The organism is Shewanella woodyi ATCC 51908 (genome assembly GCF_000019525.1).
Lineage (GTDB): Bacteria > Pseudomonadota > Gammaproteobacteria > Enterobacterales > Shewanellaceae > Shewanella > Shewanella woodyi.
The window spans coordinates 1,441,790-1,557,132 of the sequence record NC_010506.1; the positions used below are offsets into that span (position 1 = coordinate 1,441,790).

At 44.8% G+C, this 115,343-nt stretch carries 101 protein-coding genes and 1 tRNA gene (2 of these 102 running past the window's edge); 48 read left to right on the top strand and 54 right to left on the bottom strand.

Annotation, left to right across the window (positions count from 1 at the left end; translation table 11 throughout):
* Nucleotides 1–268 carry the 3' portion of an adenosine deaminase gene (gene add, locus SWOO_RS05695; RefSeq protein WP_012323760.1) on the top strand. It extends 728 nt beyond the left edge of the window, so the window shows 268 of its 996 coding nt (coding positions 729–996); its start codon lies beyond the left edge, outside the window; it ends in the stop codon at nucleotides 266–268.
* A 219-nt stretch (nucleotides 269–487) separates the two neighbouring features.
* Here the strand turns inward: add and SWOO_RS05700 are convergent, their stop codons facing one another.
* Nucleotides 488–1,090 carry a nitroreductase family protein gene (locus SWOO_RS05700; protein ID WP_012323761.1) on the bottom strand — a complete coding sequence of 201 codons (603 nt, stop codon included), beginning with the start codon at nucleotides 1,088–1,090 and terminating at the stop codon, nucleotides 488–490.
* A gap of 164 nt (nucleotides 1,091–1,254) precedes the next feature.
* On the opposite strand from SWOO_RS05700, the gene SWOO_RS05705 reads away from it, so the two are divergent.
* The 4 genes from SWOO_RS05705 to SWOO_RS05720 all read left to right on the top strand — a co-directional run bounded on the left by SWOO_RS05705 (nucleotide 1,255) and on the right by SWOO_RS05720 (nucleotide 6,351).
* A complete protein-coding gene (locus SWOO_RS05705) occupies nucleotides 1,255–2,166 on the top strand; it encodes a LysR family transcriptional regulator (RefSeq protein WP_012323762.1) in 912 nt (303 codons plus the stop codon).
* 239 nt (nucleotides 2,167–2,405) lie between these two features.
* A complete protein-coding gene (locus SWOO_RS05710) occupies nucleotides 2,406–3,290 on the top strand; it encodes a hypothetical protein (protein WP_012323763.1) in 885 nt (294 codons plus the stop codon).
* Between the two features lie 248 nt (nucleotides 3,291–3,538).
* Nucleotides 3,539–4,876, top strand: a complete 1,338-nt coding sequence (locus tag SWOO_RS05715) for a hypothetical protein (protein ID WP_012323764.1) — start codon at nucleotides 3,539–3,541, stop codon at nucleotides 4,874–4,876.
* 467 nt (nucleotides 4,877–5,343) lie between these two features.
* Complete coding sequence (locus tag SWOO_RS05720) at nucleotides 5,344–6,351, top strand: alpha/beta hydrolase family protein (protein ID WP_012323765.1); 1,008 nt, start codon at nucleotides 5,344–5,346, stop codon at nucleotides 6,349–6,351.
* A gap of 525 nt (nucleotides 6,352–6,876) precedes the next feature.
* Here SWOO_RS05720 and SWOO_RS05730 read toward each other — a convergent pair.
* Complete coding sequence (locus SWOO_RS05730; protein ID WP_012323766.1) at nucleotides 6,877–8,184, bottom strand: NAD(P)/FAD-dependent oxidoreductase; 1,308 nt, start codon at nucleotides 8,182–8,184, stop codon at nucleotides 6,877–6,879.
* A 281-nt stretch (nucleotides 8,185–8,465) separates the two neighbouring features.
* Here SWOO_RS05730 and SWOO_RS05735 point away from each other — a divergent pair, with 281 nt between their 5' ends.
* From SWOO_RS05735 to SWOO_RS05785, 11 genes are all read left to right on the top strand, one after another.
* On the top strand, nucleotides 8,466–9,014 hold the full coding sequence (locus SWOO_RS05735) for a cupin domain-containing protein (RefSeq protein WP_012323767.1): 549 nt from the start codon (nucleotides 8,466–8,468) through the stop codon (nucleotides 9,012–9,014).
* A gap of 617 nt (nucleotides 9,015–9,631) precedes the next feature.
* Complete coding sequence (locus SWOO_RS05740; protein ID WP_012323768.1) at nucleotides 9,632–10,393, top strand: gamma-glutamyl-gamma-aminobutyrate hydrolase family protein; 762 nt, start codon at nucleotides 9,632–9,634, stop codon at nucleotides 10,391–10,393.
* 1 nt (nucleotide 10,394) lies between these two features.
* Nucleotides 10,395–11,744 carry a glutamine synthetase family protein gene (locus SWOO_RS05745; RefSeq protein ID WP_012323769.1) on the top strand — a complete coding sequence of 450 codons (1,350 nt, stop codon included), beginning with the start codon at nucleotides 10,395–10,397 and terminating at the stop codon, nucleotides 11,742–11,744.
* A gap of 308 nt (nucleotides 11,745–12,052) precedes the next feature.
* A complete protein-coding gene (locus tag SWOO_RS05750; RefSeq protein WP_012323770.1) occupies nucleotides 12,053–13,153 on the top strand; it encodes a polyamine ABC transporter substrate-binding protein in 1,101 nt (366 codons plus the stop codon).
* Nucleotides 13,154–13,253: 100 nt separating this feature from the next.
* Nucleotides 13,254–14,390 carry a polyamine ABC transporter ATP-binding protein gene (gene potA, locus SWOO_RS05755; protein WP_012323771.1) on the top strand — a complete coding sequence of 379 codons (1,137 nt, stop codon included), beginning with the start codon at nucleotides 13,254–13,256 and terminating at the stop codon, nucleotides 14,388–14,390.
* A gap of 11 nt (nucleotides 14,391–14,401) precedes the next feature.
* Nucleotides 14,402–15,307 carry an ABC transporter permease subunit gene (locus tag SWOO_RS05760; protein ID WP_012323772.1) on the top strand — a complete coding sequence of 302 codons (906 nt, stop codon included), beginning with the start codon at nucleotides 14,402–14,404 and terminating at the stop codon, nucleotides 15,305–15,307.
* Nucleotides 15,304–16,131, top strand: coding sequence for an ABC transporter permease subunit (locus tag SWOO_RS05765; protein ID WP_012323773.1), 828 nt, complete (start codon nucleotides 15,304–15,306; stop codon nucleotides 16,129–16,131). Before SWOO_RS05760 ends, SWOO_RS05765 begins: the two co-directional genes overlap by 4 nt.
* A gap of 109 nt (nucleotides 16,132–16,240) precedes the next feature.
* Nucleotides 16,241–17,527 carry an NAD(P)/FAD-dependent oxidoreductase gene (locus SWOO_RS05770; protein ID WP_012323774.1) on the top strand — a complete coding sequence of 429 codons (1,287 nt, stop codon included), beginning with the start codon at nucleotides 16,241–16,243 and terminating at the stop codon, nucleotides 17,525–17,527.
* A gap of 235 nt (nucleotides 17,528–17,762) precedes the next feature.
* Complete coding sequence (locus tag SWOO_RS05775; RefSeq protein ID WP_012323775.1) at nucleotides 17,763–19,559, top strand: FAD-dependent oxidoreductase; 1,797 nt, start codon at nucleotides 17,763–17,765, stop codon at nucleotides 19,557–19,559.
* Nucleotides 19,556–21,385, top strand: a complete 1,830-nt coding sequence (locus SWOO_RS05780) for a 2-oxoacid:acceptor oxidoreductase subunit alpha (RefSeq protein WP_012323776.1) — start codon at nucleotides 19,556–19,558, stop codon at nucleotides 21,383–21,385. Before SWOO_RS05775 ends, SWOO_RS05780 begins: the two co-directional genes overlap by 4 nt.
* Nucleotides 21,386–21,394: 9 nt before the next feature.
* The gene (locus SWOO_RS05785; RefSeq protein WP_012323777.1) at nucleotides 21,395–22,447 is read left to right on the top strand and encodes a 2-oxoacid:ferredoxin oxidoreductase subunit beta; all 1,053 of its coding nucleotides are present in this window, start codon (nucleotides 21,395–21,397) and stop codon (nucleotides 22,445–22,447) included.
* A gap of 12 nt (nucleotides 22,448–22,459) precedes the next feature.
* Here SWOO_RS05785 and SWOO_RS05790 read toward each other — a convergent pair whose 3' ends face one another.
* The 9 genes from SWOO_RS05790 to SWOO_RS05830 all read right to left on the bottom strand — a co-directional run bounded on the left by SWOO_RS05790 (nucleotide 22,460) and on the right by SWOO_RS05830 (nucleotide 35,372).
* Entirely contained in the window at nucleotides 22,460–23,173 is a 714-nt protein-coding gene (locus SWOO_RS05790) for a DUF6445 family protein (RefSeq protein ID WP_012323778.1), read from the bottom strand.
* Nucleotides 23,174–23,181: 8 nt separating this feature from the next.
* The gene (locus SWOO_RS05795) at nucleotides 23,182–24,684 is read right to left on the bottom strand and encodes a tryptophan halogenase family protein (protein ID WP_012323779.1); all 1,503 of its coding nucleotides are present in this window, start codon (nucleotides 24,682–24,684) and stop codon (nucleotides 23,182–23,184) included.
* Between the two features lie 21 nt (nucleotides 24,685–24,705).
* Nucleotides 24,706–25,722 carry a cupin-like domain-containing protein gene (locus tag SWOO_RS05800; protein WP_012323780.1) on the bottom strand — a complete coding sequence of 339 codons (1,017 nt, stop codon included), beginning with the start codon at nucleotides 25,720–25,722 and terminating at the stop codon, nucleotides 24,706–24,708.
* A gap of 13 nt (nucleotides 25,723–25,735) precedes the next feature.
* Nucleotides 25,736–26,458, bottom strand: coding sequence for a SapC family protein (locus SWOO_RS05805; protein ID WP_012323781.1), 723 nt, complete (start codon nucleotides 26,456–26,458; stop codon nucleotides 25,736–25,738).
* A 44-nt stretch (nucleotides 26,459–26,502) separates the two neighbouring features.
* Nucleotides 26,503–28,089, bottom strand: a complete 1,587-nt coding sequence (locus SWOO_RS05810) for a tryptophan halogenase family protein (protein WP_012323782.1) — start codon at nucleotides 28,087–28,089, stop codon at nucleotides 26,503–26,505.
* 215 nt (nucleotides 28,090–28,304) lie between these two features.
* Nucleotides 28,305–31,301, bottom strand: a complete 2,997-nt coding sequence (locus tag SWOO_RS05815) for a TonB-dependent receptor (RefSeq protein ID WP_012323783.1) — start codon at nucleotides 31,299–31,301, stop codon at nucleotides 28,305–28,307.
* A gap of 305 nt (nucleotides 31,302–31,606) precedes the next feature.
* Nucleotides 31,607–32,608 carry a LacI family DNA-binding transcriptional regulator gene (locus SWOO_RS05820; RefSeq protein WP_012323784.1) on the bottom strand — a complete coding sequence of 334 codons (1,002 nt, stop codon included), beginning with the start codon at nucleotides 32,606–32,608 and terminating at the stop codon, nucleotides 31,607–31,609.
* Nucleotides 32,609–32,658: 50 nt separating this feature from the next.
* Entirely contained in the window at nucleotides 32,659–33,987 is a 1,329-nt protein-coding gene (locus SWOO_RS05825; RefSeq protein WP_012323785.1) for a glycoside-pentoside-hexuronide (GPH):cation symporter, read from the bottom strand.
* Between the two features lie 44 nt (nucleotides 33,988–34,031).
* On the bottom strand, nucleotides 34,032–35,372 hold the full coding sequence (locus SWOO_RS05830) for a GH1 family beta-glucosidase (RefSeq protein WP_012323786.1): 1,341 nt from the start codon (nucleotides 35,370–35,372) through the stop codon (nucleotides 34,032–34,034).
* A gap of 308 nt (nucleotides 35,373–35,680) precedes the next feature.
* On the opposite strand from SWOO_RS05830, the gene SWOO_RS05840 reads away from it, so the two are divergent.
* The 5 genes from SWOO_RS05840 to SWOO_RS05860 all read left to right on the top strand — a co-directional run bounded on the left by SWOO_RS05840 (nucleotide 35,681) and on the right by SWOO_RS05860 (nucleotide 42,979).
* On the top strand, nucleotides 35,681–36,967 hold the full coding sequence (locus tag SWOO_RS05840) for a sugar MFS transporter (protein ID WP_012323787.1): 1,287 nt from the start codon (nucleotides 35,681–35,683) through the stop codon (nucleotides 36,965–36,967).
* A 48-nt stretch (nucleotides 36,968–37,015) separates the two neighbouring features.
* Nucleotides 37,016–39,604: a glycoside hydrolase family 3 protein gene (locus SWOO_RS05845; RefSeq protein ID WP_012323788.1), complete on the top strand. Its 2,589-nt coding sequence runs from the start codon at nucleotides 37,016–37,018 to the stop codon at nucleotides 39,602–39,604.
* Nucleotides 39,605–39,646: 42 nt separating this feature from the next.
* Nucleotides 39,647–40,549 (top strand): fructokinase, encoded by a 903-nt coding sequence (gene mak, locus SWOO_RS05850; protein WP_012323789.1) that lies wholly within the window; start codon nucleotides 39,647–39,649, stop codon nucleotides 40,547–40,549.
* A 260-nt stretch (nucleotides 40,550–40,809) separates the two neighbouring features.
* Entirely contained in the window at nucleotides 40,810–42,510 is a 1,701-nt protein-coding gene (locus SWOO_RS05855; protein WP_012323790.1) for a hypothetical protein, read from the top strand.
* A 97-nt stretch (nucleotides 42,511–42,607) separates the two neighbouring features.
* Nucleotides 42,608–42,979 (top strand): hypothetical protein, encoded by a 372-nt coding sequence (locus SWOO_RS05860; RefSeq protein WP_012323791.1) that lies wholly within the window; start codon nucleotides 42,608–42,610, stop codon nucleotides 42,977–42,979.
* Between the two features lie 1,090 nt (nucleotides 42,980–44,069).
* Here SWOO_RS05860 and SWOO_RS05865 read toward each other — a convergent pair.
* The 5 genes from SWOO_RS05865 to rpsU form a co-directional block, all read right to left on the bottom strand.
* Nucleotides 44,070–44,146: transfer RNA gene (locus SWOO_RS05865), tRNA-Ile, on the bottom strand.
* Nucleotides 44,147–44,371: 225 nt separating this feature from the next.
* On the bottom strand, nucleotides 44,372–46,207 hold the full coding sequence (rpoD, locus tag SWOO_RS05870; protein ID WP_012323792.1) for an RNA polymerase sigma factor RpoD: 1,836 nt from the start codon (nucleotides 46,205–46,207) through the stop codon (nucleotides 44,372–44,374).
* Nucleotides 46,208–46,332: 125 nt separating this feature from the next.
* Entirely contained in the window at nucleotides 46,333–48,060 is a 1,728-nt protein-coding gene (gene dnaG / locus SWOO_RS05875; RefSeq protein ID WP_012323793.1) for a DNA primase, read from the bottom strand.
* Between the two features lie 96 nt (nucleotides 48,061–48,156).
* Nucleotides 48,157–48,600: a GatB/YqeY domain-containing protein gene (locus SWOO_RS05880; RefSeq protein WP_012323794.1), complete on the bottom strand. Its 444-nt coding sequence runs from the start codon at nucleotides 48,598–48,600 to the stop codon at nucleotides 48,157–48,159.
* 6 nt (nucleotides 48,601–48,606) lie between these two features.
* Nucleotides 48,607–48,822: a 30S ribosomal protein S21 gene (gene rpsU, locus SWOO_RS05885; RefSeq protein WP_012323795.1), complete on the bottom strand. Its 216-nt coding sequence runs from the start codon at nucleotides 48,820–48,822 to the stop codon at nucleotides 48,607–48,609.
* A gap of 389 nt (nucleotides 48,823–49,211) precedes the next feature.
* Here rpsU and tsaD point away from each other — a divergent pair, with 389 nt between their 5' ends.
* Nucleotides 49,212–50,225 (top strand): tRNA (adenosine(37)-N6)-threonylcarbamoyltransferase complex transferase subunit TsaD, encoded by a 1,014-nt coding sequence (gene tsaD, locus SWOO_RS05890; RefSeq protein WP_012323796.1) that lies wholly within the window; start codon nucleotides 49,212–49,214, stop codon nucleotides 50,223–50,225.
* A 133-nt stretch (nucleotides 50,226–50,358) separates the two neighbouring features.
* Here tsaD and plsY read toward each other — a convergent pair whose 3' ends face one another.
* Complete coding sequence (plsY, locus tag SWOO_RS05895) at nucleotides 50,359–50,967, bottom strand: glycerol-3-phosphate 1-O-acyltransferase PlsY (protein ID WP_012323797.1); 609 nt, start codon at nucleotides 50,965–50,967, stop codon at nucleotides 50,359–50,361.
* 371 nt (nucleotides 50,968–51,338) lie between these two features.
* Between plsY and folB the strand changes: the two genes are divergently transcribed.
* The 6 genes from folB to SWOO_RS05925 all read left to right on the top strand — a co-directional run bounded on the left by folB (nucleotide 51,339) and on the right by SWOO_RS05925 (nucleotide 55,609).
* The gene (folB, locus tag SWOO_RS05900) at nucleotides 51,339–51,692 is read left to right on the top strand and encodes a dihydroneopterin aldolase (RefSeq protein ID WP_012323798.1); all 354 of its coding nucleotides are present in this window, start codon (nucleotides 51,339–51,341) and stop codon (nucleotides 51,690–51,692) included.
* The gene (gene folK, locus SWOO_RS05905) at nucleotides 51,692–52,198 is read left to right on the top strand and encodes a 2-amino-4-hydroxy-6-hydroxymethyldihydropteridine diphosphokinase (protein WP_012323799.1); all 507 of its coding nucleotides are present in this window, start codon (nucleotides 51,692–51,694) and stop codon (nucleotides 52,196–52,198) included. Before folB ends, folK begins: the two co-directional genes overlap by 1 nt.
* Nucleotides 52,199–52,249: 51 nt before the next feature.
* Entirely contained in the window at nucleotides 52,250–53,050 is an 801-nt protein-coding gene (locus SWOO_RS05910) for an undecaprenyl-diphosphate phosphatase (RefSeq protein WP_012323800.1), read from the top strand.
* A gap of 27 nt (nucleotides 53,051–53,077) precedes the next feature.
* Entirely contained in the window at nucleotides 53,078–53,956 is an 879-nt protein-coding gene (locus SWOO_RS05915; RefSeq protein WP_012323801.1) for a class I SAM-dependent methyltransferase, read from the top strand.
* Between the two features lie 81 nt (nucleotides 53,957–54,037).
* Entirely contained in the window at nucleotides 54,038–54,943 is a 906-nt protein-coding gene (locus SWOO_RS05920) for a L,D-transpeptidase family protein (RefSeq protein WP_012323802.1), read from the top strand.
* A gap of 138 nt (nucleotides 54,944–55,081) precedes the next feature.
* Nucleotides 55,082–55,609, top strand: a complete 528-nt coding sequence (locus SWOO_RS05925) for a hypothetical protein (RefSeq protein WP_012323803.1) — start codon at nucleotides 55,082–55,084, stop codon at nucleotides 55,607–55,609.
* Between the two features lie 136 nt (nucleotides 55,610–55,745).
* On the opposite strand, the gene SWOO_RS05930 is transcribed toward SWOO_RS05925, so the two are convergent.
* Both SWOO_RS05930 and SWOO_RS05935 read right to left on the bottom strand, forming a co-directional pair.
* A complete protein-coding gene (locus tag SWOO_RS05930; RefSeq protein WP_012323804.1) occupies nucleotides 55,746–56,012 on the bottom strand; it encodes an Lpp/OprI family alanine-zipper lipoprotein in 267 nt (88 codons plus the stop codon).
* A 218-nt stretch (nucleotides 56,013–56,230) separates the two neighbouring features.
* On the bottom strand, nucleotides 56,231–57,472 hold the full coding sequence (locus SWOO_RS05935) for a multifunctional CCA addition/repair protein (RefSeq protein WP_012323805.1): 1,242 nt from the start codon (nucleotides 57,470–57,472) through the stop codon (nucleotides 56,231–56,233).
* Between the two features lie 160 nt (nucleotides 57,473–57,632).
* Between SWOO_RS05935 and SWOO_RS05940 the strand changes: the two genes are divergently transcribed.
* Nucleotides 57,633–59,249 carry an ExeA family protein gene (locus tag SWOO_RS05940; RefSeq protein WP_012323806.1) on the top strand — a complete coding sequence of 539 codons (1,617 nt, stop codon included), beginning with the start codon at nucleotides 57,633–57,635 and terminating at the stop codon, nucleotides 59,247–59,249.
* Nucleotides 59,249–60,235, top strand: coding sequence for a general secretion pathway protein GspB (locus tag SWOO_RS05945; RefSeq protein ID WP_012323807.1), 987 nt, complete (start codon nucleotides 59,249–59,251; stop codon nucleotides 60,233–60,235). Before SWOO_RS05940 ends, SWOO_RS05945 begins: the two co-directional genes overlap by 1 nt.
* A gap of 84 nt (nucleotides 60,236–60,319) precedes the next feature.
* Here the strand turns inward: SWOO_RS05945 and nhaD are convergent, their stop codons facing one another.
* Nucleotides 60,320–61,567 (bottom strand): sodium:proton antiporter NhaD, encoded by a 1,248-nt coding sequence (gene nhaD / locus SWOO_RS05950; protein WP_012323808.1) that lies wholly within the window; start codon nucleotides 61,565–61,567, stop codon nucleotides 60,320–60,322.
* A gap of 592 nt (nucleotides 61,568–62,159) precedes the next feature.
* On the opposite strand from nhaD, the gene SWOO_RS05955 reads away from it, so the two are divergent.
* A complete protein-coding gene (locus tag SWOO_RS05955) occupies nucleotides 62,160–62,363 on the top strand; it encodes a hypothetical protein (protein WP_012323809.1) in 204 nt (67 codons plus the stop codon).
* Nucleotides 62,364–62,442: 79 nt separating this feature from the next.
* On the opposite strand, the gene hemL is transcribed toward SWOO_RS05955, so the two are convergent.
* The 6 genes from hemL to SWOO_RS05985 all read right to left on the bottom strand — a co-directional run bounded on the left by hemL (nucleotide 62,443) and on the right by SWOO_RS05985 (nucleotide 67,372).
* A complete protein-coding gene (gene hemL, locus SWOO_RS05960; protein ID WP_012323810.1) occupies nucleotides 62,443–63,729 on the bottom strand; it encodes a glutamate-1-semialdehyde 2,1-aminomutase in 1,287 nt (428 codons plus the stop codon).
* A gap of 29 nt (nucleotides 63,730–63,758) precedes the next feature.
* Nucleotides 63,759–64,778 (bottom strand): aspartate carbamoyltransferase, encoded by a 1,020-nt coding sequence (locus SWOO_RS05965; protein WP_012323811.1) that lies wholly within the window; start codon nucleotides 64,776–64,778, stop codon nucleotides 63,759–63,761.
* Between the two features lie 242 nt (nucleotides 64,779–65,020).
* Entirely contained in the window at nucleotides 65,021–65,431 is a 411-nt protein-coding gene (locus SWOO_RS05970; protein ID WP_012323812.1) for a c-type cytochrome, read from the bottom strand.
* Nucleotides 65,431–65,811, bottom strand: coding sequence for a hypothetical protein (locus SWOO_RS05975; RefSeq protein ID WP_012323813.1), 381 nt, complete (start codon nucleotides 65,809–65,811; stop codon nucleotides 65,431–65,433). Before SWOO_RS05975 ends, SWOO_RS05970 begins: the two co-directional genes overlap by 1 nt.
* Nucleotides 65,811–67,037, bottom strand: a complete 1,227-nt coding sequence (locus SWOO_RS05980; protein WP_012323814.1) for a sulfite oxidase — start codon at nucleotides 67,035–67,037, stop codon at nucleotides 65,811–65,813. The genes SWOO_RS05975 and SWOO_RS05980 overlap by 1 nt, the downstream gene beginning before the upstream one ends.
* A 2-nt stretch (nucleotides 67,038–67,039) precedes the next feature.
* Nucleotides 67,040–67,372 carry a c-type cytochrome gene (locus SWOO_RS05985; protein WP_012323815.1) on the bottom strand — a complete coding sequence of 111 codons (333 nt, stop codon included), beginning with the start codon at nucleotides 67,370–67,372 and terminating at the stop codon, nucleotides 67,040–67,042.
* Between the two features lie 394 nt (nucleotides 67,373–67,766).
* Between SWOO_RS05985 and SWOO_RS05990 the strand changes: the two genes are divergently transcribed.
* Together SWOO_RS05990 and aspA are read left to right on the top strand one after the other, a co-directional pair.
* On the top strand, nucleotides 67,767–67,967 hold the full coding sequence (locus SWOO_RS05990) for a DUF7661 family protein (protein ID WP_456154247.1): 201 nt from the start codon (nucleotides 67,767–67,769) through the stop codon (nucleotides 67,965–67,967).
* Between the two features lie 203 nt (nucleotides 67,968–68,170).
* Nucleotides 68,171–69,628 (top strand): aspartate ammonia-lyase, encoded by a 1,458-nt coding sequence (gene aspA, locus SWOO_RS05995; protein WP_012323817.1) that lies wholly within the window; start codon nucleotides 68,171–68,173, stop codon nucleotides 69,626–69,628.
* Between the two features lie 51 nt (nucleotides 69,629–69,679).
* Here the strand turns inward: aspA and SWOO_RS06000 are convergent, their stop codons facing one another.
* Entirely contained in the window at nucleotides 69,680–70,381 is a 702-nt protein-coding gene (locus tag SWOO_RS06000; protein ID WP_012323818.1) for a DedA family protein, read from the bottom strand.
* Nucleotides 70,382–70,706: 325 nt separating this feature from the next.
* Between SWOO_RS06000 and SWOO_RS06005 the strand changes: the two genes are divergently transcribed.
* The 3 genes from SWOO_RS06005 (at nucleotide 70,707) to SWOO_RS06015 (ending at nucleotide 73,309) form a co-directional block, all read left to right on the top strand.
* On the top strand, nucleotides 70,707–71,432 hold the full coding sequence (locus SWOO_RS06005; RefSeq protein ID WP_012323819.1) for a TerC family protein: 726 nt from the start codon (nucleotides 70,707–70,709) through the stop codon (nucleotides 71,430–71,432).
* A 239-nt stretch (nucleotides 71,433–71,671) separates the two neighbouring features.
* The gene (gene glnK / locus SWOO_RS06010; protein ID WP_012323820.1) at nucleotides 71,672–72,010 is read left to right on the top strand and encodes a P-II family nitrogen regulator; all 339 of its coding nucleotides are present in this window, start codon (nucleotides 71,672–71,674) and stop codon (nucleotides 72,008–72,010) included.
* Nucleotides 72,011–73,309 (top strand): ammonium transporter, encoded by a 1,299-nt coding sequence (locus tag SWOO_RS06015; RefSeq protein ID WP_012323821.1) that lies wholly within the window; start codon nucleotides 72,011–72,013, stop codon nucleotides 73,307–73,309.
* A gap of 74 nt (nucleotides 73,310–73,383) precedes the next feature.
* On the opposite strand, the gene SWOO_RS06020 is transcribed toward SWOO_RS06015, so the two are convergent.
* On the bottom strand, nucleotides 73,384–74,910 hold the full coding sequence (locus SWOO_RS06020) for a P-loop ATPase, Sll1717 family (RefSeq protein WP_012323822.1): 1,527 nt from the start codon (nucleotides 74,908–74,910) through the stop codon (nucleotides 73,384–73,386).
* Nucleotides 74,911–75,205: 295 nt separating this feature from the next.
* On the opposite strand from SWOO_RS06020, the gene SWOO_RS06025 reads away from it, so the two are divergent.
* On the top strand, nucleotides 75,206–75,670 hold the full coding sequence (locus SWOO_RS06025) for a carboxymuconolactone decarboxylase family protein (RefSeq protein ID WP_012323823.1): 465 nt from the start codon (nucleotides 75,206–75,208) through the stop codon (nucleotides 75,668–75,670).
* A 23-nt stretch (nucleotides 75,671–75,693) separates the two neighbouring features.
* On the opposite strand, the gene SWOO_RS06030 is transcribed toward SWOO_RS06025, so the two are convergent.
* Genes SWOO_RS06030 through SWOO_RS06040 form a run of 3 tightly spaced genes read right to left on the bottom strand, consistent with a single transcriptional unit; the run spans nucleotide 75,694 to nucleotide 78,453 of the window.
* Entirely contained in the window at nucleotides 75,694–76,182 is a 489-nt protein-coding gene (locus SWOO_RS06030) for a nuclear transport factor 2 family protein (protein ID WP_012323824.1), read from the bottom strand.
* 32 nt (nucleotides 76,183–76,214) lie between these two features.
* On the bottom strand, nucleotides 76,215–77,753 hold the full coding sequence (locus tag SWOO_RS06035) for an amidohydrolase family protein (RefSeq protein ID WP_012323825.1): 1,539 nt from the start codon (nucleotides 77,751–77,753) through the stop codon (nucleotides 76,215–76,217).
* A gap of 31 nt (nucleotides 77,754–77,784) precedes the next feature.
* Complete coding sequence (locus SWOO_RS06040) at nucleotides 77,785–78,453, bottom strand: DUF2306 domain-containing protein (protein WP_012323826.1); 669 nt, start codon at nucleotides 78,451–78,453, stop codon at nucleotides 77,785–77,787.
* Between the two features lie 357 nt (nucleotides 78,454–78,810).
* Between SWOO_RS06040 and SWOO_RS06045 the strand changes: the two genes are divergently transcribed.
* From SWOO_RS06045 to SWOO_RS06065, 5 genes are all read left to right on the top strand, one after another.
* Nucleotides 78,811–79,518 carry a hypothetical protein gene (locus tag SWOO_RS06045; RefSeq protein ID WP_012323827.1) on the top strand — a complete coding sequence of 236 codons (708 nt, stop codon included), beginning with the start codon at nucleotides 78,811–78,813 and terminating at the stop codon, nucleotides 79,516–79,518.
* Nucleotides 79,519–79,659: 141 nt separating this feature from the next.
* Nucleotides 79,660–80,076 (top strand): VOC family protein, encoded by a 417-nt coding sequence (locus tag SWOO_RS06050; protein ID WP_012323828.1) that lies wholly within the window; start codon nucleotides 79,660–79,662, stop codon nucleotides 80,074–80,076.
* Nucleotides 80,077–80,203: 127 nt separating this feature from the next.
* Entirely contained in the window at nucleotides 80,204–81,019 is an 816-nt protein-coding gene (locus tag SWOO_RS06055) for an AraC family transcriptional regulator (RefSeq protein ID WP_012323829.1), read from the top strand.
* Nucleotides 81,020–81,239: 220 nt separating this feature from the next.
* Nucleotides 81,240–81,608 carry a VOC family protein gene (locus SWOO_RS06060; protein WP_012323830.1) on the top strand — a complete coding sequence of 123 codons (369 nt, stop codon included), beginning with the start codon at nucleotides 81,240–81,242 and terminating at the stop codon, nucleotides 81,606–81,608.
* 370 nt (nucleotides 81,609–81,978) lie between these two features.
* Nucleotides 81,979–82,758, top strand: coding sequence for a nucleotidyltransferase domain-containing protein (locus SWOO_RS06065; RefSeq protein ID WP_012323831.1), 780 nt, complete (start codon nucleotides 81,979–81,981; stop codon nucleotides 82,756–82,758).
* 295 nt (nucleotides 82,759–83,053) lie between these two features.
* On the opposite strand, the gene SWOO_RS06070 is transcribed toward SWOO_RS06065, so the two are convergent.
* From SWOO_RS06070 to betI, 6 genes are all read right to left on the bottom strand, one after another.
* Nucleotides 83,054–83,527, bottom strand: a complete 474-nt coding sequence (locus SWOO_RS06070) for a MarR family winged helix-turn-helix transcriptional regulator (RefSeq protein ID WP_012323832.1) — start codon at nucleotides 83,525–83,527, stop codon at nucleotides 83,054–83,056.
* A 116-nt stretch (nucleotides 83,528–83,643) separates the two neighbouring features.
* Nucleotides 83,644–84,348 (bottom strand): TorF family putative porin, encoded by a 705-nt coding sequence (locus SWOO_RS06075; RefSeq protein ID WP_012323833.1) that lies wholly within the window; start codon nucleotides 84,346–84,348, stop codon nucleotides 83,644–83,646.
* A 14-nt stretch (nucleotides 84,349–84,362) separates the two neighbouring features.
* A complete protein-coding gene (locus tag SWOO_RS06080; RefSeq protein WP_012323834.1) occupies nucleotides 84,363–85,580 on the bottom strand; it encodes a choline transporter in 1,218 nt (405 codons plus the stop codon).
* A 253-nt stretch (nucleotides 85,581–85,833) separates the two neighbouring features.
* Nucleotides 85,834–87,531 carry a choline dehydrogenase gene (gene betA, locus SWOO_RS06085; RefSeq protein ID WP_012323835.1) on the bottom strand — a complete coding sequence of 566 codons (1,698 nt, stop codon included), beginning with the start codon at nucleotides 87,529–87,531 and terminating at the stop codon, nucleotides 85,834–85,836.
* Nucleotides 87,532–87,540: 9 nt separating this feature from the next.
* Nucleotides 87,541–89,004, bottom strand: coding sequence for a betaine-aldehyde dehydrogenase (betB, locus tag SWOO_RS06090; protein WP_012323836.1), 1,464 nt, complete (start codon nucleotides 89,002–89,004; stop codon nucleotides 87,541–87,543).
* Nucleotides 88,995–89,600: a transcriptional regulator BetI gene (gene betI / locus SWOO_RS06095; protein ID WP_012323837.1), complete on the bottom strand. Its 606-nt coding sequence runs from the start codon at nucleotides 89,598–89,600 to the stop codon at nucleotides 88,995–88,997. Before betI ends, betB begins: the two co-directional genes overlap by 10 nt.
* A 398-nt stretch (nucleotides 89,601–89,998) precedes the next feature.
* On the opposite strand from betI, the gene SWOO_RS06100 reads away from it, so the two are divergent.
* Together SWOO_RS06100 and SWOO_RS06105 are read left to right on the top strand one after the other, a co-directional pair.
* Complete coding sequence (locus tag SWOO_RS06100) at nucleotides 89,999–90,412, top strand: hypothetical protein (protein ID WP_012323838.1); 414 nt, start codon at nucleotides 89,999–90,001, stop codon at nucleotides 90,410–90,412.
* 225 nt (nucleotides 90,413–90,637) lie between these two features.
* On the top strand, nucleotides 90,638–91,078 hold the full coding sequence (locus SWOO_RS06105; protein ID WP_012323839.1) for a hypothetical protein: 441 nt from the start codon (nucleotides 90,638–90,640) through the stop codon (nucleotides 91,076–91,078).
* Nucleotides 91,079–91,206: 128 nt separating this feature from the next.
* On the opposite strand, the gene SWOO_RS06110 is transcribed toward SWOO_RS06105, so the two are convergent.
* Nucleotides 91,207–92,934, bottom strand: a complete 1,728-nt coding sequence (locus SWOO_RS06110) for a chloride channel protein (protein WP_012323840.1) — start codon at nucleotides 92,932–92,934, stop codon at nucleotides 91,207–91,209.
* A gap of 79 nt (nucleotides 92,935–93,013) precedes the next feature.
* On the opposite strand from SWOO_RS06110, the gene SWOO_RS06115 reads away from it, so the two are divergent.
* A complete protein-coding gene (locus SWOO_RS06115; protein ID WP_012323841.1) occupies nucleotides 93,014–93,919 on the top strand; it encodes a DUF6776 family protein in 906 nt (301 codons plus the stop codon).
* A 92-nt stretch (nucleotides 93,920–94,011) separates the two neighbouring features.
* On the top strand, nucleotides 94,012–94,380 hold the full coding sequence (gene erpA, locus SWOO_RS06120) for an iron-sulfur cluster insertion protein ErpA (RefSeq protein ID WP_012323842.1): 369 nt from the start codon (nucleotides 94,012–94,014) through the stop codon (nucleotides 94,378–94,380).
* Between the two features lie 167 nt (nucleotides 94,381–94,547).
* Here the strand turns inward: erpA and SWOO_RS06125 are convergent, their stop codons facing one another.
* The 5 genes from SWOO_RS06125 to SWOO_RS06145 all read right to left on the bottom strand — a co-directional run bounded on the left by SWOO_RS06125 (nucleotide 94,548) and on the right by SWOO_RS06145 (nucleotide 100,536).
* On the bottom strand, nucleotides 94,548–94,985 hold the full coding sequence (locus SWOO_RS06125) for a hypothetical protein (protein WP_041418001.1): 438 nt from the start codon (nucleotides 94,983–94,985) through the stop codon (nucleotides 94,548–94,550).
* A 91-nt stretch (nucleotides 94,986–95,076) separates the two neighbouring features.
* The gene (locus SWOO_RS06130; RefSeq protein ID WP_012323844.1) at nucleotides 95,077–95,454 is read right to left on the bottom strand and encodes a DUF2750 domain-containing protein; all 378 of its coding nucleotides are present in this window, start codon (nucleotides 95,452–95,454) and stop codon (nucleotides 95,077–95,079) included.
* A gap of 161 nt (nucleotides 95,455–95,615) precedes the next feature.
* Nucleotides 95,616–96,314: an aquaporin Z gene (gene aqpZ / locus SWOO_RS06135; RefSeq protein WP_012323845.1), complete on the bottom strand. Its 699-nt coding sequence runs from the start codon at nucleotides 96,312–96,314 to the stop codon at nucleotides 95,616–95,618.
* A 171-nt stretch (nucleotides 96,315–96,485) separates the two neighbouring features.
* A complete protein-coding gene (locus SWOO_RS06140; protein WP_012323846.1) occupies nucleotides 96,486–97,880 on the bottom strand; it encodes an alkaline phosphatase in 1,395 nt (464 codons plus the stop codon).
* Nucleotides 97,881–97,986: 106 nt separating this feature from the next.
* On the bottom strand, nucleotides 97,987–100,536 hold the full coding sequence (locus tag SWOO_RS06145) for an alpha/beta hydrolase family protein (RefSeq protein ID WP_012323847.1): 2,550 nt from the start codon (nucleotides 100,534–100,536) through the stop codon (nucleotides 97,987–97,989).
* A 340-nt stretch (nucleotides 100,537–100,876) separates the two neighbouring features.
* Between SWOO_RS06145 and SWOO_RS06150 the strand changes: the two genes are divergently transcribed.
* Entirely contained in the window at nucleotides 100,877–103,021 is a 2,145-nt protein-coding gene (locus tag SWOO_RS06150; RefSeq protein ID WP_012323848.1) for a winged helix-turn-helix domain-containing protein, read from the top strand.
* 64 nt (nucleotides 103,022–103,085) lie between these two features.
* On the opposite strand, the gene SWOO_RS06155 is transcribed toward SWOO_RS06150, so the two are convergent.
* Nucleotides 103,086–104,195: an anhydro-N-acetylmuramic acid kinase gene (locus SWOO_RS06155; protein ID WP_012323849.1), complete on the bottom strand. Its 1,110-nt coding sequence runs from the start codon at nucleotides 104,193–104,195 to the stop codon at nucleotides 103,086–103,088.
* A gap of 68 nt (nucleotides 104,196–104,263) precedes the next feature.
* Nucleotides 104,264–105,691, bottom strand: coding sequence for a peptidoglycan DD-metalloendopeptidase family protein (locus SWOO_RS06160; RefSeq protein WP_012323850.1), 1,428 nt, complete (start codon nucleotides 105,689–105,691; stop codon nucleotides 104,264–104,266).
* Nucleotides 105,692–105,829: 138 nt separating this feature from the next.
* On the opposite strand from SWOO_RS06160, the gene tyrS reads away from it, so the two are divergent.
* Entirely contained in the window at nucleotides 105,830–107,026 is a 1,197-nt protein-coding gene (gene tyrS / locus SWOO_RS06165) for a tyrosine--tRNA ligase (RefSeq protein WP_012323851.1), read from the top strand.
* Nucleotides 107,027–107,098: 72 nt separating this feature from the next.
* On the opposite strand, the gene SWOO_RS06170 is transcribed toward tyrS, so the two are convergent.
* The 9 genes from SWOO_RS06170 to gltB form a co-directional block, all read right to left on the bottom strand.
* The gene (locus SWOO_RS06170; RefSeq protein WP_181950448.1) at nucleotides 107,099–107,572 is read right to left on the bottom strand and encodes a nuclear transport factor 2 family protein; all 474 of its coding nucleotides are present in this window, start codon (nucleotides 107,570–107,572) and stop codon (nucleotides 107,099–107,101) included.
* A 5-nt stretch (nucleotides 107,573–107,577) separates the two neighbouring features.
* Nucleotides 107,578–108,213 carry a trimeric intracellular cation channel family protein gene (locus SWOO_RS06175; protein WP_012323853.1) on the bottom strand — a complete coding sequence of 212 codons (636 nt, stop codon included), beginning with the start codon at nucleotides 108,211–108,213 and terminating at the stop codon, nucleotides 107,578–107,580.
* Nucleotides 108,210–108,587, bottom strand: a complete 378-nt coding sequence (locus SWOO_RS06180) for a DUF2721 domain-containing protein (protein WP_041418003.1) — start codon at nucleotides 108,585–108,587, stop codon at nucleotides 108,210–108,212. The genes SWOO_RS06175 and SWOO_RS06180 overlap by 4 nt, the downstream gene beginning before the upstream one ends.
* 98 nt (nucleotides 108,588–108,685) lie before the next feature.
* Nucleotides 108,686–109,672: a cobalamin biosynthesis protein CobD/CbiB gene (locus SWOO_RS06185; protein WP_012323855.1), complete on the bottom strand. Its 987-nt coding sequence runs from the start codon at nucleotides 109,670–109,672 to the stop codon at nucleotides 108,686–108,688.
* A 40-nt stretch (nucleotides 109,673–109,712) separates the two neighbouring features.
* Nucleotides 109,713–110,405 (bottom strand): 5'-methylthioadenosine/S-adenosylhomocysteine nucleosidase, encoded by a 693-nt coding sequence (gene mtnN / locus SWOO_RS06190; RefSeq protein ID WP_012323856.1) that lies wholly within the window; start codon nucleotides 110,403–110,405, stop codon nucleotides 109,713–109,715.
* 223 nt (nucleotides 110,406–110,628) lie between these two features.
* A complete protein-coding gene (locus SWOO_RS06195) occupies nucleotides 110,629–111,180 on the bottom strand; it encodes a hypothetical protein (protein WP_012323857.1) in 552 nt (183 codons plus the stop codon).
* A 175-nt stretch (nucleotides 111,181–111,355) separates the two neighbouring features.
* On the bottom strand, nucleotides 111,356–111,730 hold the full coding sequence (locus tag SWOO_RS06200) for a hypothetical protein (RefSeq protein WP_012323858.1): 375 nt from the start codon (nucleotides 111,728–111,730) through the stop codon (nucleotides 111,356–111,358).
* Between the two features lie 180 nt (nucleotides 111,731–111,910).
* On the bottom strand, nucleotides 111,911–113,320 hold the full coding sequence (locus SWOO_RS06205; protein WP_012323859.1) for an FAD-dependent oxidoreductase: 1,410 nt from the start codon (nucleotides 113,318–113,320) through the stop codon (nucleotides 111,911–111,913).
* A 6-nt stretch (nucleotides 113,321–113,326) separates the two neighbouring features.
* Nucleotides 113,327–115,343, bottom strand: partial view of a glutamate synthase large subunit gene (gltB, locus tag SWOO_RS06210; RefSeq protein ID WP_012323860.1) — the 3' end only. 2,432 nt of this gene lie beyond the right edge of the window; the window shows 2,017 of its 4,449 coding nt (coding positions 2,433–4,449); the start codon falls outside the window, past its right edge; its stop codon occupies nucleotides 113,327–113,329.

A 115,343-nucleotide genomic window follows, 5' to 3' on the forward strand; every position in this document is an offset into this window, starting at 1 on the left:
GACCTGTCCAAGCAGTAATATTCAGACTAAAGCGGTCGATGTATTAAGTAATCATCCGATTAAAGCCTTCTACCAAGGTGGCGTGCTTATTACCATCAACACAGACAATCGCACGGTTTCAAATACCACGATGACCGATGAAGTGCGTAAGGTGATGGAGGAGTTTAATCTAAGTCGTGAAGATTACTTCGCTATTTACAGGGTGAGTGTTGAGCAATCATTTGCATCAGATGAGGTTAAGCAAGAACTGCTTAAGTTAGCTGAGTAATCTTACTTTAATACAGAAGCTATATTTTCCAATCGCATCTATCCTAATTGAGATATGATTGGTCTAGTGTTTAAGAATAACGCTACAAACTAGTAGTTTAAGAGAGTTTATTGAATAGACGTAAGGCGGCCGCAAAGGCCGCCTTTTTTATGTGCATTCGTCAAAGGATAAAAAAGCCGGTTGTGAAACCGGCGATAAACTAAGGGAGCTAACGCTCTTTTAAAAATAGTTTTCAGCGAGCACTTCGTTTAATGGTAATTGTCCACCGCGAGGGTGAGCTGACTTCTCTGCTGTTCCTATGGCAATCATCATGGCAATCACATAGCCTTGTGGCAGGCGAATGAGTCGAGCTAACTCCTCTCTGTCAAATCCCACCATAGGGCAGGTATCGTAGCCTAGCTCTTTGGCAGCCAACATCATAGTCTGCGCAGCGATGCCACAAGAGCGCATCGCTTCATCTCGCTGTATCTGCTCTTTGCCGTTGTAAAAGGCATCCATCATGGGCAGCAGCATATCTTGGGTTTCCTGAGGGCTGTTGATGACATAGCGCTCTGGCCTATCATTCCACGCGTTAATGTCAGCACATAAAATGACTAACTCGGACGCATCGGCTACTTGAGCTTGTCCCCATGCTGCACTTTTTACTTTATTTCGTTGTTCCTTATCTGTAACGCGAACAAAACGCCAGTGCTGGATATTGTAGGATGTTGGTGACAAGATCACCGCGGACATAATTTTATCAAAATCCTCTGCAGGCATCTCGGCATCAGCATGATAGTGTTTTACGGCTCTGCGCTGTTTAATTGCTTGAAAAACTTCCATGGTTTTCTCCTTAATAAGTGAACACTTAACTCACTGCTTTTGGCTTGGATTCAATCTAATAAATCAAGTGGTTATTCATGCTTTACTTTATAAGGTTTTAGGTTGACTGATTAGCGGGTATGTCGGAAACTCATCGTTGACTTTAAGTTGACAATGGTAAAAGTATGGACACTTTTTCGGCAATACCTGTGTTTGTCGCTGTGATAGAGAGCGGCAGTTTTTCTCAAGCAGCGTCACGCTTAGGGATCAGTAAGTCGGCGGTCAGTAAAAGAGTTCGCCAGCTTGAGGATAAACTTGGGGTTCAATTGCTACACCGAACAACTCGCCAGCTCAGTTTGACTGAGGCGGGAGAGCGCTATTTTGAGTACGCACTGAAATCCTATATTGCTGCTGCAGAAGGTGTTGATTCGGTGACTCAACTGCAGGGAAACCCTAAAGGTGAGCTTAAGGTGAATAGCCCCATGTCATTTGGCCGTTTGCATATTGCGCCACTTGTGGCCGACTTTTTAGCCAAATACCCAGATATCACCCTGAACATGGTGATGGATGATAGGGTCGTTGATCTGGTTGAGGGGGGATTTGATCTGGCTATTCGTGCTGGAAGTTTGCAGGACTCAACCCTGATAGCTCGCCGTTTAGCGCCATGTCGCAGTGTGATATGCGCAGCGCCTGAGTACCTTAAAAAGTATGGAACTCCATTAATTCCGACAGACTTGAGCAGGCATAACTGCATCAATTATGCCTATTTTAGTGGTGGCAGTGAATGGACCTTCCATATGGATACGGGTCCGCTCAAAGTGAAGGTCAGTGGTAACTATCGGGTGAATAACAGTGAAGCGCTGCAAAAGGCTATCCTATCTGGCTTAGGTATCGCTAAGATCCCCACATTTATCGTCGGCCAAGATATTGCAGAGGGCAAGCTTGTTCCACTGTTAACCGACTATCAGCTGCCTATGCAGACATTCTATGCTGTGTTTCCAGAGCGGCAACACCTACCCGCCAAAGTTAGGGTTTTTCTTGATTTTATTTTGGAAAGATTAGGTGGTGAGCAGCCCTATTGGGATAGAGGTTTTTAATATCAATCGGTATTTGAATCATATTGTGATCTCAATATAGGAATGCCATACGGTAAGTGGGTTATTGTATCGGCCGTTAAGGATGATGATTGTCAACCAGCCTCAGAGTCTAAACTGTTCACCTGTTTACTTCATTTTGTGTATCTCTATTGCCTCAAATAGAGGAGGGGAGCTGCTGAGAGCTGAGTGTAATAAAACCAATAATTAATCGATATTATTATCAGCTAAGGTCATATTCCATGAAAAAACTTCTACTTTGTACTCTATGTGCAATCTCTCCTTTTGCCTACTCATCAAGTAATGATGTGCTTTATCTGCATTATGATGAGGTGTTGGACGGTGCTACCGATTATCAAAAACAGCTTAAGTTGAATATTGATCTATCGGGGAACACGGTTATCGGGAAGACGGCAGCGGGCGAGCTGATCTCTGGTCGAGTTGAGAATACCGATAGCCAGTATATTGGCTCAGGTGATAAACCGAGATTCCAGTTTGAGATCCACCAAGGTGAGACTCGAAATTGGTATTTTGGTCAGGTTGATGGCAAATATTGGGAAGGTGTCTGGTTTGGAGCTAACGGTGAGAAGGGCGACTTCTCACTGTACACAGATTTGTTGACCAAAGAGGTGCCTCAGTTTGAGAATATCATCGCCTATTATGCCGATGAGGTGTTCAATTTTGGTGGTAATAACTCTCACAACAGCTTGAATTCAAGCTTTCTTGTCGACTCTGATAGTTTAGAGCCTCACTTTACCAATCTGGAACACTTTGATACCAGCCAAGGCCTGTTTCTTCAGGCTGATGTGCTCCACGGCAATCTGCCCATGTCATTTTACATGGACTTTGAAAAGCCAATGGGGATGAAAACTTTTCGTCTAGGTTCATATAATAACGGTGAAGGCACTCGATTACGCACATTCACTTTTGATATATGGAAACATGGTGAGTGGGAAACCGTAGGCAGTTTTGAGTTTGCACCTATATACGCACCATCGTATCAAAGACAGGAGTTTAACCTACCACGTATGGTATATGCCGATCGCATTCGTATCTCAGCCACCGCAACCGATGATTACACAAATGGTAGCAAGGTTCTGATGTGGGGCCTCTCTTTTAAACGTTAGTCTTGCATTATTGGATTAGCCACTAGGTAGAAGTAAATCAATGACTTCTACCTTACTCTGTTACTTACCTACGCTAGATACAGTTCCCTTCCTTAATAATATTAGCTACAGCTTAATTTTAATACTTGATCGGTAATCATTATGAGTGTTACTGTCATGCTTTATTTGTAGTATAAATAATACTAGTAATTGCTTAGGGATGAGCCAGTTGTTTAACAAAGGAGATTAATAATAAGAAGAGGATAACAATGAGACTAAATCAAGTATTAAGTTTAAGTTTTTTGGGATGCACCCTTTTAACAGGATCATTTTTAAGTATTCCAACGGTGTCTGCTGCGAGTGATTTGAAAGCCTCTCCCTCCGGTGCTGTTATGCGAGGTAAAGGACCTAGTGGTATCAGTTATTGCGATCTTGCAAGAGGAACGAATGTAGATGGTGGTTATTGCCAAATTTTATGGTCAGATCTGCAACGAGCTCGATTCAGCCAGAAAGAATACGATGCACTAACGACAACAGCAGAGAAAGATACCTATCTCGATAGTAAGTTTCAGTTCGAGCTTATTGATGAGGCATTAGCTGCTGCGAAGGCGTTCAATGATCAGCATGACAGAGGTGATGCTGATAAATTTAAGGTTCTGCTTAGGATCCGAGCAGGTGTCGACTCTCCTGATTGGGTAAGAAATAGAACTAAGGAAGTTGACTGGTACTTTAAGAGTTTTGCTGATACGCAAAAACATAAACTGCCGGCGTTTTGGACTGAGAAATATCAGGATAGCTATCTTTCATTGATGAGAGGTTTGGCGGCCAAATATGATAATAACGAATTAATCGGTGCGGTTGCTGCCTCTATGTGTATGACAGTTCATTCTGAGATTATGTGGAATCGTACTGGTCGCAAAAAAGATGCAGACGGTAATGAGATCCGCAATGCTGATGGTAAAAATCCCCGCCAGGTAAATATTGCTGCAATGACAGATGCCTCAGTATTAGGGAGTGATGTGTACACTAACCCTAAGGATTATGCATGCCTAGAAAGACAAGTTGATATCCACAAGAACACCTGGAAGCGCACACCGAGTATTTTCGGTAGCCACCTTTACCAAAAGTATTATCTGACAGAAAAAGATGCGAATCATGCTGCCGATGAGCAGGGTAAAAAGCGCAGTAAAATAGATGCTGGTGATGCGACGACTGTAGTCAATAAAACCCACGATATATTTAGTTACTGTCGTGAGAAGTTGGGTGACCGCTGTATACTTGGTAACAATAGCTTACGAGATGATGAAGTTGCGATAAATGAGAACATTTATGATCTATTGTCTACTTATGGACCACCACTTTATTTCCAAACCAATGTTTTTGGATCGCTAGAAGACAAAGAGCCTAAAGATGCTTTTAGCTATGAGCAGATGTTAGCTGCTATGGATTTAGCTGGGAGTACTTTTGGTGCCCTTATGGTTGAGATGGCTATGGGCTGGGATTGTGATAATGAATATGACAAAACAGATTGTACCAAAGCTGATGTGCACTCCGAGGCTCCTAATTTCAAAGCTCCTCGTGATGTGTTGAAGGCTAACGGCAGTTAGTAGTTAAAGATAGTTCATTTAATCGATGTAAGGCGGCCTATATGGCCGCCTTTTTGTGTGAGAAGCACAAAGAGATCCATCGCCAATTTCTACAAGCAGAACAAGTATTTCAGTTTGAAGCCTAAATCATTTCAACACTTTTATAAAATAGCCAGTAGTACCAAATCGCTCAAGCCATAAGGCTAACTTATAAGCGCTAGCATAATAGGTATGCAACTTATGGTGATGCTGTAGCGCCATAATGGCGAGTGATTCACGTTGTTATAAGGATGAGTTTCATCGAGTTAAAACCAGCTCAGTGACATCAACATAGTCGCTATATTCATTTTAAGTGCATTGAAATCGCTTTCGAAGTAGTCTGGATTGCAGATTATTAAGGGAGGGGACATTGCCATAGATTAATGAGCAATGCCTGAATGGGTTGATTCCCCCATTTTGAATCGAATTATCACTAACAGGGAGTTTATGTGAATAGATATATATTGGTTTTTACTTTAGTTATTGCATCATTTGGAGCCCAAGCATCCAACTTAATCAATGATGAACGAATCAAAAAACAAACAGACTGCTTTAGTAAAATCTTTTCTGATTATGATTCATGGCGTGGCTTTATAGAGAAAAAATACAGAAAAAGGGCAAAGTCTGATACTAAGGTAGAACAAAAGTTGGCTCAATTTGACGTTATTTTTGGTAAAGAAAAATTTAACTATTTCAAAGACAAGTTAGCTTGTAGAAACTTCGAATACTCTGTTGATGGACAAGCTGTTTACGGTTATGTCATTAAGCCCAAATTAGCTAAGAATGACCTGCCAGTGTTAATTTATAACCGCGGTGGCAACGGAGGATTTGGCGGAGTTGTTTTAGGCGCAATGATACAAAACCTATTTCCTATTGCTGAGAAAGGGTTCGTTATTATCGGTAGCCAATACCGAGGTACATTTACAAAAGATGACTCTCTTGATCAGTTCGGTGGCAAAGACGTCGATGATGTTATTGCGCTGTTAGACTACATTCCAAGTATTGAAGGTGCAGATCATAACCGTATTGGAATGTATGGGGCTAGCAGAGGTGGAATGCAGACACACTTAGCGACCAAGCGAATCAAGAATATAAAGGCTATTGCAACCCTTGCTGGCCCATCTGATCTGTTAAAAGGGCTCACTTATAGACCCAAAATGGAAAAAGTATTTAAGCACCGAATTCCTGATTATGAGAAGAATAAGGTGTCTGAACTAGAGAAACGTTCAGTACTGAGCTGGGTAGATGAGTTATCTGCAGATGTCCCTATCTTGCTTCTTCATGGCACTAATGACAAAAGAGTGTCAGTAAACCACTCCATTGATCTTGCTGATGCCTTATCAAAGCACAAGATCCCCCATAAACTCGTGTTATACCCAGAAGATAATCATGGCTTGATGCAAAATAAAGAGAAAGCCAACATAGAACTCGTTAACTGGTTTAGAGAGTATCTATAATTCGCCCACTCGGCCCGCCCAAGGCATCCCCTTGGGCGTCCAAGATCTTCATTCCAAGATAAAGCAATTCACCACGGAGGGAGAGTATAACGATAGTTATAAGGTCACGAACGAGAGACACGATGTCGAACTGGCACTTAGATATGGACATCATTACGAAGACCACGGAGAAGAGCAACAGCGGGTAAGGCGTCATAGGAATTCACTTCAATTGGCTCATGCTTAAGATCAATTCGTGATTCCAGTAAAAACTTAAATCGAAGAGATGAATAATTAGGTGTAAGTAGGATCGAGGGCTTCGGTTTCAAGGATGAAACCGTAGAGCGTATAGGGATATATTCACAGCGTACCGAGAGATTACTTGCACATTTAGCACGCTGCAGGCGATAGATTACATTAAGGTTATGGTTACTAATAAACCAACTAAATACCAAACCTGCCCAATGAACCCAACCCAAAAAGATATTTAGAAACTTGTTATCAGACAAGTGAAACCGATTTGTTATCCGACAAGTTAGCCAATGACTAAAAAAGGTCCTTCATCCGATGATACAACATTCCTGCTGCCAACATGGGTGAGCGAAACACTGGCCCGCCGGGGAAGGTCATATGCTGCACCTTGTCAAAAATATCGAAGCGCTCAGCTTGTGCGGTAAGCGCCTCGGCAATTAATTTCGCTGCCATATGGGTGGCGTTGACGCCATGGCCTGCATAGGCTTGGGCGTAGAGAATATTGGGACAATCCGGTAGTCGTCCAATTTGTGGCAGGCGGTTGGCGCCTATGCCTATCATGCCGCCCCATTCGAAATCGATTCTTACTCCCTTTAACTGAGGGAATACCTTCTCAAGATTTGGGCGTAGAGCTGCCTCAATATCTTTAGGATCTTTACCTGAGTAAGTACAAAGACCACCAAAGAGTAGGCGGTTATCTTCTGAGAGGTGGAAGTAATCTAAGTCGATACGCAGATCTGCAAAAGCCATGTTTTGCGGAATAATCTCTTTGCACTGCTCATCGGTGAGTGGCTCGGTGGCCAGCAAATAACTGCCAGCCGGGAGCACTTTCCCACCTAGGTAACTGTCGAGTTTATGGCCAATATAGGCGTTACCAGCCAGCACCAGATATTGGCAGTTGACCTGACCTTTAGCTGTGATGACTTGGGGCTTATCTCCCTTGATGATCTTCTCTGCTGCGCTGTACTCAAACATCTTAACGCCCAAAGCCTTCGCCACTTTGGCTTCACCTAGCGCGAGGTTGAGTGGATGAAGATGGCCGCTATTCATGTCCACAAGGGCGCCTTCATAGCAGTCTGAACCGATAACCTGTTTGATATCCTGTTTCTGTAACAGGGTAAAACCTTCGCCTCGCCCTTGAGACAGAAGGTCATCGTAATCCTCTTGAAGTTCTGCCATATGACGGGTTTTTATAGCCAAGTCGCAGTAACCCATCTGCAGGTTACAGTCGATATTATGCTCTGCAACACGCTGCCTGACGATGTTGACTGCTTCATAGCCCATCTGATTGATGGCTTCGACGCCTTCGCTGCCGATGATGTTTTTAAATTGAGCGACGTTGTGGCCAATACCACGAATAAGCTCACCACCATTTCTTCCCGAAGCGCCCCAGCCAATGCGCTTAGCTTCCAGAAGCACTACTGAGAACCCTTTTTGAGCCAGTTCGATGGCAGTGTTTATTCCACTAAAGCCACCGCCAACAATGCATACATCGGCGCTTATCTGCTCCTGCAGCTGAGGGTGCTCATGGAGCTCCTTAGCGGTACTGAAATAGTAGGAGGCGGGGTATTGGTCGCTGTGAACTGGGCTGCTGACGGACATTATCTCTCCAAACTTTATTATTGTTATTAGATATACGTTTTCAGTTATTAGGTTTTACTTATCGGTTATCGCAATTTAGTTATAAAATACGGTTTTTTAAGAATCTTTGGGACTTAGAGCGCTATACATCTGCTGGTAGTCCTATATAATTCACGGGTGTTGATTATATTTAACATGCTTTTTGGTCAGATACAAATTAGTATGGGGAATAGATTGAGTGATTTTGATACAAAGGTTGACGAGTTTCGCCTTGGTAGCGTGTTTTGATAGGAGAGATAGATTTGGATATTGGAGCTAGTCTCAAGGCTGTCCGCAAAATTAAGGGGTTATCCCAGCGTGAGCTTGCGAAAAGAGCTGGCGTCACCAATAGCACTATCTCTATGATTGAGAAAAACAGTGTCAGTCCATCGGTAAGTTCCTTGAAGAAGGTGCTATCTGGATTACCTATGTCGCTAGTCGATTTCTTCTCTATGGAGGACACGGCTGCAAGTGAAGCTAAAGTTGTTTATCGCAGTGACGAGCTGCTTGATATTGGCGATGGAAATTTAGATTACAAGCTGGTGGGTCGGGACTATCCCAACCGAGCTATGTCTGTGATGAGCGAAACCTACCCACCTGGTTCTGATACTGGTGAAGAGATGCTTAAGCATGAGGGTGAGGAAGCGGCCATCGTGATAGAGGGCAAGTTTGAGCTTACGGTCGGTGACGAGGTGTTTATTCTTGAAACTGGAGATAGCTATTATTTTAATAGTGAGACGCCCCATAGGTTTAGAAACCCTTTCGATGAGGACTGCCGAATAGTGAGCGCCACCACGCCAGCTAATTTCTAATTTTTTTCAGCGAGTTTCTAATGTTTAATCGTATTAAAAGGGCCTAGGCCCTTTTTTTGTGCCTGAATCTTGCTGTCAATCATCAACACTCATGTTCAGTGCATCTACCTACTGGTTTTAACATCTTATTTACTGTTAGCGCCTGTTGAGCTTAATTCTAAACTCCTCACCCCCCTTCAAAACCCTGCTCTATATAATTCTACTGGTTAGAAATGCTGCTCTTTAGAAATACCTTAGTGCTTACAGCCTGTTGGCGCTATTTGATTGCTTGTTTACTGTACAGTCTATGTAAATAATATTGGTCATGAAGGGTGTGTTTATGTGAACTGTGTCAAGGTTGAATTACACCGAGATTTTGACTGAATATCTTGCTAAATGGCTCGGAAGCTGCAAGGTGATGACAATGCTTTAATGCTTATCTGTATGTTATTAATCGCGTTTTTATTGTTTTTGTTTAGTGTTTAAAATTGTATTCATTTATGCGCTTGCCTGTGTGCTTTTTTCAGTGTAGTGTTTGATAAAGTGAACATGCGGTTAAGTCGTGTTCATTAATACCGAACAGCATATGTACTCTTATAAACATAATAAAAACGAAAATATAACGAGAAAGGTGATTTATGTCGGATGCAGGGCTTGCTGTCATTGGGGTGACAGCGTGCAATCAGAAGTTAGGCTTACATCCTTTTAATATCGTGGGCGAAAAATATCTGTTATCCATTGCAGATGCGACTAACGCGTGGCCATTGGTGATCCCTTCTCTTGGGCATTGCCCTGCGGAGTCAATTCTACCTAGGTTAGATGGCATTTTATTTACCGGTTCACCATCAAATATTGAGCCGCATCACTTTCAAGGGCAACCCAGTGAAGCGGATACCCACCACGATCCTAAGCGAGACGCGACCACACTTCCTTTATTAAAAGCAGCTATCGATGCAGGGGTTCCTGTGCTGGCAATCTGCCGTGGTTTTCAGGAGATGAATGTGGTTTATGGCGGCACACTTCATCAGAAACTCCATGAAGTGGGCGGTTATATTGAACATAGAGAAGATAAAACTAAGCCAGTAGATGTGCAGTATGGGATCTCCCATGAGGTACAGATAGAACCTGGAGGGTTGCTTCACGAGGCATGGGGCCGTAGCTCTGCAGAGGTTAACTCTGTGCATACCCAAGGCGTTGACCGTCTGGGTGTCGGGTTGCGGCCGGAGGCGTTTGCCTCAGATGGATTAGTCGAAGCTTTCTCTGTGAGAGAGGCTAAAAATTTCGCACTGGGCGTCCAGTGGCATCCGGAATGGAAGGTGCTTGAACATCCTTTTTACACCGCCATTTTCAAACTGTTTAGTGATGCTTGCCAGCGCCATGCAATGAACCGAGTGAGATAAAATGAAGAAGTTAACCGCTTATTTAAAAGAACATAAAATTACCGAAGTTGAGTGTGTGATCAGTGATATGACGGGGATTGCCCGTGGCAAGATTGCACCGGTTGATAAGTTTATCGATGAGAAAGGGATGAGAATGCCTGAGAGTGTGCTGCTGCAGACAGTCACAGGCGATTATGTGGAAGATGAGCCCTACGATGAGCTATTGGATAAAGCGGATATCGACTTTATCTGTGTTCCCGATGAAGATGCTGTGTTCAAGCTGCCTTGGACAATAGAGGCCACGGCTCAGGTTATCCATGATACCTATGACAAGATGGGCAATCCGATTGAGCTTTCACCTCGTAATGTCTTGAAAAAAGTGCTCAAACTTTATGAAGATAAGGGCTGGAAACCTGTGGTAGCTCCTGAGATGGAGTTCTATCTTACCCGCAGAAATGAAGATCCAGATCAAGCCCTTATCCCACCTGTTGGTCGCAGTGGCCGCCAAGAGTCAGGCCGTCAATCTTTCTCTATTGATGCTGCCAATGAGTACGACCCACTGTTTGAAGATATGTATGACTGGTGTGAAGAGCAGGGGTTAGATATCGATACCCTGATCCATGAAGAGGGTACGGCCCAGATGGAGATCAACTTCAGTCACGGCGATGCTCTATCTCTAGCCGATCAGGTGTTTGTGTTTAAACGTACCCTACGTGAAGCGGCATTAAAACATAATGTGTGTGCCACCTTTATGGCCAAACCTGTCGCTGATGAGCCAGGTAGCGCGATGCACTTACATCAAAGTGTGGTGAACATTAAATCAGGGAAAAACATCTTCTCTTTAGATGACGGCACTAAGGGGCCACTCTTCTTTAGCTATATCGGTGGCTTACAAAAATATGCCCCTGAATTTCTGCCTCTGTTAGCCCCCAACGTGAACTCATTTAGGCGTTTCCTACCTGGCACCTCTGCACCAATTAATCTTGAGTGGGGCGAAGAGAATCGAACCTGTGGATTGAGGATCCCTGAATCCTCTCCACAAAACCTGCGCATTGAGAACCGTATTGCTGGCGCTGATTCCAACAGCTATTTAGCTATCGCAGCGAGCTTACTCGCGGGCTATATCGGCATGGTCGATGATGTGAAGCCCTCGACTCCAGTACAGGGTAGGGCGAATGAATCTCGCCAGAGTATTAGTCTACCGCTAACACTCGAGGAAGCTTTGGCCGTGATGTCTGAAAGTACAGCATGTCGTGAATACCTAGGTGAGGCATTTACCACAGGTTATATCGCGGTGAAGCAGGCGGATCTGGCCAGTTATAAGCGGGTGATCAGTTCATGGGAGCGTGAGTATCTGCTGCTGACGGTTTAGCCCAAAGTGATCTCAGGGCCATGTTGGGATGGCTCTGAGTATGAGTAAGGTGTCAATGAAGTAAGAAAGTGATCGGGAATACGTTTGAATAGACCTCTATTCAGATGTTGGCTGTGCAAACTGCCTATGCGATATACCCAAGCGACCTTAATGTTCAGCGGTGCTGCGGCAACACTGAATTAGCTGCTGAAGTGGTTTGGGTATATAGGGTGTAGCATTGGTTAAAATAAGAACTAAAACCGGCTTGACCGGTAAACAATGACAGACAACAGTCGTAGGCTGTTGCTACGCTAAATCAAGGAGATAGCATGAAGTTTTTTAAGAAAATAACCACGTTAGCCTTAATCGGTGCAGGTGTGTTAGCAAGCACTAACGTGATGGCTGAAGAGGTAGTTAGGGTCTATAACTGGTCCGATTATATTGCCGAAGATACTTTAGCTAACTTTGAAAAAGAGACAGGTATTCGTGTTATCTATGATGTGTTTGATAGCAATGAGGTGGTTGAAGCTAAGCTGCTATCGGGTCGTTCTGGTTATGATCTTGTGGTGCCATCGAACAACTTCCTCGCTAAGCAGATAAAAGCAGGGGCTTTTCAAAAGCTAGATGTTGCTCAACTCTCTAATCATAAGAATCTTAAAGCTGACTTGATGAAGCAGCTGGAAGCGGCAGATCCGGGTAATGAGTATTCAGTGCCTTATCTGTGGGGAACGACTGGTATAGGCTATAACGAAGGTAAGGTGAAAGAGATTTTAGGTGAAGATGCACCGACTGATTCTCTTGAGCTGCTGTTTAATCCTAAATATGCTGAAAAGCTCTCAAAGTGTGGTCTCTCAATGCTAGATTCTGCCGATGAGATGCTGCCTATGGCCTTAGTTTACTTAGGGTTAGATCCCAATAGTAATAGCAAGGCTGATTACAAGAAAGCGGGTGAAGTGTTAGACAAGGTGCGTCCTTTTGTCACTTACTTCCACTCATCACGCTACATCACTGACCTCGCTAATGGTGATATCTGTGTTGCCTTTGGTTACTCAGGTGATGTGTTCCAAGCAGCGGCTCGTGCCGAAGAAGCTGAAAATGGTCAGGTGATTGGCTACTCAATTCCTAAAGAGGGTGCGAACCTTTGGTTCGATATGTTGGCGATACCTGCTGATGCTGCCAATGTGAAAAATGCCCACACCTTTATTAACTACATACTTCGCCCTGAGGTGATCGCACCTATTACCGATTACGTTGCTTACGCGAATCCAAATGCGGCGGCAGAAACCTTAGTAGATAAAGAGATCTTAAGCGACCCAGCTATCTATCCAACGCCTGAAGTACTAAAGCGCCTCTATGTGGCCGATGTTCGTCCGATGAAGGCTCAACGTGCGATGACACGTGTTTGGACCAAAGTTAAGTCAGGTTACTAATAGACCTAAATTGGGCCAGCGCTGCTGGCCCAAGTTCCACCTCTCGTTAAAAATTGCCGAAGGTGCCACTGATATGTGGCGCCTTTAGTGGAGAAGTATTATGACTACCACCTCAAGCGTCACCAATAAACCAACAACAAAGACGCCAGGAAAAGTCCTGCTTAAAATAGAGCGGGTCAGTAAGTTATTTGATGATGTTCGCGCTGTCGATGATGTGTCGCTAGACATCAATCAAGGGGAGATTTTTGCACTGCTGGGAGGCTCAGGTTCTGGCAAGTCTACCTTGCTGCGTATGCTGGCAGGTTTTGAGAAACCCTCTGAGGGACGTATCTATCTCGACGGTGTCGATATCACAGATATGCCGCCACACGAGCGACCGATAAACATGATGTTTCAATCCTATGCGCTGTTTCCTCATATGTCGGTTGAGCAGAATATCGCCTTCGGTTTAAAGCAAGATAAGTTACCTAAAGATGAGATCGCCGCTCGCGTGGCTGAGATGCTCAAACTGGTGCATATGGAGGAGTACGCTAAGCGTAAACCTGCTCAGTTATCTGGCGGTCAGCGTCAACGTGTCGCATTGGCGCGCTCTTTAGCAAAGCGGCCAAAATTACTGCTACTCGATGAGCCTATGGGGGCTCTGGATAAAAAACTGAGAACTCAGATGCAGCTTGAGGTCGTCGATATTCTTGAGGCTGTCGGCGTGACTTGCGTCATGGTGACCCATGATCAGGAGGAGGCGATGACCATGGCTGAGCGTATCTCCATTATGAATGAGGGCTGGATAGCACAGACTGGCTCGCCGATGGATATCTATGAGAGTCCTTCGTCACGAATGGTGGCTGAATTTATTGGTTCTGTGAACCTCTTTGAGGGGGAGATAGTGGTTGATGTGGCGGATCACGCCATCATACAGTCGCCCAATCTTGAAACTAAGTTCTATATTGGTCACGGGGTATCGACCAATGTGGAAGATAAGACAGTTTGGTTAGCAGTGAGACCTGAGAAAGCGCGTATTAGTCGTGAACAGCCAGAGAATGAATACAACTGGTGCCAAGGCGTGGTTGAAGATATTGCCTACCTTGGTGGGATCTCAGTCTATTACATTCGTCTGACTAATAATCAGGTGATCCAATCTGTGATGACTAACCGTGATAGACGCTCAGATCCTCCTACATGGGAAGATAAGGTCTTCATCAGTTGGGAGGCCACCAGCGGAGTGGTCCTCAGATCATAGGAGGGCATAGTATGAAAAAGCCACTCACGTTTAAACTGCCCAAGGGGCAATGCTGGACCATAGGGGTTCCCTATTTCTGGCTACTGTTATTCTTCGCACTTCCCTTTGCTATTGTCCTTAAGATCAGTCTGTCGACAGCAGCCATCTCTATTCCACCTTATGAATCGCTATTTAACTATGCCGATGAGTCGCTGCAGATCTTGCTGAACTTAGGCAATTATCTGCTGATCTTCGATGACTCGCTCTACTTGTACGCTTACTTAGGCTCATTGAAGATGGCCTTTATCACCACCTTAGGCTGCCTCTTGATTGGTTATCCGATGGCCTACGCCATTGCCAGAGCGCCTAAGGAGAAGCAGACCTTGTTGATTCTGTTGGTGATGCTACCTTCATGGACTTCGTTTCTTATTCGTGTGTACGCCTGGATGGGGATCTTGAGTAACAATGGGGTCATTAATAATATTCTGCTCTGGTCTGGTGTTATCTCTGAGCCAATCCAGATGCTGAATACCAATTTTGCCGTCTATATCGGGATTATCTACAGTTACCTGCCGTTTATGATTCTACCTCTCTATGCGACCTTGTCTCAACTCGATGGCAGCTTGCTTGAGGCTGCATCAGATTTAGGCTCACGCTCCCTAAATACCTTCTGGAAAATCACGCTGCCTCTTTCTAAAGGTGGGGTGATAGCTGGCTCTATGTTGGTGTTTATCCCTGTGGTGGGTGAGTTTGTGATCCCTGAGTTACTGGGTGGTCCAGATTCTCTGATGATAGGTAAAGTACTGTGGCAGGAGTTCTTCAATAACCGAGATTGGCCTGTGGCCTCTGCACTGGCGATTGTGATGTTAGGTTTGCTGATTATCCCTATCACTCTATTCCATCGTTACCAATCTAGAAGCATGGAGAAAGAGGTATGAGTAACAGATTAAAGAAGATGAGCTTCTCGACCATCATGCTCTGGGCTGGAATGTTTTTTCTCTATGCGCCGATGTTTATCTTAGTTATCTACTCATTTAACGAGTCGAAACTGGTCACCGTTTGGGGCGGTTTTTCACCTAAGTGGTATGGTGAGCTGTTTCGGGATCAACAGATATTAGATGCAGTATGGACCAGCTTGCGAGTTGCTTTTTTTGCCTCCACCATGGCGGTGATATTGGGCACCATGGCGGCCTTTGTGATGACGCGATTTAAGCGCTCATGGGGCAAGATGACCCTGTCTAATATGATCACCGCGCCGCTGGTTATGCCTGAAGTGATCACGGGTCTGTCGTTACTGCTGCTCTTTGTGCATATGGCCGATCTATTTGGCTGGCCGGCTGAGCGAGGCATGTTAACGGTATGGATAGCCCACTCCACTTTCTGCGCTGCGTATGTGGCAGTGGTGGTATCGGCAAGGTTGCGTGAGCTTGACCAGTCGATTGAGGAGGCAGCTCAAGATTTAGGTGCAACCCCTCTTAAGACCTTTTTCTATATCACAGTGCCTATGATAACGCCCTCACTGATGGCGGGTTGGTTACTCTCATTTAGTCTATCACTGGATGATTTAGTGATTGCCAGCTTTGCCTCGGGACCTGGCGCGACGACGTTGCCTATGGTGGTGTTCTCGTCAGTACGTATGGGGGTTTCACCTAAGATTAATGCGCTGGCGACCTTGATCATTTTGACTGTCTCCTTAATCGCATTTATCTCTTGGTATTTTGCAAGGCGCAGCGAAAAGAAGAGTTTACCGCCAGCAATGTAGTGAACATATATTTCCATGTGGAATATGGTGAGTAAAAATAAGCGTCATAACAAGATGTATAACCCCTTGTTATGACGTCAGACTGAACAATTAACAGTAGGTGAAGGTTATGACAAGCGTACCTCATGCAGCTTCCTATTACGCGGCATCGGCTAATGACAAAGTAGAGCGGGCTCTACTCGCCGACAATATTGAGTCTGATGTTTGTATTATTGGTGCCGGATACACGGGCCTATCGACAGCAATCCATCTGTTAGAGTTGGGTTTTAGTGTCACTATACTTGAAGCCGCCAGAATTGGTTGGGGAGCATCTGGCCGCAATGGCGGACAGATAGTTAACAGCTTTAGCCGCGATATCGACTCCATCGAAAAAACCGTGGGCGTTGAAAATGGCAAACTGTTTGGCGAAATGGCCTTCGAAGGCTCTAAGATCATTAAAGGGCTAATTAACAAATACCAAATTCAGTGTGACCTAAAAGATGGTGGCGTTTTTGCTGCCATTAACCCGAAGCAGATGGGGCACCTTGAGGCACAAAAGTCTCTATGGGAGAAGCACGGGCATATGGGACACCTTGAGTTACTTGATGGCCAAGGGATCCGCAATGTGGTAGGCACTGAGCGTTATGTTGGCGGCCTACTTGATAAGAGTGGTGGTCATATTCATCCCCTCAATCTTGCATTAGGAGAGGCGGCTGCAGTTGAATCTTTGGGGGGCAAGATATTTGAAGACTCTGCCGTGATCCGCGTCGATCAAGGTGATAATCCTCTGGTCCATACGGCTAAAGGCTCGGTGAAAGCGAAATTTGTGGTGGTGGCAGGTAACGCCTACCTCAATGGTTTGATGCCTGAGCTGCAAGCGAAATCCATGCCTTGTGGAACCCAAGTGTTAACCACTGAGCCATTAAGTGATGAACTGGCCAATAGCTTGTTGCCACAGGACTACTGCGTTGAAGATTGTAACTATCTGTTGGATTACTTTAGGTTGTCTGGTGATAAGCGTCTTATCTATGGTGGCGGTGTGGTCTATGGGGCGCGAGATCCCGCTGATATCGAGGCGATTATTCGCCCTAAGATGTTAGAAACCTTTCCACAGCTTAACGATGTGAAGATAGATTTTACCTGGACAGGTAACTTTCTACTGACTCTGTCGCGTTTGCCGCAAGTTGGACGTATTGGCGATAATATCTATTACTCCCAAGGTTGTAGCGGCCACGGTGTGACTTACACTCATCTTGCTGGAAAGATTTTGGCCGAGGCGATAAAGGGTCAAGCGACTCGCTTCGATGCATTTGCGAGTCTCCCTCACTATCCTTTCCCTGGCGGTCATATGTTTAAGGTGCCATTTAGTGCAATTGGCGCTTGGTATTACACCATGAGAGACAAGTTCGGGATCTGATAACTTCATTTATACAAGTTTAACTGCTTTTATTTCTGCCAATGCCACCCCTAAAAAGGGTGGCAATATCCTCTATCCCACTGTTTATCGCCTCTGCCTCATTTAATCTTGGATCGTATTGAAAGTTACCAATAATCTTGCCTATAGATGAGTACAAAAAATCACCCATTTTGTTTTAAATTAATGTACATTAAATAGACAAGGTAAAATTATACCCATCAGTATTAAGGTTGTTATGTTGAAAAAAACAGATACCTCTAATTTCCGATACTTTCTCAACGTGGTTGATTGTCAACAAGCCTGCCCCGCCCACACTCCAGTTCCAGAATATATTCGCCTTATCTCAGATAGAAAATACACTGAATCCTATATGCTCAATTGGGAGTCGAATGTTTTTCCCGGCATCTTAGGGCGTGTTTGTGACCGTCCCTGTGAGCCTGCGTGTCGTCGGGGACGAGTGGAGGAGGAACCTGTTGCTATCTGCCGTTTAAAACGAGTGGCGGCGGACAATAAGGAGGATATTAAGTCCTACCTTCCCATCATCCCTAGTGATAAAAATGGTAAACATATTGCCCTGATAGGCGCAGGCCCCGCCTCGTTAACCGTGGCCAGAGATCTACTGCCTATGGGGTATAAAATTACTCTGTTTGATAGGGAGGAAAAAGCAGGCGGCATGATGCGCACTCAGATCCCAGCGTTTCGTTTACCGGAAACGGTACTCGAAGAGGAGCTGGATTTGATCCTCGATATGGGTTTGAAGACCTGTTTCGGAGAGGGCATTAGTAGCATGAAAAGCCTGCTAGATGAGAAGTACGACGCCATTTTTGTGGGAACGGGTGCTCCCCTTGGTCGAGAGTTAAAGATACCGGGCCGAGATGAAGCTGGTGATCATCTAAGCATAGGGATAGATTGGCTCTCGAGTGTGGCCTTCGGTCATACCAAAAAGATTGAGAAGCGGGTCATTGTCCTTGGTGGAGGTAACACCGCCATGGATTGCTGTCGCACCGCGAGGCGTTTAGGCGGCAAACAGGTCAAGGTGGTGGTTCGATCGAGTTTAGAGGCGATGAAAGCCTCTCCTTGGGAGAAAACCGATGCGATGGCTGAGGATGTCGAACTTATCGGTAACCATAAGCCGCTTGAGTTTGTGATGCGAGAGGGCAAGTTTGTTGGCGTCTTATTTGAGGAGGTGCAGTCTCACTATGACGATGATGGTAAGCGCACCTTGATTGATACCGGCAACACTGTGCTGATGGAGTGTGACAAGGTCTTGATCGCTATCGGCCAAGACACAGCTTTTCCTTGGATTGAGCGTGATATTGGCATCGACTTTAATCAATGGGACCAACCAGTATTAGAGGAGGCCTCCCTTCAAGCCAGTATCCCTAAGCTCTTCTTTGGTGGCGATGCGGCTTTTGGTCCTAAAAATATCATTACTGCGGTTGCTCATGGTCATAAAGCGGCTATCTCAATTGACCTTTTTTGTCAGGGTAAAGATCCTGTTGCAGAGCGTCCAGTCAGTGACTTTAATCTTGTTAGTCAGAAGATGGGGATCCATGAGTGGAGCTACCATAACAAGATAAAGCAAGATGTTCGTTATGCTGTGCCCCATATGGACAGGAAGCAGGCCATTAAACAGTTAGCCAGCGAAGTGGAGCTTGGGTATGACGAGGAGATGGCGCTAGCAGAGGCCAGTCGCTGTCTTAATTGTGATATCCATACCGTGTTTAGCGAATCTATCTGTATTGAGTGCTCCGCCTGTGAAGATATCTGCCCAGTCGATTGCATCAACTTTCTTAAGGTCGATGATGAGGTGGAGCAGGTGAGCGATGAGCGCGTGTTAAGTCAGCTCAGAGTGAGCGATATCAATCCCCAGCAGGAGATACTGATCTCCGCACCGTTAAAGACAGGTCAGCTGATGATTAAAGATGAGGATATGTGTCTTCATTGCGGTCTTTGCGCCGAGCGTTGCCCGACCGGGGCTTGGGATATGAAAAAATTCACCTTAAAAGATCTGAAGGCGACCATTCTATGACTCTGTTCCAATCGATTAATGAATTTGTGGTGCGTTTTGCGAATACAAACGGGACAGGTTCGGCGAGTGCGAATAATATGTTTGCCAAAGCCATTATGCGTATGGGCCTGCCAGTAAGTGCTAAGAATATCTTCCCCTCTAACATACAGGGGATGCCAACTTGGTTTGAGGTAAGGATCAGCGAGAAAGGCTTTTTGGGACGTCGTGATGGTGCACCTGAGCTGGTGGTCGCGATGAATGCTCAATCTATTGAGGAGGATATTCAATCTGTCCAGCCGGGCGGTTTTTTGCTCTATGATTCCAGCCGCATCTTGCCCCAGAGGTTGATGCGAAAAGAGATTAACTTTTTAGGCATGCCTATCTCAGATATCTGCCGCGCAGAGTACAGCGATCCCCGTCAACGTCAGCTGTTTAAAAATGTTATCTATGTGGGGGCGCTCGCTGCGCTACTTGATATCGATTTTCAGGTGCTTAAAGATCTCGTTTCAGACCAGTTTAAGGGCAAAGATAAGCTAATTCGGCCCAATATCTATGCTTTAGAGCTAGGTTTTGAGTTCGCCAATAAGCAGTTTTCTTGCCCTCTGCCAATCTGTGTGGAGAGGCGTGACTTGATAGGTGACAGGATCTTAGTTGATGGCAATACCGCTTCTGGTTTAGGGGCGGTTTATGGTGGCGCTACTGTGGTTGGCTGGTACCCGATCACGCCATCTACCTCTGTGATAGAGAAGTTTGCCTCCTACTGCCAGCGCTTACGAATAGACCCAGCAAACGGGCAAAAAAACTATGCCATCGTGCAGGCTGAAGATGAGTTGTCTGCTATTGGTATTGCCATGGGAGGTGGCTGGAATGGTGCTAGGGCATTTACTGCCACCAGTGGGCCGGGGATCTCCTTGATGACAGAGTTTCTTGGTTTGGCTTATTTTGCTGAAATCCCTCTAGTGTTGATGAATGTGCAACGGGCTGGGCCTTCAACGGGGATGCCTACTCGAACTCAGCAATCGGACATGTTGACCTGTGCTTATGCCTCTCATGGTGACAGCAAGCAGGTATTGTTAATCCCATCAACTCCAAAGGAGTGTTTTGATTTTAGTGCTCAGGCATTTGATCTGGCCGATAGGCTACAGACACCGATCATTGTGATGACAGATCTCGATATGGGGATGAATATTCACTTGAGTGATCCCTTTGGCTGGGATGATAAGCATGAGTACGATCTGGGTAAAGTATTGGATGCTGACGACTTAGAGAAGGCGAGTGACTTCGGTCGCTACTTAGATGTTGATGGTGATGGCGTATGTTATCGAACACTGCCGGGAACCCATCCGAATAAAGGTGCTTTCTTTACCCGAGGCACCTCCCATAACGAGTATGCGGCTTACACAGAAAAGGGGGAGGATTACATCAAAAATATGGAGCGCTTAGAGCATAAGTTTGCCATGGGCGTTAAGCGATTACCCGCCCCTGAAATTACCATCAATACCAAGGCTAAACGTGTTGGGCTTGTTTACTACGGCTCGACTGATGAGGCGATTCCTGAGGCGGTGAGTTTGCTCTGTGAGCAGGGAGTGAAAGTCAATACCTTAAGGATTAGAGCTTTTCCCTTCAGCCCTCAAGTGGCCAGTTTTATCAGCGAACATGACGGTGTGTTTGTGGTGGAGCAGAATCGAGATGGGCAGGTTAAGAAGCTATTGTGTAATGAGCTGACCATTGACCCTGCCTCCATGTGCGCGGTATTGCACTATGATGGCTTGGCTATCACTGGACAATTTATTGCTGAGTCAGTTCAAGCCCAGCTCTCAGTTCAAACCGATCAGGCTGCAGGATAAGGAGGCGCTATGAGTTACATCAAACCACAATTTAAGCACCCAAGACTGCAGGTCAATGATCTTGGCTTAACCCACAGAGATTATGAAGGCGCACTGTCCACCTTATGTGCAGGCTGTGGGCATGACTCTATCACCTCTGCGGTTGCGCAGGCTTGTGCTGAACTCTCTCTGCCACCACATAAGATAGCTAAGTTATCAGGCATAGGTTGCTCCTCGAAAGCGCCCACCTATTTTCTTAACAACGCCCATGGTTTTAATACTGTACATGGACGTATGCCTTCGGTTGCAACGGGGGCGAATATGGCCAATCGGGAGCTTATCTATCTTGGAATGTCCGGTGATGGCGATAGTGCCTCCATTGGATTTGGCCAGTTTGCCCATGTGGTCAGGCGCCGTTTAAACATGCTCTATATGGTGGCCAATAACGGCGTATATGGTTTAACTAAGGGCCAGTTGGCAGCCACTGCTGAGCAGGGAATGAAGAGTAAATCCGGTGAGGCGAGTCTGTTTACTGATATTGACCTGTGTGTGAGTGCACTGCAGTTTGGCGCGACCTTTGTGGCGCGCAGTTTTTCCGGTGATAAGTCGCAATTGGTGCCCTTAATTAAGGCGGCGATTAGCCATAAGGGGTTTGCGTTTATTGATATCATCTCCCCCTGCGTGACCTTTAATAATAACCCCGATTCAAATCGCTCCTATGATTATGTCCATGATCATATTACCACTGCTGCGGTGGCAGATTTTGTGCCTGTTAAGCAGGAGATACGCTGCGAGAATGGCCAATCAGATAGCGAGGATATCTGCCTTCATGATGGATCCATTTTGCGTCTGTCGAGAATAGATGCCGATTATGATGCCCATGATCGTATCAAGGCGATGACAAAAATAGAGCAGTTAAAGTCGGAGGGGAAAATACTCACAGGCCTGATGTATATCGATCCAGAAGCCGATGATTATCATGAGATAAACGGCACATCTGATGCCCCACTAAACTCTTTAAAGCAGGAAACTCTCTGCCCCGGCAGCCATGTATTGAAAACCATCAATGAGAGCTTTAGGTAGTAGAGAGCATCACTATTTAAAGTTGATAAAAATATTGCTGGTGAGCCGGCCTGTTTCTGGCTTGCTATCGATATCGGTATCGAGATCCACTAAGGTTGAGTGGAGTAGATTTCCCGGATAGATAATTAGCCGGTTTGGGCGATACTCCACTTGATGGTAGATCTCATAGTGTTCATTACTATGAGTAAAGTATTGCGGAGTTTGACGCTTTATCTCATCTAAACACACCTGGGCCTTGTTAAAATATTCATCAATCCTCTCGCTATTAATACGCTCATATCCCGTAGGCTTATGTTTAAAAAAAGCGGTCGCACCATGGGGAGCACTATTGAGGTAGTGCAGTATGGCAAAGTAGTTGGGCTCCTTAGTATCAAAATGCGGCAGGCATTGCAGGGGCTGTAACGACTCCGGCGTTTGGGTGATCAAGGAGAAGCTATATATATGGGGCGTTATTCTTAAGTGGTGCGGAATTCGGTACACATCATAAATTAATTGAAATACCTGATTAATCACCTCTATGGCATAGGGCTTAGGTAACCTTGCCCTGACTCCTGGGTAGTAGGAACCATTATCTTGTTTAAAGATAGCTTCATGAGCAAAAGAGAGCAGGGGAGCAAGATCTTCAGCAAAATCATCAATAATGATAATGGGGGTAGCTTCCTCCCCAATCTTGATTACTTGAGGGGAGAGTGATGAGATGCGTATCAGTGATGTCTGAGTATTCATAACCCCTCTCAGACTACCGTTGATTTACAGTAATGCTGAACAAAATCAAAATGGGGCGGCAGGGTTTCCACCTTGCGCTTTGCCGCTGACTTTATCTGATGTAAAAAAGAGGTTAGCTCCTCATCTTCCATCGAATCCACAATGCTATGGTACTCTTTGGGCATGATCCCTTGCCCTATCATTACCTGTATCCAAGAGCTTTCACCAAACAGCTCATTGCCAAACTTATAGATATTGCCTGTTTCATTGAACATCTCAATTCGATGGCGAAGCGAGTCGGGGATAGACATCTCTTTGCAGTAGCGCCAAAAGCGGCTGTCATCTCGATTGGTGGCTTTATAGTGGAGAATGATAAAGTCGCGAATATTATCCATCTCAAACTTGGTTTGAGCATTAAACTCATCGGTATTTTGCTGAGCAAACTCTTGGGTGGGAAAGAGCTGCATTAGCCTGATAATACTGCGCTGGATTAGGTGAATGCTGGTGGACTCTAAAGGCTCTAGAAAGCCGCTAGAGAGCCCGATAGCAACACAGTTTTTGTGCCAATGTAAGCGACGTGTGCCTGTTTTGAACTTGATCACTCTTGGCTTGTTAATGGGTTCTCCCTCAATGTTACTCAGTAGCTGCTGTGTGGCGTCATCATCTGAGATAAATTTACTGCAAAATACCATGCCATTACCGGTTCTATTTTGCAGAGGGATCCGCCACTGCCAACCCGATTGATGGGCGATAGAACGAGTGTAGGGGATAGGTGAATTGGTGGCCTCTGTTTGCACTGCGATGGCACTGTCACAGGGCAACCAGTGACTCCAATCTTCAAAACCCGTGTTAAGGGTTTGCTCTATCAGCAACGCTTTGAAACCGGTGCAATCGATAAAGAGGTCACCATTGATAACTTGACCACTTTCAAGAACTAACGCTTTGATATGACCATTACTGTTTGATTTAGAGTCTTGGTGTTGCAGCACATCGGCTATCTTGCCCTCTATTCGACTCATGCCATGTTGTTCGGCAAACTTTCTGAGGTATTTGGCGTATAAACTGGCATCCATATGATAAGCATGGTTTTGATCTTGGTTTGGTAAAATGGCAAAGCGTCCCTCTCTAGCGGCGACATGTTCAGTGCAGTAATCACCTATCTCACTGGCAATGCCCTGTTTTTTGCCTTTTAACCAAAAGTGTTGAAAGCCGCAAGCCCAGCAATCTTTTCCCAGAAAGCCAAATGAGTGTAGGTAGGATTGATTGAGTTCTTTCCAGTTTTCAAATGAGATCCCTAATTTAAAGGTCGCATTGGTGGCTGCCATCACCTCCTGCTCCTTTAATCCCAGTAACCGATGGAATATATGCAGTGTTGGGATAGTGGCTTCACCTACCCCGACTGTGCCTATCTCATCTGATTCGACTAACACGATATCAAGGTGTTTCCCCATGAGTTTGCTTAGTGCTGCTGCTGTCATCCAGCCTGCGGTTCCTCCACCAGCGATGACGACTTTTTTGATTTTATTATCCATTGGGTCACTCCTCAGTTTGGGCTATCGCTTTAACTTATTGGTTAAATCGGCTCTTAGTTTTCGAGCATTAAGCTCATCGAGTGGTTTATGTAGGCAGCCCTGTGCGTGTGGGGGAATATGGTCTTGTGGCTGATCATCATGTTCAAAAATGTAGTGATCAAACAGGGCTTTCCAAGCAAGGCGTTGTGCTTTTGGCAAAGATCGCAGGCTTAACATGCTGTGAAGTAATGCGTTATTAGGGCGTCCAAGGTAAGCGGGTGTATCTCGCCACCAATGGGTTATAAGCACATTAAATTCATCTAGGCTGCTGACATGGTGCCACCACATGCTAGGGATAAAGAGTATATCTCCGGGGTCGAGTTCTGCGGTTTGAGAGGCCGCTAATGCTGTTGAAAATTTGGGGAATTTTTCTAAATCTGGCTGCTGTAAGTCAATCAAACTAATATCTTGACCGCCAGGGGAGAACTCCATTGGGCCTATGTATAGGTTACTGACTTGCTCAGGTGGAAAGAGGGTAAACCTTCTATGTCCAACCGCATTGCAGGCTAGGTTATGTGGGAAATCAAAGTGAGCGGCAACATGGGTCTGGTTGCCAAGCCAGATATTCGTCAGAGGGGATATATCTCCAAGCATTAGGCTGTTTTCAGCCCCTAACCCTGGCAGACATTGGTTGATATCTGTTGATCCCATGTAGATCCCAGCAGGAGTTGGCCTATTGGCTTCCTGAACTAGGTGTGAGAAGAGCTGCTTTAAATCCAGTCGTCCTGCTTGGTAGTTAAAACCGTTGAACTCACTGTTGTAGAAGACTCTTCCTTTGTGCTGCGGTGCAAGTTGATAGGCGGTGACAGGCATACCTTGATAGAAGGAGGCTAGGTATTTCATCGCTTCCTGATTCGATTCAAGCCCCGCTTTTACCAAGGGCCAATCTGAGCACAGCCCTTTAAAAACAAGCGGCTCATCAGCTGTCTCTATCTGAGACAGTAGCTCATCGATGTTGGACACTGTGATTGCTCTAACTTGAGTGTTGCCGGTGTTCATTGGCTTTGCCTACTTATTGTTTTGCATTTTTTAACGTTAACAGATCGCGGATCTTTGATTGCGATGCCATTGCCATATAGATGGCTTGTAGGTGTCCAGTCTTATGCAGTTGCGTTAACACTTCAGGCGCAAGGCCAGCCAGTATCTCCTCATTGATGGTATAGAAGCCTATCATCTGCTTCTGCTCCCCATTGTCGAGGGTGATATCTAAGGTGAATGACTCAAGCAGCTGATGTTCAATCAAGGTATCGATAAAGCGTTGACTGTCTTGCAGCCCGTAGTGGATTGTTTCTAGCATCTCTGCGGCGGCATCGAGAAAATCTGTATTACCACCAAAAGGGTGAAATAGAGCTTCCCCTTCGGTATCTGAAACTCTAGGACTCTCCATGTCGACATGAATTACCCTTTGTTGCTGCTCAATACCATCTTCACGTACTGTTTGCTGTCCAATGAGAAAAGGCTGACGTCTGACAGACAAAGGGATGTAGGATGCTTGCCAACCCTCATCATTTAAAAAGAGGTTCTCATTGTGCTGAAAGCCAAATAGGGCGACAGAAAAGAACTGACCAGTAGCGCCATCTTTGTGAAAAAAGATAGGGTAGCTTGCCTGAATACTGCGAAACTCTGCGGGAAAGGTCACGCTGTACCACATATTGTCCCCGAGCTCCTTTGAGCGTTCGGTTATCACTTTAAGATCTTTATGCTCTAGGCTATTAAGTAGTACATGTTTGCTCATTTGATAGGTCCTAATGGTTGTTCGATCGAGTCGAATTTTTATTGTTATAAAGTAGGGAAACCAAACTGTTTAACTTTGTCGAGTAACTCTCTGTTGCTGGGTAAGGTCTGGCTCAGGGAGCGAGTTCGCTTCTGATTCTCAACGAACATGGTTTGTGCTTGTTGAAGCATAGAGGGTTTGATGCAAGTTGGCTTTTGAGTCTGAAACCCCATTCCATAGAGTACGTATTGAAAACTTGCCGCAGGAAATAGTGGGTCTTTGTGATCGATATCTTGCGAGCATGGCACTTGGTAGTGCCAGAATTCAAGCTGTGATTGTAAACTGTCGGGGATGGAGCTTGTTTGTTGATGATCACGCCAGTAGGGCGTGTTGTTTCGACTGCTAAGCACGTAATGAAGTTTTAAAAAATCGATTATCTGTTGCCAGTGCTGTACATAGCGGTTGTTTACCCGAGTTGCTATTAGCTCCATGGATGCTCTATTTGGCGGCAGCTGTTGGGCGAGAGTCGTAGCACTCCATTCTACTAGGGCTAATGCCGAAGCTTCTAAAGGCTCAATGAATCCAGCAGCCATCCCAATGGCAATACAGTTATTTCTCCAGCACTTTTGATGATATCCCGGGGCTATCTCCAGCTTTCTTATCTCTGTTTTAGCCCGTTTATAGGCATCTTTTCCTATATAGTCCAGTAGTGCTTTCTCTGCTTCTTGATCCGATGCATGTTCTGATGAGTAGACATAGCCCACTCCTTTGCGTGTGGGCAGGCCTATATCCCATATCCAGCCACTCTCTTGTGCAGTGGACAGAGTACAGGAGGCGATAGGGCTATTTTCTTCAGGATAGGGGATCTGTATGGCCAGAGCACTATCATTAAATAGGACCGATTTTTGAGAGAGAAATGGCTCTTGATAATGCTTGCCTAGCAGTAGTGATTTCAGCCCTGAGCAGTCAACGAATAGGTCGCCACTAACAGAACCTGACTGAGTGCACTGCACACTTTTAATGTCACCATTGGTGTGTTCATTGATCCCGACTACGTGGTCGCTAATATAGTTGACACCTAATTTCTCAGTGCAGTGTTTCATTAGTAGCTGGCTAAACTTTCCTGCATCAAGGTGGTAGCCATAGTTATTATGAAAGTGATACTCGGGGGTTGAGATGGATTTAGGGGCTAATCCAAGTTGAGTTAACTGATCTTGGCTCGATACCGCTAAGGCAAAGCTGACCTCCTCTTGGTGAGCCAGCCAAAATGGTGCTAGGTCGATCTCTTGATGTGCAAAAGGAAGGCTAAAAGGGTGGAGGTAATCATTGGCATTGTTTGGCGTATGGGGTGCTGAAAGCTCACTGTGCCAGTTAATAAACCTCGAACCTTGCTTAAAGCTTGCATCACACTCAATGATAAACTGAGTTTCACTAATCCCAATTTTAGTCAAAGTGTTACGCATGGAAGGCCAAGTACCTTCACCCACACCGATTGGAGGGATATCTGGTGACTCGATTAAGGTGATATTGAGTTTGGGGGTAGTGAGGAGTTTGCCATTATCTGTATTATGCTCAGCAGCCAGTATTCCAGCAGTTATCCAGCCAGCGGTGCCGCCGCCTACAATAATGATATTACTGATCGCTTGGTGCATGTGCTATTTATTATCCCCGTAACGTTAAGACGTTATCTTTGTATAACATACTTTTATCTATTCTGATCGCTATTGCGTTGCTTCCACATTATAGGAAAGAGATCACTTCCTTGTGATTCAAGTTTGTCATTAGAGCCAAAATTGACTGGCTCTATTCACTATGACATTAAAATGAGGTAACAAATTTATACCTCAAGACCTCTAGCAGAACTCAGTTAGAAGGTGTAACGTGCGCCTAAACTGTACCTAGCTCCAGTTTGTGTATAATTTAGGACCTGCTCATTAGCACGGCCATGCACGCGAGTATTCTCATCTGTGATGTTGAGACCTTCGATAAAGACTGTTAACCCTTCGACCATTGGAACGTCATAGCCAATGTTAAAATCAACTTGCGAATAGGCTTCAGTGTATTGTGGATTCGCACCTGTACCTTGTCCTTGAGAGTTTAAAAACTCATCACGCCAGTTGTAGGCGATACGGGCTGTAAATCCATAGTTTTCATAGATACCCACTAGGTTAGCGGTGTCACTGATACCATTAATCACATTTTGCGACGGATCTCCTGGGCGACCCAAGTTGGCATTATTGTAGCTATCACCTGCATTAACTAAGGTGTAGTTAGCCTGCACGCCAAAGCCTGACTCACCAAAGAAGTGCTGAATGGCAAACTCCCAACCGTCGATAACATTGCTTAAATCGCTGTTGGTTGGTTTAGTGATGAGGAAGTTGAGATCCGGATCGCCAGGATTACCAGCTATCTCAATATTGCCGTTAGCTGGGTTGATGCTAACGTTAGGATCTGTGCTGCCATAATTATCAAAAATCCATTGTCTCTGCTCAATTGCAGTTGATGCACCAGCCGCGATGGCTTCCTGAACATACTGACCATTTGATGGATCTGGAATATTGTAGAGGTTTGAATTTTCAGGGTTTGAGCTAATAAAGTTAGTGACATCTTTTCTAAAGTAGCCGACAGAGACGTAGCTGCCTTCATCATAGTACCACTCCGTTGAGATATCATAGTTAGTTGACTCTAACGGTAACAAACTCGGGTTACCGGCTTCGCCACTGCCTCCGCCTCTGTTGGCAAGAGTACCGACTGTGGTACCACCTTGAATGGAGGTGTAGTCTGGACGGCCTATGGTTTCACTAAACGCCATGCGGACATAGATATCTTCAACCACTTCAATATTGAAGTTTACGCTTGGCAGTAGGTAATCATAATCACCGGTTTGGGTCTGGAATACTCGGTTATCAGCCGCTGAACTCGATAGCGCAATCTCAGTTTCGGCAATCCAAGTTGCCGTGTCGTAGGCTGATACTGCAGAGGTTGAGGTGACGTCAGTCTTTTCATAACGTAAGCCCACATGCACATCAAATGGCATATCGCCTAGGTCACCCGCATAATTATATTGAATATAGGCTGATTGTGACTCCTCTTGGGTAAATCTATCGGTGTCACTGGCATAATCTGTTGAGGGGCAGAACCCATTACCACAGTCACCAACGGCGCTCGATGCATAAAGCTCTGCTGCGCGAGCTCTCACCGCTTCAAAGTCCCAAAGGAAGATGGTGTTTAGTGGATCTGTTGCCGCCGAGCCTTGGTAGTCTGAGAAATCACCTTGTGAGCCATCAAGCTTGTCCAATACTGTGTCTTGTGGGAACCAAGCTGCATCGAGATCTCCCTCTGAACCAACGCCTCCCCAATCGTTTCGCTGAACATTGACCGATTGAGAGTGGTTATTCACATCTGTCATGGCTATGCCAAAGTCGATAGTGCCAGCCTCTTCAAGATCATAGCTTCCTGAAATCTGTAACTGCTCTATCTCTGAGCGGTTAATTGCGTTGGTAAATACTGACCCTGTCACGCGCATATCTTCAGGTCTAACGGCATTGCCACCGCCAACGGCCAATACGGGCACATCACCAGTAAAGTCTGTCGCTGCACTGGTTCTAACAAAAGCGGCTGTGCTTAATAAGCTGCTACTACCGTTCGGACTGTTAGGGGTACGCTCTGCGTATGAGTCATGATAATCCAATGCTAAAGAGAGGTTTTCACTCACTTCCCAATCGATATTTAAGCCTAATGAACCACTTTGATCTCGGGTGCCATAGTCACCAGCCGCCATAGAGAGATCCGCTGGTGCATCATAAAGTTCAGAATAAACCAGTGGCGAGGAGACAGGGCCATCGCTCCACGTACTCTCCTGTGTTGGCACAAAGTTGAACCAAGCTGAGACATCGTGAAATTGAGTATCGACATCATTGCGCATATAGGTGTAGTCGAGGGTGGTACGAATTGAATCTGTTGGCTGATATTGCAGCACGAGTTGACCATTGGTACGTTTACGCTGCTGCTCTTCAAATCGATAGACTGTGGTTTGCGGTACGCTATACACATCATCGTCACCTGGACGATTTATCTGATTTGCATCTTTTGGTACGCCGCCCCATTCAGCATTTGAACCAGCCCAATCTTGGTCGACTATGCCAGGAAAACTGCGCCAGCCTGTTCCAACTTGTGCTTGCTGATTACCACTTTCACGTTCCTGATAGCTGCCTGAAATAGAGATCCCGAATTTGTCATCGGCAAAGGTATTTGAGTACAGGCCTGATAACTCAGGAGTGACAGAGCCTTTATCTGTTGATGAGTCATCAACGGCTTTAGCCCCAAAAGAGGCTTTTAGACCTGGAGAGCTTAGTGGTCTGTGGGTCAATACATTGATAGTGGCACCAATACCACCCGTTGGGTTTGATGCTTGCGCTGTTTTCTCTACTTCAACGGCGCTAATGGCCTCTGATGCGATATTGGCAAAATCAAAAGAGCGAGATCCTGTGGTCACAGGCATCTGGCGATTATTAAGTAGGACTAAGTTTTGATCGGCACCGAAACCACGAACCGATACTCGGCTACCTTCGCCGTTTTGACGATCGATTGAAACGCCGGTGATACGTTGTAGTGATTCAGCCAAGTTACTGTCGGGGAACTTACCTATGTCCTCGGCGTTAATGGCATCGACAATTCCTTCTGAGCCACGCTTAAGATCCATTGATTTAATTAAACTGCCGCGGATACCTGAAACCTGAATCACTTCGATATTTTTATCTTGGCTAGTATCATCTGCAGCCATAGCAGGCATGATACCGCTTACCCCCAATATTAAGGACAAGCTGCTAGCCAGTTTAGTTTTAGTAAAATGCTTACGTTCCATCGAACTCTCCCCAGTTAAGCTTGGCGACTGCTTCTCTGCCTACTTTGATTATTATTGATCTGAGCACTTTTTGTTTTTTTATATAAACCCAATTGTAAGCGCTTACATTTAAGGTAGAGTAATTATTAAACACAGTCAACAGAAAGGTTGCGCCAAGGTTAATTTGAGTTGATTTTTTGTTGCTTTAAAGCGGTTTTTTGTGGTGCACAGTGACTGTTTTTATATTAGTTAATAGTGGGTTATCTTATGTTTATGAGATGGCAGCCAAGCTGCCACACTCATTTCAATTTTTATCTTTCAGTGCGCTATTTTAAGCTTTTGACTGAATCTCGCAGAATTAATTGAGGGGTAAATGTGTTTACTATGCTCAAATCTGGCTTGTTGTATACATTCTTTAATACCCAAAGTGCAGCCATTTTGCCCATCTCTTGAATTGGGTTACTGACGGTTGAGAGCTTAGGGGAGATATATTTGGGAAAAGGGGAGTTATCATAGCCGATAAATGACAGCTGTTTGGGGACGCTAATATCGCGCTCTAAGCTGACGGCGATAGCCCCTGATGCCATCTGGTCGTTGGCACTGATCACGCAGGTAAATTGCTTATCCTGTTTGAGCAGATACTCCATAGCGCTTACCCCACTGGGTTCACGAAAGTTGCCCTCAAAAAAAAGAGTCTCATCAAAGGTCACTTCAAATTCAGCTAAGGCCTGTTTATGCCCCTCTAAGCGCTCTCTTGCATCGGACTTAAATTGTGGCCCAGCAATGTAAGCTAGCTGTGTGTGCCCCTGAGACAGAACATGTTTTGTCGCTAGGTATCCACCTAAAGCGTTATTGAGGTAGATACATCTCTCCTCTATTTCGCTGATAAATCGGTTAATTAATACGATAGGCGTGCTTTGCTGACATAAGTTAATGATGTACTCATCACTGAGTGCTTCAACATCTAAGATGAGGGCATCACAGCCTCTATCAAGGAGAAACTCTACAGCCTCTTTCTCTTGAGTCTCGTTGCTGTGTCCTGCTGCGATAATGACATGCTTGTTGGCATCGCGAAGCGCAGTTTCAATCTCGGTCATCATGGGGCCATAAAACGGACCATCGAGCTGAGAGACTAGCACACCAATGCTGTTAGAGCGGTTTGACGCCAGTGATTGGGCTATGGAACTGGGTCGATAACCCAGTTGATCCATCGCATCTTGCACTTTCTTTTTAGTCTTCTCACTGACATTGGTGTTTTTATTCATCACCCTAGACACAGTCGCTAGGGAAACACCTGCCAATACTGATACATCATAGATGGTGGCCATATTGTCCTTGATTGCCCCGATGAAACTATTTTTAGCAGATTAGCATGCTTTTATTTTTCCATTCTATTTAATTCGAGATGGATCTCATCAACTTTGCTGTTTTTTAGGGTGTATTTGCGCATAACGATGGCAACTAAAATAGAACCTACTGCTGGGTAGACGGTGAAAGAGAGTAAAATACCATTTAGGGTTTGTGGTGTTTGTTCTACATCTGCCTGGTAACCGTAACCTGAGAGTAACCAGCCAGCTGCTGCTCCGCCTATGGCTACGCCAAGTTTGATAAAGAAAATAATTGAGGAGTAGATAATGCCGGTGAGCCTAACCCCATCTTTATACTGGCCGTAATCAACCGTATCCGCCATCTTTGCCCACAACAGTGGTGTGGCCATATTGAACGCAAATCCCCATAGGATAAACATGGCGAAAGCGAGTTCCACCTGCTCCTTCGGGACAAAATAGGTGGCAATACATAAGGCCGCCGCAATCAATTGCAGTGAGATGTACGCGTTGACTTTACAGACGCGTTTCGCCAATGGCTGAGCTAACATGCAACCAAAAATATTACCTACCATACCCAATGTGATGAAAAGAGTTATCTTATCCGGCATCTGCAGGAAGTATTTTACATAGTAGATGGCTAGGCTAGTTTTTAGCACCATACCTGAGAGCAGACATACTGATGCGATACATAAGATGCGCCATTGATCATTCTTCACCAAATAACCGACATCTTGCTTAAAGCTTGATTGGTGGGGCTGAGAAGGAGTGAGCCTCTCTTTAGTATTCCAAAAGCAGATTAAAAACATCGCCACGCCTAAAATACTCATGGCAGTGATAGTGAGTTGATAGCCTTTAGCTTGATCTCCCTCACCGAGAAACTCAACCAAAGGTAAGGTCAGTCCCGAGACTAATAGCCCTCCTAACATCGCAAATACGAAGCGGTAGGATTGCACTGAAACACGCTCTTTAGGATCGGAGGTGAGTACCCCACCTAATGCGCAGTAGGGGATATTAATTGCGGTATAAACCATCATCAACGCAGTGTAAGTGACAAAGGCGTATATCATCTTTCCCTGCTCAGAGAGGTCTGGCGTAGTAAAAGCCAAGACACTGAAGAGTCCAAAGGGGAGGGCAAACCAGAGCAGATAGGGCCTAAATTTTCCATAGCGTGTTTGGGTTCTGTCGGTCATCGCCCCCATTAAGGGATCGGTAATAGCATCTATAAGACGCACGGCTAAGAACATGGTACCGACAAAGGCGGGAGGGATCCCAAAAATATCAGTATAGAAAAACGTTAGAAACAACATGACCGTCTGAAATACGATATTACTGGCAGTATCTCCTAATCCATATGCAATCTTCTCTTTAACACTGACCATGGTGAGTACCTTTTTATTGTTATTATCTATTTATTTATCAAATTTTAGTTATCGGTATGACGTGCTGTAATAAAGTCTCGATAGGCAAGTCCACTGGCTTTTATCGTGCGAACTTGCGTATTGTAGTCAACATATACCAATCCGAAGCGTTTTAGGTAGCCTTCAGCCCACTCAAAGTTATCCATTAAACTCCATGCGAAGTAGCCCTGAATATTGACGCCCGCTTCTATCGCTTTGTCCAATGCTTCAAGGTGACCTTGGTAATATTGAACTCTGTCTAGATCATTGACCGATTGCGCTATCAGTTTATCGTCCATCGCTGCACCATTTTCGGTGATGTAGATAGGAGGCAGTTGATAGGATTTATCCAGAGAGATAAGTAGGTCCGTAAAAGCTTGAGGGTAGATCTCCCAGCCAATATCTGTTCTAGGAACATCAGGCATGGTTATCTCTTTAAATCTTTGCTCTGGACAGTGTTGATATCGATTTCGGGTATAAAAATTAACGCCCAAGAAATCGAGAGGTTGAGTCAGAATATCCATATCTCCCGCCAAAATAACGGGTTTATCCTTATCCTCTAAGCTGCCCATAATATCTGGGTAACGGCCATCGAAAAGTGGCTTGATATACCATTGGTTAAAGTATTCATCGGCAAGGGCTGCTGCTTTCTTATCTTGCAGAGAATCGCTGACCGGATAGCAAGGGGTAAAGTTCAGTACGATACCATTGAGGCTATGTGGGGCGTTTTTTTGCAGCACCTGCATCGCGAGTCCATGGGCGAGCAGTAGATGATGTGCTGCTTGTCTGCCATAGGATACCTGTGCCAACCCCGGAGCATGAATACCTGCCTCGTAACCTAAGTATGAGCTGCAAAACGGCTCATTGAGTGTCGCGTAAGAGTAGACTCTATCGCCGAGGATTTGGCTGACTTTATCAGCATAGTCTTGAAACAGGAAGGCGGTTTCGCGGTTGAGCCAGCCGCCATTGTCTTCAATATGTTGTGGTAGATCCCAATGATAGAGAGTGACAAAGGCTTTAATCTTCTTGCGTTTGAGGGCATCAAGTAGCTGAATATAAAAATCTATTCCTTCAGAATTAACGCTGCCATCTTGATTGATCACCCTGCCCCAAGAGAGTGAAAGTCGGTAAGCATCTACGTTCAGTGAATCAATCAGTTCAATATCTTCTTTCCATAGTTTCAGGTGCTCACAGGCTGATTTGCCATCAGAACCATCACGGATCTTCCCTTGGGTTGAACAGAAGGTATCCCAAATGCAGGGGAGTCGGGAGTCATAGCCCCCCTCAATTTGAAACGAAGCGGTGGCAACGCCGTAAGTAAACTCTTTTTGGTTAAGCCTCGACGCTTCTGGTAAAGATATTTTCATTAAATCATCACTTATTCTAATTCTGGGTTGTTGTTCGACGCTAGCGTGTTCACTTTTGATAATGTGCTTGGCTCTGTTGACCATGGTTCTCGAAGTTCTGGTTTTTGAGAGCACGGTTATTGTGCGCAGTTGTCGAAATATAGTCGCAAAACATGTTGACTTTGGTTATCGCGATGTTAACAATGAAAGCGCTTACATCGAGATTAGTGGCTTCTCTGAGAAAGGTCAATCATTGATTAGGATATTTTATGGTCCGGCTCAATTTGTCACTTAACGATAACGAAAAATTCAATTGGGATGGGTAGTGTATGGCGAGTACATCAGTATTAAATGAGCAATCACAGAGTGCGCACCAAAGTGGGGACTTTCGCTTTGCTTTAGTGGCGCTAACCTCACTCTTTTTTATGTGGGGTTTTATCACTTGTCTCAATGATATTCTTATCCCTTACCTGAAAAACATGTTTGATCTTAACTACACCCAAGCGATGTTGGTTCAGTTCTGCTTTTTCGGGGCTTACTTTATCGTCTCTATTCCTGCGGGAAGTTTAGTGGGAAAAATTGGCTATCAGAAGGGGATTGTCACTGGACTTGCCATTGCATGTTTGGGGTGCTTACTCTTCTATCCATCGGCAAGTTTCGCCTCCTACTGGATGTTTCTTGTGGCTTTTTTTGTGTTGGCTTCGGGCATCACTATACTGCAAGTTGCCGCTAATCCTTACGTGAGTGTACTTGGCCCTGCCAACACTGCTTCGTCTCGATTGACTCTGACTCAGGCTTTTAATTCATTGGGGACGACAGTTGCGCCATTTTTTGGTAGCTGGTTAATTTTATCGACCTCAGAGCATGGGGGCACAAACTCTGAAGTATTGAATGATGCCGCTTACCAGGCAAGTACGGTACAGGTGCCGTATCTGATCTTAGCGGGTACATTAATCTTGATAGCGGCACTCTTTTTACGTTTAAAATTGCCACTTTTGGGGATGAAGAAAAGCTCATCATTGCCTGAAAAGCCAGGTGTTCATAGTATCAGTGCTTGGCATTATCCTCATTTAGTTCTTGGCGCCGTGGGCATTTTTGTCTATGTGGGAGCTGAGGTGTCAATCGGTAGTTTTCTGATCAGCTTTTTAGGTCAGGAGGAGATTGCCGGGCTTAGCCATGCAGAAGCTGCAAACTATATTGCTTACTATTTTGGTGGCGCTATGGTGGGACGCTTTTTGGGTGCGGCGGTCATGCAGAAGATTAAAGCTGGTAAGGTGCTGGCATTCAATGCGGTATTAGCCTGTGTGTTGATTGTGTTTGCAATCTTTAGCACTGGGAGTCTTGCCATGTGGGCACTGCTTCTCGTGGGTTTGTGTAACTCAATCATGTTTCCTACAATTTTTAGTTTAGCGCTGCAAGATCTTGGGCAATTCACCAGTCAGGGATCGGGTATCTTATGTTTAGCGATAGTCGGTGGTGCCATTATTCCTCTGCTTCAAGGAGGCTTAGCTGATATTTTTGGTATTCAATTAGCTTTTGCTTTACCACTGCTTTGCTACGGGTTTATTGCTTATTACGGCATGAAAGGCTGTGATGCAAAACGGCCATTACACTAGTTTTTCACTCTCTCAAATGACGCATTATAATTAAAAGGTTTTGATACTATGAGTGTGCTTGCATACAAACGTTCGCTACTTTCCATCACGATACTAGCAATAACCATGACCAGTGGTTGCAGTAAAGAGGTAGCACCTCAAAAGGAAGATCTAGAGCCTAAAGAGGGCCTCCAAAGCTATGCTTTTGGCGGTAAGGCAGTGGATATCAATATCTGGCCAGCACTTGAGCTCCCCCACCGTAATAGCAGTGAGGTTGAAGGTAAGGTCGCTGAGATTTTAGCGGGGATGACTTTAGAGCAAAAAGTAGCGCAGATGATCCAGCCTGAGATCCGCGATATTAGTGTCGAAGATATGCGTCAATATGGCTTTGGCTCCTACCTAAATGGTGGTGGGGCATACCCCAACAATGATAAGCATGCACTCCCCTCCGATTGGATTGCTCTTGCTGAGAATATGTATCAAGCATCGGTTGATGCAAGCCTTGATGGGTCAAGCATTCCAACCATGTGGGGAACCGATGCCGTACACGGACACAATAATGTGATTGGGGCGACTCTGTTTCCTCACAATATTGGCCTAGGCGCTGCTAACAATCCTGAGCTTATCCGTGAGGTTGCTGCTATTACCGCAAAAGAGGTGATGGTGACAGGGATAGATTGGGTGTTTGCCCCAACCGTTGCTGTTGTACGTGATGACAGGTGGGGGCGAACCTATGAGGGGTACTCTGAAGATCCTGAGATTGTACTGGCTTACTCTGCCGCAATAGTTGAAGGTTTACAAGGCGAGGCCAGTGGTGATGAATTTCTCTCATCTGAGCACGTAATCTCAACGGTTAAGCATTTTCTCGGTGATGGCGGTACTGAAAAGGGCGTTGATCAGGGAGATAACTTGATTGATGAACAGGGGCTGTTTGATCTTCATGGACAGGGTTATGTGGGAGGCTTGGTCGCTGGCTCGCAAAGTGTGATGGCCTCGTTCAATAGCTGGCACGGGGTAAAAAACCACGGTAATGAGTATCTGCTAACCGATGTTCTTAAAACTCGAATGGGTTTCGATGGTTTCGTTGTGGGAGACTGGAACGGTCACGGTCAGGTGTTAGGTTGTACAAATGAGACTTGTCCACAAGCAGTCAATGCTGGACTTGATATGTTTATGGTGCCCACTGATGCGTGGAAACCTCTGTATGAAAACACCATCGCAGAGGTGAGAAGTGGCCAGATATCTCAAGCGAGGATCGATGATGCGGTGAGCCGTATCTTACGTGTCAAAGTGCGTGCTGGATTATTTAATAAACCTAGCCCTGCAAATCGCCCATTATCTGGAAAGCTTGAGCTCATTGGTCATGAAAGTCACCGCCAAGTTGCCAAGCAAGCGGTGAGGGAATCTTTGGTGCTGTTGAAAAATGGCCATAATACCCTACCTCTCTCCCCTAAGATGAGAGTACTGGTTGCGGGAGATGGTGCAAATAACATAGGTAAACAGTCTGGTGGCTGGAGTATTACTTGGCAGGGAACGGACAATCAAAATAGTGACTTTCCAGGTGCAAGCTCTATCTATGATGGGATAAAAGAGACCGTACTTAAAGCGGGTGGCACTGCAACACTGGATATTGCTGGCCAGTATAGCGAGGAAAACCGACCCGATGTGGCGATTGTCGTCTTTGGTGAGGAGCCCTACGCCGAAGGTAATGGTGATATTGATAACTTAGAGTATCAAAGGGGTGATAAAAGAGATCTGGCACTACTGAAAAGACTTAAAAGTGAAGGGATCCCTGTTGTTTCGATTTTTATTACCGGACGTCCTTTATGGGTTAATCCAGAACTCAATGCATCGGACTCCTTTGTGGTAGCTTGGCTTCCAGGAAGTGAAGGTGATGCGGTCGCTGACGTTCTGTTCTCATCCTCTGACGGTCAAGTTGTCAATGATATGACAGGAAAGCTCTCTTTCTCTTGGCCATCAACGCCTATGCAGGCTGTGGTAAATCGCTTTGATAAGGATTACCAACCTCTGTTTAAGTATGGTCATGGTTTATCTTACGCTGATAAAGGTGACTCAGCCTTAGTATCAGAGATTAAGCCTGTCGACTCAGATATTTTACGCCCCTTAGTAATACTTAAAAATGCCGTGAAGGCGCCTTGGCGATTATCCATAGGGACAAGCGCTGATCAAGACTTGATTAACACCAGTTTACAAACCAGTGGTCCTGTGGTGATGCGAACCATTGATAGGGTGGTGCAGGAGGACGCACGTAAGTTTAACTTAGATGGTAAAGAGCAGGGCGTTATCCGTTTTGGGGCAAACTTTACTCGAGACTTACGTGCATATGAGCAGGGAAATACAGCGGTTTCGTTTGATATTAAGCTTGATGAATTCACCCCGCAGAGCACACAACTATCAATGGTTTGTGACAAGGCCTGTGGAGTCCCAGTGGCGCTAGAAGAGAAATTTAAGCAGATCGCGGGCACGGGGTGGCAAACAATATCGGTGGATCTTGCCTGCTTTGAGTTAAGCAGTGATCAGCTTTCAAAAGTTCAAAGCCCATTTCTGTTCTCCTCGAAGGCGAAAATTACCATGAGTCTATCGAATATCTATTGGCTCCCTGATTATCAAGGTCAGCCAGATGTCTCATGTCATTAATTCTAATCATTAAATTTACTTATTATCGTTGGAGAGAGGCTCATGTTTAGAATTGGCATCGATTTAGGTGGTACCAAAATTGAGTTAATTGCGTTAGATGCTAGTGGTGAAGAGCGCTTTCGTAAGCGAGTACCCACACCAAGGCAATACCCATCAACCTTGGATGCTATTGTTGAACTGGTCAATGAAGCTGAGCTTGTGATAGGTGAGAAAGCAAGTATTGGCGTTGGGATCCCTGGAATCGTGTCTCCCTTTACTGGCTTGGTAAAAAATGCCAACTCAACCTGGATTAATGGTCACCCCTTAGATGTTGATTTAGGTAAGCGGTTAGCACGGAAAGTAAAGGTGGCGAATGATGCCAACTGCTTTGCCGTATCGGAAGCGGTAGATGGTGCGGCTAAAAACAGCGCAGTGGTGTTTGGGGTTATTATCGGTACTGGCTGCGGCGCAGGTATCGCGATTAATGGTCAAGTACACGCAGGTGGTAATGGCATAGGTGGAGAGTGGGGCCATAACCCGCTTCCATGGATGACACCTGATGAACACCACTCAACTAGCTGTTTTTGTGGCAATAGAGACTGTATCGAAACCTTTATCTCAGGCACAGGGTTTGTCCGTGATTTTCGAGAGTCTGGTGGGGAAGCCGCTAGTGGCATTGAGATAGCCCAGCTGATGGAGCAGGGCGATGCATTGGCTACCCAAGCTTTTACGCGTTTTATCGACAGACTTGCACGCTCCTTAGCCCATGTCATTAACGTACTTGACCCTGATGTCATCGTATTGGGCGGCGGCGTATCGAATATCGATGCCATCTACACTGAGCTACCTGCGGTGCTTCCCAACTATGTGCTAGGTCGAGAGTGTGAAACCCCAGTGGTTAAGAATCTCTATGGTGCCTCATCCGGCGTTAGAGGCGCAGCCTGGTTATGGGGAAGAGATAGTTAACCCCCTCTAGATGACTCACATCAAAACAAAAACCTGCAATGATGCAGGTTTTTGTATTTATTAGGGGTAATGCTATCTGCTCCATTTAGCAATTAACTATGGCTGTTCGTACTCTCTGTTGTTTGATTTTCACTTAAATTGTCGATAGTTTACCCATGATTCATGTTCTACTTTCGATACTGAGACTAGGTAAAATATGAGTCAAAGCAGCTATTTTAGCTGCCTTAGTTAACTAACTATTGCGTGTTGAGGTATATCGATTGCTGAAGTCCCTACCATTTCTGCTGTTCTTGTTAACCGGCGTTGAATTATCCGCAACGGAATTCGAGATACAAATTCAGCTTGAAGAGTATCAAACACATTCAATACCCATTGCCGATGGCAGCCAATGGCAATTTCAAAGCCGATATGAACTCCCCATCACCTTAGATGCAGTAGAGAGCTACGCCAAACACCAACAGCTGGAAATTAAAATTCAAGAGCGCAGCTTCAACCAAAGCAGTGGCGGTGGAGGATGCGGACACTCCCCCGCATGCATTATCGTCCTACCATTTTATCTGCTGGATATGTTAACGGCCGATACGGTCACGCTGGATCAGGTGAGCTTTTATCACCAGGGCGCATGGCAGATAGATATGTTTTACAGCAGACCTCATGGCCAACTTGTTCGAATCAAGTCGGACACCATCAGCATGTTGTCCAGCACCCTCATACAACAAACCATTATCGGGGCAAATCAACAGGCCATGGTGCAACTGTCCCAACAGTTGATTGCCCAACTCCCTAAGCTGCAAACCACAGAAGAGTTGAGCTTGTTTAAAAAGGAGTTGTCTGGCATGAGTTACCCAGTGCAGAACCTCCCCCTTACACGTACTCAACAGCTAATGGCGCTGGAGTTACTGCGCCAATCCAGTTTATCTGAAGCACAATTTATGACGCTGGCATCTGGCTGGTGCGATCTTCCCAAATATTACCCAACACTTGTCGGCCCTGAATACTCTCCGTTGAACTTACTGGTTTATTCATCTCCTCTCACTCAAGGAGAAAATGCCAGTTATCTATTGGATTGTGTGAAGAGCGCCGATGTATTTTCGGTCGAGCAACAGGCATCGATTGACAGACTGGTAGGCCTGCAGGAGCAGGCGCTGACTCAACTTGGTCATTTTATATCTGCTGAGTGGTGGGACGACTCGGTCAAACAGTACTTTCTTGAGTACCTGCCAATGACAAGTCACCGTCAAATGACAACCCTTAACCCTCTGCTTGGTATTTATCAAGGGTGGTGGATAGAAAACACTATATCAAAAGCTGACTACATCACGCTCGTCAAAGACTATCCTGAAAAATCTGCACCATTGAGAGAACAACTCAAGGTTACTAACCCCCATGTTCTGCAAGCGAGAATGACATTGGTTGAGGAAGGCATATTGTCACCGATCCCCTTACTTGAGGAGTTAACAGTTGCGGGAGTGGCAATCGATAGCCAACTGGCGCAAAGGCTGGCAAAGCTATATTGGCAAGATCATTATGCCATTGAACGATTTGCTATCCTGCCTCGCCAGGACAAGGATATTCAGAAACAAGCCTATATTCTTGGGTTACTCGCTCCATTACCTGAATCGCTCAGGCAAGCGCTACCGGTTGAAAGTGGCAGTTTTGATGCCCGCCCAGCCTGGGACATCGCAATATTGAATACTCAAATTCAAAAGCTGGAAATCAGCTTACAGCAAAGACCGCGTTTGGGTGACCTAACACCATCCACACCACAACGGGTCTCAACCCGGGTTGATGAACATGGCTCTCCAACCTACGCAGGACTAATCTGGTATGCCCTGTCGTTTCATCCTGAGCAGTATAAACAAATAGGCCAACGTCGTCTGGAGGCATTGGAAGAAGAGCAGCAAGATAGCTGGCTAGAGAAAGGCCGGTCATTGTGGGAACAACTTCCGCAGCCCCAGTAACAGGTATGCGTTCAGGCTTACGTTAGAGGTGCTGCTTGAGTATGGGGCAGTCTAATCAGGTGGTAATTTTGTGTGCCACTACAGGTGAACAGCGAATATGAGAGAGACCATTAAGCAGAAGCTAGATTCAGAATTAAGAAATAAAAAATTTAAACAGTTTATCTACTTTTTCTTTGCTCTTGTAACTATTGCAGTAATTGTTTCTTTTATAGTCAATAGGGCTGAAACTAAAGGAACATACGTAATAGGGCATGTAGTAAACCGTCATACTAAACTTCATGATGAAGGCCATACAAATTATCTTATCGTTGAGGTGCCTACTGAAAATAAGTTGGTATATGTTAGAGTGCCGACTAAAGATATTGTGAAAGTTAACACTAAAGTACAGTTACGCAGAATGATGAAAACTTCATCAGGTAAGTCTAGATATATTTTCCTTAAGTATATTGAGCAGCCCCCAAGCTCCTAGACAGAAAAAGCGATTTACCACGGAGGACACGAAGCTCTCGGAGAGAAGCAAAAGAGGAGCTAAATCGGAGAGGTAAATTTCTTGAAAATCAGTCTGTGTGGATGCGGCTACGAGTTTCGATTCTAGAGATAACTTTGGGTGCCTAAGTTAGTTGTTAACCGTTTAATCCCCAGCAAACCTCTGTTCGTTCATCACAAAATACATGATTGTCCCGTCTTTTCTTTAACCAAACGAAAAAGCTATTTACCACGGAGGACACGAAGCTCTCGGAGATAAGCAAAAGAGGAGCTAAATCGGAGAAACAACTTTCTCGAAAATCAGCCTGTGTGGATGCGGCTACGAGCTTCTATTTCAGGAATAATCTTAGGTGTTTAAGTTAGTTGTTAACCGTGTAATACCCAGCAAACCTCTGTTCGTTCATCATAAAATACATGAGTGTCCCGTCTTTTCTTAAACCAAACGAAAAAGCTATTTACCACGGAGTACTCGAAGTTCTCGGAGAGAGGCAAAAGAGAAGAAAAAGAGGAGAGGTAAGTTTCTCGTAAATCAGTCAGTGTGGATGCAGCTACGAGTTTCGATTCTAGAAATATTTTTGGGTGTCTAAGTTAGTGTCTAGATAACTAGGGTCTTACCAGCTAGTTAGTTTTGATGCATTTCTTGTGTTAGCAACTTACACAAATAAAGTAAAATCGAAGAGGAACATTAACAGGTGCAGATGCGGCTGTGGCCGTTGACAGCAAGGATGCTGTCGTCGAGCTTACAGGGACGTACTTGCAGCGTGTCACAGAAGTATCTGCACATACGCCCACCGCAGGTGATAAACAGCAATGAAGGTTCAACCTTCAATAATCAGATCCAACACCAAACTCAGCCAGAAGCTAAGCCAGAAAATGTAATCAGTCTTCATTCGAAGGCTAGAGTAAATTCCAGACATGAATCCCTCTTATGCCATCCATGGCATTCGGGATAAGTACATCCTGTACACAAAAGCCTTATGAATCTCTTCAAGCGGCTTATCCATCCATGGGGTGTGGCATAAATGTTCCAGACACAAAAAAGCCTACACAAGGTAGGCTTTTTTGTTTTAAATTGGTGGCCCCTCCCAGACTCGAACTGGGGACCTGACGATTATGAGTCGTATGCTCTAACCAACTGAGCTAAGGGGCCTACTTAAGGAAGTCGTCACTACCGAAAGCGAACAGAAGTATACGAGGTTTAAATCTGCTTGTCACCTGTGATTTGATAAGAAATTGCAACTTTGAACTCAACTGCTTATCTGTTAAACGATATGTCCATTTTCTAGTTCAGGATCAGTTTTAAAATAGAGGCTTAAATATAAAAAAACCTGCCGAGTGGGCAGGTTTTTACTGTTTATCTATCTGAGACTGAGGACTACTCGTCTAGGAAAGATTTTAAGATCTCTGAGCGAGAAGGGTGACGTAGCTTACGCAGCGCCTTAGCTTCAATCTGACGAATACGCTCACGTGTTACGTCAAACTGCTTACCTACCTCTTCAAGCGTGTGGTCAGTGTTCATGTCGATACCAAAACGCATACGCAGTACTTTAGCTTCACGAGCCGTTAGGCCTGCTAAGACTTCGTGAGTAGCGTTCTTCAAGCTTTCGCCTGTTGCTGAGTCTAAAGGTAGCTCAAGCGTAGTATCTTCGATGAAATCACCTAAGTGCGAATCTTCATCATCACCGATAGGGGTTTCCATTGAGATTGGCTCTTTAGCAATCTTAAGGACCTTACGGATCTTATCTTCAGGCATCAACATGCGTTCTGCCAACTCTTCAGGAGAGGGCTCACGACCCATCTCTTGTAGCATTTGACGAGAGATACGGTTTAGCTTGTTGATTGTCTCAATCATGTGCACTGGAATACGGATCGTTCTTGCTTGGTCAGCAATTGAGCGAGTGATCGCCTGACGGATCCACCAAGTTGCATAGGTCGAGAACTTGTAACCACGACGGTATTCAAACTTATCAACCGCTTTCATTAGACCAATGTTACCTTCCTGGATAAGATCCAAGAACTGTAGGCCACGGTTGGTGTACTTTTTGGCGATTGAGATAACTAGACGTAAGTTAGCTTCAACCATCTCTTTCTTAGCACGGCGAGCTTTAGCTTCACCGATTGACATACGACGGTTGATATCTTTGATAGCCGCAATCGCAAGTCCAGTCTCTTTTTCTATCGCATCAAGCTTTGCACGACAACGTCGAACATCAGGCTCAACCATCTCTAAACCTTCAACATAAGGCTTTTTCGATGCAAGTTCTTCATCAAACCATGCGATGCTGCTTTCGTCAGAGGTATAACCTTTAACGAAGTTTTTCTTCGGCATCTTAGCTTGTTCAACACACAGCTTCATGATGAGGCGTTCTTGAACACGCACTCTGTCCATCATGGCGCGCATGCTTTTCACTAAGCGGTCAAACTGCTTAGGCATTAAGCGGAACTCTTTGAAAATCTCACCGATCTCAAAAAGAGCTAAGGTAGACTCTGGGTGTCCACGGCCTTTTAGGTTGATAACTCTAAGTGTGTTCTCATGAGCTTCACGAAGTTGAGTAAAGCGCTCTTTCGCTTCTTCAGGATCTGGACCTTTTGGGCCTTCCTCTTCATCTTCATCATCTTCGCTATCTTCATCATCTTCATCGTCCAGATCTTCATCTGAAAGTTCTGAACCGACGTGGGTAGCTGTTGGCGCAACATCTTCAGCATTTGGGTCAACAAAACCTGAGATAATGTCCGATAGGCGGATCTCTTCAGCTTCGTAGCGGTCATACTGCTCAAGGATCATCGCGATCGCTTGTGGGTATTCAGCAACCGATGCCTGAACTGTGTTGATCCCCTCTTCAATACGCTTAGCGATAACAATCTCGCCTTCACGGGTAAGAAGTTCAACAGTACCCATCTCACGCATATACATACGAACTGGGTCAGTTGTACGGCCTAGCTCGGCCTCTACTGTTGCAAGTGCAGCAGCAGCTTCTTCAGCAGCATCATCATCGGTGCTGTCTTCAGACATCATCATCTCATCAGCATCCGGCGCCTGTTCATAGACGCGAATACCCATGTCGTTGATCATCTGGACAATATCTTCGATCTGATCAGCATCGACCATATCTGCAGGCAAGTGATCGTTCACTTCTGCATAGGTTAAGTAACCTTGCTCTTTACCTTTGGCAAGCAACAATTTAAGTTGCGACTGAGGAGTTTGCTCCATAGATATCATCCAAGTTGGGTAACAGTTAAAACGATGCGCATTGATTGCCGCGCAAATCGTCAATTATAGCCTTGTGTGTTTCAGTGTGCTAGTCCAAAATGCTTACTTTTGAGGCAGGGTATGCCTTATTTCAGCCCTTTTATGACAGCGATAAGCTTAGTCAGCTGTATCCTTTCTTCTTTAGTATGGTTCTGTTTTAGACTCAATTCCTGATATCGTTGTTCAATATATTGGTTGTTCAACCAGATCAGGGTTTTTCTAAACTCGAGTTGCAGGTTTTCATCCGCCACTTGATGGTCCCATTGGGTCAGTTTTTTTAGGGTGCTGAGTTGCTCATCTCCCCTAAACTGCTCAAGTAGTTGTGCGCTGTTTTTTACCTGTACACGGGTTATGTCTAATAACAGGGTCAGCAACTCTATGCCGGCCATCTTTATGTGTTTCAGTGCTGGTTGCTCTGGCAAACCTTCACCTAAAAGAGGATTTTGTACTAGCAAGGCGATGGCTAATCGCAATGGGGTTCCTCGTCCTTTTAATGCTTTTGTTTGAAGCGGTTTTGCTTGCTCTTTACTAGAGAAGCCCAGCTTCCTTTTTAGCTCTTCAGCACTGTTCATACCCAGTTTATAAGCTAGGTTCTCTAGCAGTAAACTTTGTAAGACCGTGTCTTGAATCTTTTCAATCAGCTTGATTGCCTGTTTAGCTAACGTGCCTTTGTCTGAGCCATATTGTGCGGCTAAGGTTTCAAATAGAAACTCGGGCAGTAGTTTGGCTTCTTCAATCTGATTTTCAAATACCTCTTTTCCCACCTGACGGACCATAGTATCAGGGTCTTCACCTTCAGGTAGAAACATAAACTTCACCTGATTACCTGGTTTTAGCAGGGGGAGTGCTGTTTCCAGAGCTCGCCAAGCGGCCTCTGTTCCAGCTCTGTCGCCGTCATAACAGCAGACAACCTCTTTGGCACTACGTAGCAATAGCTGAAATTGATCAGCGGTTGTCGATGTACCTAATGATGCCACGGCGTAGTCGACACCAAATTGAGCCAGTGCAACCACATCCATATAGCCTTCGACAATGAGCACTTTTTGCGGATCTCTGTGCTTTTGTTTCAGCTCATAGAGACCATAGAGTTCATTGCCCTTATGAAATATGGGCGTTTCTGGAGAATTCAAGTACTTTGGCGTACCATCGCCTAAAACTCGACCACCAAAACCGATAACTCGGCCTCTTCTGTCACGAATTGGGAACATTAATCTGTCCCTAAATCTATCGTAACGTTTGCCGTTATCGTTCTCTATCACCATACCAGCGGTGAGAAGTTTATCTTGTGCATCCTGACTTTGGCGGTAGCGGCTTAGTAAACCGTCCCAGCCGTCGGGTGCAAATCCAATATTGAAGTGTTCGACCACGTCATTGGAGAGTCCTCGATGTGCTAAATAATCAAGAACCTTTTGTTTATCATTATTTTGTCTAAGCTGATTCTGAAAGTACAGACTCGCTTCTTCCATTAATTGATACAGATCACGACTTAATCCTTCGTCGCGTCTTGGCCCTGTTCCTTTCTCTCTTGGGACTTCTACACCAAGTTGTCCAGCGAGATCTTCAATGGCATCGATAAAGTCTAGCCTGTCATATTCCATGACGAAATCAATGACGTTGCCATGTGCACCACAACCGAAGCAATGGTAGAACTGTTTATCCCGGCTTACGGTAAAAGAGGGGGATTTTTCGCTGTGAAAAGGGCAACAGGCAGAGTGGTTCTTACCCGCCTTTTTTAGGGGTACTTTTGCGTCGATTAGATCGACTATGTCAATTCGAGCTACTAGCTCATTGATAAAATCACGAGGTATCGCCATTAGTCAGTAAATAACGCCTTTCGCGAAGAAAAAACATAAACAATATAAACAAACAAGCCGCGCAAGAGCACGGCTTATTCACGCATTAAACATAAGTTACTTAAGTTTTGCTCTGATCATAGCGCCAATTGCCGCCATGTCCGCTCTGCCTAAGACCTTAGGTTTTAACGCTCCCATTACTTTACCCATATCCGCCATGGAGGATGCACCCATCTCAGTGATGCTTGCATCAACTAGCTGAGCAATTTCCTCTTCTGAAAGAGGTTGAGGCAGAAAGTCTTCAAGAACCTTGATTTCGTCTGCTTCAATTGCTGCTAGTTCGTCACGTCCAGCTGCACTATATTGTGCAATTGAATCGCGACGCTGTTTAACCATTTTGGTTAAGACCGCTATAGCCTGATCATCAGTTAGAGTTTCGCGGGTATCCACTTCAATCTGCTTGATGGCGGCCAGTGCCATACGAATCGTCCCCAAGCTCACCTTTTCTTTGGCACGCATGGCTTGTTTCATTTGGTCTTTTAGCTGATCAACTAGGCTCATAAGAGATTAGTATAAACGTACGCGACGAGCGTTTTCGCGTGAAAGTTTCTTAGCAAGACGCTTAACAGCAGCGGCTTTAGCACGCTTACGTGCAGTTGTTGGCTTTTCGTAAAACTCACGAGCACGAACATCAGCTAAGATACCAGCTTTCTCACAAGAGCGCTTAAAACGACGTAGAGCTACGTCAAATGGTTCGTTATCGCGTACTTTAATTATTGGCATACGCCATCACCCCTTAGGTGTAGTTGTTGGAGTCAATTGCTTGACTCTAGTTAATTTAAAAATGGTGCGGAATTCTATACCGAGTTCGACCACTTTGTAAAGCCTATATTGCGATCCAAATAGAGATCTTTCGGCCAACTTTTGATCTTATTTAAGCCTAGTCCAAATAGCAAGCGCAATAAACCTAGATTTGAGGGTTAGTTCACTACTTTGAAATAGCACTATTTTTAGTGGGTTAAGGGTCAATATCTTATGTTTAATTAATGGTTTCTTGTGCCGTTAAACGCTCTTTTGTCGCTCTCGCGTGTGTCGTAGGCGGGAATATATTGGAATAAGGGGGCAACTGCGGGTAGAATTGGCGCCCTATTTTGACTGCTTGACGGGATATGATGCGGGTTTTAGGTATTGAAACATCTTGCGATGAAACTGGGGTGGCTGTTTATGATGATGAGCAGGGCCTGTTGTCACATACATTGTACAGTCAGGTAAAGCTGCACGCCGATTACGGCGGTGTTGTCCCTGAGCTGGCTTCGAGAGATCACGTTAGAAAAATCGTTCCGCTCGTTAAGCAGGCGCTTGCTGATGCCAACTGCACATTAGATGATATCGATGGCGTGGCTTATACCAAGGGGCCTGGTTTAGTGGGAGCGCTGCTTGTCGGTGCATGTATGGGAAGAGCGCTGGCTTACTCCTGGGATAAACCCGCGATTGGCGTACATCACATGGAGGGGCATCTGCTTGCGCCTATGCTCGAAGATGATGTGCCTGCATTTCCATTTCTTGCACTACTGGTTTCTGGCGGTCACTCCATGTTGGTTGCTGTCGAAGGCATAGGTAAATATGAAGTCCTCGGCGAGTCGGTTGATGATGCGGCAGGTGAAGCGTTTGATAAAACCGCGAAATTGATGGGGCTAGATTATCCAGGCGGACCACGTTTGGCTAAGTTAGCTGCAAAAGGCGAAAGCGGCCATTACCGCTTCCCACGTCCTATGACAGATAAACCTGGGTTGAACTTCAGCTTCTCTGGATTAAAAACCTTTGCGGCCAATACCATTGCTGCTGAGTCAGATGATGAGCAGACCCGTGCCAATATCGCTTTAGCCTTTGAAGAAGCTGTGGTCGATACCTTGTCGATTAAGTGTCGACGTGCATTAAAGCAGACCGGTTATAAAAACTTAGTGATTGCTGGCGGCGTGAGTGCTAATACTCGTTTGCGTAGCTCATTGGCTGAGATGATGACCTCTCTTGGCGGTAAGGTTTATTACCCTAGAGGTGAGTTCTGTACCGATAATGGCGCGATGATCGCTTACGCAGGTTTACAAAGGTTAAAGGCGGGTCAAACTGATGATCTTGGCGTAAAGGGGATACCGCGCTGGCCATTGGATACACTGCCACCGGTGTAATGCCGATAAGCTACGAGATATAATCTGTAAGCAATAAAAACACCCCGTCTTTTATAAGGCGGGGTGTTTTTATGTATACAGAACCTAGAACCTAGAACCTAGAACCTAGAACCTAGAACCTAGAACCTAGAACCTAGGTCTTAGGGGTTTTCTTTCTTGAAAACTTTGACTCTTCGCCTTTCAGTAACCTTTGAATGTTCTCTTTGTGCCTGATAATGATCAAGGCCGATAACATGGCGACGGGGAGCACAAACCTGTCGTCCAGATACCAGGTATAGAAAGGCGCTAATAGCGCGGTGACAATGGCGGCTAACGAGGAGTATCTGCAGATAAGCACCATTAAGACCCAGCTTCCCATTAATAGTAGAGCTAGTTCAGGGCCGATGGGAGCCATAGCACCGAACGCAGTAGCAACACCTTTACCGCCTTTAAAGTGGAAGAAGATGGGAAAGATATGACCAAGGCAAGCGGCGATAGCAATGATGCCTAAGGAGACTGAGTCTAATCCCAACCGGAAAGCGATATAAGCGGGTAGGGCACCTTTTAGCATATCGAAAAACAGCACTAGCGCAGCGGAGCTGACGCCGCCAATACGCAGTACATTGGTGGCCCCTGGATTGCCAGAACCTTGAGTTCTTGGATCGGGTAAACCTCTTAAGCGACACACAAGCACGGCACTAGAGATTGACCCGGCAAGATAAGCGGACAAAATCATTCCTAAAGTAAGTGCGGTTATGGTCAAATTGGTTTCCTTATCCTTCTTAAGGTATCATCGCGCCACAATATTTTTAGCCTACATTTATCTTGCACTACCCGAGGGAGTAGAGTGAGCGAGTTAGGCGCTAAAAATATTGGGACTAACATGAAATTAATTGTATTTGCGGGATATTTTCTCCCTTTTCTGTTGAAATTTCCTGATTGAGGTCTTTCAGCAGAGGCTAGACAATATCACTGATTAGATTGGGATTATATCTTCTTTATCCGATTTAGCTTATCTGACCTCAGTGAATGACACTTAAGTATTGAGATTTCATTAGAGATAAAGCCGATGAGATCACATTGGACATACTATGAACTGTTGTTATTTTTTAGAAATTAACCATGGAGGTTGTCATGGATAGGGTATTAATCAGGCAGTTAAAAATTGAAACCATTATCGGGATCTATGAGTGGGAAAAGCAGATCCACCAGACTCTATTGGTCGATCTTGATATGGCTTGGGATAACAAAATGGCAGCGGCTACCGATGATTACCAGCATGCGCTCTGTTATGAAACGGTTTCTAACCGCTTAACTGCTTTGATTACGCAGAAGCCTATTGAGCTTATTGAAACCGTGGCTGAGATGATAGCAAACTGCCTGTTGACTGAGTTTAATGTTCCTTGGGTTAAAGTGACCATTATGAAGCCCGGGGCGGTTCCAACAGCTGCGGCTGTGGGTGTAGAGATAGAGCGAGGCCACGCTTAATGAGCGCAAGAATATTTATCAGCTTAGGTAGTAATATTGAGCCTGAACACTACATTAAGGCCGCGTTAAGTGAGCTGAGTTATCATTTTAGTAACTTGCTATGCTCATCGGTTTTTGAGAGTGAAGCGGTGGGTTTTGAAGGGTGTAACTTTTTAAATATGGTGGTCGCAGCGGATACGGAGTTAAGTATCTCTGAGGTGGTGGCTGTGTTTAAGAAGATAGAGCAGGAAAATGGCCGTATTCCCGGTGCGAAGAAGTTTTCTGCAAGAAGCTTAGATCTTGATCTGCTGCTTTATGATGACCTTGTTTGCCAAGAGCCTGTTGAGTTACCTAGAGCTGAAATTTTAACCAACGCCTTTGTGTTGTGGCCGCTGGCTGAGATAGCACCTCAATTGATCCACCCTGTGACAGGCCAAAGTTATCAGTCGCTGTGGGATGAGTATGATAAAAGGCGTCAAAAGTTGTGGACCATTCCATTCACCTGTCCGCAGATGGCATCAAGTTAACATCAAAGTGTTTAATTTTCCGGAACATAAGTTTTAATTTAAAGGATATTCATGGATACGTTTCAGGTCATCATTTTAGCGCTTATTCAAGGCTTGACCGAGTTTTTGCCCATTTCGAGTTCGGCGCACCTTATTTTGCCTTCGCAGATTTTAGGCTGGGAAGATCAAGGTTTAGCCTTCGATGTTGCTGTACATATTGGCTCTTTGTTGGCGGTGGTGCTCTATTTTCGTAAAGAGGTGGTCTCACTGCTGACCTCTTGGCTAGCCAGTATTTTTAAAGGACAGAAGAGTGATGACAGTAAACTTGCTTGGTGGATTATCTTAGCCACTCTCCCCGCTGTTATCTTAGGTTTTGCCCTCAAAGATATGATAGAGGTCTATCTGCGAGGCCCTGGGGTTATCGCCATCACGACGGTTTTGTTTGGTCTGCTACTTTGGTGGGCTGATAGAATGTCCCGTTGTGAATTGACTGAATATCAGACTGGCTGGAAGAAAGCCCTTTTAATCGGTTTTGCTCAAGCGTTGGCACTCATACCCGGTACTTCACGCTCTGGCGCAACCATTACAGCCGCGCTTATGTTAGGGCTAAATCGTGAAGCGGCAGCTCGTTTCTCCTTTCTTATGTCGATACCGGTTATTTTAGGTGCGGCTATTTTGATGAGTAAAGATCTGTTTGAGAGCGGCCATGTCATCGATTACTCCTCATTGGCATTGGGTGTAGGTGTGTCATTTGTGGCTGCATATACCTGTATTCATCTATTTTTAAAAATCATTAGCCGTATGGGGATGACACCATTTGTTATCTACCGTTTGGCGCTTGGGGCGCTCCTATGTGCCTTTATATTTATGTAATACCAATTGGTATATAAAAGAGAAATCATGAAAAGTCTTTACCTGTGTCCTGTGTGCGATCAGCCTCTGTTAATTCATGAGGCCTCTGGTGGCTTGCACTGCGCTAAGAAACACCACCTTGATAAGCATGAAAATGGTTACTGGATCTTCAGTCAGGCTAAAAAGCCCCAGATAGACTCTAGACAAGTGATGAGAGCTAAGCGTTTCTTGTTAGAGTCGGGGATTTTTCAACCTGTGGTTGATAATGTCGAAGCGATGATCCGTAAGGCTGACTTGGCGACAGGCGAGATAAGCTACTTAGATTATGATTGTGGTGAAGGCTACTATTTAAGAGCGATTAAAGCGCTGCTTGCTCAGAGCCCCGAAGGGCAAGGCATCGCTTCGCAGATGAGTGCTTATGGGATCACTGAAGCTGAAAACGCGCTGTTTTCGGCGGCGAAGATTCAAGCTGAAGCTAACTCTTTGCTTGAAGAGGGAGATGAGCAAAACGACAGCACGTTTATCGTAAGCACATTAAAGCGGTTACCTTTTGTCGATGAGAGCTTTGAGCTGATAACCTTAATTGATAAGCAGCTTAAGGGCAAAGAGTTGATTCGGGTTTTAAAGCCCGGTGGATACCTGATTCAGGTATCGCCAGCTCCGCGTCATCTTTGGCAAATAAAGTCTCATGTGTATCCGGATCTCACCGAAAAAGCGGTTAATTTGCCTAAGTCTGCAGAGCTTGAGCTGTTGCACACTGAGCAGGTGAGTTTTACGCTCTGTGTTGATGGTGCTCAGGCTTTGGCTCTGCTGGAGATGACACCTTATGCGTGGAGAGCGAATGAGAAGGTACGCAAGCAACTAGCTTCAAGTTCATTTGATAAACTTGAAATAGATTTCATGATTACTCTGTCTAAGAAGAGATAGTCATTAATGCATGGGTCGGTTCATCGCCTTATTAAGCGTTAAACCAGTTTTATGGTATTAAATTAGGAAGTAGAGTTAACTATGATGCGAGTTTTCTTGTGGTTCATTATAAGCTTAATCCCCTCTGTTGCGTTGGCAAATGTGTACACATTGCCGGAAAATGGTAGTCGCCTTATTGGCGAGATCCAGATGCATACTGTTGTTAAGGGTGACTTCTTTCAAACGATAGCTAAACAGTACAACATAGGCATTTTGGAGTTAATGGAAACCAACCCTGGTGTGGATCCATTTCTGCCTGATGTAGGCACTAAGCTTGTTATCCCAACTCAGATGCTGTTGCCAGATGTTCCACGTACTGGGATTGTGATTAACCTGCCTGAACTACGCCTCTACTACTTTCCTAAAAATGGTAAAGAGGTTCATGTTTTCCCTGTTGGAATAGGGCGTATTGGTCGCGAAACCCCTGAGATGGTCACTAAGATTAAATCTAGGATCCCTAATCCAAGCTGGACGCCACCTGCAAGTATTCGTAAAGATCATCTAGAGGAGCGTGGTGAAGTGCTTCCACGTATTGTGCCTGCAGGGCCAGACAATCCGCTGGGGAAATATGCAATGCAGCTCTCCTACGGCGATGGCAGCTACCTTATTCACGGTACCAATAAAGATTTTGGGATCGGCATGCGTGTTAGCTCTGGTTGTATCCGTCTAAACCCAGATGATATTGAGTGGTTATTCCATCAGGCTAAATATGGCGACTCAGTTAGAATTATCAACCAGACAGTGAAAACCTCTTCTGAGCCTGATGGAGAGCAGATCATTGAGGTGCACTCTGCGCTGTCAAAGTCAGAGTTAGATGCCAGTAGAGAGAAGGTCGTAAGTTTGACCGCTGGGATTGTTAAGTTTATCAGTCAAGAGAGTGTAGATAGCTTTAAAGCCAATGATGCTCTGCTGGCTCAAGATGGATTACCGATTAATATCAGCTTGTAATAGCAGCGGGTATGACATAACGATTTCATTAAGCGCTCTAAGGAGCGCTTTTTTGTGTCTCGATAGCAGTTGAATTTGCTGGGATTCTTGGTATGTTGGCAGTGACTATATAAACTTTCAATTTTAAAGGGAATTAATATGAAAGAGGTTACCCAGCAAGGTGTGGATGCTTTTCTTGAGTTTGTCGATAGCAACGACAGAGAGCTTATCCCCTATCTACTCCATGAGTTCAGTGATTTTATCTCAGAAAAACCCGTAAAAGCCTATCGCGGCGTTCGTTACCCTAAGTCAATTTCTACTGACTCCACTATTTTTGAGCCAAAGCCAGTCTCTTTAGTATCTCTGAGCATGAGCCGCTCTCAAGCGATGATATTTGCCGATAACTCGACCTCAATAGGGCGAAGACCAGTAAAGTTCAGTGGTGATATTGGCGTACTCTATCAAGCCAAAATTCAAGGAGCTTATTTGAATCTGCATAAGCTTGCGACTTATTTAGTCAATTTAGCTTGCAGTGGGCTGAAGCCAGAGGGAGTTTGCTTTGATCCCATGGACAAGCGTCTTCAATTGGCACTGACTGAGCAGGAGTTAATTGGCTCGGCGATATTAATACCGATCACCCAATATGATGGTCACAACTTAGCGTTAGGCTTTCAACAGGCGGCATAATTTTGTGTTGAGGCGATTTAACTCTGGGGACTTATACAGGGAAGGTGAGGACTAAATAGGGAAGAAGATGAGGGGCGGAGCGGAGTTTTAAAAAGGATGTATCGGCAACACAAGATGTGTTGCCGATACAGACAAATTACTTCTTGTAAGAAGAAGCAACGTTGTCGATGCGAGCGTTAGCACGCTGAGCTTCTGCTTGAGCATCCATAGCAGCTGCTTTTGCATCTTTAACGTCTGCAGAAAGAGCGCCTTGCTCTGACTTAAGCGCGCTTACTTCAGAAGATAGCTGGTCAACTTTGTTGCCAAGGTTAGCTACACTTTCTTCAAGAGCAGTAGTGTTTGCACAGCCACCTAGAAGGGCAGTCATTGCTACGCCAGCAATCATAAGTACTTTTTTGTTCATTGGGAAATCCCTTTAAATAGGTTGGATAAATTTGCACAGCTGTACATTACAACTGAACAGGTTAATTATGTCATAGCTATTGTATTTTGCTATGAATTTTCACCCTAAGGTCTGAATACCTTAATGAATATAGGCAAAAAAGCAAGTTGAAGCCCTATTTTTTGACTGTTTCGCGTCTTAGATCAACTCTTGTTGTCATTTTAGTTAGTAAACAGGATTCACTCTATAGCGCTTTCATTAAAATTTCTTTTAAACTCTGTGACAATTTCAATACGCTTTAATTTAAGTTGCTCTTTAATCTCTGCACCTTTAAAGCCCGCTTCTATGATAGGTTTTACTGCGACTGAGTTTGCAACTTGAAAACTCTCCCTTAGATAATCTGCTTGGGGGTAAGGACTATTCTCCAATCCTAATCGACCTTTGGAGTCAGCTTCACAAGCTGTAGCAAGTTGTTCCAGTCTGTCAGGCTTACGCCAAAGATCCGCTTTATCAAATATCTTAATTAAGGTCTCTGGGCGCAGTTCACGGATATTATGGACATTCTGATGCTGATCGCTCACCAGGAGAGCTAAATCTCGGTACTCATTTGGTACCTTGGCTCGGGCGCAGAGCACTTTTATGAGGGCTAAGCCTGATTGGCCATGACCATGGTGTTTCGGTAGCGTCGCTTTTGGGCTTAAGGCTTTACCTAAGTCGTGGACAAGTGCTGCAAATCGCACGCTGTTTTCATCGGAGAGTTTAGCGGCCTGAGCTAGTACCATCAGTGTGTGTATGCCTGTATCTATCTCTGGGTGCCACTTTTCAGGTTGAGGGACGCCAAAGAGGGCATGGATCTCGGGGAAGAGGATCTCAAGTGCTTGGCATTGGTTAAGAACTTCAATAAAAATCTGCGGATTTTGAGTCGAAAGCGCCTTATCGAGCTCAAGAAACACCCGCTCGGACGTTAATGCCTCAAGCTCACCGCTTTGGCTGATCTTGGTCATCAGCGCCAATGTTTCATCGGCAACGGTAAAACCAAGATGGTGAAAACGAGCGGCAAAGCGGGCCACTCTAAGTACTCTTAAAGGATCTTCTACGAATGCATCTGAGACATGGCGAAGCATTTTACTTTCAATATCTTTGATGCCGCCATAGGGGTCGAATAGCTCACCTTTGTCGTCTTGCGCGATGGCATTGATGGTCAGATCGCGGCGAAGCAGATCCTCTTCTAGGGTCACATCTGGGCTGGCATCACAGCTAAATCCGCCATAGCCGCTACCTGTTTTTCGCTCTGTACGCGCTAACGCATATTCTTGTTGGGTTTTAGGGTGCAGAAAAACGGGAAAATCTTTACCCACCTGTTTATAGCCCAGCTCAAACATCTGTTCTGGCGCTGCGCCGACCACCATGTAGTCACGATCTTTAATGGGAAGTTTGAGTAAATTGTCGCGAACCGCGCCGCCGACCAGATAAAATTTCACTTTTGGGTCCACTGCCTCTTTTACTGTGATGTAGGAAGCTTACCATGCCTTGAATCGGCGTACAGACGCATTTTTTCATCCATTTTTTGACATGCTAGGCTGTTAGCTTTAATTTGAACTGTTTTTTTACTATTTTGTCGTTATAAGGATAGATAACTGCATGTACAAGGCGTTTTTTGGATTAAGCGATAACCCTTTTTCTATCGCACCCAACCCCCATTATCTGTTTCTCAGCGATCGCCATCGTGAAGCATTAGCACATCTAACTTATGGTTTAGGCGACACGGGGGGCTTTGTTCTGCTAACTGGAGAGGTCGGAACAGGTAAAACTACCGTCTCTCGCTGCTTGCTCAATCAACTGCCGGAGAATACCGATACCGCTTTTATTCTCAATCCCTCTCTTACCGAGCTCGAGTTACTTGCCACCTTATGTGATGAGCTTTCAATTGAGTATGAGAAAGAGCCGACACTGAAGCAGTTAACGGATCTGTTGAGTAAATACCTGCTGGCTAATCATGAAAAGGGACGCAATACCGTTCTCATTATTGATGAAGCCCAACATCTAAGAGCCGAAGTGCTTGAACAGTTACGTCTGCTAACCAACCTTGAAACCGATACCAAAAAGCTACTGCAGGTTATTTTAATTGGTCAGCCTGAGCTTCAGCAGCTCCTTAAACGCCAAGAGCTACGCCAGTTGGCGCAGCGGATCACCGCAAGATACCACTTGCTACCATTGACGCCTGAAGAGGTAGGTTTGTATGTTCACCATAGGCTGCAAGTAGCTGGACGTCATGAGCCACTGTTTAATACGGGAGCCATTAAAGCCTTACACAGATACAGTGGTGGTATTCCTCGTTTAATCAATCTTTTATGCGAACGCGCGTTAATGGCGAGCTACGCTAAATCAAAAGTGCCCGTAGATAAAAAGATGGTGATCTCAGCTTCAGCTGAAGTGCTGGGAGAGGAGATTAAGCAGACTAACTACCTATTGCCAGCGGGTATCGCAGCGGCGGTGGGTTTGAGCTGTGTGTTAGGTTATCTGCTACTCACAAAGCAGCAGAGTGCAGTGACGACGCCATCGGCCCAAGTCAGCCCAGTTGTTAAGCCTGAAGTTAGCACTGAGCCTGTTAAAGCCAATCTCGAAAATAAGTTAGATGCAAGTCAGCGGGTGTTAAATGATGCGATTGCGAATAGCCGCAACATAGACACTGCCTATGCCAGTATTTTAGGTCTTTGGGGTAAGGTGCCCTATTTAGGCTTAAGTGCCTGTCAGTCTGCCGAACAACAGGGGCTTTCATGCTTTCAGCAACAGGGTAACTGGAACTCATTAACCCGTCTTAACTTTCCTGCTGTGGTGTATCTGGTCGATGGCCAAGATGAAGCATTTTATGGCACGGTAGTATCAAGAAGTGGCGAGCAGTTACTTCTCCAGCTTAATGAGCAGCAGCTTTGGGTCGACAGAGAGTGGTTTAACCGTCACTTTAGCGGCACATTCGAGCTACTCTGGCAGGCGCCAGATGAGCTGCCACGTGAGATAGGCAAAGGCTCAAATCCGGCGCAGATCCAGTGGCTGGAAAATAGCTTAGCTAAAATCGATAACACAGCTCCTCGCCTAGTGAGTCGATTCGATATTCAGCTGGAGGAGCAGTTAAAGCGCTTCCAGCGTAAACATGGATTGAGAGCCGATGCTATCGCCGGCAGTCAGACATTGGTTCAGCTTAATCTCTACTTGAGTGCCCAAGGGCCAAGGTTAATGCAAGCTAAGGGTCACTACTAATGTCTATTTTACTCGACGCTGTTACTCGGGCTAAACAGCAAAATGCCGATATAAACCTAGATCCGGTACTGACACCAAGAGCGCAATATGAACAGCTAAGCAGAGGGAGAAATAGAGGAGTATTGCTCCTACTTAGCTTAGTTATTTTGAGCCTGTTAGTGGTGATCGTCTGGTTGGTTCGCGATCAAAGCACAGAGGTGGTAAAGATTGAAAATCAGCCTCAACAAGTAGAGTCTGTTTTACCTGAAAAAGTGCAAGAGATAGCGGTGGTTGATGAGAGCTCTGCTTCGGTTAAAAACGGTATTCAGCTTGCTGGTAAGGTGGCACTTCCTATTGCTGAGTCAATGCCAGTTAGGTATCAGGCTCAATCTCAACCTCATCAGCCAAGGCAAGTGGTTAGAGAGAGTAGTTCGCGAAATCTTACAGCATCTTCAGTCGATGACACGGCTGGAGAGCCTATTATATTGGGCGCGAATGCAAACCATAAAGGTCAGGAGTTACTCAATTCACTTAAGTATCAGGTGGACTCTGCAGCTCATGATCTAGGTATGACTAAGAGTCAAGTTCAGCAACAACCTGAGCAGGCGCAAAATCAAGCTCAACCCCAAGTTGAGGAGGAAACCCGTAACTATCAGAGCGAGGGCAACCTGTTAGCGGCGTTCGAGGCTGCACTGAAAGAGGTTGAAGTGAATAGATCGGTGGCAACGCCTGTTACAGAGAAGAGTCTAGATCCTATTCCAACACCAAAACAGGACACTCTACCCAGTTATGGCCAACTGCCCGCAGGGCTGCAACTGCAGGTGCCTGAGTTTAATATCAATGCCCATGTATACTCTAGCGATCCAAATAATCGATGGCTTAATGTCGATGGCGCTGAACTGCAGCAGGGGGACTCTATTGGAGGCAAGCTTGAGATTGTGGAGATTAGACCGCGAGATGTGGTGCTAGCGATCCAAGGGACTGAATTTAAGGTGCCAGCAATTTAAGGTTATGGTTAACTGATAAAAGCCTGTGAATGCGCCATTAAAGGCAGTATTCACAGGCTTTTTTGTCTCTATCAATTATCGTCATTAACCATGAAGATGATTGGCGATAAAGAGAGTTAAACCATAACCTAAGCTGTAGCAGAGCAGTAGCGCAGGAACATATTTAAGGTAGCTGACAAAGGTCAGTTCTTTTACCTTGCTCATGGCGATAATGCCCGATGCTGAGCCTATAACCAGTAGGGACCCGCCGACGCCAACTGAATAGGTTAAGCCTAACCATTCTGCCGTGGTTAATACCGGTTCCGCTTTCAATAGAGCAGCGGTAAGTGGCACGTTATCTAAGATGGCTGATCCAATACCGGTAACAAAGTTTGAGATATTTGGGTCATACATGGCATAGACCTCTGTTAATAGATCTAATGTACCTATCTCCTTTAGCATTCCAACGAGTAGCAGTATTCCTAGGAAGAACAGCAGGGTGTCATACTCCACTTGTCGAATGTACTCCAGAATCTCCATCTCCTCCTTTTTACTTCGAAAGTTATGTCCCACCAGAAATAGGATTGAGAGACCGGTTAAGAAGGTGAGCACTGGCGGGATCCCAAATAGGATATTCAATGCCATTGTCGCGATAATCGTACAGAAGAAGATAATGGCGATAACAATATCAACTTTATGGTACTCACGTGTGATTGGTGTGGTGCTGACATGACCTTCGGCTTTGAGAGAGAACAATACCGCAAGTAACATGACACTGACCGCTGCAGGTACAAAGAGGATAAGTAGTTCAGACATCTGTACATGACCTCCAAGGAAGATCATCAAGGTGGTCACATCCCCAGTGATTAGTGATACGCCCCCTGAGTTGACCGCGAAAATGATCAACACTGCCATTCTGCGTCTCATCTGATTATCAAGCTTGAAGGTGGTTAGTAATCCCAGTGACACTAACGTCGCGGTGACATTGTCGCAGATAGCCGAAAGAATAAGAGAGAATAGCGCGACTTGCAGCATTAAAACCCGTACTGACACCTTCTGTGGAAACAACTTTTGCACCAAGATCTGGATCATCCCCTTAGCGTTCAGGTAGGCGACAAAGGTCATGGTCGACATTAAGAACAACCAAAGCGTAGCTATCTCAAGTAGGTTTTCATTTAACTCCGCTGCAATCAACTTTTCATGGCCAGGATCTCCCGCTGACATAAAGAGTGCAATCCAAGAGACACAGCCAAAAAATAGGGTGGTTTTGGCTTTGTTGAGGTGGGTTACCTCCTCGAAAATGATACTTAACAGTGCCAGAATGGCGAGAGAGATAAGGAATATGTAGAGCATACGACAGTTCCTACAGCTGATTATGAGTCTACTTGGTATCAGTAAACGGTATAGTTTTAAGGTTAAATTAATCTTGGTGTGCTTAGCGGTGCGAATTAGGCCATAGAGAGGGGGATAAAACAAGTGTTAACTGGCTCATGTTTTCAAGAAAACTGCGGCAAAGGTCACTTTGGTGCTTGTGGTTAATATTTTGTCAATGAAACTGGAGCTGGAAGTTATCTGACTGCATGTGATTTTTAGTGGTAACAGCAAACAGTTAAGTTAGATATGATGCTTTTTTAAGTGGAATATGGTGATTGCTAGTCAGTTTTTTCTAAAAAGCTATAAGAAATGCTAATTTATTTTTTTATTTATTAGTGAAATCTGTTTGTTCAAATATTCAAAGTAAATAATGACTTGTAATTGGGTATCTTATATACAGCTTTCGTAACTTCAAAATCCACATTTTTTCTCCTATTTCTGTCAGTGTCAAAATATTGACTGCTCAAAAAGTATCCAGTAAAGTGTTTCATAATATTTCTAGTAAAGCAGATACATTATTGACTGTTGAAGCAGATCCAATAACGTTCGTTGATTAATGGGGGGTTTTAGGATGAAATTTTTATTAAGGGCTGTTTTGTTACTGGGATCGCTTGTTTGGTTAGTCATCTGCGCAAAGCAGTTTGTTGGTTTTGGGATACTAGATGATCTTGCTGTTGCGATTGATCACCCAACTTTGCTAATTCAGACCTTTATAGCATTGCTCATTCTTCGTTCCGCTTGGATGTCTGGCCATGAGAAAAGACGGCCTTTTTAATATTAAGAGCATAAAAAAGGACGCTTGATGCGTCCTTTTTTGTGCCTGAAACTTAATGGCTAACAATTAGATCTTTCAGTTATTTAGCCATTTTAGCGAATACGCGTTCAGCAGCTGCTAATGTCTCTTCTAGCTCTTTCTCACCATGGGCCATAGAGAGGAAGCCTGCTTCATAGGCGCTAGGGGCTAAGTAAACACCCTCATCTAGCATGCCATGATAGAATTCAGGGAATTTCTCAGCATCACACTGGGTCACTTGATCGAAACGTGTCACCTTCTCCTCTTCGGTGAAGAAGAAGCCAAACATGCCGCCTACATAGTTGATAGACATAGGGATGCCATGCTTGTTTGCTGCAGCTTTAAAGCCTTCGGCAATGCGTTTAGTCTTAGCGGCTAACTCTTGATACAACCCCTCTGCACATAACTCTTCCATCTGGGCAAGACCCGCAGACATCGCGATTGGGTTACCAGAGAGAGTACCTGCTTGATAAACAGGGCCGGTAGGTGCGATGAACTGCATCACATCTTTACGTCCGCCAAATGCGCCAACTGGCATGCCGCCGCCAATGACTTTACCTAGTGTTGTTAGGTCAGGTGTAATACCGTAGTGACCTTGAGCGCCGCTCTTAGATACACGGAAACCTGTCATTACCTCATCGATAATAAGCAGTGCACCATACTGATCACAGATAGCACGTAGACCTTCAAGGAAACCCTCTACAGGTGGAATGCAGTTCATGTTGCCAGCGACAGGCTCAAGAATGATACAAGAGATCTCTTCTGGGTACTGTTCAAACAGGGTCTTTACCGACTCTAGTTCGTTATAGGTTGCCGTTAACGTGTGCTTAGCGAAATCTTCAGGGATCCCTGGAGAGCTAGGTTGACCTAAAGTCAGTGCACCAGAACCTGCTTTGACCAATAGACAGTCAGCGTGGCCGTGGTAGCAACCTTCAAATTTTAGGATTTTGTCACGGTTAGTGAAGCCACGAGCAAGACGAATAGCGCTCATGGTTGCTTCAGTTCCTGAACTCACCATACGAACCTGTTCCATTGAAGGAACCATCTCGATAACTTTCTCAGCCATCTTGACTTCAAGTTCTGTTGGCGCACCGAAAGAGAGACCATTTTCAACGGCTTCTAATACTGCTTGACGAATTTTTGGGTGGTTGTGGCCTAAGATCATCGGGCCCCAAGAACCCACATAATCGATGTAAGCTTTGCCGTCAGCATCATAGATATAGGCGCCATCAGCTTTATCAATAAAGCGAGGTGAACCACCTACGCCATTAAAAGCACGTACTGGTGAGTTAACACCGCCTGGGATGGTTTTTTTAGCCTGTTCAAATAGTTCGTCGGAACGGGTCATTATCAATCCTTTCAAAGTCTGTTGCCGGGTTATAGTTCGGCTTTACGTGAATACCAGTTAACCGGACACTCATGTTTTTCTAGTTGTGTGTCAACACCGAGTGTCAGTGCAAATAGTGCCATACGGATCAGCAGGCCGTTATCAGCTTGTCTAAAGATAGCCAGATTAGGGTGACTGTTAAGGTCATTATCCAGTTCATTGGCTTGCTCACGAGAGTCTCTAGGCAGCGGGTGCATGATCACTGTATTTGATTTGCAGTGTTTCGTATAAATAGTGTGGTTAAGTCGGAACTTACCACGGTATTTATTGGCCTCTTCCTGTGAAGGAAAACGCTCCTCTTGAATGCGTGTGAGGTAGAGTATATCAGCCTGATCCAGATTACCCTCAAGTTGATCGGTAATTGTGATCTTATGCCCAGCATTTTCTATGTCATTTAATACATAGTCAGGCATCGCCAATTCTTTTGGTGAAACCAATGTGAAGGTCACATCTTTATACATGCACAGCAGACGAGAGAGAGAGTGCACAGTACGACCAAATTTAAGATCCCCCACCATCGCGATATTCATACCGCTAATATCTTGCCCTTGGGTTGCGAGCTCTTTCTGTATGGTAAACAGATCAAGTAGGGCTTGGGTTGGATGCTCGTTGGAGCCATCGCCACCATTAATCACTGGCACACGGCTGCCTTGGGCAAACTCTTTCACCGAGAAAGCTTCTGGGTGGCGCATCGCAATCACATCTGAGTAGCTTGAGAGCACTCGGGCTGTATCGTATAGGGACTCACCTTTTGAGAGTGACGATGATGCCATACCAACGGTTTCGTTGACTTTGCCGCCGAGCAGGTTAAATGCACAACCGAAGCTGATACGGGTACGTGTACTTGGTTCGAAAAACAGATTGCCTAAGATGGCACCATCTAAGACAGTAGTACGCTTCTGTCTAAGGGCATAGGGTGTCATGCGGGAAGCAACATTGAATATCTGTTGAACGGCGTCCAGATCGAGCTGGTTTACCGATAGGATATGAGAACCTTGAAACTGAGTCATCAGCCTTTATTTCCAATTTCTGGGGGCACGAATAGCAGGTGTATACCCGATTATCATGCCAAAAGTTATGTAGGGTGGCTGAGGCGGCACTATACCAGAGTCACAGCGTTTGTGGAATATCTGCGCTATCTATTTTGTGGGATTTCGGGGAAGTTTTGACTCAGAATGTTTGCTTATCTTATCCAGCATCTGGTCAATAAAAAAATCCGGCAGTATCTGCCGGATTTTTAAGTGGGCTTTGATTATTTAGCCAATGATAACGGGGCTTGCTGTGAATAGTAGTAAGCGACGTTTTTCATCTCAGCTTGGGATAACATGCCAGCTTGTGCTTGCATGATAGGGTCTGTTCTGTCCCCCTGTTTAAAGTCGATAAGTTGCTTAAACAGGTAGGCAGTTTTCTGTCCCATTAGGCTTGGGTAAGTTGGCATCATGCCTAACATTGCACTGCCATGACAAGCAATGCAGCGCGTGTTTGCCAGCATCTCACCTTGGGCAAGGTCAAACTTCTGAGCTAATAGCGTTTTATCTAGCTTAAGCTCTGTGACGGCTAAAGCCTGACTAAACTCAACTTCTGGGCTCTCAGCTGCTGCGATAGTGCTGCTCGAGAGTAGGAGCCCCGCCGTCAATAGTGACGCTTTTAAGACTAACGTCATTATTCGATCTCCATCTTTTGAGGAAGGGGGGGCATCTGAGCGGCTTCTAACGGCTTACGTCTGAAGATCTTCATATCAATACCCGATTCATTGTAATAGGTCTCAAGGTAGTCGAGTACAGGATCCCATGTTTCATTAAGATCCCATAGGCCTTGGGTGTCTATCATCCACTGAATGGTGTCACGCCACACCTCTCGACTGCCCACGTTCTGGGGAATAATCAAGCTGGTATGGCAGGCGTTGCACTGATTTTTAACCATCTCCCAACCCGGAGCCATGATAAGACCTGTTGCCTTATCAATCGGGTACTGCTCGGTGGCAGCAGCGCCAAAAGCGCTGCTAGCGAGCAGTAGTGCGACCGTATAAAGGTGTTTTTTCATTATACGACCCTTACAGCGACTCTGTGGCAGCCGTTAAATAGGTAACCTTTAGGGTTCCATTGAGGTTGAACCATAGGCTGACTATCGCCTTTAGTATCGGTAGCTCTGGCCCAGATCTCATAATAACCTGTCTGAGGTAGCTTCAGATTGACCTTCCACTGTTGCCACGCCATCGGGTTAACAGGTTTTGTTAACGAGGCTGTCTGCCACGTTGTTCCATAGTCATAACTGACTTCGACTTTAGCCACATCTCGCGTACCTGCCCAAGCATGGCCACTGACCTCTAAAGATTTGCCTAGCGCTAGTTCACCGCCAGTTTGCGGTGCGGTAATAAGCGACTTAACAATCATCTCTTCGATAATCTTAAAGTCTTTGTTAGCGACTTTTTCGCCAGGTGCAACTGGATGTTTAGGTACCTGATAGGCTGGGGCTTCCATCTTCTTGCCATCATGGACGCGATCACGCACGCCCATGCCTGTTGCACATTTTTGTGATACAGAGCCTGGGCGACCACCGAAGACGATACGCAGCGGGTAACCGTGCATATATGGAATATCCTCGCCATTCATGCCCCAAGCTATCATGGCATTTTCATTCATCGCAGCTTCAATCGGAACACCACGAGAGATCGCAGCGCCTTTGCCACTGATATGTTTATCTGCGCCATAATGCGCCGTGTAGACTGCATCACTTTTAACACCACAATCTGCCAATACATCTTTGACCAGTACACCGGTCCACTCTGCACAGAAAACCGCTGTATTACTCCATTGATTTCCCTTAGCGTTAGGGTAGAAGTTTTCGCGACTGTTACCGCCACACTCAAGCACTAGCTGTTGAGTATGGGTTTTAAATTTACGTTTAAGCTCAGCAATGGTGTAGGTCTTTGGGGTTTCGATTGACTCACCGTCGACGGTGAACTCCCACGTGTCGGGATCGATATTTTCAAAGTCTGGCATCTGGCCATTCCAGCGGATAAAGGCCACATCGGCAGGGGTCTTTACTGGGGCAAGTAGATGCTCTGGTGGGAAGGCGTTTAACGGGCTGGAGTTAAGCACTTTAAAGTGTTCAGGAAGATCATCTACATTAGACCATTTAACGGCTGAGACATCGAGCGGTGCCATACCTGCAGGGCGGTTTTGTGCAAACGCCCAGTTTATTGGCAACATTGCGGTGACTGAAGTGGCTACGGCGCCCTTTAAAAATTTACGTCTGTCGATACTCATTCTTACTCTTCCTTACCTTTATTAAAGTAGCTTGCCAGTGCTTCCATCTGCTGTTTATTTAGTATTTTGGCGACCTTAGTCATGGTTTTATCTTGGCGTTGACCACTTTTAAACTGCTCTAGTTGTTTCACCATGTACGCTGTGTTTTGCCATTTTAAATTTGGAGTTGAGGCAAACTCACTGCTTCCATCATTTCCATGGCAGGCTTTGCACATATTCAGTAACGCTTGATCATCTGCCGCTGAAGCTGCGCTCATACTTCCCATAACGGCTAAACCAATGGAGAGCGATATGGCTTTTATTGCCTTACTCTTCTTGTTTTTATTTACACCCATAACCTTCCTTACACTATCGATGGCTGCCTAGTATTTCTTACTTGTGATTGAATTAAGAAAATCATGATTGAATTGATCCGGATCAAAGTATTTAACTAGACTGTGCTATAGCTCATGAAGTTACCTTTAAAAGGTGAAAAAACGTGTGTAAAAAAATATAAAAAGTTCTAAAAAATACTTTAAGCATTAGTATTTAAAGGAAAATACCAACAGATAGTTGTGCTCGCTATTTGAGCGCTAGTGCGGTAGGAGTGATAACAGCATGACGTTTTCTTTGTTTGTTTAAGGAAAAGTGGCGTAAGCCATGTCGCTTCGGATACAAAACTGTTAGCTTGGTTTAGTCAGATTTGACATATTTTTCAACGATAGGAGAAGTAGTTTGCTTAAGTTTGATGTGTTCGGAAAAACCATGTTAGTACAAAGAAAAGAGGGGGCTTGGTTGCTCTTTATCGATTCGGGCCTAGGTTTACGTTCTCGAGTGTTTGATGTGGTGATCCCAACGGAGTTGACAGAGCAAGATCTAGCTGGGTATCTGGATGATATTTTCCACGAGCATTCCAGTGAGAAACACCCCCATGTTATCGCGCTAAAATAGATACATTTTTAAGTAATTACATTAATCTGCATAAAAGTATTTAAGCCATTTTGTGCCGATGTTACCCTAAGTTCGGAAAGCAATTTCCGATGACGTTTAAAGGGGCAAACCTCATTGTTATAGATAGCTTAAAACCTCAAGCTATATCCTGCCCTTTCGTTATACCAGACCTTTATTAATCACAATCATAAGTGAATTCAGTCATGACGGTAATGTACGCAAACCTTAGCGAAGAAACACGTTTAGAAACGGATCTGCTAGGGGATAAATCGATCCCGAAAGAGGCGTTTTACGGTATTCATACCCTAAGAGCGATGGAAAACTTTAATATCAGCAGTGAAAAGATTGGTGATTGTCCTGAGTTTGTTCGCGGTATGGTGAAAACGAAAAAAGCCGCAGCGTTAGCAAATGGAGAGCTAGGCACCATATCTCAAGATATCGCAGCAGCAATTGTTAGAGCTTGTGACACTCTGTTAGCCGGTGAACGATTTTATGATCAGTTTCCCATCGATGCATTTCAAGGTGGAGCGGGTACCTCGGTTAATATGAACACCAATGAGGTTATTGCCAATATCGCTTTGACTCAGATGGGGCACGAGAAGGGGAGTTATCAGCATATTAACCCTAACGATCATGTTAATAAGTCCCAAAGCACTAATGATGCCTACCCTACTGGGTTTCGTGTTGCGCTGTTTGAGCGAACCGAATCTGTTTTAGCCGCTCTGACTCTCCTTATCGATACCTTTATGGCTAAGTCGGCAGAGTTTGATGATGTATTAAAGATGGGGCGTACTCAGTTGCAAGATGCAGTACCTATGACTCTTGGGCAGGAGTTTCGCGCTTTCGGTGTTACCTTGAAGGAGGAGCTGAAAAGCATACAACGTTGTCAGGAGTTACTGCTTGAAGTCAACTTAGGGGCCACGGCGATTGGTACTGGGCTTAATACGCCGCAAGGCTATTCTCAATTAGCCATCGAAAAACTGGCTGAGATCACAGGTCACGCCTTTGTACCCGCAGAGGACTTAGTTGAAGCGACATCGGATTGTGGCGCCTATGTGATGTTATCGAGCGCCTTAAAGCGTTTTGCCATCAAGCTGTCGAAGATATGTAACGACCTTCGTCTGTTGTCTTCGGGTCCTCGCTGTGGATTTAATGAGATAAACCTGCCTCAAATGCAGGCGGGCTCATCAATTATGCCAGCTAAAGTTAATCCGGTTATCCCTGAGGTGGTCAATCAGGTGGCATTTAAAGTATGTGGTAACGATTTGACCATTACGATGGCGGCTGAAGCGGGTCAGTTACAACTTAATGTAATGGAGCCCGTTATTGGTCAGAGTTTGTTTGAGTCATTGTCGCTGCTGGAAAATGCCTGCTTTACGCTTAAAGATAAGTGCATTAAGGGGATCACGGCAAATCGTCAGATCTGTCAGGACTTCGTACTTAACTCTATCGGTATCATCACCTATTTAAACCCATTTATTGGTCATCATGAAGGGGATATCGTCGGTAAGATCTGTGCCGAAACGGGCCAAAGCGTGCGAGAGGTGGTGTTAGCGCGAGGATTGCTATCAGAGGAGCAGCTCGATGAGATCTTCTCCATTGAGAACCTGATGAATCCTCAATATAAAGCTCAGCGGTTTGCGACAGCCGTTAAAGGCTAAAATTATAGTAGTTAATAACTGAAAACCGGAGCTAGATGCTCCGGTTTTTTATTAGACTTGTGATCGATCATCAAGTTGGGTCAGTGGCTTAAGAGTCTTAACAGCACGTCTCTTTTTAAGCAGATAACCGGTTAAGAAGCTGACGATGGCGATAGCTAAGGTAAGCACTGGCGCTATCATCAGCCCCATGGTGACCACTTTTGCGATCTTCTCTGGCAGGTAGGAGAGAGAGTAGCCAAAACCGATGAGTAAGGCGCACCAGATCCCAGCACTTAACCAAGCAAAGTAGTGGAAATGAGTCACTTTCTTTATGTGTAACCCCATCATTAACGGTAATAGCGGACGGACTACAGGGATAAAACGGGCGGTAAAAAGTGCCAGTAACCCATGTTGATTAAGTAACTTATCTACAGTGTTCATGCGGTGCTCAGGCACTGCGTCTATCCATTTTTGAATCTTGGGAAGCTTGTGTAACCAGCGACCCTGTAGAAATGCAACCCAACTGCCAGTTGCGGCTGCAACCAGTAAAATGGTAAAGGTTAAAGGCAAACTGATGATGCCTGCTGCGGCTAAGCTGCCGGAGAGAATAACGACACTGTCACAGGGCATAGGTGCTGCGGGTAGAAGCGCGCTTTCAAGCCAGATAAGTGAAAAGATACATAAGTAGATCATTGCTGCGCTGCCGGGACTTTGCAGTAGGGCAAAATCTTGTTGCCACAGGGCGGTAAGCACTGAGATAAATGAATCTAGCATAGTTAATGTTCCTAAATCGAGCTAACACAAGGTTGAAACTGTGCTCAGGACAGAGGGCTGTCGATGAGAGAGGGGCGCCGGTTGATAGCTCGCACAGGATAACCCCTGTGTTGCACTATACATCAGGTACTATCAGCCTTAGTTAACTATTTCTGAAGATTAAGAAACTTACATCTTCTGTTAATTCTTAATTCATTTAGCCTGACTTAAAGTAAAGTGATCCATCCTCCTTTATTTTACATTATTCAACTTAGCTCACTGAGTTGAGCACTGATTGATTCAAGCTTAAGCTTATTCACTGTCTGTTTTTTCTATGGAGTTCTCTATGGAACTACTACTCGATCCCAATGCTTGGCTAGCACTACTGACATTAACTGTGTTGGAGATTATCCTTGGCATTGACAACATTATCTTTATCTCAATTTTAGTGGGACGACTACCAGAGCATCAACGAGAGCGTGCCCGAATTTTAGGACTCGGCCTTGCGATGCTGACTCGTATTCTTCTGCTTATCTCTATCGCCTGGGTGATGAAACTGACTGAACCCTTTATTACTGTGATGGAACATGGAGTGTCTGGGCGCGATCTGATCCTACTCTTTGGTGGACTCTTTCTGATTTATAAGAGTACCTCTGAGATACATGGCTGTTTAGAGGGAGAGGGGGAAACGGCTCCTAAAGCTAGGGGCAGTAGCTTTTTCTTTGTTTTAATACAGATAGCGATCCTCGATATCGTATTTTCATTGGACTCAGTGATCACCGCTGTCGGTATGGCCGACGATGTTGAGGTGATGATACTTGCGATTGTGATCGCTGTTGGTGTGATGATGTTTGCGGCCAAGTCTGTAGGTGACTTTGTTGAGCGGCATCCAACGGTGAAGATGTTAGCGCTGACTTTCCTCACCTTAATAGGCTTTACATTGTTGGCTGAAGGGTTTGGCGTGCATATTCCCAAGGGATATATCTACTTCGCTATGGGCTTCTCTATCGCAGTGGAGATGCTGAACCTTAGAGTCAAATCTAAGCGAAAAGAGGAGACTTCTGGCGACTAGTTCAACAGGGGGCCTTTATCTAATTTTAATCACAGCTTGCACCTCTATGCGTCAAAGGTGCAAAACTATGCACCTATTGTGTGCGCTGGGAATTTTCTATGCACCATGGTGATGCACGTTGATGGGTCACTTTAGCTAGCAATATTTTTAATTTATTGAAAATAAACACTTTAACTCAATGGCCTGATTCCTGCTTTAACGTTAACTAATATTTGCAGTTAATAAAACGGGAGAGGGCGTTGAAACTGATCACCGCAATTATAAAGCCTTTTAAATTAGATGATGTCCGTGAAGCCTTGTCTTCATTGGGAGTACAGGGCTTAACAGTCACAGAAGTCAAAGGGTTCGGACGCCAAAAAGGTCACGCTGAACTCTATCGCGGCGCAGAGTATTCTGTAGATTTCCTGCCAAAAATTAAACTAGAGATCGCTATATCCAGTGGCCATGAAGATGAGGTGATAGAGGCGATCATCAACGCCGCCAATACGGGCAAAATAGGTGATGGCAAAATTTTTGTCTCCCCACTAGAGCAGGTTGTTCGTATTAGAACATCAGAAGAAGGCGATGAGGCTATTTAGATGAAATGGATGATATTGAGTTTCCTTATTGGCCTTAGTTGTTTCTCTTTCCCTGCTTTGGCTGAAGAGAGTGCATTTAATGGCGCTAATACTGCGTGGGTATTAAGCTCATCGGCACTGGTTCTATTGATGACCTTGCCTGGACTTGCCCTATTCTATGGCGGGCTAGTACGCAGTAAAAATGTACTTTCTGTACTGATGCAGTGTTTCTCTATTGCGGGGCTAGCCTCGGTACTCTGGTTTGTGATCGGGTACTCGCTTGCATTTGATAGTGGTAATGGTTTTATTGGGGGACTGGACAAGGTGATGCTAGCAGGAATGGGCCGAGATGATCTCTCTGGCGATATTCCTGAACCTCTATTTATGTTGTTCCAGATGACTTTCGCCATTATCACGCCCGCTTTAATTATCGGTGGCTTTGCCGAGCGAATGAAGTTTTCGGCTGTGATGCTGTTTTCTGGCGCTTGGTTGCTTTTAGTTTACGCTCCTATTACCCACTGGGTGTGGGGTGGCGGCTGGTTAGCAGAGTTAGGCTTATATGATTTTGCTGGGGGAACGGTTGTCCATATCACAGCTGGTGTTGCCGCTCTGGTTGCTGCAAAAGTGCTAGGACCCCGTAAAGGTTTTCTCAACTCAGCGATTATGCCTCACAACTTGACGATGACCGTTACCGGCGCGGGCATGTTATGGGTTGGCTGGTTTGGCTTTAATGGCGGCAGTGCACTTGGCGCGAATGGTAGTGCGGCTATGGCTATTTTGGTTACACACCTTGCAGCGTCGATGGGCGCCATGACTTGGGCGGCCATTGAGTGGATAAAGTTTGGTAAACCCAGCGCGTTAGGAGTCGTAACCGGTATGGTGGCGGGTCTAGGCACTATCACACCTGCTTCGGGTTATGTTGGGCCAGGTGGCGCACTGATCATTGGCCTTTTAGGCGGCATGGTATGTTTCTACGCGACGGTTTATATCAAACAAAAGTTAAGGATCGATGATTCATTGGATGTTTTTCCAGTGCACGGTGTTGGCGGTATTTTAGGTACCTTGTTAGCGGGGGTCTTTAGCTCAACTCAGTTAGGTGTATTTAGTGGTTATGGGTTTGCCGAAGGTAATGAGACCATGTTAGATCAACTTGGGGTTCAGCTTATCGGTGTTGTCGCGACCTTTGCTTATACCGCGATTGTCTCTTGGGTACTCTTTGTGATTATCGGTAAATTAGTTAATGGCTTAAGGGTCAGTAGCGAGCAAGAGATCACAGGTTTAGATCAATCAGAACATGAAGAGAGCGGTTATATTTTGTAAAGGGTAGCTGTTCACTTTAGTGTTGCTCTGGATAAATTTTTCAGAGCAACATTTAGAATACCTGAGTAGAGCTTTTAGGTTGCACCCTCTTTATCTTGATGCTTATTTCCTATTATTTTGACATCTTCAGAAATCTTGTACACTTGGCTATCTTCTAAATCAAATGCTCTTTGAAATGTAGGGTGTATCTCCCAATGGATATTTTTGTCCTGCTGCCAGGAGCTGAGTAGATCGGGTCGATCATTATAGTAGTAGAAACGATGATAACCCCCCGCACCGTCGACCCGCACTTTTCCTCTTACAAATTCAGTTATGTATAAGTTCTTTGCGATATCTAATGCAACTCTATGATATTCATGTTCTTCTGCTTGTACTATCCCAGTTTTTATAATCTGATTAACAATGACAGATCTAAATTTTTTTGAGGTTCCAAATCCTGATACGTCCAGCGCAATTAGGGCGTTCAACGCAGCATGAATATAATGGATTGTTTTAGAAAACTCCCCAGATATAAACTGTATTCTTCTGTTTCCAAATGGAAGAAAAGCCCTTTTATAGTGATACAGATTACTTCTCTTGCTTTCAGTTGTTATTTTTCTTACCTCTTTACAGTATTCAATAAGCCATCTAGGGCGGTAAAAACAAAGTGTACCGAAAGCTCGATAATTAGAGGTTGAACCAACCGAAAATCCCATATCAAAATCTTCAAAGTAGGTTGAAATGAGTTTTGAGGTTTCTATGGATTTATCACTTAGGGCATTAGGCTCAGAAAGTGTTAGTTCAAGTTGGTCTTCGTTAGAGTTATTTCTTTGATAGAAATCTAACCTTCTTGCCAGTACCTCCTTTATCTGCTCTTTACTCCAAGAGAGATTAAGTTCATATTCGTTTAATTTTTGAATCGTTCCATTGGTTGTTCTTAATAATGTCAGAATATGGGGACGAATCGTGACTCGAACCCATATATTGGGAATTCTTACTCCTAAATAGGCGACAACTTGAAGCAGGCCGATGAGTAGGTTTATCTCATCTCCATTATCATAAATATCATCCATCTCATCTAGCATTATCCAATATTTTATTGAGGATGCGGATATGATTCTTGAGAGCTGTTTAATCGTGATATTTGAGTCAAATTGGCAGCGTTCGATAGGACTAGATTTGAATTTAAGTCTAGATAGGATGGATGTTAGTAGGTTTTTACTCTTTACTCCGTAGTTTTCTGATAGCTCTACGGCACAGATATCATCATCAATAAAAGCCCAGCCTTTGCTTGTACCTATTTCCGCAACAACTTTAGAAAGAATGGTATTTTTCCAATAGTTAATAGATTCATTAACAGATATTTTCCCAACGGGAAAAACCATATCTCGGTAATCAAGTGAAATTATTTTTGTATTCGAAGTACCTTTTAGGTGCTCGGATAATGAAATAAGTAATCCGCTTTTCCCTGAACCCCGAGCAGCATTGAGAATTATGGCTTTGTTATCTTCATCAGATAAAGGGAGTAAGTAATCATTCCTGGGCATGGCGTAGGAGAGAAAGTCAGGGTCTTCTTGAGCCATTTCACTTCCAAATATTTTCCTTAATGTAACCCTGCTCATTATTAACTCCTTTACTGTGATATTATCGGTGTAATGCCCTAGCTTTTCTATATGATGATTTTGTTATTATATGACTCAGGAAGTGGCATTAATCCCACATAAACTAATGACTAAATATACTTTTATATAATATAAAAAGTTAAAGGGGTTGCGGTTGCTATAAAAGTCTAAAATATAGACTCTATAATAAGTAATCAAGCTGTAAAATAATCGATTTCTCTTCTGCGTCATATAGAGTGGTAGTGACGGCATAAATTAGAAAAGTTAATCTCTCACTTAACCGATAGGAAAGAAGATGACTGATGTAATTTTTAACAATACACGTTTCGACCCCGATTTAACTCCTTTTCATGAGCATGCTAAACAGATGGCAAAAGCCTTTGGCTATACTGCTGCTTTGGATTTTGATAAAAACCTAGCTCAGCTTGTGCGCTTGCGAGTGGCGCAAGTTAATCAGTGCTCCTATTGTTTGATTTTGCATAGCAAAACAGCGAGAGAGGTGGGGATCGAGCCCGCTAAAATAGATAATCTGGCCAGTTACTGGGAGTCTGAACTTTATAGCGAGCAGGAAAAAGTGGCCTTGAGTTATTGTGACAGACTCACTCAGGGGACAGATCCCCATTTTCATGAGATACACGAGCAAGCTAAGTGCTTTTTTTCCGAAAAAGAGATAGCCGAGTTGGCGGCAATTGTTATCAATATGAACTTATGGACGCGTTTAAAGCTAGCTCAAGGTGCAACTCCTAGCTACGCAGAGTAAACCTGTTTAGCTGTGTTGAGTCGTTAATTGGCAATATGGCCATAACTCAACACGCGGGTGACTTTCCATTCGCCGTTCTTGTTGTGCCAAACCATAACGAATTTGGCTTGGCCATGACACTCCTTGGTTGCAGGCTTGCAAAAGTAGTGCACTCCTTCGGTTATCGCGCCAAAGTCATTAATGGGATAGGCGTTAAAGGATTCAGCAACAAGCTTGCGGGTATAGTTCCCACAGGCATTTTTTTGAGTATTGCCAATCATGGCCTCACGGGTCCAAGTTACGCCACCATTGTCGTGATAGAACTCGACTGCCTCATCGAAGTAACTGGCGTGTTTGGCTAACTCTTTCGGGTCTTTACAGTGATTAAAAGCCTCAAATACTGCCGTATCAAGAGGACGCATTGTCTCTATTAATGGGGCTTGGTCTGCTTGGGATGTTGTAGTGTAAAGCAGCGCAAATATCGATAGCACTTTTATCAACAGTACTCCACTGCCTCTAGATAGGTTTTTCATTATAACTCCATGATGTGATTGACTATCGAAGCTTAATTAAACTGGTTAATCCCTTGATGCCGGGCTTTGTCATTGACCCTAAGAACTTCGGCTAACATGGCATCTAGCTGAGCGCGGTCAAACATTCTGCCCTCTCTGAATACGGCGTTAATGCTGCGGGTGTTATTGATATCAAGTAGTGGGTTACTATCGAGCAAAACAAGATCTGCCCGGTAACCTGACTTTATCTTTCCTGTGTTACTCCTCATCCACTCTCCGGGAGCGGCTGTTGCAGAGTAGAGACTCTGAGCATTGCTAAGTCCCGCTTGAGTTAACGAGTTCAGTTCATCATGGAGTGAGAACCCCGGAACCACAGCGGCGGTATTGGCATCAGTTCCGGCCATAAAGAGTACATCATTGTTATTAAGCGCTTGAGTCATAATGTGGATCGCGCTTACGTAGGTCTGCCAAAATCGCTTTGAACGCTCAACGGCTTGAGGATCGCCGAGAGTCTCTTGGCTTAGCTGGTAGCTGTTATGGCCCGGTAGCCAACCTTTGGCTAGCACTGTACCTTCCACAATTCCTGGGTTGGCGTAGGGAAGGGCTATCTCTTTTAATAAAGGTGTGAGTGCAAATTTTTGTCTCGTCAGGCTCTCCATAAGCCAGATTGATGAGGTAACCGCTATCTGCTTCTCCTTTAGTTTTCTCGCCACTCTATTGCTACGCATCTCAACGTAACTTAAGTATTGCTCTGCACGATCATGGTGATAGCCGCCAAAGTCTTCACTGAGTGCTTTGGTTATCTCCTCTACATGGGCAAGCTCTGTTTGCCCCGAATGCCATAAGCCGTTAAGTCCGATGGAGTAGGGGAGGTGGCCAACTGTTGGCAGTCCAGCTGCTTTGGCTGAATCGAGCAGCTGATGGTAGATCTCCTCATTGATAAAGCTGCTTATCTTTATGGCGTCAAAGCCGTCGTCTACCAAGGATTTAACGAGCTTGTTTACCTGCTCATGGGTTGAGACATTGATGCGGGTTCGTGTCCAGCTATTAAAGAGTGCTTCGATGCCGCTTAGGCTGTTGACCTTCTCTGAGGCGATAAAGATATCGGGACCGATTAAATCCTCTCTGATCTGTTTTCGCCACGCTACGTATTCAGGGACGCCGCCCATATCACGAATATAGGTGATGCCGTTTGCTAGGTAGAGTAATAGATCGTTAGGGCTCCTCTCTAGGTGAACATGGGAGTCGACGAGCCCCGGAATAAGGTATTTGTTACTACCATCGACTATTAAGGGGTTATTTAAGAGGCTATCTACGCGCTCCTGAGGTGGATTAATATGGGCTATTTTTCCATTCTCAAGCAGGATTGATTGGTCTGGGAGCATGGTTAAACCATCAGCAGAAAGCAGGTTCACATTTTCGATTAATATGGGACCGCTTGTGGGGGAGAACTGCTCACGCTCTATGATTTGCGTATGAGCTCCCGCTCTTTGTGTCATCTGATATTCGACCCAAGTGTAAGTGATTAAGCTGGCAAGCGGTAAAAATAGCACTGATCCAAATAGCCACTTTTTCAATAGTGATAGCCTCATCACCTTGTCCTCCATTACTTTATCTGACTGTCTATTTTCCTTGATGCTGTTCGACCTCGGCTCTATTTACTCTTACTTGATATCTCTTGCTAAATATCATCTTAATTAGCCAATAGAACATAAAAATGAACAGTAAAAGTACTGGCATCCATAACAGAGAAGATCCATGTAACACCTCTGGAATAGCAGCTTTTTGAGCTAGAAATGACATAGTGGCCATGATCATGGCGATACACATACGCCATAGATGACGTGCGACTCTGTGTTTTCCATAGACCCCACCCTTGAGCAGCATGATAAGATCTAAGGTTGCGGCAAACGCGGCGACAGAACCGAAAATATAGAAGAAGGCGGAGGGGATGTTTGTTCCCGGTGAGACCCCAAGTGAGCCTAAGATAAATAGAGTGGCGGCTAGGGTTGTGATCGTCGCGAAGGCGAGTTTGTCGAACAGGCCTAGGCTACCTTCAGGTCTCTTGATTGCCATCCAAGAGGTGGAGGCCATATAGCCAGTCAAAATCCCCATTACAGGTAACTCCATCTTCACCGCATCAAGATAGATAGCAGTTGCGGCGACGGTCATCATGGCGAAGAAAAAGCCATTACCAGCAGTTCTGTGTACTTTAGTGCCTTTACGGCTAATTAAGGCTGTTATTCCGCAGAGAAGCGCAATCGCTCCTGCAGTAATATGAAATATCAACATAAGTATCCCTTCTAGCTTTTTATTCTGAATTTTTATTATTAGCTGGGGGAATATGCAAGAAAAAAGCCAGTGAATAAGTCTCTGATTAAAAAGGAAGGTTTTGTTCTGTCAAAGCAGACATTGGGAGATTTAGATTAAAAAGTGGGGAAAATGACCAAAACTAACCATTTACTTTAAACGTTAGAGGTTTAATCGTTAACATCACTATTTTCAACCCTAGAGCAAGTTAGTATCACACCTAATTAGGTTCGATAAGGTTTAGCGGTTGGTAGAGTATTGATAATCAGTCGTGCAGTGGTTATCTTATTGATTAATAATGGCTAGTTTATTTATCTTATATATTTCAAAGGGGCGTAGTTGAATAGGTCAATTTTAATTATTAAAGCATATTTACTTGCGACTCTTTTGTCTTCTTGTGTTCCTGTTCCAAGAGATTTTTATAAGCCAATTTATGAAGAGGGAACTGTTACTTCTTCGGGGTGCGGGGGGGCGGGCGATCCTGCAACAATATTAATTCAACTTGAAGAGGGCATAGAGATTAAAGTAAGAGCTTCAAGTTCTGATAGTGACGATGAGTTTGTTAACTTTTATGTACAAACTGATATTTCTGCTCCTGATGGCGTTGTATTTCAACTAGCAAATGATTCGATGCTTATTGAAGATAACCTTACGAATAAAAGTTGGAGGTTAGGCATTGAATACTTATCCACGAATAACGCAAATTATCTTGGTTTAGAAGATTCAATTATAGAAGTTGTATACCCCAATTTGAGTCAAAAGATTCAAGCTGAAATCAAAAAATCACATCAAGATACTGGTTATATACAGGTGGAACCATTATCTGAAATAATTGGAAGAACTAATTCATATGACATAGCTTTCAGCAAAAAAAGATACTTTAATACAGGTATGTGGTTTTCTACGATGAATCAAAAAATGGAGTCAAAGCTAGAAAATTTCTCAGTTTACCTCCCAAGTATTATTGTTAATGGTAATAAAGTTGACTTAGGTGAAATTAAATTTATTCATGTTAAGTACATTGGTATAGATCCATTAAACTGTTGAAGTCATGCATGGCACGGTTAAATTTCTCACCAAAGAGCGCTACACTCCACGGAGTTCACAGAGAAGAATTGGAGTTTGCTACCTATATTTTACTCTCACTCGAATTTATACCGTTAAGTAAAACCTCCGATAAGGTGTGCTATGAAACAGAATATTGTCCATATCGCTCTGGTTGTAAAAGACTATGATGAAGCGATTGATTTTTATGTGAATAAACTTAAATTTGAACTTATTGAAGACACCTATCAACCAGAGCAAGATAAACGTTGGGTTGTTGTAGCTCCACCAAACTCCCATGGCGTTACTCTGTTACTAGCTAAAGCTTCAAAGCCTGAGCAATTCGACTTCATAGGTAACCAAGCTGGTGGACGTGTATTTCTCTTCCTCAATACCGATGATTTCTGGCGTGACTTTGAGCGGATGAAATCTATAGGAATTAACTTCATTCGAGAGCCAAAAGAGCAAGACTATGGAACAGTTGCGGTGTTTGAAGATCTATACGGAAACTTATGGGATCTTTTGCAACTAAACCCAGAGCATCCAATGGCGAAAAGATAGATTAACTAATAGGGCAGATTGAGTGCAGTCGCATCCTTATCTTTTTGTGGGGAGCCACCAGACTCTGAAACAATTTATATGAGAGGCTCCTTCAAGGCTGCGCATGGCTTAGGAAAATAAATAGTTCATGAATTATCAAACTTTTCAGCCTCATCCAGATTTAGAATCGCTAATTAGCTGTTATTGGACTTTGGAAGTTCCTTCAACAGGGGATACTCAAAGACAGACTATAGTTCCTGACGGTACAATCGAAATGGCGTTTATATTGGGGGACGATATAAAACGATATACCTCGGAGAGTCATTTCATTATACAACCTAGGGCTATGGTATTAGGGCAAAACACGACCTCTTTTAACATTGAGCCGACAGGGTATGTCGATACATTTGCAGTCCGTTTTTATCCTTATGGCTTTGCCAATTTTGTAAATGTACCTATTAAAACATTGGCAAACAAAGAAACACCAATAGAGATGTTGTTTGAAAAAACAGTAGCCCAAGATTTAGAACAAGAGATTATTCAAGCATCTGACACAAAACAAAGAATAGAGATAATCGAATTATTTCTTTTGAAGAAACTAACTGAACATACGATGGCTGACAGGATTGTTAGAACAACAATAGATACTTTGCTCACAACAAAAGGAGGGACATCGATTAGTGAGATTTTTAAAGACGATCCATCCAAAAGAAGACAACTTGAGAGAATGTTTGTAAACAAAGTGGGTGTTAGTCCGAAACAGTTAGGTAAATTGATTCGATTACAAAGCGCTTTAAAAATGTTACTTAACGAAGAAGGAGGAACTCTTACCAATATTGCATATGAAAATGATTACTACGACCAATCTCATTTTACTAAAGATTTCAAAGATTTTACTGGAGTCAGTCCAAAAGAGTTTTTAGGGAATGAAAATATGGCCCTTTCTTCCATTTTCTACAAATGAACTGACTCTGTCGCATTTTTACAATTTCCTTCCCCGATATCTGTTTAATCTTGCCTCTGCATTCCAACTAGTCAATATGAGGTTACATGAGCAAAGTAGTATCTAGATTCTGTCTTACGCTTGCTATGTTAACTTTTTAGCACACAGCTTGTCTTAGCGCAGGTAGAGTTAATTAGAAAAACAGAAGAGTGACTTAACCATAATTTAAAGTGGAGAGGGTATGAAAAATTATATTTCAATTTTTGAAATTCCAGCAGCAGATATTTCACGTGCAATCGAATTTTATCAAGCAATCTTGAATATTAGTATTGAAAAAATCAACATGCCAGATATGGAGATGGGCCTATTCCCTTATGAAGAACAAGTGGTTACTGGTGTCATCGTGAAAGTAGAAAGTTTTCAACCTTCTGCAGAAGGTGTGACTATTTACCTAAATGGTGGAGACAATCTTCAAGTCATTCTGGACAAAGTTGTGAAACATGGCGGAAAAACCATTGTTTCCAAAACAGCCCATGCTGATGAAAGTGGATATTTTGCAATTTTCCATGATTCGGAAGGAAATAGAATAGGACTACACTCGCCAAATTAATTGAAAAATGGATGTATAACAAAGGTTTTTGTTGAGAGGATCAGACTGAAGACAAATAGACCAGCACCAACACATGAGTAGGGGAAACCTGCTAAGAAGGTTTTGTCTAAAAATGAGTCTATCGTATCTTGGAAAGCTAACTCGAAGAGATACTCACGTAGAAGCCAGTATTAGGTGTTAACTTAGCTGTGCTCTCTGTTTAACTCAGGCAGAGAAACTGGGATTGAGTACCTTCTATGCTATAACTCATTGTTGAGACATTGCTTTACTGTTAGTCTTGGGTGATTAAAGTACTAGCAACCTGTTCCTATTAAGACCGTTCTTATTCGGAATTCAGCCTGATATACTGTTAAATGCCAAGGAGTATACAGTGCGTACTGAGATATTGGAAAATCTTAAAACTCTAGAAATTAAAGAGAACATTAAAATACTGTATGCATGTGAGTCGGGCAGTCGAGCGTGGGGATTTCCATCAGCTGACAGTGACTATGATGTTCGTTTTGTATATATTCGAAATAAGGATTGGTACCTTAGAGTTGATTATGAATATTGTAGAGACGTAGTTGAAAAACCTATTAATGATTTATTAGATATCAGTGGTTGGGACTTGAAAAAAGCACTTAAGCTTCTTAGAAAATCAAACCCCGCACTAATTGAATGGTTCAATTCGCCAATTGTCTATCTGCAAAATGATAAATTTACAGAGGCTTTTAAAGAGTTAATACCAATTCTCTATTCACCACGCTCTTGTTTTTACCACTACTCACATATGGCCAGTGGAAATTTCAGAGAATATCTACAGGGTGAAACAGTAAGAATTAAGAAGTATTTCTATGTCCTTAGACCTATTCTAGCGATGCAATGGATCGAACAAGATCGCGGTGTTGTTCCAATGGAATTTGAAGTACTAGTAGATGAATTGGTGCATGATGAAACCCTAAAGTCTGCAATTCAAAAGTTACTTGAAGATAAGCGTAAAGGTTTTGAAAGTGCATACCTTCCTAGAATTGATGTTATTAGTGACTTTATCAGCTCAGAGTTAGAAAGGTTTAAGGATAAAGCACAAGAGCAACAAAAATCTGAAACAGATTTTAGTAAATTAAACCCATTCTTCATTGATGTTTTAAATGGCGAATACGGCAGCTTATAGGCGTTGAAAGAAAAACTAAACAGTGAGTATACAAAACAAAGGGGTCGTAGCCCATTAGCTAAAAATCGAAGAAGTAAACAACTCAGTGTGAATGCGGCTGTGGGCTTCGGTTTCAAGGATGAAACCGCAGAGCGGCCAAGGATGGCTTCACAGCGTCCCGCAGAAGTATTCACACATTCTGCATGCTGCAGGCAATAAACAACACTTCAGCACTGGTCTCCAACAACCCTTCAAGTACCAATCCAACCCAATGAACCCAGCAAAAAGATACTTAAAAACGTGTTATCCGACAAGTTCAATCAGCTTGTATTTGCCCCACCAACAACACTGGTGCAGCATCCAGCTCATTGGCATCCATCATGGCAGCGATACGCTCGACCGATGAGAGAAGTTGGCTTTGCTCCCACTCTTCAAGGTTTTGGTAGCGGGTAATAAAGTGCTCCTGCAGAGGTTTTGGCGAGTGACTGAGTAGTGCTTTACCTGTTTCACTTAAGGAGAGGTGAACCTTACGCTTGTCAGTTTCACTGCGGGTTCTTATGACCAGTTCACGGCTCTCTAATCTGTCGATAATGGTGGTGACGGTGGCAGGGCTTAATGCAACCTCTTTGGCTATCTCTTTGGCCAATGGGGCTTCAAGTTGTTCAATGCATTGCATCACCATAAGCTGGGGGCCAGTTAAACCGGATTGCTTATTGAGTTGGCGGGAGTGTATATCGATAGCTCGGATCACTCGGCGTAGTGAAATCAATAGTTGCTCATACTTTTCCATAACCTTTCCTTTGCCGTGAGATTCAACGCTGCTCTGTGTAGAGCGAATAAAAATGCGGTATAACGCATGATGCCTGAGCGTTATACCGCATTTTTTAGTGGTTGAGCAAGGTTTGCTTAAAAATCAAAGGTTCTAGCAATAGAGAGTACAACACGGGTATCGGCCGTATCCATCTCCATGCTGGTGTCTTCAACGGCAAGATTGAAGTCAAAACCTTTTAGGTTAGTCATATATTCTGCGCGGAAGTGGTTGTAAGACTCATCACCTTCCCAGGCAAATTTGTTGATATCTTTTGATGTTGAGCGGTCAATACTGACACGGATATCATGACCTTCGGCAAGGGTAAAGGTGTGTGCTGCCATCATGATGTAGTGACCTGCATCGGTGCCAAAGTAATCCCAGGTGTACCAGAAGTTAAGCTCACTCTCACCGATTGATGAGCTGTAACCCAGTTTAGCGTAAGCCTCTGGGTACTGGTACTCATCTGAAGCATCATCACCATGGTAGGTGTAATAGGCGATACCGGTATCGAATGAAACGCGGTCGTTTAGTTGGAAGTATTTTCCAACGTAAAAATCTAACTCTAACCAAGTATCATCAGCTGAGCCAAAATCAACATTTGAAGCCCATGACCCCACATACCAACCTGAATCTGCTGCGTAATCGAGACTTGCCTGCAGAGCTGGCTTGTTATCTGTTTGGCTTACACCGTTAAAGGTGTAGTCAGATGTGGCTGTAACGGTTGAGCTAACGCCTGCTATCGCTGTAGTTGGTAGTGCTATTAGGCCGACTAGTGCGAGTTTTTTTATGGTGTTTTTCATCATTTCCCTTTCTTTTAGTTAGCTAATTCTATTTTGCTGAAATCAATTTTGTTCTCTTTAGGCGAACGCTCAATGGCTGCAACCTTCTTGTACTTAGTGGCTAGGATATAACCGAAACAAGCTAAGATAAGGCCTATGGCTAGTGCGCCAACCCATTGGATCTGTAGAAAGTCTAGTTTAAACAGCAGAGTTAACCCGCTCATCAGCGCGATGTTGCCTAAGATGTATTTGGTTTTACCGAAACGCTCAACCGTTAGGTTAAGGTTATCTGTGTAGAGTCGTATTAATGAGTCGAGTGAGTTCACCACAAAGGTGATGCCCACAACCACCATAGCCAAGTTATAGAAACCTGTGGTGGCTATCTCGTTGGCGCTATAGTAGTAAAGCACGGTGAACCATACGGCGATTGGCAGTGATGGGAATACCATCATGGCTATCAACACTTGGTATGTTTTTAAGCCGCCAACAAAGCGCGAGGTGAACTGGCCAATCATGATGCTCCAAGCAAACCACCAGAATAGATAGAACTCATGGTAATCATTCATTGGCAGAACAAAGTGATGAATATTGCCGAAGTAGTCGCCAATCATAGCAAAGGTAGTGAAGAACTCACCGACACCTGAACCTTCAGAGAGGAAAGCGCCTGCCCACATGATGAGGATCAACGCCATAAATAACCAAGTACTGGCTAAGCTGAGTATGCGTACATAACGTATGCTGGTACTTGAGTAGACCGCTGCGGCAATAATCACAAATACAATAAGGTAGAAGCTGCTGACGATGGTCTCACCGTCGCCCATCTCTGGTAAATACCAAGGCAAGTTGGTTAATAGCAGATAAGCGGTAAAGGCACAGGTGCCGATAATCACTAAGTTATTAATAAACTTGATAAGTGGGATCTCAAAGAATTTAACTCTTGGCTCTATGACGCAGAAGTAGAAGCAAGTTAAAAAGTAAAATGCCCAGATTAAGAAGGCCCAGAAGCCAAACTCTATGGCTAAGGGGTTAGTGAAACCATACTCAGGGCTCGCGCTTAAGTCGGCATAACCTGCAAACTCGGTAAGCGGGAACATGATGAGCCCGACATCTAATCCAGATGTGAATAAGATGGCGATAAAGGTAAAGGTGCGCACAGGTGTGACACCGATACATTCAACATTGCCCCAGCGATAGATCACAAAGGCGATGGCCGCGAAAGTAAATAGTATTCCTATAGTAAGCCAAGTCGTCATTATCGAACTCCTAGCTTAATTGTTTTGCAAAACATAAGGTTATTTCCTAGTTTTTATTTTTGTTAGGCCAGAGAACAGCAAATTTTGGCTGCAGGAATCCCTCAAGCCTTAATTATCGTTTTCACGAAAGTTAAGGCTTGATAGATTTTATCTGGCGATTAGGGCCATTTAGCCTTTCAGCTTAGGCTGGCCTTATGCCTGTACTGGTGAATTTGCCAATTAGGACAATTGGCAAAATTCCCCAGTTAAGGTGTTATCTTGCTGCTGAGCTATGCCTTTGTTGAGTCTGCCAGTTATTGCTAATGGTGACTGAGGCAGCACTTGGCGCTAATGGTGTGTTACCTAAAATCAGATCGGCAGCTCGCTCGGCTAACATGATGGTCGGTGAATTAAGGTTGCCATTGGGAATGGTCGGAAAAATAGAGGAGTCAACCACTCTAAGTCCCTGTAGACCATGCACTCGCGTTTGTGAGTCAACCACTGCCATCGCATCTTCGCCCATCTTGCATGAGCAGGAGGGATGATAGGCACTCTCTACGCTGCGTCTGACAAAACTGTCTATCTCTTCATCGGTTTGCACACTGATGCCCGGTTGGATCTCTTCACCGCGGTACTGATCCAGTGCTGGCTGATTGATAATCTCTCGTGTCAGGCGAACGCAAGCGCGAAACCCTTCGATATCATCACTGTGTGATAGGTAGTTAAAGAGAATATTGGGCGGGGTGTGGGGATCATTTGACACCACTTTTACACTGCCGCGACTCTTAGGTTTGTTATGGCCGATATGCACCTGAAAACCATGGCCTGCAAAGGCCTCTTTGCCATCGTAACGCATCGCCGCTGGTAGGAAGTGGTACTGAAGATCTGGCCACTCAAGTCCCGCTTTAGAGCGAATAAAGCCACAGGATTCAAAATGGTTGGTGGCTCCAAGACCTGATTTATTGAGTATCCAGCGGGTGCCGATAAACAGCTTGTTTAACGGATCAAGCTTGCCGTTGAGCGATATGGGCTTAAGGCACTTAAACTGAAAATAGAATTCGAGATGGTCTTGTAAGTTCTCACCTACGCCCGGCAGCTCGTGTACCTGCTCTATGCCTGCATCAGCGAGTGTTTGAGCTGCACCGATACCTGAGAGTTGCAATATATGTGGTGAGCCGATGGAGCCTGCTGATAGCACAACCTCTTTACTGGCGCTTACTTCAATATGCTGGCCTTTACGCTCAAAACGAACACCAACTGCTTTTTTACCCTCACCTTCGTTGGTACTAAATAGTACCTTGTGCACTAAGGCATGGGTGATAACCGTGAGGTTGTCGCGCTTCATTGCAGGTCTTAGATAGGCGTTTGAGCTTGACCAGCGCACGCCGTTTTTAACTGTCATGTGCATCGGGCCAAAGCCCTCTTGCTGCGCGCCGTTATAGTCGTTTGTCGCTAGATATCCCGCATCAACACCTGCATCAACAAACGCCTGATAGAGCGGGTTTTTCATATTGTTGCCGTTATTAACGCCTAATGGACCATCAACGCCACGATATTCATCTTCGCCAAAGGCCCAGCTTTCCGCTTTTTTGAAGTAGGGCAGGCAGTGGGCATAATCCCAATCTTTGGCTCCCTCTTGTTGCCACTCATCAAAATCACGGGCATGACCACGGACATAGACCATGCCGTTGATCGATGATGAGCCACCGAGCACTTTGCCTCGTGGGCAGTGCATACGGCGGTTATCAAGATAGGGCTCAGCTTGGGTTTCAAACTGCCAAGCGTATTTCTTGGTGTTCATTGGAATTGAGAGCGCCGTTGGCATCTGAATAAAGATGCTCTTATCACTGCCACCGGTTTCGAGCAGCAATACCTTGTTGCTTGGGTCCTTTGATAATCGGTTTGCTAACACGCAGCCTGCGCTGCCTGCGCCAACAATAATGTAATCATAATCAGTTGTGGATTGGGTCATATCAGCTCCTTAAAATGGACTTTCAAGGGGCTGCATACCCACATAAACCGCTTTGATCTGGGTGTAAGCTTTTAGGGTTTCACTGCCATTTTCACGGCCAATTCCCGACATCTTGTAACCGCCAACGGGCATCTCGGCTGGTGAGGCGCCATAGGCATTGATCCAGCAAATACCAGCTTGCATCTGATGAATAACGCGATGGGCACGGGTGATATCTTGGGTGAACACGCCAGCAGCTAACCCTAAACGGGTATCGTTAGCACGGCGGATCACTTCATCTTCATCGTTAAATGGCAGCACGGACATCACAGGACCAAAGACCTCCTCTCTGCTCAAGGTCATCTCGTCACTGCATTGGCCAAAAATGGTTGGGGCAACAAAGTAACCACCTGGACAGTTGTTAGGGGTTAGCGCATGGCCACCTGCGAGCAGCTCGGCGCCCTCAGATTTACCAATCTCTATGTAATTTAAGACCTTGTTTTGATGCTCTTTAGAGATAAGCGCGCCAAAATTCGTCTCAGGATCCATGGGATCGCCACACACGATATTCTCTTGAGTACGTTTAAGAAGCTTCTCGATAAACTTAGGGTAGATATCTTGCTGCACAAAGACGCGAGTTCCGTTAGTGCAGATCTCACCTTGGGTATAAAAGTTACCTAACATGGCAGCTGACACCGCATTATCTATATCGGCATCATTGAAGATGATTAACGGTGACTTGCCGCCGAGCTCCATAGTGACCTCTTTGAGCGAAGTCGCTGCTGCCGCCATCACTTTCTTACCTGTGCCAACTTCACCAGTGAAAGAGACTTTGGCAATCTCATCATGATTGGTTAGCCAAGCACCGACACGACCATCACCTTGGACGACATTAAATACCCCATCAGGAACGCCAGCTTGGGTAAAGATCTCTGCAAGCTTAAGTGCGCCCAGTGGTGTCTCTTCAGATGGCTTAAAGATCATGACGTTACCGCATGCCAGTGCAGGTGCTGATTTCCAGCAAGCTATCTGTAGTGGGTAGTTCCAAGCGCCAATACCTGCACAGATGCCCAGTGGCTCGCGGCGGGTATAATAAAAGTCATCGCCGACACTCTGCTGATTGCCTTCGATACTGGGGGCTAGTCCTGCAAAGAATTCGATTGAATCCGCTCCGGTAACCACATCGACAACGGATGCTTCCTGCCAAGGTTTTCCTGTGTCTTGTACTTCAATGGCTGCAAGCTCGTCATTTCGCTCCCGAAGCAGTGCTACAGCGTTAAGTAGAACGCGACTGCGCTCCATGGCAGTCATCTTTGACCAAGTTTTGAATCCCTCTTTAGCGCTTTCAATGGCGGCTTGTTGGATCTTCTCATCGGCAACTTCAACTAAATAGTTCACTTTTCCATTGGCTGGATTAATGACTTCAAAGGTTTCTCCGCTCTCATTATGGAGCGCTTTTCCGTGGATATAATTTGGATAAACAACTAGTGACATCGGGTTTCTCCGTACGACATGATCACTGCCTCGATAAAGGCTTTACATAGAATCTGGGCCTGTTCGAACTCTTTTTCTGGTGCGGCGTCGAGTGCGCTACGCAGCCAAAAACCATCAATCATGGCGGCAGTCTGTTTAGCTGCTGTGATGGCCTCTGCTTGTGGAAGTAGTTTTTTAAAAGAGAACAATAGGTTGCTGTACAAGCGTTGGTTGTTGATATGTTGCAGTCTGGCCAGTCCTTGTTCATGCATAGCTTGTGACCAGAAGCATAGCCAGGTTTTTGTTGCGGGTCTTGAACGTTGCAGCTCGGTAAAGTTAGCTTCAACAATGGCATGTAAGCGCTCAAGTGGTGTTAAGGTTTTACCGGATGTGCGACTTAACAGAGCTTGTTTGAGCTGCTCTAAAAGGTATTTCTGCGTTGCTTCAATCAACCCCTGTTTGCCACCGAAATAATGGCTAATCAAACCAGATGATAACCCTGCCAACCCACTTATTGTATTGATGGTTGTGTTGTGTAAACCGTGGCGTTCAACAGAGACTAAGGTGGCGTCGATGAGCTGTTGTTGTCGGACGGTTTTCATTGGCGGGCGCGGCATAGAGACTGAATTCCTCTGTTTGATTATTGTTATTTTTTGTGTGGAATTGGGCACTGCACATTGTTAATTGAACGTTCAATTAATAACAACTCTAATGGTTAGAGCTGTAACTATCAAGCTTTATCCGAAATTGAGGGGTGCGTCACGGAACTGTTTTCTGGTTTTATGGTGGTGTGCTGTATTTTTTAAGTTGTTGTTTAATAATTAGTTAAACGGGGGTTTGAATGTGTCTTGCTAAGAGATAACTAGAGATAAATTAATTTTGAGTACAAATTAGTTTTAACCGTAATCTTTAATCTACTAGCGAGACTGATAGGGTTTTTCATTTAAACCTTTGGTGTTATAACTGATGATACTCAAATGGGGTTGTTGAATGAGCAGTTAGGAGATAAAGGAGTATGGAGAAGTCATTACTTGAGCTATTACAGAGGGCTGCGTTGGAGTTTCAAGGAAGAGAGCTGCTTATTTTAGATATTGGTATTTTTCCATGGCATAGCTCTATTGAACTCTCATTGCTTTTTTCTGATGACCAATGTGCACGCGATGATATCGCCGCATGGCCGCATTATGACTATTCGAAGTTTAGCGAAGGTGGCTGGTGTTCAGCCCAGCCGGTTGCAAAGCAGTTAGCCTGTGAGTGGGAAAAAACGTCAGATATCGTAGGTATTTTAAAGCGTGAAGCTCAGGTTGTTAATTTACCCTGCATCCAAGAGGTACTATCAAGTTTTAAACTTGCAGCGGAGTTTAGAGTACAGGTTCTCAACAGTGACGATAGTCATAGCCCTAACTATCTATATCTAGGAACAGAATGAAGCAAGTATTGAGTGATTATGTAATAGTAAAAGATTTAGATGGTACAAAAAATATAATAACTATTAATTCAAATGTCCTTGTAGAAACTAACGCTTAAAAAGATTTATCGTACTAGTAGCTAGGTTTTCCAACAATGTAATACAGAAGTATTTAGTGAAACAATCTATATTTTACAAATAGGTAGTATCCATATACTTAAGGGGATCATTTTTTGAGGATGAAATATGTTTAACCCTTTAAAATTCTTAAGGTGGTACAAGCGTTATGAAGTAAAGATTCTCATAACTATTCTTTTGGTTGGTTTAGTTTATACCATTGCTGATTCTTTTCTTTTTAAAGGAAAGGGGAAGAATGAATATTTTGTAGAGTATTTTGAAAAAGAGAATTTAAATTTTATTCATTCAAGCCGATCAGGTAACGGCTTTTTTCTTGTTTTTAAACATTTAAATGAAAGAGAAGAGGTTAATAGTAGAGAGTTAAAAGCAAAGTTTGGGCAATTTATTATTCATAGGGTTTGTCATTCCCCTTTGCTGCTAAAGCATATGGAGCAAGGCGGTTATGTGAGTGTTGATGTTTCCGCGGAGACTACAAGCTATAAAGTTCCACGATTTAATCTAAATATTAGGTTAGATAGATGTAATGACAAAATCACAGAGGAGTTGTAGTTGGTTAGTCTGAATGCTGTTATCTTTGAGAGCATCAACAGTGAAAGACTACAATGTGCTCAATCATTATAGTTATAGCAATATAATTAAATCAAAGTGGCTATAAAGAGGCTTATTTAGTTTGCTATTTAAACTTGCCCTGAACGTATCTCTTTTTGCAATGCGCCCCAACCGATAACGCCGACTATTTTCTCTTTTTGTTCTTGGTAGATGTAGACCTCGCCACGCCGCTCTTTTGAGAGGATGGCGTAAACCTCATTTAGGGTGGCGGTATCGGGTAAGCCTTCGATAGGGTGGCGGGTGAGTGCGCTCTCCTCATCGGCAAGTTGCATCTCAAGTTGTAGCATCTCCATCTGTCCTTGGGCGTTGCGTACCAGCACTGAACGGCCTTCGGCTCGTTTAAGCACTTCAAGCAGGAGTTCATCGTTATCGGTGACAATCACCATACGTTTGTCCATTAGGGCTCGTACACCTATTTTCTGTAGTGCTTGTTCAACCGCAGAGACGCGATAGTCTAATCCCATAATGTCTAACTGTTTGAGAAAGAGAGATTGAGTGTTGAAGGCCTGATGAGCGACCAGAAAGGCCGGAATACTGACGAACATGGCTGGCAGTATAATCGAGGGGTCATTGGTCATCTCGAGTAGGGCGACCAGCGCTGCCAATGGCGCACTGAGACACACCCCCATAATAGCTGTCATACCTATGATGGTGTAAAGGCCGATATAGGGGGCAATAGAGGGAAATAGCAGAGCACTGAATAGGGCTAAGATGGCACCAATCAGAGCGCCTATTCCAAACAGCGGGCCGATGATCCCACCAGGAATACCGAGCCCAATAGCAGCGATAGTGGCGATGATTTTGCCAATTAAAAGTGCGCTTAAAAAGAGAATACTTGGGTGATCACTGATCGCTTGGTCGATAGCAAGATCACCACTGCCAAGCGCTTCAGGCAGGAAGATACCTACGATCGTTGTGACGATACCCGCGAGCAGAACCCGATATATCAATGGCCAGTTCTGGCCTGTTTGAGTGACCTTTAAAAGTGATGAGTTAAATAGCGCTGCGATACAACCCAAGATTAGCCCACAGATTGCCAATATTGGGTATTGGGTGAAGGGGATATGGGTTATGCCTATCTGATCATATTCATGTATGTTGCCGAACACCAACTGGTTTGTCACAGTGCCACAGATAGCGGCAATGATAATGGGGAAAAAGTAGTGAACTTTATATTCGCGCAGGACAACTTCAAATACAAAAATCACAGCCGCTAGTGGGGTATTAAAGGTGGCAGCGATACCTGCGGCGATGCCACTGGCGCACATAATGCGTACGCTGTTGTCCGGCAGTTTAAATTTTTCGGCCAATACACTGGCTGTGACTGCGCCCAGATGGATGACGGGCCCCTCTCGACCGACTGAGAAGTTGGTGGCTAAAGCGAATAGCGCCTGAAAAAATTGACTGGGTGCAGATTGCAGAGGGAGTTTGCCGTAGTGGAGCTTTACCCTGTGTAAAACATAAGCTATTCCCATGCGTTTGTAGCGTTTAGAGCTTATTCGTGCGACAAACCAGATTAAAACTGAGCCGATTAGGGGTAATAAGACTCGCCAGTCGTCAACTATCTCAGTAAAATCCAGCTCACTGGTTTCGGTAAAGGTGTTGATCCACAGCAGCAATAGGCGAAATAGGATGATCACAGCCGATGCCATCAGGGCGAACAATAAGGCGAGTATAGAGAGCTGCAGGCTTATCTTAGCCTGAGATAGCGTATCTTTAAGATCAGACTTTAGGTATATCTGCCATTTGGCTCGGGTTTTCTTCAGTCTATAGAGCACAAGCGCCTTCCAGTACATCCTTTGTCGCAATCATGATTGAATGAGACAAGAGTTAATATAAGATATTAAAACTATTAAGAGAAGAGGTTGTTAGTTAATGTCAAATTATCATCGTTGGGTCGATCGTATGCAAATGATTGAGCGCAAGATCAGACCATCGAGTGTGTACCTCTTATTTCTCGTCTTGGTCGCGTTTGCCCTTGGTGGCTTGAGCATGAGTCTCTGGTTCGATAATAATCAACCTAAAGCCCAGAGTAACACAGATGAGATTCAAAAATGGACTCGAGAGCTTAATGCTCAGGCTCAGGTGCTTGCGTCTAGGAATTTAGAGTTAGTGCTGGAGCGGGAAACTAGCGATAAGATGCAGCAGATGTTTGCCGAGCAGCACCATAAACAGCGTGAGTTGGAGCGAGAGCTAAACTTCTATCGTAGCATTATGGCGCCAGAGAGCAGTGCCGACGGTGTGACGATTGAGGCCATTGAGTTAACTCCAAGTATATTGCCAAGGCAGTACCGCATTCAGCTTATTCTTACTCAGCTGCAGAAACGTAAGCAGTCGTTAAAGGGCAAGTCATCGATCATCTTGGTTGGCCAGCAGGCGGGTAAAGTTGTTGAGTTAGATGTCGCTGAACTGCTGGGCGATAAAAAAGTGTTTGATTTTAAGTTTCGCTATTTTCAGATCTTAGAGGCTGAAGTCACCTTGCCTGAAGGGTTTGAACTCTCTCGGGTAAAAGCCAAGGTTAGCGTCCCTTCGAGCCGTTGGACTAAGGGCTCAGAGGCAGAAGTTGAATACAGTGCGCAGCAACTTCTGCCGCAATTGGCGACAGCCGACAAGAGTGCTGACGATGCAGACATTAAAGAAGCGTTGAAAAATACACTAGAATCTAAAGAGCCGGAGGAGGATAATACACCAAAGCCTGAGGGGGCAATCCAGACCTCCGCTGCTGCTGAGGCATTATCTGCGAGTGAGAAAACAGATAATGGTGAGTCTGTCAGCGAATGAGTCACAGAAATAGAATGAGATAAGTATAATACTTGAACAAAATGGTCAGGTATCGGATAATCCCGCCCAGTTAATCGATGTAAGAGGTACTAATGTCTGAAGAGATAGCTGAACAAGCGACAGAACAAGATGAGTTGCCAATCCAGTTTACGGATGCAGCAGCATCAAAGGTGAAAACCCTGCTCGAAGAAGAGGAAAATGATGCGCTGAAACTGCGAGTATATGTTACCGGTGGTGGCTGTTCTGGTTTTCAGTATGGTTTCACTTTTGACGAGAAAGTAAATGAAGGTGACTTTACTGTTGAAAAGCAGGGCGTACAGCTTGTTGTCGATCCTATGAGCCTACAGTATTTAGTGGGTGGCGAGGTTGATTATACTTCAGGCCTAGAAGGTTCTCGTTTCTTCGTGAAAAATCCTAACGCAACGACGACCTGTGGTTGTGGTGCGAGCTTCTCTGTGTAATACCTATTGGTATAATAGAGATTAAAAAGCCAGGTTAAAGCTGGCTTTTTTTATGCTCAGAGATCAGGGATGAGCACTGTGGGCTTTGTGTCTGCATCTCTATCTGCTTTGGTATTTTATGCTCGTGACTCGTAATCCGCACCTTCTCTTTGTTTCGAACGCTGGCGCTAGCTCATAATATTCATGTTTATCTTACTGTTAAAATAAGCTTTTACCTTAGGGGTAAAGGCTATCCATACTTGAAGCATGGAGAGTAAGATTAAGATGGCGAAGATGACGTAATCTGGCACTTTCGCTTCAAGCTCGCCTAGTCTGAATATCGAAGGGTTGCCGACAACGAGGTTATCGGGATCGTAGAGGATAACAGGTAACATACTGACCAGACCCAGCTGTATCACCGTATAGCCCTGTAACATATACATGGCGGTTCTCTGGCGACCAAGAATGGCAACGACCATCATCAAGGTTAAGACGCAAAACAGAACCCCCTGTTTTGCGACTATGCCGCTAATGGAAGCAATAGCGAAGAAGAAGCACAGGGCTAAAAGCCTTTTAGGTAGTTTAGCCTTGCTTTTGGCAAGCTCAGCTGCGCTTGCCTTAGGCAACTCTTGATTGCCTGTATCGCTGACTGTCTCTGTTACTGCCTCTTCAACCGGTTTTGAGGTGTGACGCTCCACGTGGTGCTCCTGCGTTTATTTAGTGCTTCTGCTGCTTTTTAGGTGCTAAACGCTGTTCAACATCATAAGGTTCGATAACCACACCAAGATCATCTTGAACTGGGTAAACAGCAACAAAGAGATCATCATCTTGCATACCTGGAACCCAACGCTCTAACCATTCGTCCAGCGGGATTGAGAGTGCAGTACAATCCTTCCAGTCATCAACAGCCCATGAGTTTGCAGCTTCTTCACTTGGCCACATAGGGATGCAATCTTCATCATCTGTGGTTAGCATGACGCAACCATCATTGTCCTGTAGCGTCCAAAGTGTTTTATGCTCCTTTGCCTGCTCGACAAAGTAGTCATAACGGGCTTCGGGTGTCATTTGACTTGCATCTTTTGCGCTTTTACTCATGGTGATATCTCATCTATTTGCTGGGCACCTGGCCAATTGCTGCAGATAATAACATCTCACCGGAAGGAAGCTAAAAGATTTCGCGTTTGGACCTGTTTTTTTACAAAGAGAAATAAAAAACGACGCCTTGCGCGTCGTTTAATGGTATTACTTTTTAGTGGCTAGTTCTCTTTAGTGTTGAAGAACTTGTAGATGAAGCCTGCAATAATGGCGCCTGCGATAGGAGCAACCCAAAATAGCCAGAGTTGAGAGATAGCCAAATCACCGACAAAGAGCGCTGGACCTGTACTACGAGCCGGGTTCACAGATGTGTTAGTAACCGGGATACTGATAAGGTGGATTAAGGTGAGTCCCAGACCGATAGCGATAGGAGCAAAGCCTTGTGGAGCGCGAGCATCGGTAGCACCTAAAATGATTAGCAGGAAGAATAGCGTCATGACTATCTCAGTAACTAAGGCTGAGGTCATGGTGTAACCGCCTGGTGAATGTGCACCGTAACCATTTGACGCAAATCCGTCGGCTAGGCTGAAATCAGCATTACCTGATGCGATTAGATATAGGATCCCAGCGCCAGCAATACCACCTGCTACCTGAGCGATAATATAGGGGATAAGTTCATTGGCGGGAAAGCGCCCGCCAGCCCATAGGCCAAAAGAGACGGCTGGGTTAAGGTGACAACCAGAGATATGGCCAACAGCGTAGGCCATAGTGAGTACCGTTAGGCCGAAGGCAAATGCCACGCCTAACAGACCTATTCCAACTTCGGGGAAAGCGGCGGCGATAACGGCACTGCCACACCCACCTAAAACAAGCCAAAGGGTACCAATAAATTCAGCAGCCATTTTTTGAGTCATATTCATATAAGGATTCCTTTTGTTTTGTCGCTCTCCCCATATCATATGTGTTATCGGGGAATAACGTGCAAAAAGTAGACCCTATTACTGTACGCATTACTACACAAATGGAAAGCAAAATTTATATTTTATGCTTTTTGTTGTGTTGTTTTTAGTGATAATAACTGCCGTTTTGTTCTACTTCTTATTAACGCGCTGTGGGGTCATTATCTCGATTAATTTAGCTGCGATTTCGGTATTATCCATATGTCCGCTGAAATATTGCTGACCTTTTCCATAGGCAAAAATGGGCACATCAATAGCGGTATGGCCACCGGTTGTCCAACCTGTGTAAGTGGCTTTATCGATAAAGTGTTTTAACTCTTTCTCTATAACTTTAAGGGCTTTAGCTTGTTTGATACCATCTTTGAGGATTATTCGCAGTGAGTTCATTGCTCTAGCATCGATCTCGAACTGAATATGGTGAGCTAAAAATGTGGAGAAGGACTCGCTCTTTTCAAGGACACTTGTATCATCCATTAACTGGCGTGCGATAACATTGGGTAGAGTCGTGACTTGCTGAAGCAGTTTCCCTTTCCACTGATATTTGCCGCTGCGTCCTAGCGTTAACCCGCCTGTTGAGTGATCTGCTGTTGCAATAAGTAAAGTATCAGGGTTGGCGTCAATAAAGGCCTTTACCAGTTCGAGCGTATTGGCAAAGTCGTGCATCTCACCCATGGCGCAGACGATATCATTTTTATGCCCACACCAATCTATTTGGCTGGCTTCAATCATGAGCACAAAAGATGATTTTTTAGCGCTAAGCAGATCAAGGGATTTGCGAGTCATGGTTGTTAATCGTAAAGGATCATCACTACCGAGTGCATAAGATAGCCCTTTAGGGGCAAAAAGGCCTAAAGCCGGAAGTGACTCTATCGTGTCTAACTCATCAAGTTTATCGATATATTGATAACCAAGCTGGGTAAACTCTTGAGTTAAGTCTCTATCTTCTCTGACAAAATATTTTGTGCCACCTCCTAGCATCAAATCGGCTATCGGCTGACCATTGATTAAGTTATCCAGATAGCTGTCGGCTATCTCATCGTAGTTTCGTCGGCTTTCGTTATGGGCTAAAAAGCTGGCTGGGGTAGCATGGTTTATCTGTGAGGTGACAACCACTGCGGTTGTTTTACCTTGAGCTTTAGCTATCTCAAAAAAGGTTGTGATTGGTGTGTGTTGATGATCGACAGAGATAGCCCCGTTATAGGTCTTATGGCTGGTGGCCAAAGCTGTGGCTGAGGCGGCGGAGTCGGTCACATAGGTGTCATCATCTGGGTAGGTGCTGGAGCTGCCCACTAGGAGGCGATCAAAGATGGTTTTCTCGACCGTTTTAGTTTCTGGGTTATCTGCGTAGTAACGGTATGCCGATGTATACGCTGGACCCATACCATCGCCAATGAGGTAGATGATGTTTTTCGGTAGCTGAACAGTGGCCATTTCAAGACTGGATTGGGGACTTTGTGCTAACACTTGCATTGAAAGAATAGAGCAACAAATAGCTGATAAAGTAAGGCGTTTGTTGAGATGAAACATAAATTACTTCCCGAAAAATAGACTCTCTAGAGTGTGAGAAAACACAGTGTTAAAAGCGTTTTTTCGCCGCCTAAAGCGTTAAATCAACTTTCAGCGGCGAATAGACTCAGTGGAGTGACACTTGAGGTGTTAAGGCTTTATTATTTGAGCGCTCACTTCCGCCAGTTAGTTTTGGTTGCTGTAGGTGCTGCTTAAGCCAGCTTTCCTGCTCCCAAAGCATATGGAGAATGGACTCTTTTGCTTTATAACTGTGGCTTTCATAGGGGAAGGTGGTCAATCTTGCTTGTCCACCAAGTCCACGGATAGCTTTAAATAAACGAGCGGATTGCATCGGGTAGGTGCCAGAATTTGAATCCATCTCTCCGTGCATAAGTAGTAGGGGTTCATCAATTTTATCGGCATGGGTAAAGGGAGATATCTGCTGATATAGGCTAGGTGCTTCCCAGTAGTTTCGTTTTTCATGTTGAAAACCGAAGGGAGTTAAACTGCGATTATAGGCGCCACTTCTGGCGATGCCTGCGGCAAATAGATCCGAGTGAGCTAATAGGTTTGCGACCATAAATGCGCCGTAGGAGTGACCACCAATAGCTACTCTATCTCTGTCGGCAACGCCCATGGTGACGAGTGTGTCGATAGCGGCTTGGGCATTGTTCACCAGTTGAGTTCTGAAACTGTCATTGGGCTTATCTTTTCCTTCACCTATGATGGGCATGGCTACACGATCGAACACAGCAAATCCGTTAGCAACAAATGGAACTGGCCCCTTGGGACTTATCTGTGTGTACTGATTTTCTGAGTAATTAACCTGGCTCGCCACTTCGGCATTCTTATACTCGCGGGGGTAGGCCCACATTAAGACAGGTAATGGACCATCCTCTTTGTTGTAGTTTGACGGTAGATAAAGCACTCCAGAGAGTGGTACGCCATCCTCACGCTTGTACTTTACAAGCTGTCTGCTCATCCCTTTAAACGCATTGAGTGACTGAGGGTTACGGTATAAAACTTTCTCTTTTCCGGACTCGACGTTGAGCAGAACCAGATGTGAAGGCGTGTCATTGGATTGTCGGTTTAGCACTAAGGTGAGGGGCTGAAGATCTACCACATACCTTACTGTTTCAAGCTGCTTATCTGATGAACGCCATAGGGTATTAGAGAGATAGCCAGCGGGTTGCTCATCTGTGTTTTTTAGGGTGAGGGACTTTAAGAATGGCTGATAACCTTGGGGAGATGCGCCGAGTCCATAGTGAAGTAAGGTATTATTTTCCGTATGAAATACACGACCTAAAGGTTTACCCTTGTTATAGGCTTGAGTGCGATAAAGTTTTCCGGGGTCTTTATAGGTATCGCGTATGGCTTTTTGATACCAAAGGACTAGCTGAGGCTCACTGCTCGCTTCTGTATTGAGAAAGCTCACTCTCATCTGTTTCTTGTCTGAATGACGTTCAGTGATCAGCGCTCTGTTTTGCTCTCCCCATTTTACCTGGCTGATCCTCCACGGAGTGTTAACTAAAGGTTTAGGGGCGAGGTTGAAAGGGGCATCGAGCTGCAGTAGTTGATCTCTGTGAGAAGCTTTGACTCTGCTGTCTCCTTTGTCCAAAGCTTTGGCAAAGGCTAAGGTGCTGGGTTTGTCACTGCGCCAATGTATCATGCGTGGACCTTTCCTAACCGAATCGCTTCCTGGCGGTCGGTATTCACTGCTCTCTAATAAGGCCAAAGTTGACAGCTTTTTACCTGATGTATGAAAAATCTCTACCGATTGGGCGAAATCATAATACTTAACCATATGGGAAAATGGTGGTGCAATACGTTTTACCAGCAAGTAGTTGTCATCGGGTGATAGGTGATAACTGATATTTATCCCTGGCTGGCCTATGTTGGTGGTGTTGCCATCAAGGGAAATGAGGGTTAGTTGGCTAGTCGTTAATGCGCTGAACCTTGCCTCATCACTGGGGTTTTTAAGCAGATCTTGATAGGTCCTTCTGGGGGCTTTTTTACCTAAAGTCTCGCTGATGTTAGGGGTGATACTTGTGGACTTAGCTTTAATGTTCGGCGCTTTACTCGCAAGGTTAGTGATCACTCCCTTACTGCTATTTAGCCAGCGGTAGTTAAGCCCAAGTGTTGCGTTAAGTCGTTTTGGGTTTATGACTCTGGTGAGCTTGGTTTCTATCTCATAGAGGTAGAGATCGGCACCTGTATCTGAAAGCCCGATAAAGCTTAGATAGCGACTGTCGGGTGAAAATTGAACATTGGTTAACTCAACTCCTTGTGGGATCTCAATGTGAATAGGTGCTTGGCTTAACTCACTGTTATCTGACCCCGTTTTACTTAGGTTTACCTGCTTTAAATTAACGAGCTCTATGTTGAGGTAGCTGAACTTTACTCGACTAGGAATAAGCTGTTTGGGGGATAATCTGAGTCCAGCAAGTTTGAGCTCTTTCCGTGCTAAATGCTCAATCGATGGGTGGGTTCTAGGAGTAAGAATTGCCAGCCATTGCCCATTGTCGGATAAACGCGTACTGACTTTTTTTGTCTGCTTAACCACATCTTGCAGAGGTTTTGAGGGAAGTTGGTATTCACTACTGAATAGCGGAGGAGTGAAGATAAGCAGTGTTGAACATGCGATTAGAGCATACCTTGCAAAGGTGGGATGGAACATTCTTATCTCCTGAAGATGAGAAAGTAGTAAGTCGAAGTTAGCTACTATTGAGACGCCTGCTTTGTTTTGCTTCTTAGTGAGTAGCGTCTGTATTTAGTTAAAATTTGAGCCGATTATAAGCTGGTTATACTTGTAGTGAATTTGGTTGAGTACAGCAATCTGTCTTGGGTCGTTTATTTGTTGTTTATACATCTATTTAACATCTATATCATTATTTATCAATTGCTTATCTATTGACCTAAAGGTTAGTGCTTGCTTGTATATGTGTTGAATAGATGTAAAATCTAATGCTAGGACTTGAGAAAAATAAAAATGAATTCAAGACAAGTTGGGGAGCTCAATGATAGAGATAAAAAAAGAGGCGGTGTTCAGGCTTGGGGAGTGTGAAGTTAATCCAAATGACAACAGTCTTAATTTCTCAGCTTGTGGAGATGGCGAAGATAATTCAAGTAAAATCTCTGTCCAGCCTAAATTTATCGAGTTGCTTAGCTATCTGGCTCGCCAGTATCCCAGAGTCGTTCCCCGTGAGGAGCTGATAGATAAGATTTGGGAAGGAAATGCTTATGTAGGAACAAAAGCACTGACCAATGCTATCTGGCACCTTAGAAAGCATCTTAATCCTCTTCTCGAAGGAGAGCAGGCAATTGAGACTGTACGTAAAATGGGTTACCGCCTTCTGATTGAACCTGTGTTTGATGAAGCCGATCTTGTGGACGAGCCTGATCTTTATCAGCAGGAGCAGGCGAAAGTTGAATACCTTACATTGTTTAATCGCAGGTTAGTCACTGTCAGTTTGATAACCTTCATTGTTTTTTGCTTATTCAGTGTATTTCACTTTTATCAAGACAGTATTCGCTATTCGCCAACAGAGCGGCAACAGCTGACATCGGCCGCAGGAGCTGAGCTTTACCCTGCTGTGTCGCCAGATGGTCGCTGGTTAGTTTACGGTAGTCGCAGTAAAAATAAGCGAACCAGCTTGTACCTTAAAGATCTGCTTAAGCCGACGGAAACCCCTAAACGGTTAACCTCAACGAAAACATCAGAGTATAGAGCTGTGTGGCATCCAGATGCTGGTGCACTCTATTATCCCTCTGAGCAGAAAGGTAAATGTTCTCTTACAGTACTTAACTTAGACAGTAACGAAGCCACTAAATTGGGTGCCTGTTATAGCGATACTGCGGCTATCGATATCTCCCCAGATGGCAGCAGTTTGGCCTATATATGGAATGAGGGAAATGGACATCACTCTGGGATATATCAACTTAACTTGAAAGATAAAGACGCTGAGCCTGTCCGGCTCTCCTGTGCTGAAAATTGCGGTTCGAGGGATCGTGATATGACGTTTAGTCCTGATGGTCGCTGGCTGGCTATCGCAAGGCGCTTTGGTAATATCTCTGAAGATATCTTTATTCGTGACATAGAGACAGGTAAAGAGACGCGTTTAACCTTCGGCTTAGAGGATATAAGGGGGCTTAGTTGGCATCAAGATAACGAGCGAGTTATCTTCAGTACCGAAAACTCTGGGGTAAGAAATGGCTATATTGTGGGGATCGATGATAAGGAGATCCACTCTCTAGAGGTTGAAGGGATGAGTTATCCTCGCTCAATTCCCAATAGTAATGAGCTTGTTTACTCTAATTACATGCGGGATTATCAGATAGCCTCATTTGCACTGGAGCAGTCTATTCCGACAGCGACTTTTCCGTTACTGCAGGTGGAATACAGTTACCGTAACCCTGATTATTCAGCTGCCGCTAAACGAATTGTCTATGTGTCGAATGAGACTGGTTTTAATGAGATCTGGTCGAGTGAATTAGATGGCGGGGCAAGGCGACAACATACGGATCTTAAGCGCCGCGTCGCCTACCCAAGTTGGTCCCATGACGGCACTAAAGTGGCTTTTTTGGCCCCAGATGATAAGAATGAGGGCAATAAAATCCATGTGCTCGATATCAACACATCTAATATCAGTATATTAGCCACGCCATATCTTGATCATAATCGCCCAAGCTGGGGCTGGAAAGATGAGATGGTATTGGCAAAAACCGATGATGGGATCACAGAGTTTTACTTAGATAATCGTCTACCTAAAGTCATAAGTTCTATCAATATGCGACTTGGTAAGATGATCGATGCAGATAAGTTAGTATTTACTCAATATAGCCGTAAGGGACTATGGATGCTGTCACTGTCAGAGCCTGAAGCTGTTAGTCAGATCATTGAAAGTAAATATTTTGATGAAGGGTATAACTGGGTCGCGACAGATAAGGGCGTTTATTTTAGAGAAAGCGGTAGCCGCTATCAGTTGATCAACTTTTGGCGTTTCAATACTGAACTCGTGACGCCTATTTTGAAGCTGCCACCTAGCAGTATTCCGCGCTCAGGGGCCATGGCCTATATTCCAAATAACAATAGTTTGCTGATCACTCTCTCTGAAAACTATAAAAGGGATGTGATCAAGTTAAAGCATAAGCTATTGCACTAAGCCTTAAGCTTTAGTCTACGGGGAAGAGCGCCCCGTAGCTAAAAATAGGATAAAAGGTAAGGGATTAAGCGGCTGGAAAGAGTGAGCCGAGAACTGCTTCTCGTGAGGCGCCAGTTACCGCGGGCAGGTTACCCGAGAGTCCTTGATTATGCCTCATGGCAAGCCAAGCAAAAGCGATCCCTTCAACCCATTGTGGGTTCATACCTAAACTGGCGGTAGAGTCTATCTGGTAACTTGGAAGTAAGTTATGTAGTCGAGACATCAACTCGCGATTAAATGCTCCCCCACCACAGACAAACAGCTCTCCATCGGCAGAGAGGGTTAATACATCCTTGGCGATACTATGGCAGGTGACATCGAGCAGCGTTGATTGAATATCGGCTTCACTTAGGTGACCAAAGGCCGCAGTTTGTTGTTCAAGCCAAGCCTGATTAAATAACTCTCTGCCGGTACTCTTTGGAAAACCCATAGAGAAGTATGAGTGAGAGAGCAGGTACATCAGCAGCTTCTCATCGGTTTCACCACTGGCTGCCCAAGCGCCATCTTTGTCATAGGCTTCATGTTTTACCTGCTGTATCCAAGCATCAATGAGCGTGTTTCCAGGTCCCGTATCGAAACCTACCACAGCTTGAGAGTTACCAGGTAGGTAAGTCACATTGGAGATCCCACCAATATTAAGGATAATGCGGTTGGTATCAGGTTTAGAGAACATCTGCTGGTGAAAAGCAGGAACTAGGGGAGCTCCCTGTCCCCCTAGGGCGATATCTTTACGTCTAAAATCAGCAATCACGTCAATGCCTGTCTCAACAGCGATAGTATTAGGATCGCCAATCTGCAGTGTGAATCCCATGTCCAGATTGGGCATATGCCTCACAGTCTGCCCGTGGCTGCCAATAGCAACCACTTGCTCTTTGGAGACGCCTGCTTTTTCCAGCAGCGCATTGACGGCGGAGGCGAAGAGTAGCCCAACACTGCGATCTAGCTGACCTAAACGAGTTATCTCATCACTTCCAGGCAAACAGAGACGCTGCAGGCCACTTAAGGTATGTTTTGGGATAGCTTGGCTATGCCGCTCAACAAGTGTGGCTTCTCCTTGGCTGAACTGCACTAATACTGCATCGACGCCATCCATGCTGGTGCCGGACATTAAGCCGATAAAATAATCTTTACTCATTAAATATTAATCACTCTTGTCTGGATGGTGCTGTTATGGCTTTGAGATAACTCAAAACTAGGCGCAGTCTATTGCGATGCAAGTTGTACCTGTTTGTTCTGTTGAAGTTTAGCCATTATCTGTTTACTGAGAGCCAGGAATGCCGGCTTTTCTTTATTTGCGATGGGTAGAGACTTTGGCAGTTTTACGGTTCGCGGGTTTCTATGGGTGCCATTAACGATAAACTCGTAGTGTAGGTGAGCACCTGTTACTCGCCCTGTTGCCCCTAAAGTACCAATTATCTGTCCCTGCTTAACACTTTGTCCCTGTTTAACCTTACGTTTTTTAAGGTGCAGATACTTAGTGGTATAGGTGTCGTTATGCTTAATAAATACGTAGTTACCATTGTATTTGTTGTAAGCAGACTTTATCACTCTGCCTTTACCCGCAGCTTTGATTGGTGTGCCGACAGCGGCAACATAATCGACCCCTCTATGGGCTCTGACTTGACCTGTGACAGGGTGAAGACGTTTGGGATTAAAACTAGAGCTGACATATTTAAAATCAACTGGGGAGCGAAGGAAGGCTTTACGCATGCTGCGTCCCTCCTCTGAGTAGTAGTTACCGTCTGTGTAACGTACCGCCGTATAACGATCGCCTTGATTCACAAACTCTGCGGCAAGAATGTTGCCATTGCGCAGGAACTTGCCATCGGCAAACTCCTCTTCAAAGATAATGGAGAAGTTGTCATCTTTTCTGAGATCTAAGGCAAAATCGATATCCCAGCCGAAGATAGTTGCAAGCTGCATGATCTGGTTGGGGGTTAAACCTGCGCCGACACCTGCATTCCAAAAATTACTGCTGATAGTGGCACTAGCAAATTTAGTGCGGCTCTCAATCTGTTTATTAACGACCTTCTCTTCGTATCCTTTGTCGTCTTTGTTGATAACTAACGTAGACACTGGATCTAAGTGGAATTTAAGTTGAGTAAATTCACCCTCGCTGCTCTTGGATATCATTATCTCCTGCCCCGGCATAATCTTAAGCAGATGCTTTTTGGCTTTGGGAAGCAGGGTTATCTCATAAACATCTCGTGCGCTAAGGTCGGCACGTTTAAACAGAGCGGCTAAAGTGTCACCACTTTTTACTTTGAAAGTTTCTGTATGATCTTGTTCAACTTTTTCCGCCCTCAGAGCAGCAATTGAAACTTCAGGTTTAACTAGATTAGCTTCATCATTCATTTTGGGAATGACGCTGGCAGAACTAGGCGGCGTCGGGGTACGAAAAGCTAACGGGACTTTTAATTTGTCTTGATTATTGAATTCAGAGGTTGTTGTAGTCGACTCATCAAGATGGTTAAGTTCAATAGTGCCAGAGAGTTGGCTGTTAGCATTTTTAGATGCTTGGGCATCATCTGCTGGTAAAACTAAAATAATTAAGGTTACGGAAACTAAAACAGTCAGCAATATTTGATGCATTTTTGGAAGCAATTTTAATAATGTTATAACCTTTCCCATCGAACCTTTCCCATTGAGCTAAGTAGCAATTTTTTATTTATCTCTATCCCTTAAGTGTACACGCTTTCAATTGTGCTGGCTAACAAGTAACATGACCCTCTTTATTTGATTAATAGGCTCTTTGGAGTAGCTGGCGAGATGGCTGATTTAGACCAAGCATTAGCAGAAATTAAACGTGGTACCGATGAGATTTTGCTCGAAGCGGATCTGCTGGAAAAGTTGAAAGAGGGACGTCCTTTACGTATTAAGCTTGGAGCCGATCCTACCGCTCCCGATATTCACCTTGGTCATACGGTTATCTTAAACAAGATGCGTACTTTCCAAGAGTTAGGCCACGAAGTTATCTTTCTTATTGGTGACTTCACTGGCATGGTTGGCGACCCAAGTGGTAAAAACAGCACTCGTCCTCCGCTAACGCGTGAGCAGGTGCTTGCTAATGCTGAGACCTATAAGCAACAGGTTTATAAGATCCTTGATCCAGCTAAAACTCGTATCGAGTTTAACTCAAGCTGGTTAGAGCCATTAGGTGCGGCAGGCATGATACGTCTTGCCTCTAAGCAAACCGTAGCACGTATGATGGAGCGTGATGACTTTAAGAAGCGTTACGCTTCTGGTCAGTCAATTGCTATCCATGAGTTTATGTACCCACTACTACAAGGTTACGATTCCGTTGCGCTAGAAGCTGATGTCGAGCTTGGTGGAACAGATCAAAAGTTCAACCTGTTGATGGGGCGTGAGCTACAGAAATCTAAAGGTCAAAAACCTCAAACCGTGATCATGATGCCTCTATTAGAGGGATTGGATGGCGTGAAGAAGATGTCGAAGTCTGCTCACAACTATATTGGTGTGAGTGAGCCTGCCGGTGAGATGTTTGGCAAGATCATGTCTATCTCTGATGACCTAATGTGGCGCTACCTTGAGCTTCTCTCGTTCCGTCCATTAAGTGAAATTGAGCAGTTTAAGCGTGATGTTGAGCAGGGCACTAACCCTCGTGATATCAAGATAGCGCTTGCGAAAGAGATTATTGCTCGTTTCCATGATGAAGCGGCTGCTGAAGGTGCTCATCAAGAGTTCATTAACCGTTTTCAGAAGGGAGCAATTCCTGATGATATCGAAGAGCTTGAGATAGCTGTTGGCGAGGGGATTGCGATTGCTAACTTGCTTAAAGAAGCTGGCCTTGTGAATTCAACCTCAGATGGTATGCGTATGATTAAGCAGGGCGCGGCTAAAATAGATGGCGCTAAGATTGACGATACTCGTCTGCAGTTAACTGCGGGAACGAGCGGAGTATTCCAGGTTGGTAAGCGTAAGTTTGCTAAGATCACTCTAGTATAATCAAGCTGTTTGATTCTATTTGATGCTAAAAAAGCCAGCAGTTGCTGGCTTTTTTGTGTTTATTTTTTAGCTCTATTGGATCGCTAACTGATCTGCCATGGTCTGATAATCCATCAGATCTTCATGCTCTTTCACTCTGTGAGTATTCATGTCCAGCTTTACTGTGGTGACGCCAGGAATAGCCAAGTCGATAATCTTACCTGGTTTGCCAAACTGCTCTCCGGGCCCCTTGTAGTGATAGTTACCTATCATGACCACTAAAGAGCCTGAGTTAAACATATGCTCGATATTGAAACCGTACTCCAATACTCCCTGATGGGCACGTTTGAGGAAGCTTAAAATATGACGCTTTCCTGTGTATTTTTTCCCTGCTGTCCTGTCATTAAAGACACTCTCACGGTTATAGAAGGAGATTAAGGTTTTGTAATCGTGATCGGTTAGCGCCGTGATATACCTAACAGCCAACTGCTGCTCAAGGGGCATTTCGCCATTGTTGGCTGTGGAGGGTAAGCTGATAAATACCAATATGAGACAAAGATATCGCAACATGATCACTTCTTATTCTGTTTGTTTGTTTTCAGATCGAACGCCGGCAGAGACAAATGCCATTTAATTGCCGCGAGTCGTATTCCTAAGGCGACGACCATGGCAAATATTAGGGCTTGTTTATCCTGCGCACCTAAATGCAGACTCAGACTATAGCTTATTCCACCTAAAATAGAAGCGGTAGCGTAGATCTCAGTTCTTAGGATCATGGGAACCTGACGGCACAACAAGTCTCGAATCATGCCCCCTCCCACGCCAGTTATCAAGCCCATCACTACGGCTATCATGCCGCCCAATTCAAGACTCAATGCTTTCTCTGCGCCAATGACCGTGAACAGGGCTAAACCTAAGGCATCTGCAACGGGCAAAGTGTGTTGTGGGACTCGTTTAGGTTTACGAACGATAAGCATAGTGAGTAATACGGTGAGCAGGATAACGATGATGTAGTTTGGATCTCGGATCCAAAACACCGGTGTAGTACCTAAGAGGGCATCACGAATACTGCCTCCCCCTACAGCTGTGACAGAGGCAAGCACGATGACACCAAAAGGGTCCATACGGTGCCTTCCTGCTGCAAGGGCTCCAGAGAGCGCAAAAACTGCAGTACCACAGAGATCAAAGAAGTAGAACCAAGAGGTCATTGATCCATCTCTTCCAGATGGTAGTTTAGCGCGACGACTGAGATACGGATCTCGATAACAGAAAGCAGTAGCGAGTAGAGCAGAAGCAACAAGCTACAGCCAAAGATAAAGGAACCGACTTTGTTAAAGCCAATATAGATAAAGATCATACACAGAACACACAGGGCGAAGCTCATTACGCCTGACTCCTGCATACGCCGAATAATACTGATCCTCTGGCGCAGGTTTTTTAGCTGTTTACTCTCAATAGGTTTGCCTGAGCTACTGAGGTTTCTGATCAAAGCCGCTAGTGAAAAAAAGCGGTTGGTGTAAGCCAGTAATAAAAGGGAGATAGCCGGAAATAGCAGAGCCGGAGTGGTTAAGGATACATGAATGTTTTCTAGCAATTGCTTAGCCTGCGAAATAAGTGGTTACCTGAACCTTGAATGATACCAAGGGGGACAATAATGTCCATAGAGGTAGCTTGGGTATATCAGCTAACTTGTAGATATCGTAGCCCCGCCCAGATCATGGGGATCACTATGACAAAGCCTACCCAGATAGCGTGGCTTACTCTGGCAAGTTTTATCGCCTCGCGTATTGACCCTTTTTCTGGGAGAGGACCGTGACTTAATTTAGCGGTATTAACCCTTACACCATTGAATTTCATGGGGCCGCCGAGTTCAATATTCAGTACGCTGGCTGCAATTGAGCAAGTTTGTAGCTCATGGTAGATACGGCCATTGAGACTCACAGGCTTAAAGAGTCTAGCTAGGCTTTTAGGTCCACCCTGTATGGCTAAACTCAGGTTCCATAGCCAGGTTGGTAGAGCAAACACTAAGGTGTTCAGCACGTACACTGGGCGTGAAAAGTAGCGAAATTTTGGGTTGATAGGTAACCAGCACAGCTCTAGCTGTTTAAGCATACGAGCAGCAAGGACTAATGGAGCGCCACCTAAGATAAAGAAAAGGACACTGGCGACGGTGCCATAGACTGGTGTTGTTACTAGTTTCTCTATGGTTGCTTTGCTTAAGCCGACATCACTGAGCTCCTGTGTATCTCGTGTTAGCCAAGGGGTTAACATTTTGCGAGCTCGGGTTTTATCTTTATGGTTTAGGGCGCGGTTAACCTCCTCTGCGACGATATTAAAATTTTCATCGTTGAGGCAGATATAGAGTACGAGAAACTCAAAAAACCAAGGGAAAGCGGCCAGTTGCAAAAGAAAGGTGATAATGGCCCAAAATGGCACTACCAGTAATATGGCCGATAATGCGCCCGCGATAACCTGCTGAGAGTGACTTCTATTACTGTGATTGACCTTATTTGCCATCTCTTTGGCAAGATAGTTAAAGGCAACGAGAGGCTGAACAGCGCGGGGAAGTGGAGCAATTTTTGACAGAAGAAGGCTAATAAATAAGATCAAGGTTCCTTGATACAGAGGTGCATCGTTGAGCAACTGCTGCGTAAACTCCGGAACCATGATATTAGCCTTATTTTTATCTGTTTTGGTAACTTAAGTATTATAGATGCTTAAGAAGTGACATCACCATCAATGCAGAGTGATGACCCGCTTTGACTATGTATGAATCAAAATCTACTGGAGAGTCATTGTTTGCATTATCAGAGAGCGAGCGGATCACCACAAACGGAACTGCAAATTGGTGACAAACTTGGGCGATTGCAGCGCCCTCCATCTCACAAGCGGCCATCGTTGGGAAGTGTTCCAACATTGTCTTAGTGCGAACAGGATCGCAGATAAAACTGTCGCCGGTGCAGATAAGCCCCTCAATGGCTTTTACTTCACCTAAACTGGCAACGGCTTTGTTGGCGGCCGCTTTTAATTTTTCATCGGGCATAAAAGCAGCTGGCTGTTGAGCCATCTGACCTATCTCATAGCCAAAAGCGGTTACGTCCACATCGTGGTGGCGAACCTCTGATGAGATAACAATGTCACCAATTGCCAGTGTATCCACAAAACCGCCTGCAGAACCTGTGTTAATCACAGCGTCTGGGGTGTATTTTTCAATCAGTAGCGTAGTGGCGATACTGGCCGCAACTTTACCTATGCCAGAGCGGGTGACTATCACCTCTTTTCCGTCTAATGTGCCTGCAACAAATTCAATACCGGCAATGGTTTGCGATTCTGCATTGTCCATTGAAGCGATTAGATGAGCGACTTCTGGCTCCATTGCACCTATGATACCTACTTTCATTGTTTTAGCCTTAAATTGTCATACTGGATCGAATGGGCGCTAATATAACATGCCGTATCTGGATTTAGTGAAAAATCCCCTCGTTGGTCGTAAAAGGGGCTTTGTACATTTATGGGGAAAGCCTAGCGTAACAGTAGGATAAAAGGAAAGTTGTGGCTGATGTGAATTGTCTGTATCGAGAGTTGGATCGTAGATTGAACAAGTAGTCTTTGAGGATACTCCACTATTTGATAATTAACCGCCCTAACCAGCGTTGAGCCACCTCAACCTCATCAAGCTCAGCTTCTGTGATGGGGGCTAAAGTTAAGTCATCGGGGGCAGAGGCAAGTAGGTTGAGATCAACCGCTTGCGCCGTTCCCTCAATGGTGCCCTTGTTAAGACTCAGTTGATAATAGATGCCGTTATAAAAGTTGGCACCAAACTCAGATTTTTTCTTATACATAAATAACAGATCATGGGAGAGCCATGATAAGTCATTCTGGTTTATCGTTCGCGGGTTTGAATAGGGGTAGGCAAGATGGCACCAAAGTTCAGGGCCCTCTAAACATTTCATCTCCTTCATGGAGAGGAAGTAGTCTTTGAAAAGGCTATGATCCAGATGGAGTTGATAGTGGGTCTTGCCAGCTAAGTTCGAAAACTTAATGTCACCTATCATCAACTCCTTACCCTTTATATCAATAAGGTAGACATGTTTGTCGCCAGATAATGGGCTATCAGCAAAAGATGAGTAACTTAAACAGATAAGAGTGATCACTAAACCTAGTCTTTTAAACATCTCGGCTTTCCTACATAGGAGGTTGGTATAACATCTAATAAAGATAGGTCTTTGTCTATTCTCCTTTGGTAGGAGTTATGAATGATGATAATGGGATACCGTAGAAGTAAGCTTCAATAGGGGCTAATCAACTCCATCTGCTTGAGATGGAGGGGACTATTTAGCTAAATAACTATCAATAGAGGGCTGGATGTACTCTTACCTGATCAAAGTCATCACAGTTATTATGGTCATGATCCCATAGAGTAACTTCTCTGTTGAATGAGAAGGCCATTCTAAGTGCTGCAATGATTGACTTTCCTCCGTCATCATTGGCGTTGTATTTGTAGTTCAGTGGGATCTCTACACCGTTTGCAAGGTGAACATTTACGGCGTTGGCCCAATCTGGACCGCCTTTAATGTTTGTGACATACCCGAAGTCGATAGCTGTGATAAATTGCTTTTCTGCGCAGATGACCCCAGGGTTGCGATCAGTCGCTAAAGTAGGGAATGTAGTTGTGGCTAAGAGAGTGAATCCTAAGAGTAGGGAACTGTTTCTGTTGATATTCAAAATGATACCTCACAATTGTTATTATGTCTGTGCGTTGATTGCACAGCTTTACGGTATATTGTTTTGTTTGAGTTGTAAAACTCAGGGTTTATCACTGCCTATGTTGGTGTGGGCAGTAAAAAGCACACCTTCCGGTGTGCTTTTTTTGAACCTATTTCTATTACAGAAAAGAGTTTAGAGCTAGTCTTCGAAAGTATTGAGGATACCTAGCGCTGCATCTCGTCCTTCGGCGATAGCGGTAACCACCAGATCTGAGCCGCGCACCATATCACCGCCAGCAAATATCTTAGGGTTAGTGGTTTGGAATGGATTATCGGCCGCTTTTGGCGCGATAACACGTCCCCACTCATCTAAGTCGACATTGTGCTCCTTGAGCCAAGATGCAGGACTCGGTTGGAAGCCGAAGGCGATGATGATGGCATCTGCGTCAAGTAAGGCTTCACTACCTTCAATGGCTTCTGCACGTCGGCGTCCACTGCTGTCAGCAGCTCCCATCTGAGTTTCTACACAGGTGATACCTGTGACGATACCATCTTGAGTTTCGATGGCGACAGGTTGGCGGTTGAAGAGAAAGTTCACTCCCTCCTCTTTGGCGTTTTGCACCTCACGGCGTGAGCCAGGCATATTCTCTTCATCTCGGCGGTAGGCACATGTGACCTCAGTTGCCCCTTGGCGAACTGCGGTGCGAACACAATCCATCGCTGTATCACCGCCACCGAGAACCACGACTTTTTTCCCCTTTAAACTCAGATAAGGAGAGTCTGGATCTGTGGTGCCCATAATATTGTGTGTGTTGCCAATGAGGTAGGGCAGAGCTTGATGTACACCTTGAGCGTCCTCTCCGGGCAGACCCGCCTTCATGGCGGTGTAAGTCCCCATGCCAAGGAAGACAGCATCATATTGCTCTACTAACTCTTCGAATGGGATATCAGCGCCTACAGTCACGCCAAGTTTAAACTCGATCCCCATACCTTCAAGGACCTCTCTGCGTGTGGCCATCACCGATTTATCCAGCTTAAAGGCGGGAATACCATAGGTGAGTAGGCCGCCTATCTGTGGATTCTTATCAAAAACCACCGACTGAACCCCATTGCGGGCAAGGATATCAGCACAGCCAAGGCCTGCAGGCCCCGCCCCGATAATGGCGACACGCTCTTTTCTTGGGGTGACTTTGGTTAAATCTGGACGCCAACCTTGGGCAATGGCGGTATCGGTTATGTATTTCTCTACATTGCCGATAGTGACGGCGCCAAACTCATCATTAAGGGTACAGGCACCTTCACACAATCTGTCTTGAGGGCAAACCCGGCCACATATTTCAGGCAAGGTGTTGGTCTCATGAACGAGATCGGCTGCTTCTAATATACGTCCCTGCTGGGCAAGTTTAAGCCAGTTAGGGATATAGTTATGCAGCGGACATTTCCACTCGCAATATGGGTTACCACAATCGAGGCAGCGGTCGGCTTGCTCGTTGACTTGAGTCTGAGCAAAGGGCTGATAGATCTCGATAAACTGAGTAGCGCGCTTCTTTGCTGGATGCTTAACCGGATCTTTGCGGTCAACTTCTATAAATTGGAAATCATTACTCATCAGTTGTTACCCCGCTACTACAGCTAATTCTGGTTGTGATTGCTCAAGTTTTAATAGATCTGAAACCGGCACATTTTTAGGTTTCACTAAGACGAAGCATTCGATCCAGTTTTCAAAGTCAGCCAGTAGCATCTTGGCATGCTCGCTACCAGTTTCCGCTAAATGCTCCTCTATTAAGCCTCTTAAGTGGTGCTGATGTATCGGTGAACTGACTTTTTGTGTGTCGACCAGCTCAGTGTTCACTCGGCGGTGGAAGCGGCCAAGTCTGTCGAACACATAGGCAAATCCGCCTGTCATACCCGCAGCGAAGTTCACGCCGGTTCTTCCTAGAACAAGTACGATACCGCCAGTCATATATTCACAACCATTGTCACCTAAGCCTTCAACCACAGCAGTCGCGCCTGAGTTACGCACGGCAAATCGCTCTCCTGCGGTTCCAGCTGCAAACAACTTACCACCAGAGGCGCCATAGAGGCAGGTGTTACCGATAATCGCCGAACGTTCACTCTGGAACGTACTTCCTAGTGGTGGGTGTATGGTGATCTTGCCACCTGACATCCCTTTGCCTACATAGTCGTTACCGTCGCCACACAGGGTGAGCTCTAATCCTGGTGAGTTCCAGACACCAAAGCTCTGGCCAGCGCTACCATTAAACCTTAACTGTATTGGCTGTTTAGCGCCCTCTTTACCCACTGTTTTGGCAATAAATCCTGAGAGTGAAGCGCCAACTGAGCGGTCGGTATTATTGATATCAAATCTTGCTTGAATCGATTCACCAGCGATAACGGCATCTTTGACCTTGTCTAAAACGACTTGGTTCAACCGACCTTTATCTTCAGTGTGATTGAGCTCACGCCATGTTTTGGCGCTGCCTTCAGGTATTTTAGGCGTGTAGAGGATAGGGTTAAGATCTAATCCTTGCTGTTTAGATGTTTTGCCCTCTAGCGTGGTTAACCACTCGCTGCGACCGATAAGGTCTTCAAACTGGGTAACCCCTAATGCTGCCATCCCTTCGCGGATCTCTCTTGCGACAAACTCAAAGTAGGTCATGACACGCTCAGGTAAACCGTGGTAGTGCTCATTTCTCAACTTAGTATTCTGAGTAGCAACGCCCGTTGCGCAGTTATTCAGGTGGCAGATACGCAGGTATTTACACCCTAATGCAATCATAGGTACAGTACCGAAACCGAAGCTTTCCGCGCCGAGCAGGGCCGCTTTTAGTACATCTTGGCCGGTTTTCAGTCCGCCATCTACCTGCAGTCGTATCTTATGTCTAAGACCATTTTCAACCAGAGATTGATGCACTTCAGCAAGGCCTAGCTCCCATGGGCTACCAGCATATTTGACCGAGGTTATTGGGCTGGCACCTGTGCCGCCATCATAACCAGAGATGGTGATCATATCGGCGTAGGCTTTAGCCACACCGGTTGCGATAGTCCCTACACCTGGCTCAGAGACGAGCTTGACCGAAACCATGGCGCTTGGATTGATCTGCTTAAGGTCAAAAATGAGCTGAGCGAGATCTTCAATCGAGTAGATATCATGATGGGGAGGAGGCGAGATCAGGGTAACTCCAGGTCTTGCATTACGCAGGCCTGCTATCTCAACACTCACCTTGTGACCAGGAAGCTGACCACCTTCACCTGGCTTAGCCCCTTGTGCGACCTTGATCTGCAGTACTTCTGCATTCATCAGGTAGTGAGCCGTGACACCGAAGCGTCCTGAGGCTATCTGTTTAATTTTCGAGTTGCGCTCTGAGTTGAAACGGCTTGGATCTTCTCCGCCTTCACCAGAGTTTGAACGACCACCGAGTCGGTTCATCGCTACCGCTAATGCCTCATGGGCTTCAGGGCTAAGGGCGCCAATACTCATTGCGGCGCTGTCAAACCTTGGGTAGAGAGTATCGGCAGATTCTACCTTATCGAGTTCAACAGCCTCGAGTTCACCTTTAATGGCGATAAGATCGCGCAGTGTCGCGATCGGGCGGTTATCAACCAGCTCAGTAAACTTCTTATAACTTGGG

What these genes read in the sequence shown, in the direction of transcription:
- SWOO_RS05700 (WP_012323761.1), bottom strand. Translation starts at nt 1,090, where the DNA reads ATGGAAGTTTTTCAAGCAATTAAACAGCGCAGAGCCGTAAAACACTAT.
- SWOO_RS05705 (WP_012323762.1), top strand. Translation starts at nt 1,255, where the DNA reads ATGGACACTTTTTCGGCAATACCTGTGTTTGTCGCTGTGATAGAGAGC.
- SWOO_RS05710 (WP_012323763.1), top strand. Translation starts at nt 2,406, where the DNA reads ATGAAAAAACTTCTACTTTGTACTCTATGTGCAATCTCTCCTTTTGCC.
- SWOO_RS05715 (WP_012323764.1), top strand. Translation starts at nt 3,539, where the DNA reads ATGAGACTAAATCAAGTATTAAGTTTAAGTTTTTTGGGATGCACCCTT.
- SWOO_RS05730 (WP_012323766.1), bottom strand. Translation starts at nt 8,184, where the DNA reads ATGTCCGTCAGCAGCCCAGTTCACAGCGACCAATACCCCGCCTCCTAC.
- SWOO_RS05740 (WP_012323768.1), top strand. Translation starts at nt 9,632, where the DNA reads ATGTCGGATGCAGGGCTTGCTGTCATTGGGGTGACAGCGTGCAATCAG.
- SWOO_RS05745 (WP_012323769.1), top strand. Translation starts at nt 10,395, where the DNA reads ATGAAGAAGTTAACCGCTTATTTAAAAGAACATAAAATTACCGAAGTT.
- SWOO_RS05750 (WP_012323770.1), top strand. Translation starts at nt 12,053, where the DNA reads ATGAAGTTTTTTAAGAAAATAACCACGTTAGCCTTAATCGGTGCAGGT.
- potA (WP_012323771.1), top strand. Translation starts at nt 13,254, where the DNA reads ATGACTACCACCTCAAGCGTCACCAATAAACCAACAACAAAGACGCCA.
- SWOO_RS05760 (WP_012323772.1), top strand. Translation starts at nt 14,402, where the DNA reads ATGAAAAAGCCACTCACGTTTAAACTGCCCAAGGGGCAATGCTGGACC.
- SWOO_RS05765 (WP_012323773.1), top strand. Translation starts at nt 15,304, where the DNA reads ATGAGTAACAGATTAAAGAAGATGAGCTTCTCGACCATCATGCTCTGG.
- SWOO_RS05770 (WP_012323774.1), top strand. Translation starts at nt 16,241, where the DNA reads ATGACAAGCGTACCTCATGCAGCTTCCTATTACGCGGCATCGGCTAAT.
- SWOO_RS05775 (WP_012323775.1), top strand. Translation starts at nt 17,763, where the DNA reads ATGTTGAAAAAAACAGATACCTCTAATTTCCGATACTTTCTCAACGTG.
- SWOO_RS05780 (WP_012323776.1), top strand. Translation starts at nt 19,556, where the DNA reads ATGACTCTGTTCCAATCGATTAATGAATTTGTGGTGCGTTTTGCGAAT.
- SWOO_RS05785 (WP_012323777.1), top strand. Translation starts at nt 21,395, where the DNA reads ATGAGTTACATCAAACCACAATTTAAGCACCCAAGACTGCAGGTCAAT.
- SWOO_RS05790 (WP_012323778.1), bottom strand. Translation starts at nt 23,173, where the DNA reads ATGAATACTCAGACATCACTGATACGCATCTCATCACTCTCCCCTCAA.
- SWOO_RS05795 (WP_012323779.1), bottom strand. Translation starts at nt 24,684, where the DNA reads ATGGATAATAAAATCAAAAAAGTCGTCATCGCTGGTGGAGGAACCGCA.
- SWOO_RS05800 (WP_012323780.1), bottom strand. Translation starts at nt 25,722, where the DNA reads ATGAACACCGGCAACACTCAAGTTAGAGCAATCACAGTGTCCAACATC.
- SWOO_RS05805 (WP_012323781.1), bottom strand. Translation starts at nt 26,458, where the DNA reads ATGAGCAAACATGTACTACTTAATAGCCTAGAGCATAAAGATCTTAAA.
- SWOO_RS05810 (WP_012323782.1), bottom strand. Translation starts at nt 28,089, where the DNA reads ATGCACCAAGCGATCAGTAATATCATTATTGTAGGCGGCGGCACCGCT.
- SWOO_RS05815 (WP_012323783.1), bottom strand. Translation starts at nt 31,301, where the DNA reads ATGGAACGTAAGCATTTTACTAAAACTAAACTGGCTAGCAGCTTGTCC.
- SWOO_RS05820 (WP_012323784.1), bottom strand. Translation starts at nt 32,608, where the DNA reads ATGGCCACCATCTATGATGTATCAGTATTGGCAGGTGTTTCCCTAGCG.
- SWOO_RS05825 (WP_012323785.1), bottom strand. Translation starts at nt 33,987, where the DNA reads ATGGTCAGTGTTAAAGAGAAGATTGCATATGGATTAGGAGATACTGCC.
- SWOO_RS05830 (WP_012323786.1), bottom strand. Translation starts at nt 35,372, where the DNA reads ATGAAAATATCTTTACCAGAAGCGTCGAGGCTTAACCAAAAAGAGTTT.
- SWOO_RS05840 (WP_012323787.1), top strand. Translation starts at nt 35,681, where the DNA reads ATGGCGAGTACATCAGTATTAAATGAGCAATCACAGAGTGCGCACCAA.
- SWOO_RS05845 (WP_012323788.1), top strand. Translation starts at nt 37,016, where the DNA reads ATGAGTGTGCTTGCATACAAACGTTCGCTACTTTCCATCACGATACTA.
- mak (WP_012323789.1), top strand. Translation starts at nt 39,647, where the DNA reads ATGTTTAGAATTGGCATCGATTTAGGTGGTACCAAAATTGAGTTAATT.
- SWOO_RS05860 (WP_012323791.1), top strand. Translation starts at nt 42,608, where the DNA reads ATGAGAGAGACCATTAAGCAGAAGCTAGATTCAGAATTAAGAAATAAA.
- rpoD (WP_012323792.1), bottom strand. Translation starts at nt 46,207, where the DNA reads ATGGAGCAAACTCCTCAGTCGCAACTTAAATTGTTGCTTGCCAAAGGT.
- dnaG (WP_012323793.1), bottom strand. Translation starts at nt 48,060, where the DNA reads ATGGCGATACCTCGTGATTTTATCAATGAGCTAGTAGCTCGAATTGAC.
- SWOO_RS05880 (WP_012323794.1), bottom strand. Translation starts at nt 48,600, where the DNA reads ATGAGCCTAGTTGATCAGCTAAAAGACCAAATGAAACAAGCCATGCGT.
- rpsU (WP_012323795.1), bottom strand. Translation starts at nt 48,822, where the DNA reads ATGCCAATAATTAAAGTACGCGATAACGAACCATTTGACGTAGCTCTA.
- tsaD (WP_012323796.1), top strand. Translation starts at nt 49,212, where the DNA reads ATGCGGGTTTTAGGTATTGAAACATCTTGCGATGAAACTGGGGTGGCT.
- folB (WP_012323798.1), top strand. Translation starts at nt 51,339, where the DNA reads ATGGATAGGGTATTAATCAGGCAGTTAAAAATTGAAACCATTATCGGG.
- folK (WP_012323799.1), top strand. Translation starts at nt 51,692, where the DNA reads ATGAGCGCAAGAATATTTATCAGCTTAGGTAGTAATATTGAGCCTGAA.
- SWOO_RS05910 (WP_012323800.1), top strand. Translation starts at nt 52,250, where the DNA reads ATGGATACGTTTCAGGTCATCATTTTAGCGCTTATTCAAGGCTTGACC.
- SWOO_RS05915 (WP_012323801.1), top strand. Translation starts at nt 53,078, where the DNA reads ATGAAAAGTCTTTACCTGTGTCCTGTGTGCGATCAGCCTCTGTTAATT.
- SWOO_RS05920 (WP_012323802.1), top strand. Translation starts at nt 54,038, where the DNA reads ATGATGCGAGTTTTCTTGTGGTTCATTATAAGCTTAATCCCCTCTGTT.
- SWOO_RS05925 (WP_012323803.1), top strand. Translation starts at nt 55,082, where the DNA reads ATGAAAGAGGTTACCCAGCAAGGTGTGGATGCTTTTCTTGAGTTTGTC.
- SWOO_RS05930 (WP_012323804.1), bottom strand. Translation starts at nt 56,012, where the DNA reads ATGAACAAAAAAGTACTTATGATTGCTGGCGTAGCAATGACTGCCCTT.
- SWOO_RS05940 (WP_012323806.1), top strand. Translation starts at nt 57,633, where the DNA reads ATGTACAAGGCGTTTTTTGGATTAAGCGATAACCCTTTTTCTATCGCA.
- SWOO_RS05945 (WP_012323807.1), top strand. Translation starts at nt 59,249, where the DNA reads ATGTCTATTTTACTCGACGCTGTTACTCGGGCTAAACAGCAAAATGCC.
- nhaD (WP_012323808.1), bottom strand. Translation starts at nt 61,567, where the DNA reads ATGCTCTACATATTCCTTATCTCTCTCGCCATTCTGGCACTGTTAAGT.
- SWOO_RS05955 (WP_012323809.1), top strand. Translation starts at nt 62,160, where the DNA reads ATGAAATTTTTATTAAGGGCTGTTTTGTTACTGGGATCGCTTGTTTGG.
- hemL (WP_012323810.1), bottom strand. Translation starts at nt 63,729, where the DNA reads ATGACCCGTTCCGACGAACTATTTGAACAGGCTAAAAAAACCATCCCA.
- SWOO_RS05965 (WP_012323811.1), bottom strand. Translation starts at nt 64,778, where the DNA reads ATGACTCAGTTTCAAGGTTCTCATATCCTATCGGTAAACCAGCTCGAT.
- SWOO_RS05970 (WP_012323812.1), bottom strand. Translation starts at nt 65,431, where the DNA reads ATGACGTTAGTCTTAAAAGCGTCACTATTGACGGCGGGGCTCCTACTC.
- SWOO_RS05975 (WP_012323813.1), bottom strand. Translation starts at nt 65,811, where the DNA reads ATGAAAAAACACCTTTATACGGTCGCACTACTGCTCGCTAGCAGCGCT.
- SWOO_RS05980 (WP_012323814.1), bottom strand. Translation starts at nt 67,037, where the DNA reads ATGAGTATCGACAGACGTAAATTTTTAAAGGGCGCCGTAGCCACTTCA.
- SWOO_RS05985 (WP_012323815.1), bottom strand. Translation starts at nt 67,372, where the DNA reads ATGGGTGTAAATAAAAACAAGAAGAGTAAGGCAATAAAAGCCATATCG.
- aspA (WP_012323817.1), top strand. Translation starts at nt 68,171, where the DNA reads ATGACGGTAATGTACGCAAACCTTAGCGAAGAAACACGTTTAGAAACG.
- SWOO_RS06000 (WP_012323818.1), bottom strand. Translation starts at nt 70,381, where the DNA reads ATGCTAGATTCATTTATCTCAGTGCTTACCGCCCTGTGGCAACAAGAT.
- SWOO_RS06005 (WP_012323819.1), top strand. Translation starts at nt 70,707, where the DNA reads ATGGAACTACTACTCGATCCCAATGCTTGGCTAGCACTACTGACATTA.
- SWOO_RS06015 (WP_012323821.1), top strand. Translation starts at nt 72,011, where the DNA reads ATGAAATGGATGATATTGAGTTTCCTTATTGGCCTTAGTTGTTTCTCT.
- SWOO_RS06020 (WP_012323822.1), bottom strand. Translation starts at nt 74,910, where the DNA reads ATGAGCAGGGTTACATTAAGGAAAATATTTGGAAGTGAAATGGCTCAA.
- SWOO_RS06025 (WP_012323823.1), top strand. Translation starts at nt 75,206, where the DNA reads ATGACTGATGTAATTTTTAACAATACACGTTTCGACCCCGATTTAACT.
- SWOO_RS06030 (WP_012323824.1), bottom strand. Translation starts at nt 76,182, where the DNA reads ATGAAAAACCTATCTAGAGGCAGTGGAGTACTGTTGATAAAAGTGCTA.
- SWOO_RS06035 (WP_012323825.1), bottom strand. Translation starts at nt 77,753, where the DNA reads ATGAGGCTATCACTATTGAAAAAGTGGCTATTTGGATCAGTGCTATTT.
- SWOO_RS06040 (WP_012323826.1), bottom strand. Translation starts at nt 78,453, where the DNA reads ATGTTGATATTTCATATTACTGCAGGAGCGATTGCGCTTCTCTGCGGA.
- SWOO_RS06050 (WP_012323828.1), top strand. Translation starts at nt 79,660, where the DNA reads ATGAAACAGAATATTGTCCATATCGCTCTGGTTGTAAAAGACTATGAT.
- SWOO_RS06055 (WP_012323829.1), top strand. Translation starts at nt 80,204, where the DNA reads ATGAATTATCAAACTTTTCAGCCTCATCCAGATTTAGAATCGCTAATT.
- SWOO_RS06060 (WP_012323830.1), top strand. Translation starts at nt 81,240, where the DNA reads ATGAAAAATTATATTTCAATTTTTGAAATTCCAGCAGCAGATATTTCA.
- SWOO_RS06070 (WP_012323832.1), bottom strand. Translation starts at nt 83,527, where the DNA reads ATGGAAAAGTATGAGCAACTATTGATTTCACTACGCCGAGTGATCCGA.
- SWOO_RS06075 (WP_012323833.1), bottom strand. Translation starts at nt 84,348, where the DNA reads ATGAAAAACACCATAAAAAAACTCGCACTAGTCGGCCTAATAGCACTA.
- SWOO_RS06080 (WP_012323834.1), bottom strand. Translation starts at nt 85,580, where the DNA reads ATGACGACTTGGCTTACTATAGGAATACTATTTACTTTCGCGGCCATC.
- betA (WP_012323835.1), bottom strand. Translation starts at nt 87,531, where the DNA reads ATGACCCAATCCACAACTGATTATGATTACATTATTGTTGGCGCAGGC.
- betB (WP_012323836.1), bottom strand. Translation starts at nt 89,004, where the DNA reads ATGTCACTAGTTGTTTATCCAAATTATATCCACGGAAAAGCGCTCCAT.
- betI (WP_012323837.1), bottom strand. Translation starts at nt 89,600, where the DNA reads ATGCCGCGCCCGCCAATGAAAACCGTCCGACAACAACAGCTCATCGAC.
- SWOO_RS06100 (WP_012323838.1), top strand. Translation starts at nt 89,999, where the DNA reads ATGGAGAAGTCATTACTTGAGCTATTACAGAGGGCTGCGTTGGAGTTT.
- SWOO_RS06105 (WP_012323839.1), top strand. Translation starts at nt 90,638, where the DNA reads ATGTTTAACCCTTTAAAATTCTTAAGGTGGTACAAGCGTTATGAAGTA.
- SWOO_RS06110 (WP_012323840.1), bottom strand. Translation starts at nt 92,934, where the DNA reads ATGTACTGGAAGGCGCTTGTGCTCTATAGACTGAAGAAAACCCGAGCC.
- SWOO_RS06115 (WP_012323841.1), top strand. Translation starts at nt 93,014, where the DNA reads ATGTCAAATTATCATCGTTGGGTCGATCGTATGCAAATGATTGAGCGC.
- erpA (WP_012323842.1), top strand. Translation starts at nt 94,012, where the DNA reads ATGTCTGAAGAGATAGCTGAACAAGCGACAGAACAAGATGAGTTGCCA.
- SWOO_RS06130 (WP_012323844.1), bottom strand. Translation starts at nt 95,454, where the DNA reads ATGAGTAAAAGCGCAAAAGATGCAAGTCAAATGACACCCGAAGCCCGT.
- aqpZ (WP_012323845.1), bottom strand. Translation starts at nt 96,314, where the DNA reads ATGAATATGACTCAAAAAATGGCTGCTGAATTTATTGGTACCCTTTGG.
- SWOO_RS06140 (WP_012323846.1), bottom strand. Translation starts at nt 97,880, where the DNA reads ATGTTTCATCTCAACAAACGCCTTACTTTATCAGCTATTTGTTGCTCT.
- SWOO_RS06145 (WP_012323847.1), bottom strand. Translation starts at nt 100,536, where the DNA reads ATGTTCCATCCCACCTTTGCAAGGTATGCTCTAATCGCATGTTCAACA.
- SWOO_RS06150 (WP_012323848.1), top strand. Translation starts at nt 100,877, where the DNA reads ATGATAGAGATAAAAAAAGAGGCGGTGTTCAGGCTTGGGGAGTGTGAA.
- SWOO_RS06155 (WP_012323849.1), bottom strand. Translation starts at nt 104,195, where the DNA reads ATGAGTAAAGATTATTTTATCGGCTTAATGTCCGGCACCAGCATGGAT.
- SWOO_RS06160 (WP_012323850.1), bottom strand. Translation starts at nt 105,691, where the DNA reads ATGGGAAAGGTTATAACATTATTAAAATTGCTTCCAAAAATGCATCAA.
- tyrS (WP_012323851.1), top strand. Translation starts at nt 105,830, where the DNA reads ATGGCTGATTTAGACCAAGCATTAGCAGAAATTAAACGTGGTACCGAT.
- SWOO_RS06175 (WP_012323853.1), bottom strand. Translation starts at nt 108,213, where the DNA reads ATGACCTCTTGGTTCTACTTCTTTGATCTCTGTGGTACTGCAGTTTTT.
- SWOO_RS06185 (WP_012323855.1), bottom strand. Translation starts at nt 109,672, where the DNA reads ATGGTTCCGGAGTTTACGCAGCAGTTGCTCAACGATGCACCTCTGTAT.
- mtnN (WP_012323856.1), bottom strand. Translation starts at nt 110,405, where the DNA reads ATGAAAGTAGGTATCATAGGTGCAATGGAGCCAGAAGTCGCTCATCTA.
- SWOO_RS06195 (WP_012323857.1), bottom strand. Translation starts at nt 111,180, where the DNA reads ATGTTTAAAAGACTAGGTTTAGTGATCACTCTTATCTGTTTAAGTTAC.
- SWOO_RS06205 (WP_012323859.1), bottom strand. Translation starts at nt 113,320, where the DNA reads ATGAGTAATGATTTCCAATTTATAGAAGTTGACCGCAAAGATCCGGTT.